The following is a 114798-nucleotide window of genomic DNA, read 5'->3' on the forward strand; positions in this document are numbered from 1 at the left end:
ATCACGAACCGAACATTTTCCTCAGGAGAATCCATGGCATCACCTCTGTCCTGGCGCGTCGCTGTCACCGCATTGGGCCTCACCGCAGTTGTCGGGCTATCCGCCTGCAGCAGTACCGGTTCGGGCGGCGCGTCCGGCGCCGATGCCTCAGCCGGGATCGAGTACGCCGAATCCCAGCTGGCAAAGTTCCGCGACGACCCGACGTTCACCCTCGACGCTGCACCGTTCCCGATGAAGGACATCGCCGGCAAGACGATCTTCACGATTCCGACGAACAGCGAGAACCCTTATAACGTTGCCGTGGACGACGAATCGAAGAAGATTGCCGAACGTTATGGCGCGACTTGGATCGAATACACCAACCAGGGCGAGCCCGCCCAGTGGTCCACCGGCATCGAGCAGGCGGTGAACCAGCGAGCCGATCTCATCATCCTGTCCCAGGGGATCGATGGCTCCCTGATCAAACCAGCGCTCCGCAAGGCCGATGCTGCGGGGATCCCGGTGTTGTTGACCCACACGATCTTACGAGGAGAGTCACTTCCGGAAGATCTGCGCGGGTTGATCGACGCATATACCGATGCCCCACTGGCAGAAGCCAATCGGCTCACTGTGGACTGGATGATCACCCAGACCGAGGGCAAGGGCAATGCGCTGATCATCACCTCCGACGAGGTACCACCGGCGAAGGCCGAGGTGGCGGCGATGCAGGACGAAATGGCAAAGTACTGCCCCGACTGCAAGTCGAAAGTGGTCAATGTACCTGTCGCCGATTGGGCGACCAAGATCCAGCCAGAAGTGCAGTCGGCGTTATCCGCCGATCCCTCCATCGACTTCATCCTCCCCATCTATGACTCGATGTCGATCTACGCGCAGGCCGGCGTCAAGGCGGCCGGAAAGAGCGGCCAGGTCGAGATCTCGTCGGTGAACGGCACCCCCGCGGTGCTCAAGCTCCAGCAGGACGACAAGATGATCACGATGAATGTGGGCGAGTCGATCCCGTGGCTCGCCTGGGCGACGATGGATCAGGCCGGGCGGATGCTGCTGGGACTTCCCCCCGTCCCGAATGGCGCCGAACAAACACCCCTCAAGCTCATCACGGAAGAGAACATCGACCAGACCGGCACCCCGCCGCAGCCCGACAAGGGTTACGGCACTGCCTATGTCACCGGCTACGAGGCACTGTGGGGCACCAGTGGCGCCGCCTGATCCGATCGTCAACATCGTCGGACTCTCGAAGACGTTCGGCGTCAACACCGTCCTGAAGGATGTCGGACTCACGGTGCATGCCGGCGAGGTCCACGGGCTGCTCGGTGAGAACGGCTCGGGGAAGTCCACGCTCATCAAGGTGCTCGCAGGTTTTCATGAACCCGATCCGGGTGCCGCACTGCAGGTTCGAGGCCGTGATGTGTCACTGCCGATTTCATCGGGCGGCTTCCGCGAGATCGGGATCAGCTTCGTGCATCAGGATCTGGCGTTGGTGCCCGACCTGACGGTGCTCGAGAACCTGTGCGTGGGCTCGACCATCGCCGCCTCACGTCCGTGGATCTCGTGGCGTCGCGAACGTGCGATCGCACGCAAGCTCTTCGCCGAGTACGGGCTCGACATCGACCCGGACGCGCTCGTCTCGTCACTCGATGCGACCGACCGGGCTCTGCTCGCGATCCTGCGTGCGGTGCAGGACCTCGGTGATCGGCGGACGCTGCTGGTCCTCGACGAACCAACCGTCTTCCTCCCGCGCGAGGGAACCGATCTGCTGTTCTCCGTGGTCCGCGAGATCGTCAGCGACAGTACGGCAGCGGTTCTGTTCGTGTCGCATGATCTCGACGAGGTGCTCGAACACACCGACCGCGTCACTGTGCTGCGCGACGGCGTCTCGCAAGGGACCCACCGCACCGCCGATCTCACACCGAGCACACTGATCGACCTCATCGTGGGCGAACGCATCGACGCCGCGGAGCGTCCGAGACCGGTCAGCGTTCGAGATCAGGGCGAACCGCCACTCGCCGCGATAACGGGGCTCCGGACCGCCATCGTCGACACTCTCGACCTGTCGGTTCGTCCCGGCGAGATCGTCGGGCTCACCGGCATAGCCGGATCCGGCTATGCCGATGTGCTACCCGCACTCTACGGCGCTTCACGCGCCACGGCAGGAGCATTGCAGCTGGGTGGCGACGCGCTGGATTTGCGATCGATCACACCAGTCGAGGCCCTTGCGGCCAAGATCGTCTATGTGCCGCCGAAGCGCAAAGTCGACGGCAGCGCACCAGAACTCACCGTCGCCGAGAACGTCACACTCCCGATTCTCGGTCGGTTCGTGAACCCCAAGACACTCGGTGCGCTCGCGGCTCGGATCGCCGACCAGTGCGATGTGCGGCCGCGTGATCCACATGCTGTCTATGGTTCGCTGTCCGGTGGAAACCAGCAGAAGGCGCTGATCGGTAAATGGTTACAGACCGATCCACGGTTGATCCTGCTCGCCGAACCCACCCAGGGTGTCGACATCGGCGCCCGCGCAAGAATTTTCGATATTCTCCGCTATACCGCCACCCAGGGGGCCGGGATATTCGTCGCGAGTTCCGATTACGAACAGTTGGCGGTGCTGTGTGACCGCGTCATCGTGATGGCACACGGCCAGGTCGCCACGGAGTTGTCGGGCGAACTGCTCTCCAAACATCACATCTCCGACAGCGTCCTCGGTGCGACCCGAGAGGAAGTGAATGTCTGATGTCCGTCACCATCGACAGCAAATCCACCACCGACATCCCCACCGCCCCGGAAGAACCCCGTGCCCGGCACCGGTTCGCGGCGGGTGCTGTGTTCGAGAAGTACGCGCTCGTACTGGCACTGATCGCCGTCGTGGTCGTGTTCAGCATGCTACGTCCGGACATCTACCCGACGGCAGGCAATCTGCAGAACGTCCTGGGCTCCCAAGCCGTACTGCTCATCCTTGCGCTCGGGCTCATCGTCCCACTCACCGCAGGCGAGTTCGATCTGTCCGCGGTGTCGACGATGTCGCTGTCTGCGATGACAATCGCAGTCCTCAACGTGCAGCAGGGATGGTCGCTCCCCGCAGCGATCATCGTCGCCATACTGGTTTCGGTCCTGGTCGGGTTGATCAATGCCGTGCTCGTCGTGCAGCTGCGCATCGACTCGTTCATCGCCACGCTCGGCAGCGGCACCGTGGTACTCGGAGTGGTGCAATGGATTTCGAGCTCGACATCGGTCACCGGGATCGACGATGCCCTCGTCGACGCCACCATCGGCACCCGGTTCCTCGGCGTGTCCATGCAGTTCTACTACGCACTCGCGCTGGTGGTGGTGATGGCGGTGGTGTTCACCTTCACACCGGTCGGGCGACGCCTGCTGTTCGTCGGACGCGGCGCCGAGGTCGCGCGCCTCAGTGGCCTGCACGTCGATCGAGTCCGTGGTGGTTCGCTCGTCTTCTCGGCCCTGATCGCTGCGGCGGCAGGCGTCGTCTACGCCGGCATGCTCGGCGGGGCCGATCCGTCGTCGGGCCAGTCATTCATGCTGCCCTCCTTTGCGGCGGCCTTCCTCGGTGCCACCGCCATCGTTCCCGGACGGTTCAACCCGTTCGGCACGCTCATCGCGGTGTACTTCCTCGTCGCCGGCGTCGTGGGGCTCCAGATGCTCGGCGCCGCCAGCTTCGTCCAGCAACTGTTCTACGGCGGCGCTCTGATCGTCGCTGTCGCTCTTTCCGGCGCGGTGCGGCGACGCACGACATCGCGATCAGCGGCCTGATGTTGCCACCCGACACCGAACAGTCTCCGACAGAAAGGGTTTCCTCCATGAGGACAACCGTGGTCGCCGGGAACCCCAAGCCCGGTTCACGAACTCTCGACGCCGCCACCCGACTCGCCGTCGCATTGACCGGCGAACAGCCGGACCATCTGATCGACGTGATCGGGCTCGGTCCTGGTTTGCTCGGCTGGGGCGATGCCCAGGTACGCGCGGCCGTGGACACCGTTTCCGGGTCAGATCTCGTCGTGTTCGCCAGCCCGACCTTCAAGGCCACCTATACCGGCATCCTCAAACTGTTTCTCGATCAGTTCGCGACCGGTGACGGTCTGCGCGACGTCACCGCTGTGCCGTTGATGCTCGGAGCCGGCCCGGCTCACGCATTGGCGCCGGAACTGCTACTCAAACCCGTACTCGTCGAGCTCGGAGCCACCTGTCCGGCCGCGGGTCTGTACCTGATCGATTCGACCTACACCACCGACACGCGGATCCTCGACCACGTCGAACGGTGGGCGCCAACGATCCGTTCGTCGCTCCGATCGGAGGCCTCATGAGCACCCTGTCCCTCGACGAGATAGCGCTGCGGCGTGCATTCGCCCAGATCCCGGCCGGTGTCATCGCGATCTGCGCAGACACCGGCGCCGAGCGAATCGGCATGGTGGCCAGCACCTTTGTACCTGTCTCCCTCGATCCTCCGTTGGTGGCGGTCTGCGTACAGAAATCTTCGACGACGTGGCCGCGTCTCGCGGAACTGCCGCACCTCGGCATCAGCGTCCTCAGCGCGGACCACGACACGGCCGCCCGAGTCCTCGCCACCAAGAACGGGGACCGCTTCGCGGGCATCTCGACCGAAACCCACGACTCCGGAGCGCTCTTCGTCGCCGGTTGCGGAATCTGGATGGACGTGACGGTCGACCAGGAGGTATCGGCGGGCGACCATGCCATCGTGGTGATGCGGATCGATGCCGTCCATGATCACGACGACACCGGTGTCGAACCGATCGTGTTTCACCGTAGTGCCTTCCGAAGACTTGCCTCGTGAAGCGCGATCGAAACCTGCGCCACGCCGATGCGGGCCGAGCATCGTGTCCACAGTCACCCACCATGTCACCGCGCCGCCGCAGGATGCCTTGATCGACCGGGCCGGATACAGTCCGCGAGTGTGATCGCCCCCGCACCGGTCGCGACCTGGGGATCCGACGGCCCAGCATCTGGCATACAGTCGCGCTGTGCACGCAATCGCAGACTGGCTGGTCGATCTGGTCGAGTCGGTGCCCTCGTGGGCCGTGTACCTGATCTCGTGCGCCGTCGTCTTCAGTGAGACGGCGACCTTGCTGCTCGGACTCATCCTGCCGAGCGAGGCGATCCTGCTCGCCGCCGGAGTCGCGGCAGCGGTGGGGCCGACAGAGATCTCCGCACTCGTCGTCGCGGCATGCGTGTGTGGGTTCGCCGGTGACCTCACCGGATATTGGATCGGGCGCCGATCCGGACGCCGGGTGAAGTCGTCACGGGCCGGCCGACGCTTTGGCGAACAGCGATGGGAACGTGCCGAGCGGCGGATCAACTCCGACGGCATGGTGGCGGTGATCACCGGTCGCTGGATCGGATACGTGCGGACACTGGTCCCGCCGGTCGCCGGCATGACACGCATGAGGCACGCCCGATTCGTCACAGCGGATCTCATCGGCGTGATCACATGGGTCACCGCGGTGCTGCTCGTGGGGTATTTCGCCGGCGCGACCGTCGGCGCCGCGGTACTGCTCAACGGTGCCGTGCTGCTCGTCCTCGTGGCCGGAGGCTGGTACCTGGTCCGGTGGTGGCGGGCCAGACGTCAGACGGTGTGACGACGGCCGCGATGCCGGTTTGACGTCCGTGGCGACCGCTCATGGGTTCGACCGGGGCGAGACCTGAATGGCCTGGGCCCACGACCGTCGCGGTCGTGGGCCCAGGCGCTGATGTCACGCAGATCAGGGAATGAGTGAGTCCAGCGAGCCGAACGCTCCGGCGGCGCCGGTCGCGGCGAAGTTCGTCGTGCAGCCGTTGAAGGACACGTTGTCGACGTTCACCTTTCCGGTCTTCCCACTCGGCTGGCTGGAGATGCCGTAGTGGTCGACCACGGTCTTGTGGTTCTCACTGTTGGCCGCATCGGTGAGCTTCTCGAGAGTGGCGTTGGTGCCCCGCGGGATGCCGGGGAGATCGCGCGTCGCCCACCACTGGTTCGACGCTGCGGCGTTCTCCTTGCCGGCAGCGTCCGGCGCAGACCAGACAAACGTCGCGAATCCGTCAGACGAATTCACATTCGCGCCGGTCACACGTATTTGCCAGTTGGCGTTTCCGGTGGTCTTCTCAAATGTCAACGGCTTCTTCGCGACATCGGTCAAGGGAAGTTGACCTGCTGCATGATAGGAGGCTCCGCGGGGCTTTTCCGGCGTCGTCATGAACTCCAACGAACCGTCTTTGTCCACGACGTTGGTCGCGGTCACCTTGCCCGCTTGCCCAGCCTCGTCGGTGAACGTGTTTCCCCATCCATTTCCGCTGGTAGGCGTGGCAACCTTGGCGCAGTTCGTCGGAGATACGGGCGCCGCGCCGGCCACCGCCGGGGCAACCAGGCCTACTGCACCTACCGCCGCAGCTCCGGCAACAATTCCTCGGATAACACTTCGTCGCATTTGCTACTTCGCCTCCATTGTTATTTTTCGGCGTCATTTATCGACGGATAGCCACCCGAAGCTAACAAAGTCCTCCACGCGAAATCCACCCTGCGATTGCATTCGGCATCGACAAGCGCGAGGTGCCGTCGGCAAACGCTTTTCAAGCGTCGTTCGCGCCGGCATCGTCGACCGGATCACGCGAGCCGCGATCCGCAGGCGCCCGACGCGACGCGACACGCTCCCCGAACTCGCCGGAGCCGGCCATCACCGCGTCGACAGCGTCAGCGCGGTGTCCCCCAATCACGCATTTCCGACCAAGCAGATGAAGCGGACCGCACAGATTGCCAAACCTGCGTGCCTATGATTTGCTGTCCTGAACTCAGGATTTCGCATGACTTGAAACGTCTCACGCAACGATGCAGGTCATGGTGCGATGACAGACGACTCGGCACGCAAGTGCGAAACAGACTGAGGCAATCGGACATTGACCCATACGTGCGGTGATCGACACCAGTTCGGAGAAGCACACGGAATGCCCCACAGCAACGCAGGATCGTCCACGTCCACCACATCGGTCGACGACAGCGACACGCACGATGCACCCGTAGACACTGTTGATCCCGCCGAGGGTGACAGCCAGACAGTGACGAGCTTCACCGGTGAGCGGGTGTGGGTCGAGATCTCGGGCCGCGATCGGGTCATGGGCGTCGTGGTCGAAGACTTCAGCGACGCACTCCCGAGCGACAACGTGGAAGTGGTGATCGACCGCGATCACACCGCCGTCGCCCAGCGTTTCGCGGTCGCGCTCGACGACGGCGGCCTCGTGTTCGTCGACCAGGTCACCCCTATCGATCAGGTCATTGCCGTCGATCAGGACGACGACTGATGGAAAGGTCTGGTGAAGAGTCGTTTTCGTCTGTTCACCACTCCTTCAGAGCACCTGCGAGACCTGACCACACCGCGTGACGATGAGGGCTGTCCTCATCGCCGAGCAGAGCGACCTTCATGAGATCGCGTTGCAGACAGACGGGTCGCAGAGTTCGCTGGCCGACGTCATCGGCGCACCGGTATGTGCCATCCCGCTCCACCGGTTGAGCCCCTATCTGGCGGTGTGGGTGGCGACCGAACCGTTTGTGCACATGCGCAATCCCGGTCGCAACGCACGAGCCTCCGACCTCGTGGCCCGGTTTCACGGGCAGATGTCCGCGCTGTTCGGGGCGGCCGTCGTCACGAACCGCACCGACAAGGGCAACCTCGCGGCCCTGTCCGAGGTCGAGACACGAGCTATCACGCACCTTGCGCGCGAGAGCGGTTCAGGTGCGCACCCCACCGGTCCCGGGGATGACCCTGCGGCCAATCAGCGGCAGCCTCCCAGCGACACACGCAATGATGTTGTGCATCAGCACAAATGCGACACCGATCACATGCTGGATACCGAACTGATGGACCACCCGCGAGTACGGCAACTGTATGAGCGCGTGCGGAATCTGGGCGTCCACGCGTTGGAGACCATCGAGTTCTCGCTGGCCTGCGACGAGATCGCACGAGCCAATCGCCTACCGGTCACCCGGGGCGGCGAACTCGCCGCAATACTGCGAAGACTCGCCGCGGTTGATCTCGGTGTCGTCGACGATTTGGATGGTGTGTGACCGAGGACGGCCAACGCACTTCTGGTCTGGGTCGTCACGGTCACGCGGAATCCGGTCTCTGACAGCATGCACGAGTGATCGCGAATCACCTTCCGGTGCTGCGTGCCGAGTGCCGTTGGAGCCAGGCCGAATTGGCGGAGCGGTTCGATGTGCCCTGACCACGCAGTTGACCGCTGTCACACGTCTCATCGTCCCTGATCGGGAGCGGTCTGGAGTCGAACCTCAAACTCACTGTTGCTTGTAGCAGATATCGCGATCACTCTGGTTGGTATGGCATGGCTCGGTCGTATCGGCGTCGGCAGCACATACCTGGGCGGTGTGTCGATTCCGATGGCGCTGATCGGCGTCGGCCAGGGACTCGCAGTTGCCCCGATGGCCGGCTCCGGCGTCACCCACGTCGACGCCTCCGACGCCCGAGTCGCCAGCGGCCTATTGAGCACCGGCCGCGAACTTCTCCTGCCTGATCAACAACCAACGAAAGGCATCTCATGGGCATCCCGCAGTTGACACTGAACAACGGAGTCACAATGCCTCAACTGGGTTTCGGTGTGTACCAGACGCCACCCCAGCAGACCGTCACCGCTGTCGAAACGGCGCTGTCGACCGGCTATCGCCACATCGACACCGCGGCCGCCTACGGCAACGAACGTGAAGTCGGCGACGCGATCCGCAACTCCGGCATCGCCCGCGACGACGTCTTCATCGAAACCAAGATCTGGATCACCGACTACGGCTACGACACAACGCTGCATGCCTTCGACAAGGGCGCGGGCAAGCTCGGCGTCGATCAGATCGACCTACTCATCCTGCATCAAGCTCTCCCCGGCGAGTTCGCACTCACCATCGACGCCTACCGCGCCCTCGAGCAGTTACTCGCCGACGGTAAAGTCCGAGCGATCGGCGTCAGCAATTTCATGTCCGATCACCTCGGACAACTCCTCGAGGCCACGTCGATCGTGCCCGCCGTCAACCAGATCGAGGTCCATCCCTACTTCCGACAGTCCTCGGTGCTCGCAGCCGACGACGAGCACGGCATCATCTCCCAGGCCTGGTCCCCCATCGGAGGCATCACGTTCTACCGCGACGGTGCCCACGGCTCCACACTCGAAGACCCCACCATCAACCGCATCGCCAACTCCCACGCCAAGACAGCGGCACAGGTCATGTTGCGCTGGCACCTCCAGCAGGGTCGTCAGGTGATCCCGAAATCAGTGACGCCCTCACGCATCGCGGAGAACTTCGACGTGTTCGACTTCGAACTCAGCACCCAAGACCTCGCCGACATCGATGCCCTCGACACCGGAACCCGCGGCGGCCCAGAACCCGAACAAATCACCCGCGAGAACTTCGGCATCGAAATCCCTGAAGCCTGAAGAGATTACGCGGAGTTGACCAACGTCTCCCGTGAGCAGTACCGAGCACGACGCCGAGCGGGTCAACAGACCGACGATTCCGCGGTACATTCGGTGGTGTGTCAGACTTCGCAGACCGCCTACTTGCGACGCCACGTGGGCGATTCTTCTGCGCGCATGTCGCATTCCGCTGTGTCACCGAGCAGACGTCGCGCTGGACCTACCGCCCCTATTCGCCAGCCGATGCGCAAGAAGCGATCACGGGTGTCGACACCGCACTTGTGGCTGACTTGTCCGAGCCCTCCCTGCTGGACGCGTTGTCGTTCACCGCCGACTATGCGCGGTATTGGCAACAGCCCGACGATCAAGATGTCGTATATGCCGCAGCCGATATCGTCGCCGCCCTGCGTCCAGTCGCGCGTATTGTGTAGGAGTCGCCGCACATCCGGTGGTGGGGCCAGCCAGTCGACGTCGACTCTCAGCGTCGCCTCGCCTATCCCGCGTTCCCCGGCGAGACCTTTCCGGTGTCCACACTGCCGCACCGCAGCGACGACGCCGGGCTTGCCGAATGGCGCACGCACACCCTCACCGAAGAAGCGCACGCCTGCAATGACACATTACGCAGAGCGAACTCACGGGTCAGCGGCGAGTGGTGGTCGATACCGATGCCCAGCCACAGTGTCGAAACCACACGAGCCCTTGGCAGCATTGGCGCGCTACAGATTGTCGCCGAAGAAGACAGCTCGATCGGTGACGAAGCGCGGGTGTGGCCGGTTACCGTCGGATCGGCCGCGCGGATCTACGAGATCACCTCACCCACCGATCTCGCGCGCCTGGTCACCACCTATCCGCTGGACGTGACTGAGTCCAAACGCTGGGACTGGTTCCGCGCCATCGGCGAGCACCGCCGGTGGTTCATCCCCGACTGGGCGGCGGTGGCCGAGGACTACGACGGCGTGCACGTCAGCGTATGGGGCTATCTCGAGACCGCGGGCATCGCTGTGCCCATCGACGATCGCGGAGGAGCAGCAGTCCTTGCCGGGTGGGACCCAGATGCGACATGGTGGCTCAATCTCGATGCCATCCATATCGAGGATGTGCCCACACAATGGCGGCGAGATGACCAGCGCTGGTTGCAGACCCGGTAGTGCGGAGCCAACAGCTCGGCTCAAAGCGAAACCATCGCCAGGACGCACAGCAAGAGACCCACGTGGTCATCCGTGATGGTGCGTGGCGGCGGCGAGCGACCTTCACGTTCCTGAGGGCGGCGCACCGTTCTGACTTTCCGCTCAGCGATGCGCCCGTGTATCGTTGTACGCCCGGCGATTTGGCCATTGCAGGGATGCAGCGATCAGAAGAGCGCCTGCGAGCGCGGCCGCCAACGGCGCAGCCAATCCGGCCAACGGGGTGATGCCCACAGCCACTGCTGCGCACGCGACACAGGATGCAGCCGTCGATCGCCGAGCGTCGCGATAGGTACAGACGAGCGCGAGAACGGATGCAGCACACCAGATAACTCCCCACAGGATAGGCCAGCGACCGTGGGCGGCGCTGACCCCGGGAACACCTATCACGGTGACGACAAGCCCGCTCACCACTGACAGCGCCGCCACGAACCTGGTGAGGCGGACACCGACAGCGATTCGCCGGGCCTGGTCGCCGAGGGTGCCCCACAACCCGGATCGTGCCCACCACCAGAACAGTGGTCACAACGACGACCAACGTTGCGATAGGCACGGCGTAGCCGACACCGTCGGGACACACCCACGACGTCTGTCCATCGATACCGGTGGCCTCGCATCCCAGGTGCAGTGACTCGGAGAGTGTGATTAGTGGCCACGCAACCACCGCGGAGACCACCACCGCACTCACCAAGCTGACCACGATGACGCCCAGCAGACGTGTCGTCATGGTGCGTCCGCCCTACCGGGAGGTTGGATGCTCGGGGTTCCGCCGTCCGTGACGATGTCGACGCGGAGGGCTTTCCATCTGATGTGGTAACCCTGACCAACTGGTTGGGCGGCCGCTCGGTATTCGAGGGGCCCGCCGTAGGTCACCGTGAACCAGCCGTAGCCGTCTGGTGGGCCGGGTGTTGCGTGCTGAACGACGCACCCGGAGCGGGTGATTCGTAGGTTGCCCGTCGGTTCGGTTTGATAGTCGATCCATAGGTAGTGGTCCCAGAACAGACATCCGGTCAGTTCGACCTCGCCGGTCGGGCCGTCTCCGCGGCCGATCGCCGTCGAGAATCCCTGCCCGAGATGTGCGATCCGTTCGATCCGGTCACCGAAGGGGACCGCTTCCACGCGCGCTGCGACGGTGCAACACACCTCTGCGGGCAGCTCGGTGTCATCGGCGTGAACCCAGCATGTGCTCGGCGAGCAGATGTCGCCTGACTCCGGTGCGTGAGGCCAGGGCTCGAGATCTTCCAGCATCCACAATTGCGGCATAGCCGAATACTGACAGCAATCGAACGCGCAATTCGAACTTCTTGAGGACTCGGTGTGCCGGAAATATCTCGGCGCCCCGACTCGCCGGAGTGGTGCAAGCAGGCGCAGTCGACCGACCCGAGCCGCCAGCTAACGAGGGTCGCCCAAGGTCTCAGCGCCGTCGCGCGACGATGAGCCCGTCCCACCCTTTGATGCCGACGGTCTGGATTGCGGTGGCGTCAAGGTCCGGGTGCGCGGCGATGTCGCGCGTAACCGCTCGCGCGCCTTCCACCCTGGGGTCGCCGCTATTCGGTTGTGTCACTGCGCCGTTGCGCACGACGTTGTCGATGATGATGATCGCACCAGGTGTGGTGAGTTTCAGCGCTGCGTCGAGGTAGGTCGGATTATTCGGCTTGTCCGCGTCGATGAAGACGAGGTCGAAGGGTTGCGTATTGGCGTCGACGAGCTGCTGCGCCGAGTGCGTCGCGGGGCCGACGAGCACGTCGATACGATCTGCCAGTCCTGCCCGCTCGAAGTTTGCTCGCGCGACGCGGGCGTTCTCGTCTTCCAGTTCGAGTGTGACGACATGCCCGTCAGGCCCGACTGCGCGAGCGAACCAGATCGTCGAGTAGCCGGCGAGCGTGCCGAACTCCAACACTCGGTGCGCATCGGCGATCTGTGTGAGCAAGCCCAGCAACGCCCCTTGATTCGGAGCTATCTCGGCATTGGGCATGCTGGTGTCGGTGCCGGACTCTCGTGCGGCGACGAGATCCGGATCTTCGGGTGTGAGGATGTCGGAGAAATAGTCATCGACCTCTCGCCAGGCCGCTGCTGATTCGTAACGGTTGATCGGGGTCCTGGTTTGGGTCATGGTCTCGATCGTGCCAACTCCACGTGAACGACTCCTCTCCTGCCGTGACACACGGCCTGGCCACCAACAGAACAACCCCAGCGGTCGGTCGCCAAGCGGGTGTCGTCCCGGATTCGACGAAGCCGGAATCATCTACCACGCAGCACAACCGAGGTGCTCACGAACCTCGGGCGGATTCACTCAAGCACTCCGGCATCGGCCGCGAGGGCATTCACGTCTGTCCCGATACCAAAACCGTGATCCTCAACGAGGGGAACGAAGTTCGACAGTCGTTGAAGCACAACTATTTTGATCCGTCGACTCGGATCCCACCAACCCCTGTTGACGACTCCGGGACGACCACAGACGGATTCTATGGGAGTGCTTCCCAAACACACCACCTGTTGTCGCCTGCAGCACGCAAGCAGCTCCGCCCAGAACCAACCCGACCAGGGTGAACGCCGACAACGATTCGTCCAGGGCAACCCAGGCCATCACGCTCGCGGTCGCCGGAATCACGGCGAAGATGATCGAGGCGGCGCGCGCACCGGATCGTTCGATGCACGCTGCATACAACGTCGTGGCCCCGACCGATGTGAGAACGACCATGGCGGCGAGCAAGATCAGAGCGCGAGGCCAGTCCGACGTGTGAGTCGGTGTCAGCGCCACCGCAATTCCCGCGAACGGCGTCGACGCGGTCAACCCCACTGCGGTGATCATCCACGGGTCCATGCCCGAGCAGTAGCGCCCCTGATAGATCCCGCCAAGTGAGAGGCCCAACATGGCCACGACGACCACGATCAGCGCGGAGCCGACACCGTGATCGGCAACCACGCCGGGAGCGCAGGCGACAACGACGGCTGCGGTCCCGAGCACAAGTGAAACAATCCCTCGCCGGGTCTCGCGATGACCGAGAACCAACGCCATCAGCACAGCTGTCACCACGGGATTGAGGGCGATGATCAACGACGACAGGCCCGCAGGCATGCCCTGGGCCAACGCCCAGTAGAGCCCCAGAAACTGAACGCCCTGGGTCAGCAACCCGGCCGCCATCGCGTGCAGTACCTGACCACGCCCGGGCAACGGCGTCCGTCGAAGGGCCACGATCAGCCACAGCACCGCTGCCGAAGCGGCGAACCGGAGCAAGATCACCAGGAACGGAGACATGACGGCGACGGTCGCCGATCCGAGCGGATAGCCTGCACCGTAGAGCAGGATGGTGGGCACGGCCAGGCGCAGGGGAAGCGGTCGTCGAGACATGCATCGAGCATCGATCCGAGGCGGCATCGCTGACCAAACTATTCACGATTCGTGAACAGTTTCGGTATTCTCGGCGAAGTGACAACCCTCGACATCACCCCACTGCGAAGCTTCGACGCAGTCGTCGCATTCTCGTCGGTGGCGAAAGCCGCTGAGGTGCTGCATCTTTCGCGCCCTGCGGTCACCGGTCACAGACGGAAACTCGAACGTGAACTGGGATGCGCTCTGGTGGCGCCCCAGGGGCGAGGAATCACCCTCACCAGTGATGGTGAAGAGCTCGCCGCACGCGCCCGCCTCCTCCTCGATCAGCATGACGAGACCGTGCGCGCGTTACTGCCACCACAGGATGACGAGATCGTGGTCGCCGCAACCGAACACGCTGCCGAGTCCCTCGTGCCGATCGTGGTGTCGGCCTTGGACTCGCTGGTGCCCCAGAGACGTGTTCGGTTGCGGCTCACGCGCAGCGTGCGGGCGCGCGACCTCATCGCCCACGACCGCGCCGACGTGGCTTTGATGCTGACCAGCGCCACCGCGGGTAGTTCCCGAGTGGCCACACTCCCGCTGGAATGGATCGGAGCCGACGGGGCGCCCACCGACCGTCTCGTCTTGTTCTCGACGCCCTGCGCGGTACGTCACCGAGCCCTCGCGACCCTTCACGACCGCCGGTACACGATCGCTCGCGAATGCTCGGATCTCACGACCGTCCTCACCTCCGTGCGCCGGGGCCTGGGTGTCACCCCACTACCCCGATTCGGGCCGCTACCCGATGGGCTCCGCCGTGTACCGACGCTGCCGCAGATTGCCGATGTTCCCTTCTACCTCGCGACGAGCCCTCGCGTACCTCAACCAGTTCGCAACGCACTCATCCAGCTCACGGCGACACACCTCGGGAGTGCGTGACGGGCGTCGGTGATTGCGACGTGCCGACGATCAACAAGTCGCGCCGTGAACGCGAGACCTCATTCGCTGACCCGTACACCGTCGCGGAAGAACTGAAGGTGTCGGCGGTAGCGCTCCGGCGACTCGGGGCTCGCGTCAAGGATGCCCACCAGGTCGACCTGAAGAAAGGCGATGCCCCTCGCGGTGCAGTCACGACTGAGCACACCCTGCTCGTGGCCGGCTTCGACGAGCTCCTCGATGTTAGCGCTCGGGTGCGGGCCCGACGGGAAGAGCCGGGGCCACACCCGACGGCACTCGCCAGGGGCGCATCTGTCGGCCGGCACCAGGCCCAGACGTATTCGCATCCGATCGAGATCGGTCACCACTCACCGCCGCCAACAACAACTGTGCAATCCGCGTCCAACTCAGAAGATCCACCTCAATCTTGACGCACTGACCTGCATCGATAGTCTCCTACCCCGCGGTCGGCCGTTCAGAATCCACGTCTATCTCAGAATTTCGCCAAAGACTCCGCCAGCCTTCAAGTGCTGACCAGCGAGCGGCGAGACCTCACGCTCCCTTAGGTCGACGAGCTGCTCAGGCTGCGACCGCTGCTCACCCACTCGAGGACGCCGCTGCCGAATCGGCGGACTCAGCTGGGTCAGCATCGCGGCGGCGGCCGGACCCGGCTACATGAGGGTGGTGCCGGCGTCGATTGGTAGGGCAACACCGGTGAGGTAGCGTGCCGCGGAGGCCTAGCCCCGCCCCTATGCCAGCGAGGCCGACCGCGAAGCGCGGTCTACAGCCAATGACTGCACTACTACAATCACCACCGACCCCACACCGGCATCGCCGGCCTAACCCCGCAGCCCGCGTTCATAACCTCACGGGGAGTACAAGTAGCGGTCTGCGAGAGTCATGTCGATTTCCGATGGCCGGACGCACAGGATCAAGGCTTGCCTAGGTCAGCATCCTTCGAACGATTTAGCGAATCCTCCACCATCGTCGGCGCAGGTCTTACACGTAGTCCTCGGGGACGCGCAGGGCAGTGCGCGTCGTATCGAACACGACCATTTCCCTAAGTCCCTAAAGGTTCAACCAATCGAGCTATACTCAGTGTTGTCCACTTCGCCAGACGAGGGAGTTTCGATCAATGTCAGCCCCAGATCCACTCTTCTCCCCGGCTAGGGGCGGTGCAGAGGCCGAAGCTGATGGCTCGATCTTCACCCGAGTCCATACGCGCCGGGGATTTGAATACATCTCGGAGCAGATTCGTGATGCGTTGGCTTCCGGCAAGCTCGCTCCAGGCTCCCGACTCCCCGCGGAGCGCGAAATGGCCGAGATCTTCGGCGTGAGTCGACAGGGTGTTCGAGAGGCCCTTCGCGGGTTAGAGATGGGCGGGATCGTCGAGTCACGCCCAGGTGTGACAGGGGGCGTCTTCATCCGCAGTGGCGACACCAGGGTGGTGAGTCGAGCCGTCACCGACCTCGTATCCTTGGGGGCCTTGTCCGCGAAGAGCTTGTTGGAAGCGCGGGTGTTGCTGACCTCCGACGTCGTTAGACTTGCCGGCGCGCGTGCGACCGAAAGGGATTTCGCGGCTCTCGAGGCCGAGGTCGACGCTTTCGAGGAGCATCATTCCAACAGTGAGGCGGGCTCGAGCCGAACGTTTAGCATTACCCACTTCTATTCGGTCCTCGCCAAGGCCACGCACAACGAGGTCTTGGTCATGCTGATGGACTCATTGACAGGCATCGTTCAGATTCGTTTGAACAAAGTCGGTCCCGAACCTCTGACTGACGTGGCCGCGATGCGTCGACGGTTCATAAACCTGTTGCGGGATGGCAAGGTGGAAAGTGCGGTCGAGGAAATGACACATCATCTCGAACGCGTTGAGGAACGCCTAGTGTCGGCTGAGTCACAAATGTCCGAGTGACAGCAAAGTGGTTGAGTTCTGACTAACCACCGGCCCGCGTGATGTGATGTCCAGGCACGTTGGTCGGCCAGGCTGAAGAGTGGCTGGCCAACCGATCGCGGAGTGGGTGCGGTGGTGATTCGTTGTCGGAGACCACTTTTTCGACGGTGACGCCGCGGTCTGCGAACCGTGCGACTGTCCTTTGCAGAACCCCGATCGCGGTCGCGGCCTTCTCGTCGGTGCAGACCTCGGCGTATGTCACACATGAGTGGTCGTCGATGACGGGTGTGAACGAACGCCGTCCCGATCAGCGGTCGGCATTCTCGGCCCACGCAGGCTCGCCGGTCACTAGGTCGATACGCGAGAGCCGGTTGATGCACACCGCACCAGTACCGCGTACACGGTCGACGCCGACATCGACAGCTGTCCGGCGATCTGGACCGGACCAGGCCGATGACGCCACCGCAGGCCCACGACCTGCCGAACCATTTCGCGCGGCGGCGTGGTGGGGCTCGACCACTACGCCGCGCGAACTCCGGCAGCGGTGCGCCCACATCTTCGCCGTGGGTGGCACGACCATGATCATTTTCGCGGCGGCCGCACACGTCCAACCGCCGTCGACGATCAACCGTGCCAGACGCATCCCTGCCGCAGTCAGGTCCCGATACAGACCAAAATCGGTCGGACCGGCCGCATAGGCCACCGGCCACAGGACCTGGCAACGTCGCTAACCATGATCTGACGTCCTCAAACGATGATGTCAGCCTCGGCTGATGAAGCTCACTTGTTTGGCCATCACCAGCAGACGCCACGATCGATCGTGCGTGCAATCGAGTCCCAACAACATCATCGGGGAGTCACCCATACCATCTTTGATGGTGCCATCCGGGGTATCTCGGACTTACGGAGCTCAGACACAAGCCCCTGGTATCCGCTCTCGCGAATGACCAACGACCCTTGCAATCAACAAGTCTGAGTCTGCGGGAAGTCCGTCGCCTCGCCATGCGACGCTTCCGTCCGGGCGGACGAGCGTGACCTTTGCTGCGTATGATTCGGCGGCTTCCGCATTGTCAACGTCCACCACTCGCAGTGGCACCGCGCGCGCTCTGGCCGCGTCTGTCAGTGGTGCGAGGTCGACAGCCGGGTCGAAGCGTACAGCGACGAAGTCGTGACCGTACTCGTCAAGTAGTGACCGATCCGTGTCGAGCCAGACATGCGGTGCTCGGTGACCCGGTCGCGCCGTAGGCGCGTAGGTCTGAACCTCGAGCGGTGGCATCGTGGTGCCGTCAGGAATGACGACCGGGGACCCTTCATAGACGTATCCCAGGTGGATTCCGATACTGAACCATTCCCGCTTCATCGCTTCGGTATAGGCATCTCCGTACTCTCGGCGTGCGGCCTGGGTCTGCGGACTGTCGTCTTCGAAGACCTCCGGCGACGGTTTGGCCACGCGCGGGCCCAGCATCCGCTTCAGGTTGCCGCCCGCCTCGGTGACGTTCCGGATCGCGACCGGGCGCTGCTCGTATTCGTAGGAGTCTAGCAAAGCTTCACCCCCCCAGCCTTCGATCGCAGCGGCCAGCTTCCACGACAGGTTGACAGCATCCAGAACGCCCGTGTTCATCCCGAATCCCCCGGTGGGAGAGGTGAGATGGGCGGCGTCCCCGGCGAGGAACACCCGGCCCTCCCGGTAGGTGTCAGCCACCAACTGCCTGCGCTCCCATGGGAGGATGGACAGGATCTCGAAGTCGAAGTCGCGCCCAATAGCCCGACCAATCGCCTTCCGCATCTCGGTTTCTCCCACTTCGCTGCGGGATTCGTCACCAATCAGCGAGAACCTCCACTGGTCTCGGCCGTTGATGGCCACGAGCGTCGCCCACGTGCCTTCGGGACCGATGAAGATGTAGCGGTACGCACGCTTCTTGTTGTGGAGATGTTCGAGATTCTCACATCTGAAGACCGCATTTGAGGTATACGTCAGTGTGCCCTCACCACTCATCTGGATGCCCAAGGCTGTACGCACCGTGCTCCCACCGCCATCGCATCCGACGAGGTACTGCGCCTCGACCTCGTATTTCTGGTCGTTCTCACGATTCCGCAGAACTGCGGTGACAAACTCGCCGTGGTCCTCGAAGGACACCAATTCGGTGCGGTAGCGGATGTCGGCTCGCCCGGTACGACCGGCGAACCTCGCGAGGACCGGGTCGAAGAAGTTCTGCGGGCACCGTTCGCGATGCTGGGGACTGTGTTGCGGCGGCTGTTCGTCGGCCGGAGCCGGGAATTCCTCCCGTCCGAACTCGTACCCGTTGAGGTCGGTGACCCATGCGCAGTCCTGGATGTACTGCCTGTTGTACCCGGCAGCGTGGACATCTTCGACGATGCCCCAGCGCCGACAGAATTCCATGGTACGAATGCCGACCATGTCCATTTTGGGCTGGAAGACGGTGTTGGTTCGTGATTCGACGAGAACACTATCGACCCCCCGCCATCCGAGGTCGCCAGCGAGGGCTAGTCCGACTGGCCCGCCGCCCACGATCAGCACGGGAACTCTGCCTATACCCGTCATGTCAGTTCGCCTCTCTTTGCCAATCAGTCGGGGGTGTGACGGAGGCTTCTCGCGACCCGGTAGGTCGACTACATCCGACTACAGCGATTCCGCGCGGAACCACCTGACTGTGTGATCGATCGATTCCAGTGCCAGTGGACTCTGGCACTTGACGCGACACCGCAACGGCGCGCAATAATGGTTCTACCTTTTGATGAAGCTGTTTGCAACGATTACTTCGAAGGACAGGGCGATGACCGACACCCCCGTGATCGACGACGACGCACGCGTTCGTGCCGCACTGCGCGAGAGACTCGGCAAGGAGGGGCTGAAGATCTCCCAGCCCGATGAACCGCCGCTGTTCACACGAACCCCGCAGTCCAGCATGGAACCCATGCACTGGAAGTCCAACGACCTGCTGGCATACCTCGAGGAACTGGGACGGGTCCTCGACCTCCGGCCTGGGGGCGACCGGCGAACGCTACGCCTCGCCAACCCAGGATTGGAATACGGTACGACGCCCACATTTTGGGCCTCCATCCAGTACATCAACCCCGGCGAGGTCGCCACTGCGCACCGGCATTCCCCGGACGCCTTCCGGTTCATCATGAGCGGCAGCGGCTGCAGCACAACCGTCGAGGGCGAGAACTACGAGATGAACGAGGGTGACCTCGTTCTGACACCCAGCTGGGCCTTCCACGATCACGTCCACAAGGGTGACGCACCGATGATCTGGATCGATGTCCTGAACATCTCGGTGATGCGCAAGCTCGAGAACATCTTCTTCGACCCGTACGAGGCAGATATTCAGCCGATCAGCAGCCAGCCGCAGAAGTCCTGGCGTGAGTTCGGCTCCGGATTGCTACGTCCGGCGGGGCCGACACCGCAGCCACAGCGAAATCCACTCCTCGTCTATACCCGGGCGCAGACGGATACGGCACTCGAGCAGGCCAAGGGGCTCGAATCCGATCCCCGCGACGATGTCATTCTCGAATATCAGAGCCCCGCAGGGGGTGGCCCCGCGCTCCCTTCGCTGTCGATGAAGGCGCAGATCATCCGCCCCGGGTTCGATGGTGTGGCTCACCGACACAGCGGCAGCAAAGTCTACTATGCCGTCTCCGGTTCAGCAGCGATGACCGTGAACGGACGAGTATTCAACTGGGCCCAGGGTGATTTCATCTCTGTCCCACCGTTCGCCACCGTCCACCACTCCAACATCGGCAAGGCCGAAGGTCGCCTGTTCCGAGTGGACGACTCGCCGATCTTCCGCTCTCTCAATGCCTACTTCGAACAGACCGTCACCGACGAAGGGACGCCGGCATGAAACTGGCAGTCTTCGATGATTTCCGCGTCGGACTCGTCGTAAAGGACAGAGTCCTCGATGCAACACATCTGGTACCCAAGGAACTCGATTTCTGGCCGGAGCAGCGATTGAACTGGCTGATCCGCCACTGGGACACCATCTCCGACGATCTCGCCGAGATCACCCGGTCAGCAGACGCCGGCCAGCTGGTGAGCGAGATCGCGCTTCGAGCAGTCAACCCCGCCGCAAGCCATATCTGGGCCATCCCGGCGAACTATGCGGCACATCTGGGTGAGATCGGCAATCGTTCGATCACGACGGGCGGACGGACCGCCCGTGATGTCGGCTTCTTCTTGAAGGCGCCGTCCTCGCTGTCCGGTGCAGGTGACGCAATCGAGCTCCCGCACGGGTCATCCAGGCGGTTCGATCACGAGTGCGAGATGGCGGTGGTAATCGGCAAGGGAGGGCGCAATATTCGACGCGAAGACGCACTCGACCACGTGTTCGGATACTCCTGTCTGATCGACCTGACTATGCGTATCGAACCGGGAGTTCACGAAGAGGACAGGTCTTTGCGCAAGTCGTTCGCCACCTTCACTCCCACCGGGCCGTGGATCGTCACCGCAGACGAACTCGGCTCGACGGACGAACTTCATTCTCGCTTGTCCGTCAATGGAATACAGCGCCAGCACGCACGGATCGGCGACATGATCGTCGACGTCGCTGAGTCCATCGAACTCATTTCGTCGGTGGCAGCGATCCAGCCCGGCGACATCATCGCCTCCGGTACACCGAAGGGGGTCGGCCCGATGGCGGTCGGCGACAGAGTTGAGATTGGCATCGACGGCATCGGCTCCATGTCGCTTGCGGTCAGGGCCGCGCTTCCCGCGCCGCGACCCTTCTGACGCCAACCGGCCGCGCACCTGCATCGCGAGGTGCCACCGGCACGACACGAGAAGAGCACTCAATGAATCGGTACCCGGCGATATTCATGCGCGGCGGCACCAGCAAAGCGTTGGTCTTCCACGCGGCCGACCTGCCCAAGGAACGATCGGAGCGTGATCGCATATTTCTGGCCGCGATGGGCAGTCCGGATCCCAACGGTCGACAGCTCGATGGCATGGGCGGTGGGATCTCATCCCTGTCAAAGGTGTGTGTGATCGGCGCTCCCACCCACCCCGAGGCCGACATCGACTACACCTTTGCCCAGGTTCAGGTGACGTCAGCCGATGTCGACTACGGGGGGAACTGCGGCAACATGTCATCGGCGGTCGGCCCGTTCGCAGTGGACGAGGGCCTCGTAGACAGGCCGGACGGCGAGGTGGTGGTACGAATCCACAACACCAACACCGGAAAGATCATCCATGCCACGTTCGAAGTCCGGAACGGACAGGCGGTCAGCGACGGCACTTACTCCATCGACGGTGTAGCAGGTTCCGGATCACCGATCCGGCTCGACTTCCTCGACCCTGGAGGAGCTGTGACCGGACACCTGCTCCCGACCGGTAACACGGTGAATACACTCGACGTGCCACACCTCGGTCCGGCGACGGTCTCGATGGTGGACGCGGCCAACCCAACCGTGTTCGTTAATGCCGGCGTCTTGGGTCTCGACGGCACCGAACTGCCTGACCACATCGAGTCCGATCCCGAACTTCTTACGGCACTCGAGTCGATCAGGCGGGCGTCGTCGGTTGCGATGGGGTTGGCCCCAACGACTGATGCCGCGGCTCTCAACCGTCTCGTTCCGTTCGTAGCATTGGTGGCTGAGCCAAGGTCGTACGCCACCATCTCGGATCGGCCAATTCGGGCAGAGGACGTGGACCTGCTGGTGCGATTCATGTCCAGCGGACGACCTCATCGGGCGGTTCCCGTCACGGGTGCGATGTGTGCCGCGATCGCAACACGACTGTCGGGCACCGTCGTTCATACCGCGACAACCGGGACGGAAGGGGCGAAGATCCGCTTGGGCACTCCTTCCGGAGTGCTCGACGTCAACGCGTCGGTCACCAGCGAAGGCACCGTGCCCGCGCGGTACCGAGCTGAATACGCCTCGACCTACCGAACCGCCCGTCGACTGTTCGAAGGGCGCGTGGTTGCCTGACGACGTCTCACCATCGAAACAACGGCACGCCCCGCCAGCTCACGGCCCGGCGGGGCCTGCCTTGCACGGTCGAGAACTACCGTGACGTGGTGGCCTTGACGAACTCGAGTGCCTGCGGCCAGGTCGACATGTAGGCGTCGACGTTCACTTCTTCGTTGTGGCGACGCTTGTCGCTGAATCCGTGCTTGGCCTGTGGGTACAGGTGAATGATGCTCGCCGCTTCCACACGCGACTGCAATGCCTCCTGCAGAGCCAGGAAGCTCTCGCGCGAGACGATGGAGTCCTTCCCTGGGTAGGCGACAAAAACGGGAGCTTCTGTCCGCAAGGACTCGGCGACAGCATCCACGACACCGTCAGCCGCGACCGATGTCGTAATGGTGGGGTGGACGGCGACAACATTGGCGAGATCGGACTCGAGGCCACCGAGGATCAGTGCGTAGCGGCCACCCAGACACCAGCCCACCACCCCGATACGCTCGAGCCCGAGATCTTCTCGAAGATACGCGAGCAGGATCTTCAACTCCCTCAACACATCCTGATCCTTCAGATTGGCGCTCCAATCCATGAGCTCGCCGAACGACGTGTCGTCGGAACTCTTCCCATGCCATGTGTCCCAAGCCAACGCGATGCACTCGGTTTCCGCTGCAATCTGATCCGCCCATTCGCGAACCTGCTCGCCGATGCCGGTAACCATGGGGAGTACGAGCATGCCCTGCGTGGGAGCGGACCCGGCCGGGAAGCGGGGTACTGATTGATATGCCCTCAACCGATCCACCTCGATATACCCGGAGTCAACTTCCAGTGCCATGACGGCCCATCCCTTCTCGAGTGATACATGGGAGGGAAGTTCGCTCTGCTCCACCCGAGAGGCGTGCACTGTTGACATACCGCTCCACATGATTTCAAATGGTTCTACCGTTAATCATAGCCTGTGCACGGCTTCGTGTCCTCGCCGAGGCAGCCGAAGCTGAGCGGGCATCCGCGCTTATTCGAGGAGCATTCCGTGGTCGACACGATCGTGAAGCAGACCGGCACCTTCTGGGGGCGCGAGGTCGTCGAGGGCATCGTCCACGGGCGGCCGTCGCGCATGTACAGGGATCGTCCGTCCGCCGTCAACCAGCTACTGCTCGAGGGCCGGCGGTGGCAGGATCGTGAGTTCTTGGTCCAGGGTGAGCGCAGGCTGACGTACCGGGACCACGAAGGGGCTGTGGCACGGGTCGCAAATCGTCTGGCCGCCTACGGAGTTACCCGCGGCGACCGAGTGCTGCTGCTCAGCTTCAACTCGGTCGAGTGGTGCGTGTCGTTCTGGGCACTGCACTCCTTGGGTGCTGTGGTAGCACTGGGAAATCCGTGGTGGAGTTCGCACGAGGTGTCCGAACTAGCGGCCAAGATCCAGCCCAAGGTCGCCATAACTGACGTCGACATCCCCAGCGTCTCGCGAGTTCGGATCGCAGAGATCCGGGAGCAGGTCGACTCGCAGGCACCTGCCACGTTGCGTTTGGCGGATGTCGATGAATCCGACGACGCCGTCATCATGTTCAGCTCCGGCACCACGGGCTTGCCTAAAGGTATCCTGGTGTCTCAACGATCGGTCATCGGGAACCTGCACAATCTTCTGGCGCTGACCAACCGATTGCCCAACGAGCTTCCGGAGGATTTCAAGTCCACGACGTCGATGCAATCCGTTCCTCTCTTCCATCTGGCCGGGGTGCAGACCAGCATCGCGACCCTCCTTCAGGGCGGTCGTCTGGTCATGCTGAATGGAAAGTTCGATCCTGCCGACGTGCTGCGGTTAATCGAGACCGAAGGCGTCAGGTCCTGGGGGGCTATTCCCACGATGGTTTCACGCGTGCTCGAACATCCGGATATCGCAACCAGGGACACCTCAACCCTCTCGTCGATTCCGCTCGGCGGGTCTGCAGTTCCACCTGAACTTCGTGAACGCATCTCCGCGGCATTTCCTTCGGTCCAGCAGAAGGTCGGCAGCCTCTACGGGCTGACCGAAACCGGTGGCCTGCTCGCTGCCGCGTCCGGCAAGGAGATCGCCGGGCACCCCGGACGAGTCGGCCGCCCACTGCCTGTCGTCGAGGTGAAGATCGTCGATGCAAACGAGAACGGCGAAGGCGAGATCTACGGCCGCACTCCCAACGCGCCCGAAGAGGTCCTGGGCGAACCACCGCTCGAGGATGCCGAGGGGTGGATCGCGTCCGGAGACATCGGCCGAATTGACGAGGAGGGATACCTCTACGTCACCGGACGGGTGAAGGAGATCATCATCCGCGGTGGCGAGAATGTCGCAACCGCGAACATCGAGAACACGCTTCTGCGTCATCCCGCCGTTGCGGAGGTGGCGGTGATGGCGCTGCCCGACGCGGACCTCGGTGAGAAAATCGGCGCCGCCGTCGTCATCCGTCCCGGAAGCCCAGCCCCGTCACTCGACGAACTGCGCGACCTGTGCCGAACCTACCTCGCTCGTTACGAGATGCCGGACACGTGGTGGCTGCGTCGAGAAGACTTGCCAATCAATGCCGTCGGGAAGTCCAACAAGAAGGCACTGACGGCCGATTGGGTCGAACTCGGCGCCCATTCGATCACCGAAGGCTAACGCTGCGTCGCACCCCAAATCCTGCACGAACAGCCACACATTGAAGGAAGCGAACCGTGAACCACGCTGTAAAAGAGCAGAAGATCGACGATTCGATTGAGTCAGTCGACGATTTCGTCCGGCGAGCAACCGAGTTCCTCGACGCCAACCTAGAGCCTAAACCATCCCGAAGCGCCTTCGTGTGGGGTGAAGGCGAGGACGGTGGTGTAAAGCTCTGGGAGGAACCGGATTCCGAACAAGAGCGGGCGCGCCTGGCGGAGTCGAGGGAGTGGCGACAGAAGAGGTTCGACGCGGGATTCGGATGGATCGACGGCGCGCGTAAGGTCGGAGGCGCAGGTTTGACGACCGCGCACTTGAAGGCCTATCGCAGGCTCGAGGCCGGCTACCAGGCGCCCAGCGACACCTACTTCAAGCTCGACAGTGTCCTCAGTCCGGTCATTCGCGAGTTCGGATCCGAGTCCGTGCGCGACGCGCTACCCCGTGCACTGTACCGGGGTGAGATCATGGCGTGCGAACTCTTCAGCGAACCGGATGCCGGCTCCGACCTGTTCTCCGCGCGCACCGCCGTCAAGGAGACCGAGGGGGGATGGCTGCTGCAGGGTCAGAAGGTGTGGACCTCGGATGCGCACCTCGCTGATATCGGAATCATTTTCGCGCGCACGGGCGCCGAGGCGGGCAAGAACAGCTTCTCAGCGTTCATCCTCGACATGAAGCAGGACGGAGTGACGGTCGTTCCTCTGCGACAGATGACCGGTGGCGCCGCCTTCAACGAAGTCTTTCTCGACAACGCCTTCGTCCCGACCACGCACCTCCTCGGCTCGATCGGTGAAGGCTGGACTGTTGTCCGCACCATTCTTGCTCTCGAACGCGCAGGCCTTGGCGCCGGCCTGCGCCGATCCGGTTCCGGCCTGGCCAACGGAACCCGTCTCACCGCCTTGGTCCGGGCGATGGGCGCACAGGACGATCCCCTGATCCGCCAGGAGTTGGTGCGCACAATCAGCGGATTCTGGGCCGCGCGTCAGATGAACACCAGAGGATCCGACCGCAGAGCCGCGAAGTTCTACCACGCCAATCCTGCTCCCCTGTTGAGCAAGCTGGCGCTCAGCACCAACCTCCGCCGGGCGTCGGAGCTGGCCGGCAGGGTCCTGGGCGCAAAGCTCACGGCCGACACCGGCGAATGGGGAACCTTCAGCTGGAACTCTCTCGTGCTGGGAGAACCCGGTGTCCACATCTTCGCCGGGACAGACGAGATTATTCGAAATTCAGCCGCCGAGAAAGTCCTCGGCCTACCGAGAGACTGACCCTTTCATGGTTGCCTCACTAACCCCCGCAGGTATACACATCAGCCGCGAGGGAGTGGATCATTCTGCACTACAGCTGGTTTTGGTCCACGGTGCAATGGACTCGTCCGACAGTATGTCGAAGCTGGCCGCGGCGCTGTCCGAACACCCTGTTGTCCGCTACGACCGGCGTGGGTACGGACGTTCCGCACCGACTCGACAGATTGCTCCCCCGTCCTTGACCGATCACATTGACGATCTTCGATCCATCGTCGGTGACACCCCCACGGTCCTGGTAGGACACAGCCTGGGCGCGACGATATCGTTGGCGGTCGCGCAGGCGCTCCCGGACCAGGTGCTCGGTGTGATGGGGTACGAGCCGCCCCTGCCATGGGAATCCTGGTGGCCGGCTCCTCCGCTTCCGACCAAGGGAGCTGATACGTATGAGGTCCAGTGCGCGGCGGAACGGTTCATGCGTCGCGCCATGGGAGACCGGCGGTGGGAGGAACTCGATGACGCTCGGCGCGCGCACTTTCTGAGCTGGGGGCCGGTCTGGGCGGCCGAACTCAGAGACGCAGGCCGAAGGCGTGTCTTTTCCGCTGCGGATCTGGCCGTGCCAGTCGTGGTGGCGTATGGCTCGGACTCCGACGATCGACATCGGCGGGGCGCTGCCGCACTGGCAGGGGAACTGCCGGGTGCACAACTGGTGGAGTTGACCGGCGGCACTCACACGGCCCATCGGCGCAGACCCGACGATCTGGCCCGACTCGTCCACGATCTGGTGAATCGAGTCGCCGACAGCTGAACACATCGCGGCCGAGAATCCACCGGTCGTGGACAGCAGGGAAGGATCAGCATGAGGGCTCTGAAATACAAGGGCGTGCATGACATCGGCTTCCTCGACGTGCCCGTCCCCGAGCCGGGACCCGGTCAGGTACGCCTGGAGGTCTCTGCCTGCGGGGTATGCCACACCGACGTCACCTTCAGGAACAACCCCGAGATCGCCGTCGAACCCGGTTTGACACTCGGTCACGAGATCGCAGGTGTGGTCGAGTCACTGGGTCCAGAGGTTTCCTCGATCAGCCTCGGTACCGAAGTCGTCGTCCATACGATCTGGTCATGCGGGAGGTGCCGCCAGTGTCTCCGGGGACGGGAGAACGCATGCCTGTCGACCGCCTCGAGGCTGACCCCGCCCCAGGGTCCCGGAACCCGATATGACGGCGGGATGGCCAAATACGTCGTTGTTCCAGCAGCATCCGCACTGCCCACGCGAGGGCTGGCACCCGAGTTCGCATCCGTGTTGCCCGACGCGGCTACTGTCCCGTACCACGCCGTGGATTCTAATCGTCATCTCCTGGTCGACGGAGCCTCGGTCCTGGTCATCGGAGCGGGCGGACTGGGACAGTTCGCGGTGTCGATCCTGCGTGCCACAACCGAAGCACGCGTCGTGGTCGTCGACGTCCGTGAGTCTGCCCTCGATGCGGTCCGCAGTCAGGTGTTCGCGGTGTTGAACTCGAATGCCGCCTCGATCGCCGACCGGGTGGTCGAAATCGCAAGCGGTCACGGACCGGATTTGGTGCTCGACTTCGTCGGAACCGACTCCACGCTGCAGCTGGCGGGGTCCGTGGTAGCGCCGTACGGAACGGTATGGGTTCCCGGCCAGTCGGGTGGCACATTTACTCTCGACACCGACCGCGCAACGACAGCCGTCCCCCGAGGTGCAGCCATTGTCAGTCGTCCGTATGGAGGAACCAGGAACAATCTGGCCGACGTGATCGCACTTGCCGCTGACGGGCTGATCACCATACCGATCACCACATATCCTTTCGAGAATGCACTGGCGGCTTTCGACGACCTCGATGCAGGCCGGGTCGTCGGGCGCGCAGTTCTGACGATGAACTAGCCATATTTGCTGAATGAAATGGTCCCGCATCGGCTTTCCGACACTGGACCATTTCATTTCGTGCCCTACCTCCGTCGAGCGTTCACCTTGACGGTCAGCCGCTCGACACCGTTGGTCAGGCTGTTGCCCTTGAGCAGAGCGAGATCGTGCGCAGAATCGAAGTCGACACCGTCTATTCGTGAGGCGAGGAGTTCGAACATGATCCGCGCTTCCAGGCGTGCCAGCGGTGAGCCAAGACACTGATGAACCCCGTGACCAAAGCCGAAGTGCCCCTCGGTATCACGATCGATGTCGAACACACCCGCTGTGGGACCCCAGTGCGCCTCGTCACGATTCGCCGATGCCAGCAGGAGGCGAACGACCGAACCGGCGGGAATCGTCGCACCGGCGACCTCGACACTCTCGGCAAGTCGACGAGGAGCCTTGTGGACCGGACCGCGAAACCTGACGAGCTCCTCGACGAACTTCTCCGAATCTTCGGGGCGTTCGTTTAGGCGGTCCAACAGGTTCGGGTTGTCCCTGAAGACGAGGTAGCTGCCCCCCATCAGGCGGGTGGTGGTGTCGAACCCGGCTATGAACACGAATACACACAGCTCGATCGCCTGCTGACGCGTCAGCGTGCCGTCGCTCACCCAGGCACGAGCGATGTGGCCACCGACAGCTTCGCTTTCCTGCCGGTACAGGTCTTCGAGAATTCCGCCCAGGTAGTCGAACAGGTCCTGCGAGACTTCCTCGTCGCCAGGCAGTCCGGGCGCCATGCGCGAGACCCTCGCGAACCACGCCCACACCGATTCGGTCCACGAGTCGAACTGCTCGACATCCTTGTACGGCACGCCGAGGATGCCACTGATGGTAGCCATGGTGAGCGGGCGATTGAGGGCTTCGGTCACCTCGCCTCCACCTTGTGCGCTGAAGGCGTCCACGACCTCCGTCGCAACATCACGAACGCGGTCTGCCACCATGCCAATCGCTTTCGGCGTGAAGCCCGCAGCAACGACCTTGCGAATCTTCATGTGCGCGGACCCGTCCATTAGGGTCGGGAAGGCAAACGGCACTTCGTCGTTCACCTGATTGCGATAGATCTTCGCCGCACGCATACCTTTACGAACATCGGCGTATCGAGAGACGAAGTAGACGTCCTCTTGTGGGTGGGCAACTCGCAGTACCGGGTGGTTTTCCCGCATCCAGGTGAAGTGCGCATAGGGCTCACCCTGTACACCGGTTTCGTCAATGACAGTCCACGGCGTAAGCCCCTCGGGCCAGTCGAGCTCATGGGAGTACGGCAGCGTCTGCGCGTTTGTCTCATCTGTCGATGTGATGGTCATCGTGATCCCTTTCTGAGTACGTCCCCGATCGAGGTCATCAGGTCCGCTGCAGGCCGATCGGGACGCAGCATGAGTCCTCGGATCGTGACGGTCGACCGGAGCCGGAAGTTCGACACCCACGATGTCAGTTGTGACGGGCGACACTGACCTCAGTTTCATTCAACGAAACCCGCGACTGCGATCGGCCTCACTCTTCGTCGGGTCGGGCGCACGAGGAGAGAGGGACATCGAGATCGCGAATCCAGCCGCTTGAAGCGCAGGTATGGCCGCAGCTGCGTTCTCCTTCCCCCTGGGATAAACGACGCTCAGCGCAGCGACAATTGTTTTGTCGTACCCGAGAATCGGCACAGCCATCCCGGTCCAGTCCGGCATGCCAATCCCTGGTGTCACGGCATAACGTTGCCGTCGAATCAGCGCCAACTGGCGGCGAAGGATATTGGGGTCGGTAACGGTATCGACCGTGTACTTCGGGAGCGGCCGGTTCAGATACTCCTCCTGGAATGCCCGGGGAGAAAAAGCGAGCAGAACCATGCCGGTAGATGCGGCGTGAATAGGATGCCGTTGTCCGATGTGCGCGCGCTCGACGTCCGTGCCCGCTGGCGTTAGACGCTCGAGATACAGCACGGTCCCGCCATCGAGGACGCCCAATGTTGTGAGCTGCCCCAGCGATTCGAAGAGATTTTCCAGATACGGAAGCGCGATGTTCCGAATCGTCAAACGGTCGTTGCCGCGGGTGGACAGCTCCCACAGTCGCATGCCGACGCGAATCCTCTTGTCCTCGTCACGCTCCAGCAGGCCGTGACGAGCCAACTCAGTGACCAGGCGATAGGCCGTAGGGACAGGTAGGTCAGCTCTCTCGGCGAGAACCGACAACGGCAGTGCCGCATTTTGTCGGTCGAAGGAGGCGAGGATTCGGGCGACACGCGCGATCACGGACTCGCGGGCAGCTCCCTGATTGCGAGCATCGTTTGTCATCGCTCACCACCCGCGTCATCCGCCGGTCGAAGACATTTCATGCAAGAACCCCATCTCAGTTCAGTTGTGTGACCAGCGACACGCCGCGGAATCCATCCCGGTATCCAGAGCGGGAGAACCGTAGTGATGAGCCAAGCTTCAAGCAAGTCCGATTTCACTGATCGATCCATGTGATCCGAATCACGATGATATTGCTACTGTCCCTAATGGTCAAACCGTTAGAACCCGCTTAGCATCCCGAGGCGCTGGGGCGACCATCCATCGCCACGACATCCGATCTGCTCACCTAAGGAGCACAATGAGCGCCACGATCCAGAAGAAAGCGCCAGGCCGCGCCGCAGCGGCTGGCTTTTTCGGTGGAGCCATCGAGTTCTACGACTTCTTCATCTACGGCACCGCATCGGCCATCGCCTTCAATGCGTTGTTCTTCTCCGAGCTGACACCGGCAATCGGCACCCTCGTTTCCTTCGCCACCCTGGCCGTCGGTTACCTGATTCGCCCACTGGGTGCCGTGATCTTCGGCCATGTGGGAGACCGATTCGGCCGCAAGAAGGCGCTCATGGCGACCCTCTACACGATGGGGGGCGCCACGATCCTTATCGGCTTCCTGCCCACCACCTCCGCAATTGGTGACTGGGCCGCGGTGCTGCTCGTCGCACTGCGAGTGGTGCAAGGTCTCGGCTTGGGCGGGGAAATGGGGAATGCCGCCACCCTGGCGATGGAGAGTTCACCGGCTCACCGCCGCGGGTTCTTCAGCTCATTCTCCTACGCGGGCGGCTTCGCCGGCATGGTGATGGCCACCGGTGTCTTCACACTTGTCCACTCACTTCCCAGGGAGACGTTCCTCAATTGGGGATGGCGCGTCCCCTTCCTGCTCAGTGCGGTCCTGGTCCTCGTTGCATATGCCGTTCGACGGAAAATCCCTGAGCCGGACACCACCGAGAGGGTCCGCAACGAGGGACGTGCAGACGAGCTACCCATCAGCCAGCTGCTTCGCAGCCACAAGAAGGACGTTCTTCTGGCAACGCTGATGGCCACCGGACCGAACACTGTCTACTACATCGTTGCAGTCTTCTCCCTGTCCTATGCGACCTCCGAATACGGAGTCTCGCAGACGACAATGCTCATGGTGGTTACGATCTCGTCTGCGCTGCTCTGCGCGAGCGTGCCCGCGTGGGGAGGTCTGTCCGACCGCATCGGACGCCGTCGGCTGATCATCGCAGGCTTCCTGTTGGAGGCGGCCCTCACTTTCGCCTTCTTCGTGGCTCTGCCGACTGCCGACCCGATCCTGATCCTGACCGGCATGGTGTTCGTCCTGGTCTTCGGGCACGGCATCGTGACCGGAACATCCGGGGCGTTCTTCCCCGAACTCTTTCCTGCGGAAGTCCGCGCCAGCGCCGTCTCACTGGGCCAACAGCTCGGTGGTGCACTCAGCGGGCTAGGCCCCCTGGTCGCGGCCTCCATCACAGTCGCTTTTCCCGGCCACACCATGCTGGTCGGCATCTACGGCGGTGGGCTCTGCCTGCTCGGTGCCATCGCCGGGTACCTGGCCGTCGCACGGTGGGGCAACCAGACCCTCGAAGCCTCGAACGCCGAGTCCGTGCGCGACGCCAGCGCGGTCGCTGCCCGCTGACCCTGACGGGACCCGACCACGCCTGAATGCGTGACTCGGTGCAGGCCCACCATGATGCAAAGGGAGGGCGGGTGTACCTCGTGGCGTACGGTTTCGCGCATCTCCGAAGGTGCACCGCCCCCAGGTGCAGTTACCACGCCGATACGGTTGTCAGCGAAAGAAGGATGGCCACATGTTCAAGGCCTTTGCGATGATCAAGCGTAAGCCTGGCACGTCACTTGACCATCTGAAGCAGTACTACGAGGCGAATCATGTTCCCTTGGCGATCAAATCCACACCGGGACTCAAAAGGTACATCCGCCGCTACCTTCATACATATGAGACCGACGCGTGGCGCTCCGGCAACGAGCCACCTTTCGATGTGATCACGGAAATCTGGTTTGAAAACCGTGCGGCATTCGATGCGGGCATGGCCTACCTGCAGTCCGATCGCGTCGCCGAAGCGATTGCTGAGGACGAAGAGAAAGTCTTCGATCGCCAGTCGATCATCTTTGTCACCGTTGATGACCACGAGACGGACCCTGCTGTTCTGACCGCGGCCTGGCCGGCATAGCCAAACCGCACTGCCGAACAAGCACACGAACTCACCGACGCCCTGCCCGCTGTGGCTGCAACACCAGATTGCTTGTGCTCCCAGTCACTCCATCCTGATGACCGCACGACCGGTGATCTTGCCGGCGTCCAGGTCGTCGAAGGCCCGGATCGCATCGTCGAAGGCATACCCTTCTAGGTTTGCCCGGATCGATCCCGTCCCGTTCTCGCCAGAGCAACGAGGTCATGCAGATCCTGGTGGGTTCCACTGTAGGGCCGAGTAATCGAAGCCCCCCACGGAAGTGATGTTGCGAGTTGTGAGGTCTCGAACTTGAAGACCCCATCACTCAGCCCGGGGACACGAATCGCGCCATACGTGCAACGACAGCAGAGGACATCCTCAACGTTGCCGTGCTTCCGACCCGGTCGAGCACGAATTCCGCCCCGTATCCACCGGTGTGGTCGATGATCGCCTCGACCGCACCGTCGCTGTCCGCGCGGAGCGAGAGGTCAACGGTGTCCCCCACCGCTTCAAGCGCCGCCGCTTTGACATCCAAGGTAATGATCTGGACACCGGTCAGTGTGCGGAGGATCTCGATCGCGAACTGGCCAAGTCCACCGATCCCGATGACCACGGCGGTGGCACCCGGACGCAGCAGCTCCCTCGCCGCGGAAATGGAATGGTAGGGAACAAGCCCGGCATCGGGCAGGACCGCCGCCAAGGCCGGACCAATTCGACGATATGCCCGGCGATCTCATGCCCGAGTACCACTCCGGAGGGAAGCATCTGCTCGGTGGATGCCCGCACGTGGATGTCCGTTTGACAGACGCCCGCTGCGGCAACTTTCAGCAACGCATACGCAGGTTTGATCACAGGCTTGTCGATTTCTGTGACGGAGACATCGTTGACTCCCATGTACTGGATCGCGTGCACCGCAATTACCTTTGGTAGGTGATCAAGTGACGCGCCCGGCAGCGCATCGCCCGAGGGAGCCCGTCACCGCTCCCACCCTGGTGCCTCCTCCCGCGTGCCGACACAATTCTCGGGCAACGAGCGAACCGCCCGCCGGCAAAGGCCGACGGGCTGGGAGGGCGAAGTAAGGACAAGTGATCGACAGCCGAAAATCTATGCCCCGTACGCGGCATTGAGGGTTGCAGTATCGTAATACTCCTCGAAGGACTTCACTCGCCCATTGTCGAATCGGAAGACCTGTACGTAACGGCCTTTGTAGGCGACATGGCGGTTACCCCAGGTCTCCCCCGTCTGCACGTCGACCTCACTATGCGAACGCGTGACGATCGTGTTCGGATCCTCCCCCACGATGAACTCGTCGACGAACCAGTCGAAGCGGCCGTGCATCTCATCGTGGATCGGATCCCAGAACCCCTTGACTGCGGGCCATCCGGAATGGACTCCTGAGTGCAGGACCGCCACGTCATCGGTGACAAAAGGCGTGATTACCTGAGGCTCCGCCTCCACCCACAATGAATAGAAGCGGTCTTTGTCTTTCAGATACAGCGAAAAGAACTCGACGATGAGGTCGATATTCGCCTGTGCAGTGTCATTCGCCGTCGACGGCTGCTTCAGGATCGTGACGCCGTTGACTATTGTCTCCATCAATTCTCCAGGTGGTGTCGTGCTGGTTCAGGGCTTCAGGTGAGACGGCAGTTCGTCCACGATGAAGGTCTTGTTCTCCAGGAACGGTCGCAGCCCATCCACGCCGCCTTCACGCCCGAGCCCCGACTGCTTGAAGCCTCCGAAGCCGATACGCATGTCGCTACGGAAGGCGTTGTGACCGACGGTGCCGGAACGCAGTTGCCGTGCAACGGTGTACGCCCGGTCGGCGTCGTTGGTGAAGACCGAGTTGTTGAGCCCGAAGATCGTGTCATTCGCCAATGCGACGGCATGATCCTCATTGTCGGCAGGAATCACCGCCAAGACGGGGCCGAAGATTTCTTCGCGAGCGACAGTCGCGTTGTTGTCGATGTTGGCGAGAACAGTTGGCTCGAAGAAGAATCCACGGGAGAGATGGGCCGGGCGCTTTCCTCCGAACGCTAGCTTCGCCCCCTCGGCGAGGCCTCGATTGGTCAGCTCCTCCACCCGATGCAACTGTTTTCGGGTGACAAGAGGACCGATGCCCGTGGCCGGATCGAACGGATCACCGACGGTGATACCCGCCATTTGTGCGCTGAGCGCGTCGGTGAGGTCGTCGTGGCGGCTGCGAGAAACGATGATCCGTGTCAGCGACGAGCACACCTGTCCGGTCAGCAGGCAGGCAGCGCCCGCAATCGATGCAGCCGCGCTCTCCACTTCGTAGTCGTCGAGAACGACCGCCGCCGACTTGCCACCCAGCTCCAATGTTAGGCGCGCAATCCGGTCGGCCGCGACCCGTGCGATGCTCTTACCTACGGCCAGCGATCCAGTGAAAGTGATCTTGTCGACATCGGGATGCCGGACCAGCCGTTCCGACGGGCCGCGGTCGGCGGTGACAACGTTGAGCACGCCCGGTGGCAGCCCTACCGCAGCAGCGATCTCGGCCATGACATAGCCCACGCCTGGAGCCTCTGGCGACGTCTTGAGTACCACTGTGCAGCCGGCGAGCAGCGCTGGAGCAATCTTGAACTGTGCGATTTGGAATGGCGCATTCCAGGGAACGATCGCCCCTACGACGCCGACCGGTTCGCGAACGACAAGCGCATGGGCGCCGCCCGCAGGCGGGTGGTCGATCCGCTCCTCGAACGGGAACGTATCGGCGTAACCGGCGTAGTCCTCGTAGATTCCACCGAGAGTGCCGGCGAACGCATGGGCAATCGCATACGTGCTACCCATTTCGCGTGGCCAGATCTGCGCGATCTGGTCGGCCCGCTCGTAGAGCAGCTTTCCCATCTCGCGTAGGTAACCTGCCCTCTCGGCGGGCGTCAGGCGAGGCCACGAACCGTGATCGAAAGCAGTGCGCGCCGCAGCGACAGCCCGGTCGATGTCCTGTTCGGTGCCTTCGCCGACACTGACGAACAACTGCTCTGTTGAGGGATCAATGACGTCGATCGAGCCGCCGGAAACAGGGTCGACCCACTTTCCATCGATGAACAAACTCAGTGGGTTCGTGAGGAGATCCTTCACATCGGCTTCCGGCACAGCAATCATTTCCCTTTCGGCTCATTACGATGTATGTGTTGAGCTGGAGTCATCGGTGGACTCTGCTGCTCGTATCTCACGTCCGCGTCTATCGGTAGCTTTTTCAGAAGTTTGTGTTTCCGGCGTCGACGGCGAGTTCGGTGCCCGTGACGAATTGGGATTCGTCCGATGCGAGAAACGCAACCGCATTGCTGACGTCGCTCGCCTCGAGTCGCTCCACCGGAAGAGCGTTTTGGAATGTGCCGCCAAGACGGGGGTTCGTCTCGATCAATTCGCCGATGCGGCCGAGCCCGTTGGTGAGTTCAGTCACCACCCCAGCCGGGTGAACAACATTGACCCGGATGTTGTATTGCGCGAGTTCGTTGGCGTAGGACTTTGCAATTCCGACCAAGCCGTGTTTGGAGGCAACGTAGGGGCCGAAGAAGGGCACTCCCCTGATTCCGCACGTGGAGCCGGTGGCGATGATCGATCCGCCGCCGGCCGCGATCAGGTGCGGCGCAGCGACGATCATCGTGTTCCAGGCTCCGGTGAGGTTGGTATCGAGGGTGTCCTTCCAGATTTCGGGTGTCACTTCGTCCCAGGCACCGAGAACGCAGATTCCGGCATTGGCGACCACGATGTCGAGTCGCCCCAGTTCGGCGACTCCGTTGCCGAGTGCCGCCGCGAGTTGATCCTGCTCGCGAACGTCGGCGATCTGGGTGACGACGCGCCGCCCCAGGGCGTGCACCTCTTTCGCCGTCAGCTCGAGGTCCTCTTTCGTTGCCATCGGGTATTCCGTGGTTGCGTACTCGACACATGCGTCGACCGCGATGATGTCCGCGCCTTCGCTGGCGAGCCGAACCGCGTGGCTCCGCCCCTGGCCACGCGCGGCACCTGTGATGAAAGCGACTTTTCCTGCCAACCTGCCGTCAACGCTCATTGCTGCTCCTATGGGTTTTCCCGGATATGCGTTCCGCGGGATTTCTCGTACCGAGGGATGCTGTTCGTAAATGTCAGAGTTGGAGGGCGACGAACTTCGTCTCCAAGAATTCCTCGAGCCCATCGGAAGCCCCTTCCCGACCCAGGCCCGACTTCTTGACCCCACCGAAGGGCGCCGCAGCGTACGCGACAGTTCCCCTGTTGAGGCCGACGTTGCCGGTTTCGAGTGCTTCGGACACCCGGATCGCACGGCGCAAGTTTTCGGTGAAAATGTAGGCAACCAGACCGTATTCGGTGTCGTTGGCGCAGGCAACGACGTCGTCCTCGTCGTCGAAGGGGATAAGCGCCGCAACCGGGCCGAAGATCTCTTCGGTGTTGAGGAGTGCGTCGTGAGGTACGTCTCGAAGCACCGTCGGCCGGTAGAAATGGCCGGGACGATCGAGGCGCTCGCCGCCCACGATCAGGCTGGCTCCCTTGGCAACTGCATCGTCGACGATCGCGGAGACCGCGTTGATCTGTTTCGCATTGATGAGTGGCCCGAGATTGACGCCCTCCTCGGTCCAGCGTCCCTGCACATAGTTGGATAGTCGTTCGACCAGCAGCTGCTGGAACCTGTCGATGACTGTGGAATGGACGTAGATCCGGTTGGCAGAGGTACACGTTTGGCCGGTGTTCCACATCTTGTTCGTGATCAGGGAGTCGATGGCGATCTGCAGGTCGGCATCGCCGAAGACGATGAACGGCGCATTGCCACCGAGTTCCATCGACGTACTGAGCACCTGTTCTGCGGACTGCTCAAGGAGCTTGACCCCTACCGGAGTGGAACCCGTGAAGGACAGTTTACGAGCCAGCCCCGACCTGAGCAGTGGTTCGATCACAGCGTTCGACGTGCTGGTGGTGATGACATTGAGGACACCGGCCGGGACGCCCGCATCGATGAATGCCTGAGCGAATGCCAGTAGTACCAAGGGTGTTTCGGCCGCCGGTTTGACGACGATCGTGCAACCCGCAGCGATTGCGGGCGCGAGCTTCCGCGCGGCCTGAGAGAAGGGAAAGTTCCACGGCGTGATCAGGATCGACGGTCCGATGGGCTGCTTCATCACGATCATCCGGCCGCCGCTGACCGGGTTGACCTGATAGTTGCCCTCCGTGCGCACCGCCTCTTCGGCGAAGTGTTCGATAAAGTCGAGACCGCTGTTGATCTCGGCCCGTGATTCGACGAGGGGCTTACCGGCCTCCATGGAGAGCACGCGGGCGATCGTTTCCATGCGCTCTCGTAGATTCTCTGCGACACCGCGAAGGATGTCCGCCCGTGACTGGGGCGTTGTTGCCGCGAATGCCTTCTGCGCGGCAACCGCAGCTTCGAGAGCTCGGCGGCCGTCGCCGGGTGAGGCGTCAGCGACCTCGATCAGCGACTGCTCCGTGGACGGGTCGTAGACGGTGAAGGTCTTACCGTCTGACGCGGTCACCCACTGGCCGCCGATCAGCAGACCGGTCGGTGTGGCATCGAGGATCGCTTGTGCGTCGACGCGGTCTTGGGGGATGGCAATGCTCATGATGTCCTCCTGGGGCGTCGTTGAGCGAGATTGTTAGTCGGGTGTCTTGACACAACGGCGTGGTGTTCACGCCGAGGCGTCAGGTGGGATCCGCGTCCTCGAAGGACGCGTCGCGGTTCTGGTAGGCGGCTTTGGTCCCGCGGTCGCGACGCTCTCGGAAGAAGTTGAACTCGCCGGGTTCGAAGTGCAACAGGGTTCCCAGTGTGTGACCGACAGCGCCGCGGTAGAACTGTTGCGTCCCGCCGAGCGAATCGATGGCCATGTTGTGAATTGCCTTGCCTGTGACGAGGGCGTCCTTGGGGTTGCGCGCTACCCGCTCAGCCCACGTTTCCGTCGTGGCTTCCAGATCCTCTAGCGGCACCGAGGCGTTGGCCAATCCCATCCGCAACGCGTCCTGTCCATTGAATTCGGAACCCAACAGCAGCATTTCGCGTACCTTCTTGGGCCCGTAGGTGAGGATCTGCATGTTGAGGTGCCAGGTGTTGCCGGCAAATCCGAGACGTTGCTCGGCATGGCTGAAACGCGCATCGTTGGCGCAAATCACCATGTCGACCAGCTCGGTGAGGTACATCCCGAACCCGACTGCAGAGCCCTGGACCTGTGCGATGACAGGTTTCTGCGAGTACTGGAAGGCCAGGTACTCTTCCGCCAGACGCCGATCGATGGTCAATCGTTCTCGGACGCTCATCTTGTGGGGGCGCCCGTTCTTGTCCTTCTTGTCGAGTCCGTAGGACCGAACGACATCGTCGAAATCGTGGCCGGCACAGAAGGACTTCCCGAGGCCCTTGAGGATGATGACCTTGATGTCGTCGTCCTCTTCGAGCTGATGTAGGCAACTCTTCAGGTACTGGGCGTCATCGAATGTCAAGGCGTTGCTCTTGTTCGGCCGATTGAGCACCAGCCGTCCGATTGCGTCGTTGCGTTCCACCAGGACCGCAGGATGATCCGGGTCGTTCAAGCTCATCGTGCCACCACCGTCGTGTCGTGGTTCCGGCGGTTTGCGCCGGCGATATCTCCCACGACCTCGGTCAACGCTCGAGGTCGATGTTGCGTCAGCCGACGCTCCGGGCTGGCCCACGGTCGTCCCGGGGCAACAACCTCGCGCCCGCTTTCGGTCACGATGGTGTCGAAAAACCGCCTGTGCTCGCGCAGTTGAGGATCTTCGGCAACCTCCGGGATCGTCTTAACGGGTGCGATCGGAATCGCATACTTCTGTGCCAGGTCCAGCAATTCCGATCGAGTGCGCTCCATCAGCCAGGGCTCGATCAGCGCGTCCACCTCGTCCGGATACTCCATGGCGATGGCGTAGAGGTTGCTGTAGCGATCAGAGCGCGACCACTCCGGGTTACCCATCATCTCCAGCAGGCTCGCCCATTCGCGTTCGGCTCGGCAGATCATGGCGACATAGCCGTCCTTGCACGGGAACAGCCCGAATGGGTAGCGGCCTCCCGAGCCCGGTGCACGCCGACCATCACGTCGCAGCGGGATCTCGTAGTAGTTCGCGACCGCCCCATAGATGCGAACATAGGAAGCGAGCAGGTCAACACCGGAGATCTCGATGAGGCGGCCGTGCCCGGTGGTGGTAGCAACGTAAAGCGCAGTTGCGGCTGCTGCTGCGCCGTGCAGGCCCAGCTGCAGCGAGCCCATACCGTGGGGCAGGGACAGCGGTTCGCGATCCGGGTGGCCGACCATGTGCATCAGGCCACTTTGAGCCTGCATGGTCAGCTCTTCGGCAGGGCCGCCGGACTGATCCCAGCCTACGAAGGTGAGGGCAATGTAGCTGAGCCGCGGCCAACGTCTCCGGAGCGTGTCCGCATCGAGCCCACGGTCCTTGAGCTCCTGCGTCGGCAGGTCGGTGATTACGGCATCGGCTTGGGAGAGCAGCTCCTCGACCAGCACCGCGTCATCTAGTCGGTCCCAGGTGACGACGTCCTTGGCCGGGTCCAGAAAGGTGCGCGCATGGGATCCGAGATTCTCTAGGCGTTGTGCGTCCTGCAACGCCACCACGTGCGCTCCGGCGTCGGAGAGGGCTTTGCCGGCATTTGCTGCCGCTCTGCTTCGCCCGATTTCCACCACTAGGTATCCATCAAGTAGTTTGTTCGTCACTTCAATACACCTTGGTTTTCCAGTTCGGTAAGGTTCGCCGTGTCGGCATAGCGGCCCAGAATTTTTGAGTTCCCTGCGCCGATCATTGGCGCGGGTCGGCGGACCCGCGGCACAGTTCCTTCGACCCGCCAGGGGACGCTGGTGATCGTCAATGTGCCGATTGCTGGATGGGGATGCTCGACAGTTTGGGTGTATCCGCGCTCGGCGAACCGTTCATCGGCGACAACCTGCTCCGGTGTCAGCACGGCGGCGGCTTCGATCCCCTTCTCGCGCAGAGTCTTCAACAGATCAGCGCGGTCGGGGCGCGAATCGGGCTGGGCGGCCCCCGCCGGCGTTTCGCGGGCCGCAAGCCAGGTGTCGCGCTCGGACGCGTGTGCGAGTGACCAGCGAGTTCCGTTCGGATCCTGGTTACCCACCGGCCCAGGGATGGCGCCGGTGAGCTGCTGTTCCACGAAGACCTCACCGGCCAGGGTGGAAACGGCCTCGATCTGCGACAAGTCGATGTGAGTGCCCTGACCTGTCGTCTCCCGGCCTGCGAGAGCGGCCATGACGAGAAAGACCCCGTTGAAACTGCAGTTCAGGTCCGCCAATGCCAGGGCCGAGCACCCCATGACCTGGCCGTCCTCGTAGCCGATCAGGCCTTCGATGCCGGCCAGCGCGGTCATCACGGGTGCGTACGAACGCTGGGTGCGCAGAGGGCCGGTTTGGCCGTAGCCGCTGGCGGAGAAGATGATCAGTCGAGGAAACCGTTCACGTAATTGCTCGATGGGTAGGCCAAGCCGGTCGAGCCAGCCTGGCACGAAGTTCTCGATGAAAACATCTGCATCGCTGAGCAACTCGAGGAACAGTCGCCGTCCCTCGTCGGTCTTCATGTTCAGGGTGACGCTCTCCTTGCTCGCACTTGCCTCATGGAGCAGCTGAAACGCCTCGTGCGCGGGATAGCCTTCGGGGTCAGTCGGTCGGGGGACGCGGGCACGGTTCACGTCGACCTTGGCGCGTGACTCGACCTTCACGACCTCTGCACCCATCTCGGCCAGTACACGTCCAATCAGAGGTGCGGATACCGCGGTCGTGATCTCGACGATCTTCACCCCGTCCAGGATGGTTACGTCCCCGACGGCCGGAGTTGCTCCGTGCGGACTGGTGATGTTCATTTCAGATCCTCGTTTCGGCGGTGTCGCCCAGGGAAGTGGATTCGTAGACGCCGCCGCTGTAGTCGCCAGCCGTGGCGATGCACAGTCGTACCGCCGCCTGGGCCATAAGCTGCGGATTCTCCGCGTCCGGGTCGTCTTCCTTCATGACGCCATGAAAGACGAGCCCGGGAGTGGGGACGATGCCCCCGGGGCGCAGTGCGGTCACAGACACGCCATGGCCGAAGGCCTCGGCTGCCAGGCCGCTCGTCATACGCTCCAGCGCAGATTTGCACATGCCATAGACAGTGGTAGTGCCCTTGGCATTGAATCTGTCTGGTGGGATGGCTGGTTTCTCGGCCTCGACGGAGGTGATGTTGAGTATCCATCCGGCGCCGCGGTCCTTCATGCTGGGTAGCACCAGTTGACTCAGGTGCAACGGCGCCATTACCTGCACTTCCCACATCAGCTGGATCCGGGACTGCGACAGTTGGCTACCAGGAACGAAGAAGGTGACCGCGGCATTGTTGACCAAGATGTCCACGTGCCCGAATCGATCCGTCGCTGCCGTAATGATGCGCTCACGATCCTGGTGGTTGGTCAGGTCGGCCGCAACCGCAAGTGCGTCACCTCCGGCGTCGCGTATCGCGGCGACCGTCTCGTCAAGGGTCCCGGGAAGCTTGCCTCGCGCGTCGTCTGTGGATCGCGCCGTCACCACCACGTTCGCCCCTTCACGGGCCAGCGCCTCCGCTACGGCGGCGCCGATTCCTCGACTTGCGCCGGTGACGACCGCCACCCTGCCGTCTAACTGTCCCACGCTGATACAGCTCCTCGTTCTTTGTCGTGCACTCCGCTTCGGGTCCGCCTGGTCAGGGCGGGATGTTGTGGGTGTCAGTCCTCTTCCGGAGCGAGGACGACATTGAGTTCGTTCAGTTCGCCGGATCGGCCCACCTGACACGCCAGACGAGACCGATTGGGGTCGTAAGCGTCTGCGTCTTCAAGGAGCTCGAGTTCGTCATCACTGCGTTCTCCGAGCCGGTCGACGACCTGCTCGGGCAGGTACACGTGGCAGGTGGCGCAGGATGCGGTGCCGCCGCAGGAAGCAAGGATCGGAAAATCATTGTCCCGCAATGCCTCCATAAGCGACTGGCCTTCTTCCCAGTCCACCCTTCGGGGGATTCCGTCTCGGTCGGTTACCGTGATTCCGATGGCGGTGTCGGTGTCAGACATAGCTCTTGGTGCTCCTTTCAGGCTTCGCGCGCGGTGGTGAGTCCCCTGGCGGCGTCGGACAATTTGACCGACGGGTCCGCCGCGCGTTCGGGGTCGATGAGGGCTCCCGAATTGATGAGCTTCTTGGCCGGGTTGAAGTCTCGCAGGGTTCCGACTGTGTCGATCGCGGCCAGCCTGCCGGCGCGCAGATACAGGATGGAGAATTGATCGCCCTCGGATGATCCGCGGAGGACGATCGTGTCGTCGGGGTGGCGCAGGCCGGCGGTCTGCAGACGCACGCCGTGTTGGACTGTCCAGAACCAGGGCACCTCGCGCCTTGGCATGGCCAGACCCATGATGTGGTTCGCGGCGTTGGTTGCCTGGGCCACAGCATTTTGGATGCTTTCCAGACGCCTATTGACTCCGTCGTCGATGAGACGGGTGGCGTCGCCGGCCGCGTAGATGTGCGGATCGTTGGTGCGGCTGTTGTGGTCTACGACGATACCGTCTTCGACGCGCACTCCGGATTCGTCGGCCAGCTCCTGGAGGGGTCTCACCCCAATTCCGACGACGACGACGTCCGCGGGGTGGACGGACCCGTCCGCGGTGACAACTTCCCGCACTCTGTCCTGACCTCGGATCTCTGTGACAGCAGCTCCGAAGACCAGCCGCGAGCCTTTGGAGTTGTGGAGTCGTTCGAAGTGTCGGGAGACCACCTCGCACGTGACGCGGCTCATCACCCGGTTCTCAAACTCGAGGACCGTGGTTTCGCAGCCTCTTGATGCGGCCGCTGCCGCGACTTCGAGTCCGATGTACCCGGCACCGATAACTACCACCTGGGCGCCGGGCGTAAGTGCGGCTCTCACAGCCGAGGCGTTTTCGTGCGTCTTGAGTTCGTGGACACCATCCAGGTCGCTCCCTGGCACGGTGAGTGGACGCGGGGTTGACCCGAGGGCCAAGATGAGTTTGGAGTAGTCGTGTCGAGAGCCGTCCTCGAGTAGGACAGATCGTCGATCGCGAGCGATGGCTCGAATACAGCCTCTCACTCGGTCGATACCCTTGTCCTCGAAGTAGCTGGCCTTGCGCAGCAGCACCGCCGCGTCGGGAGATCCATCTTTGAGGAAGTCCTTCGACAGTGGCGGCCGCTCGTAGGGAGCATCGGCATCCGGGGCGATCATCACAATGCGCCCGGTCCAGCCGAGCTCACGAAGTCGAACGGCTGCTTGCACGCCTGCATGTCCGGCGCCACCGATGATGATGGTGTCTGCGGTCACAGCGCCTCCGGTGTTTAAGGTCGATGGACAGATGGTCGACACGCCTGGCGTGTATTGCTTCTGCGCCAAGCGATTTCGCGCCTGGCCTGTAGTGCAGGTCAGAACATCGTCACAGATATGACCTGCGCCACAACGACGGTTTTCATTCAGCGAAACTTGCGGTGATGCTCAATTCGATGTCAGGGATGCTCAACCCGAGGTCGAGGCGCAATCCACAGGCCGGATGCATGCGCACACACCAACCCGTCGGCAAGGATCTCTCCCTCTGCATAGGTCTTGCGGCCATCAACCGAGGTCACACGGCCACGCACCGCCAGGGGCACGGCAAGCGGAACCGGGCGCTCGTAGGAGACAGTCAGCTCGCGAGTGAAGCTCATGCCGCCGCTTGCCGTACGGACCGCGTGCCACAACGTCTCGTCCAACAGGACGGATACGAATCCGCCGTGGAGAGTCTTCGGGGGACCCTGGAATTGGATGGGCAAAGTGACAGAAAACTCCGATTCGGCGCCGGACTTGATGAGAGTCATTGGAGGAGCGATCGGGTTGCGGGCACTCAAGACCGGGTTCGTCAGATTTCTCAGTCTGCCTTTGCGGTCTCTGTACGGCGCCGCCACGGGCTGCTTCCCATCCACGGACTCAGCCCCATCGACGAGCGTCCGCAGAACGTCCGCTTCGACTCGAAGCCGGTCGAGGAGGCCTTCGCCCGTACTTTCCAGCAACGCGCTCGACAGCCGCCGACTCCATTCGGCGACGTCCTCCGCGATAACCCCTATCCGAGCGGATTCATCCTCCTCCACTTCGCCGGAGGGAGGGGGCGTGTATTGGTAAGTCACAGGCAGCTCTTTCCATTGGTTTGACCATTTAGTCATAGCGCATGCACATCCGATCCGTCCAGAGGTCGACAACAGCAAGCGCAACCTGCATAATGGTCAAACCAATAGATCAGGCGATTGAGCGCATTGGCGTTTCTCTCGAAGGAGCTAGCACAGTGGCAAAGATTTTCAGCGACGAACAGTCCGAACTACGCAGCACGGTGCGAGCCTTCTGCGCTAACCACTTCTCTGAGGAGGCCGTCCGTCGCGACATCAAATCCGAATCTGGATTCGAGTCGAACGCATGGAACCGGATGGCAACCGAACTCGGTCTGCAAGGCATCGCCCTGCCCGAGCAGTACGGTGGAGCCGGTGGTGGTCAAGTCGAACTGTCCATAGTGATAGAGGAATTGGGGCGCAACTTGGCGCCAGTCCCATTCCTTCCCGCCGTCGCGATGGCAGCCAATCTCGTCCTGGCGACGGACGACGAGCCTGCACGGGAGCGCCTGTTACCAGGCATCGCAGACGGCTCGCGGATCGCCACCGTCGCCCATCGCGAAACAACGCCCGGCATGTCGACCGCCGAGATTACGACCGCCGCGACGCGTGAGGGTCTCACGTGGCGCCTGTCGGGCGAAAAGGCCCACGTGGTAGCCGCCAACCAATCCTCGACATTGCTGGTCACCGCCCTGACAGCAGAAGGCCTATCCCTGTTCGAAATCGATTCTGATGCACCTGGGGTGACAACCACACCGATGCAGACGCTGGATCTCACGCGACGCCAAGCGATTGTAGAGTTCGACTCTGCCCCTGCGATTCTCATCGGCCAGGAGGGCGGCGCCGCGGAGTACGTCGACAAGATGGACCGACTCCTGTCCGCGGCCGTATGCGCCGAGAACGTGGGTGGCGCCCTGCGACTGTTGGAGGAAACCACCGGATACGCGCAGACTCGAGAGCAGTTTGGCCGCCCCATCGGTAGTTTCCAGGCCGTCAAGCAGAAGGCCGCCGGTATGCTTCTCAACGTCGAACTTTCCCGATCGGCCGCGTACCAGGTTGCCCTTGAGATCGACAACGCTGATGATGCCGCTGGGCTCGACGCTGCGATAGCTCACGCGCTGACCTCGGACGCCTATATCGCAACGGCGTACGATGCCATTCAGATCCACGGGGGCATTGGGTTCACTTGGGAACATATGGCACACCTGTACTTTCGGCGCGCAAAATCCAACGCAGCACTGTTCGGCACGCCGGACGAGCGTCGGGAACAGGCCGCACAGTTGATGGGCATCTGACCGCTGCGGACTCGGCCCAGCCCGGCGACGACCACTCAGCGCGCCCCGACCTCATACGGAAAAGGAACTACGCATGCTGTTCTCCAATCTCACTGCCGAGGCAAAACGCCTCTCGTTGCAGCGGATGCTAGCGTCGGGTGCTACCGCACGCTTCCCCGGCTCATTCACCCCCATCTCGACCAGGCTGATAGAGGAGCAAGGCTTCGAAGGGGTCTACATCTCGGGCGGTGTACTCGCCAATGAACTCGGATTTCCAGATATTGGGCTCACAGCCTTACCCGAGGTGGCTGGGCGCGCCGGGCAGATAGCCCGAATCACCGACCTTCCCGCGATTGTCGATGCGGACACCGGCTTCGGTGAACCGATGAACGTTGCTCGCACCATTCAGGAATTCGAGAACGCAGGCCTTGCCGGCTGCCACATCGAGGACCAGGTCAACCCGAAGCGCTGTGGCCATCTCGATGGCAAGTCCGTCGTCGATCTGCTCACTGCTACACAGCGCATACGCGCGGCCGTTCAAGCCCGTCGAGACCCCAACTTCCTGATCATGGCGCGTACAGACGTGCGGGGCGTCAACGGGATGGATGCGGCTGTCGACCGAGCAAAGGCGCTCGTCGACGCTGGCGCCGACGCCATCTTCCCAGAAGCAATGGCCGATCTCTCCGAGTTCGAAGCCATGCGGGCGGCCGTCGATGTACCCATCGTCGCAAATATGACCGAGTTCGGTAAGTCTGCGCTGTTCACAGTGGACCAACTGCAAACCACTGGCGTGAACATGGTTATCTACCCCGTGACGTTGCTGCGCGCCTCCCTCGGTGCCATGGAACGCACTCTGCAGACAATTCAGCGGAATGGCACTCAAGAGGAATCGGTTCCCGCAATGCTGACGCGTTCCAGGCTCTACGATCTTGTCGACTACGAGGGGTACAACAGATTTGACTCCACCGTTTTCAGGTTCGAAATCCCGGCTTGACCCCCGTAGATCTGGCTCACAGACCCATCACACCGCGACCCTGCCCCTGAGAGCCCCGCTCCAACCACTGGCCCGCACATCGGCCACCCACACACCAGCCGCCGACTCCTCGGCCGCCTGACGGCCAGACCCCTCAATCCGTCGAGATAGACTCGGAGATTCTGAAGTACGTCGAACTAGACTCGGATTTTCTGAACTAGACTCGGACGGCACAACAACACGTGTGCAATCCGAGTCAAACTCAGAATTTCGCCAATGACTTCGTCGAGCGTCGGTGCAGCGGGGGCGGTCAGTCGAACGCAGGACAAGCCCGTGAGCACGATGTCGGGTGGCGTAGTCGGCAATGCTAAGCGGGATTGCGGTCAGTGGCACCAGTGCACGAATGTCAGATGCAGAGGGGACTGCAACGCGGATGGGTGACAGTTTGATCTGCCCTCACCGTCCAGGTTCCAGACTCGATCGCTAACGGGAAGCCTCTACGAGACGCTCCCAGTCACGTCAGGTCCCTATCTAGCAGAGTCCCGCGCGCACGCCGTCGCACTGGTCCGTGCGGGAAAACAGGCCAAGCAGACCGCCGTTGACTTGGGGGTCGATCCATCCCGTGACCCTGTCGACGTGGATCGGTCAGGACAACATCGACCGCGGACTGCGACGGGGATCCCCACGAGCTAGTCGGCGGAGCTGCGCGCCCCACGGCGCCGTCTCCGCGAGCTCGAGCAGGAACTGGCGATCACGCGCCACGCAGCGAAGTCCTCGGCGAGGACAAGCCGGCCTCACAAAAGTCTGCACCCGGTGATCGACCGTCTCGTCGACAACGGGCACCTGTTGAGCGGTGCTGCTCGATTCTGGGCGTCATCCGGCAGAGCTACGACTAGTACAAGCGCGTCGTGGCAGCCGGTGGGGTAAGTCAAACTGTCACCTATCCGTACAGCAGACCCATTCGTACGCCACGCTAGAAGTGGTGCGTCTCAACGGATTGGTGCAGCAAAAACGAACAGCCACGCGGTCGTATTGGCAACGGGAGAGGTCCGGCTGCTCCGGCACCAAACGACCTGAGACAAGGTCAGACCACGATGCGTACACCCCATTCGCGCTCGTGGGGGTGTCCATGCCATGGTTTGTGAGTGGCGATCTTGGAAGAGTACTGGTCTGGCGTGCTTCGTCGGCTCCAGGCCGAGGTAGATACATTTAACCGGTTGATCGATCATCAGGGCGAAAAAGGGCGGGAAAACGAGGTCTCTCTGGCGCGCGTGCTGGAACGGCTGGTTCCTTCCAAGTACGGAATAGGATCGGGGCTCCTAATTGACTCTGAAGGGAGTTACTCGAAGCAGATGGATATCGTCGTCTACGATCACTCTGAAGAGCCAGCTCTACTTGCCCAGACCAACCAGGTACTATTTCCGGTGGAAAATGTCAGGCTCTGTATTGAAGTTAAAACGACTGCAGACAAGGAGGAGATAGAAGACGCCGTCAAGAAAATGGCCAGCGTACGTGACCTAAAGTCAACAGGTACACATCCATATTTCGCATTCGTTGGGTATCAGGCTTCACAGAAGGCCGCGACCATTGCTGGTCATTTGAAATCTGGCGATCAGGATAATCGTCTCGATTTCGCATGCATTCTCCAACTTGGAATGTTCGCTTCGAAAGAGAGGTTCGCGCGAGGCGTTCTTGAGGAAGAAGATGAGTATTTGGTTGGCGTGACCCTCATGCACGAAAGGTCGAACGGTGCCCGAATTCCGGGAAAATTCATGAAGCCTTCAGATAAAGACGTAACCGACATCGTTTATGACGGCCATCAATATCCGATTGTAGATATAGGCGAGGATTTCGTCTGTGAACCTTCACGGGCACTTCTACTATTTTGCGAATCTATGCTCAACGCCCTGCGGCTCGACGATCGCAGGTCGGTCATGTCCAACTACCTCACAGAGACCGGACGCGAACTTATGAGGCTATGACAGGTAGGAGCCAAGTCCGAGCCGCCCGAGCGCCTCTACCGCGTTGACTTGTTCCCACGAGGCCGCAACACAAAGCTGCTCCGTTGTGGGAGACAATGGACCCACTCCCTCATCCTCCGTCGCCACCACAAACTCCCTGTCTTTCGCTGCGTATTCACAAGCGAGGCGTGCGACATGGGAGTTGCTGGGTTCGTTGCCCGAGATGGAATTAAACCCCTCAGGGTACCCACATGCCTTCACCTGTGCCATCAAAGGCCTTTGATATTTGATGTCAGCCCTAAACGGTGTCAGCTTCCGGCCGAGCCCAGCAGCCCACGCAGCTACAGGCTCATCGCGGGCAGTAACTCCCAGGTCAAGAGCGACTTCACGGGGAAAGCACAGGAGGCAGCTCTCGACTCGATCTGTCAATTCACCAAAAAGGTCGATGGATCGATCCGTCGACGTCAGTCTCGGCATGATCTGCAATGCGCTAGCATCTGCAATCACTACAACTACTGTCACGTGTCGGCGCCGATCGCTGCAAGTCGTTGAACGTGAGCTAATTCTTTCTCAGAAACACTGAGAAGCTCAGATATTTGACGTCGTCGGAGTAGCCCCTTCTCTTCTGCCGAAAAAAGTGCACCGATGAATTCGTGACCATATTGGTCGACTCGGATAACCGGCCGAGTCCGGGGCGGCTGGCCCGGGGCCGCAAATCCGCCCTTCTTCTGGTCAACCTTCGCTTCTCGATCGACTTTTCGATAAAGACCTGGAACCCCGAGGCCTAGCTCCTCCAAACGAATGGCAGTGGCCCGCATGCTCACGCGGAAGCGATTCTTTATCGTTGTTATCTGCTTTAAGTCAGAAATAGGCTCAGAGCCGAACTTCGAATTCTTAAATTCGACGAATGATCGCCTTGGCATTAAGAGAGCTGATGCGACACTGTTGCAGAATCTTTCAAGGCCCTGCTTTGCCCCCTGAGTGCCGCAGACTGCGTCTTCGCCCAAGCACAGGTGAACGAGCTCGTGGGCATAAGAGAAGAGCCGTGCAGGATGTGGGTCGCGCGTATTCGCGGCCACCAGCGGCGCGTAAGAGTCGTGGAGACTGAACCCTCGGGAAACTCCCGCGTCGAGTGTGAGGTTGAGCGCAAGGATACCCTTGGCTTGCAGCGCGCTGCGAAAATCTTTGGCGACTGTTGCCTCCGTGGCATCAGTCTGGTGCTCGGTCGACCACCCGAGCCATTCGCGAAGGAGCTCAGCGACGCCCTCGACATTCTCATCAACTGACAGCCCTGGAAGCGCAACGGGGCCTTCGTCGCGCTTCCTAATCCATGCATGCGTCGTCTGGACTCGACGAGCAAGTTTGATACCTTCGATGGTTCTTGGACCAGGCCTATCGGTCGATCCCGCAAAACGCCTGAACTCTACGGGTGTTGGCTGTTGTTTAGGCGGCTCTTCCAGGAAGAAGAAGGACTCCGGACGCCCGAGCGCCTTGGCCAGCTTTTTGAGCTGCGTGGTATTCGGGGACGTGTCCTCATACATCCACGCCCGCAGCAGCGTTACGGCAACCTCCGCCCGGTCGGCAACCTCGCCTGGAGTTAGTTCGGTATCGCGAATAGCCCATTCCAGCACGGAGCCAGTTATTGGCGCGGGTTGGGCGGGCATGACCAGGACTCCCCTCGGACGCTGCGGCTCTGGGTAGGAACCCCAAGAATCTATCCCATATTACCGGTGAAAGGTATCGCGTCGGGATACCCCATGTGCCGTCCTCAAGGCTGTTTCCATGCAGCGTTCACCAATCTCTTGCCGCATTCGCACTGGATTGCCGCTGCCGGCGGTGACGGCTGCAAGCTTAAGCGACAGTCTGCCCCGGCCCGTTGCACCAGACTCCCAAGTCCGCGCCGGACGCGCGCCGACAATTCATACCTATGCCGTCACAGCGCCAGGAAGAGGCTGTTGGCCCGACTGCTAGCTGTACTGACCTGAGAGGTTGGGGACGCGGCTGGCTGGGGGTGTCCGCCGAGTGCGGTGTGACCACGGTGGTGATTGTAGGTGTGGAGCCAGTCGGTGAAGGCGTGGTTGCGTTCGGTGTCGCTGCGGTAGGTGCGGGCGTAGGCCCATTCGTCGACCAGGGTGCGGTGGAACCGTTCGATGCTCCTATGTTTGTCAAGCGGCTGTCGGAAGTTGCTGTGCAGCAACGCTCTCCGCGGGTTTGGGGAGGTTGGAGTAGATTTCGCGAGCGATGTAACGCTTGAGGCAACGGATGATTCTCGCGGGGGTGTCAGATGGTCTGTGTAAGTCCTGTGCTCATCAGTGAGAGGAAGATCTCAGGGCATGGTGTTAGACGACAAGCAGCAGGGAGACGTCGACCAGCAGTTGCCTGGGCTGGCCGAGCCGCGTTCGACTGCGGAGGTAGCCGAGGCGCTACAGGCCTCGGGCATGGTTGATGAGTTGTTGGCCCAGATTGATACCGGGCAGGTCCAGATCACCGGGGACGGTGGCCTGATCCCGGGTCTGCGTCATCTACCTCGACGCCCTGGTGGTGAAAGTCAAAGACGGCGCGCACGTCCGAAACAAACACGCCCACATCGCTATTGGCGTCGACATGACCGGTGTCAAGCATGTGTTGGGGATCTGGATTCAGGCCGAAGAAGGGGCGAAGTTCTGGGCCGGGGTGTGTGCGAATCTGGCCAACCGCGGCGTGCGCGACGTGCTCATCGTGTGCTGCGGCGGGCTGCTCCATCCACCTCCGCGGGGATCTCCGCGACGGCAGCAGTCTGTCCCAGTAGAGGCGACGGTGCGTGCCGGCGCGGTGCCCCGTGATCGGGACACCGCTCGAATATGTCGAACATCCGTGGCATCTTCGGCGCCCGTGGTTAGGGCCCGACGAAAAAAGTCGGGGCCGCACTCGCCAGGGGCGCAGCTGGCGGCCGACACCCGGACCTGACGAACGCGCATCCGATCGAGATCCGTAACCACTCGCCGCCGCCAGCATCTACCTGCGGGTATACTAGAATGTATCAGCTGAGGATTGGGAGGTGGCGACCATGCCGATCCCTGTCGATCATGACCACGAAGTGCAGCGACTCCTGCGTGCTGTCACGGCCAGGGCTGAACTTCATCGACTACAGAAACTGCGGGCGGTACTCGCGGCATCCAAAGAAGGGTGGTCGCAACGCGACATCGCTGCCTCGCTCGGTGTCACCCAGCCAGAAGTCAGTCGTTTGGCGAAAGCGGCACGGCTACAGCCCAATGTCGGGCATCGCACGCCTCGAGAGGTACTTCTCGAGCACGCCGTCGGCGAGGTGTCGCACGACGACATGATGCGCGAGCTTCTGGCCTGGGACTACACCTTCGGTGGCGCACCCACCGAAGATCCGGACGCCGATGCGTACGTGCGCGGAACGTGGGATCAGATCGAACGCGCCGGCGATCTCCTTGATGACGACGACTATCAGCAGCTCCTCGACGCGACCGCCCGCGACCGGGCGGCGAGCCGGCAGTAAGTGCACACCAAACCATTACGCGACCGGACCGCCGCCGCGCTGAACACCTTGTGCCAGCCACAGCGGCCACTACATGCCGGCGGGGACCGCGCCACATTTCGGGTCTATGCCGACAATGCCAGCCGTCGTCGAACCCATGACGCCATCGTCGAGGCGTATCTGGCAGAGCAAAGCGACGTCGAGCGCGGTGGGCGCTGCGCCATTTGACCGCCGGCGTACTTGGCGCGGGAAATCGCATGCAGTGCAGGCGCTAGGTGTACTTCCCCGACACGTTGTGAACGTCTGAGGTGAGAGGAAGGCCTCCGGGCAGGATGTGGCTTACCACACACACGTCCGCGCCACGGAGGCCTTCATGCCCCACGCTAACGCACCGTTGACTCCTGAGGGGCGTCGCCGCCTCGCGGTTCTCATCGTCGAGGACGGCTGGTCGATACGGCGGGCTGCCGAACGGTTCCAGTGCTCCCCGGCGACCGCGAAGAGGTGGGCCGATCGTTTCCGGGCTGGTGAGCAATTGACCGATCGCAGTTCCCGTCCCCGCTCCTCACCACGCAGGATGGCGACACGCACGGAACGACGCATCATCGGGTTGCGGTGTGACCGCCGCTGGGGCCGCACAGAATCGCCTATCACCTTGGGCTTCACCGCTCGACGGTTGGCCGTGTTCTCGATCGCTACGCCATGCCGCGGTTGACGCATCTGGACCTGGCGACAGGGCTGCGGGTGCGGCGACCTGATCCACAGCGCTACGAGGTCGATGCTCCCGGACTGCTCATCCACGTCGATATCAAAAAGCAGGGCAGAATCCCCGATGGTGGCGGGTGGCGCGGCCACGGACGAGGCTCGGCGCAGGACAAGTCTTCACACCGTGGACGCAACAAGGCATTCCGTCAGGGAGCCAAGGGACCTCGAGGATACCGGTACCTGCATCACGCTGTCGATGATCACTCCAGGGTGGCGTACTCGGAGGTCCTCGACGATGAGCGCAAAGAAACCGCAGCCGCATTCTGGACCCGAGCCAATGCGTTCTTCAGCAGCCTCGGGATCACCGTGACCGCAGTGGTGACCGACAACGGTTCCTGCTACCGTTCACACGCCTTCAATGACGCACTTGGCCCGCACATCAAGCACAAGTGGACCAGGCCCTACCGGCCGCAAACCAACGGCAAAGTCTGTGAAGACTTTGTTTGTGGTGCTGCATCGGCCCGGTCTGACCCCGGCCAAGGTATGACCACGGTGTCCTGCGTTCGATATGTCGACCGGAACCGGTGCAGCACTATGACGCGCACCGGCCAGACGGATCTGACCTGATAGGAGCTTGGCTGGAAGCCCCGTCACAGACCTGTCGCCCGCCCGGCCGGTTCGCCTCATCCGTCAGTAGCCCGAACGGAGAGTGAGTTCCAGCATGACAACGACCAGTACGACTGTCACCGTCATCGGCGGGGTCGATACCCATAAGCACACCCACTACGCATCGGCGATCGATTCGCACGGCAAGGTCCTGGCCCACCAGGAGTTCCCCGCGACCGATACCGGTTACCGCGCTCTGCGGGCGTGGTTGCACACCCACGGTGAGGTGGAAGCGATCGGTGTCGAGAGCACCGGCTCATTCGGTGCAACACTCACCCGCTATCTCACCGCCGCCGGCGAGCAAGTCATCGAGGTGAACCGGCCCAACAGAATTGCCCGCCGCATGGACGGCAAATCCGATCGCCTCGACGCCGAGCAGATCGCCCGCGCCGTTCTTGGACACACCTCCACAGCAGTCCCCAAGGCCAAGTCCGGCATCGTCGAGGTCATCCGGACTCTGGGGGTGACCCGTACGAGCGCAGTCAAATCGCGTACCCAGGCGTTCAACACGCTGTGGGGCGTCATGATCGGGCCCCATCACCGCTGCGCGACGACTTGGTCGCGTTGACCAAGAAGACTCTGGTCAACCGCTGCCTGCGGCTGCGTCCGGAGACAACCGATCTCACCACCCTCGCCAATGGCCCCGAACGACTTCTGATCGCCGGAGTCAAAACCTCGTTACGGGATCTCGCGTGCCGCTGGAAAACCCTCGATGACGAGGTGAAAACACTCAACCGGCACATCGAAACACTGGTCCATCAAGCAGCCCCCGACCTGGTCGAGCTGCACGGAGTCGGAGCCGAGATCGCTGGCCAATTCCTGGTCACGGCCGGCGACAACACTGGCCGGATCCGCAACGAGGCCGCCTTCGCCAAACTCTGTGGCGTAGCCCCTCAGCCAGCCAGCAGTGGCCGCACCACCGGCCGGCACCGCCTCAGCCGCAGCGGTGACCGAGCCGCCAACAGCGCCCTCTACATCGTCACAATCGTCCGCATGCGACACCACCAACCCACCCGCGACTACGTCGAACGACGCACCAGCGAGGGACTCAGCAAACGCGAGATCATCCGTTGCCTCAAGCGTTACATCGCTCGCGAAATCTACTCCAACCTCCCCAAACTCGCGGAGAGCGTTGCTGCACAGCAACTTCCAACAGCCGCTTGACAAACATAGGAGCATCGAACGGTACAACCGCACTCTCTCGACCGAATGGGCCTACGCCCGCCCCTATGCCAGCGAGGCCGACCGCGAAGCCGCCTACCGCCACTGGCTGCACTGCTACAATCACCACCGACCCCACACCGGCATCGCCGGCCTAACCCCCGCAGCCCGCGTTCACAACCTCACGGGGAAGTACAGCTAGGACTCGTCGACGATGGCTGGCGGGTCCTCGACGCCGACCGCATCAAAGACCACCTCATCCGAGATGCGCTGGCGGCCGGCATCTACGACGATCTGCTCGAGCGACAGTTGCCCGATGGCCACCCGCTACGACCACGGGAACTGGCAATCCTTCGTACACCGAGAATCCACGCACCTACTCGACTCGGCCCAAAGCGGTCTATGGCGCCGCATGTTTGCCCCTCGTCCCATGTGGTCGGCGAGGAATGTCGGCGGCAATGAGTTGTTGTTGCACTCCTGTGGGAGATATGTGGTAGCACTTGGCGATCTCCCGTGTGGACTCTCCTTCGGTAAGGTATCGGCGTTCGAGTTCCCTGACAGGAATGGCGACTCTGGGCGTGCGTGGGACTCTCACCGGCAGCGAGTGTGCCCGAAGTTGTTCGATGACTATGGCACGACTGATCCGAGTTTCGGAGGCGATCTGTCGTGCCGATAATCCTGCGTCAAGATAGTGCTGCAACGTTTTTCGGGTCAGCTGCTGTTCGATGGTGCGGCGTCGCCGCCTCTTCCGTTTAGGCTCGGCAGGGAGAGGGTGGATTTGAAGATAGAGTTGCAGGTGCTGGCGGGATATATCGAGTGCGGCCGCGGCGTCGGAAATCGAGCAGTGGTCGTGGCGTAACAATGACACCAGCTCGCGGTCAGGGGGCGGGCGCCAGGAGTCGGCTGATGGTCCTCCCAAAAGCTCGAGAGGCGGTTCCCAGATCACGGGTTCATCGATGCCGTGGTCGTGGAGATGATGTGAGACTAGGGCGTCGAGCGCTTCGAGACGTGCTGGTGTCAGCCGAGCTTGGAAGGCATGTTCCGCGTTCGGTTCCGTGGACAATCGTCCATACCGCACCGGGTTGGCCAGTGCGCGCGTGGTGAGGAATCGGCGTGCTGCATAGAGCTTGTGCGCACCGAATGACGGATAATTCGTTGCAGCGCAGAACGATTGCCAGGCTTCTTCGGTAAGGATCTCGCTGATGTCGAATTTGCGTCGGCGCATGTAGTCGATAGGTGGTTCGTGCGTGTCTAGGTAGTCAGCCAACCGTGTGATTGCGGCGGCGGCTGCGACAAGCCGCCCGCCTTGGTCTAACTTGCGTAGGAGTTTCTTCACGAAGACGCCGTCGTGTTCGGTGAGGCCGAGTAACAATGCCGCGTCTGCGCCCTCCAAGCGGGTGCCGGTCATCAACAGCGCAATACTGAGTGCGACCCTGTTGGTGTCGATGTCAAGATCCCGTGCTATCAGACGTAACGTCCATTCTGGCCAGAAGACGGCGGGAATGTGGGCGGCGCGTGTCGTCAGATCCACGGTCGTGGGTCGCGAGGGATGGCTGCTGTAAATGCGGAAGCGTAAGCGCTCGAGGTGGCGGATCTCGGTGTGCCGAGCACGCCAGATGAGGCCGTCGAGGGCGTCACCGGCAAACCTGCGCTCACGGGACGGAACGGTGATCCCGAGCGGCAATGCCGTTGTCGCTGAGGATAATAGGTCCCGCTTGAGTCGTCGCCATCCAGTATCGAATGGAACTGCAAGGATCTCAACGGCGTTGGCTGTTGCACAAGCAGCGAGTAGAGCGGGGATCTTTACGTGAGTCGGATAGCGCGCCAGGAGCTGTTGTCCATCTCGCATGCGTTGAACCTCGCCGCCTGTGCCAAGGTATCTCGCGATGAGGTCATCGCATGGTACGTGGTTGACGATCAGCGTGGCGAGATTGTTGATGTCGGCGAGTTGTCTGCAAGCCTGTAGCGTCGCCGAGCCCGTGGTTGCGGTGCTGGCGGTGGTTGCCGTGTCGATGAGTGTGTCGATGTAGGATTGCGCTTGAAAACACGGATGTGTCTCGCCTAGCGGCAGGGCGGCGCTTTCGGCAAGGTTGGCATCGCAGGGTACGGCTGGCGAGGTTCCGGGCTTCTTGTTGCGGCAGTGCAATCCGTCTGTGAGTGGGAAACCGGGTCTTCGGGCGAGGTCGATGCGTGATCCGCAGCCAGGGCAGACGTCGATGAGCAGGCATCCGTGGATGGTGCAGATGACCGACGTCGCCAGCTTCCACCGCGACGGCCATCGCGCGGCGGAATCGATCAGGCAGAAGGGGCAGAATCGGAGTTCACGGTGCACTCGCCAGAAAGTGCGTCGTAGCCCGTCGTCTGTTGGCATCGGCATCCTGCCGGGTGTCCTGACCTCTGCTGGCGGGATAGGTAGGCGGTTGTTCATGAGTAATCGGCGAATGGTCTGGGCCTCGACTGCGGTGGCGTGGGCCGTTGTCGCAACGAGGCGGCCGTCAAGGTCATCGTCTACCGGGAGTAGGGACTTGTTTGGTTGTACAAGACCGAGACTGCGCATGATCTCGCGCAGGGTGGTGTGGTGGCGGCGGGCGAGTGCGATCAGCCAGGAGGTCATTGTCTCGCCATCGACTGGCTCGACGTGAAGGGGCAGAGTACGTACGCCACGCGACGGTACTGGCATCGCTAGGTTTGTGGATCGTGGTGTGTCGACAACGCGCCAGTGTGGAATTTCGCGAGGTAGGCGGTGCGTTGCCGTTCGGCCTCGGTGTCGATGGTGACGGTGTCGAGCAGGTTCTGGGTGAGCTGTTCCTCGCCGCTGGTGACAGCTCGGTAGATGCCTTGTCCGATCAGGGACATGAGTGATCCGATATGGCCGCTCGATCGCGTGAACAAGTACTGGGACAGCTTTTCGACAAGCATGCCTGGCCTCTTGCGGCACAGCACCATGTCTCGTTCCATCGTCAGCAGATACGCTTCCCAGGCGTTCCGGTTAGCTTGAGTCGTCAGGGTGAAGCCGGTGAACGTGATCGGGGTCCAGCGGCGCCCCATCTGTTGCACGAGGATGTGGTCTCTGACCATGTTGCGGTGGACCGGATGTGGCGCCTGCTTCGCGGCGCCGCGATAGGCGATTTCTTCGTCGTGGCTTAGTCCGGTGCCCACGAAGATGAATGTTCCTGGCATCATGTTGACGAGCGATTTCAGGTGGTTGACGGTCTTGATTGCGTCCGTTGGCCGGGTTTCGTCGACGAACTGACATTCGTCGACGATGAACAGTTCTGTTTCGCAGTCCAACACGCAGTCACGTGCGCGCAGGAGCAGCTCACCTTCGTTGCGGGCGTTGAGCGGCGCACCGTAGAAGTCGCAGATCAGTGCGTCGATGCCTCGTGGTGTCGGATTCGATGTCAGCGAGATGTAGGCGACGGGGATGTATTCGTTCCCGTGCGTGGTGTATTTGCCGTTTTCGGCTCTACGGTCACGAAACACTTGTTGAGCGAACGACACCACCAACGTTGATTTGCCCAATCCTGCAGGGGCACTCATGATCACCGATCCCCGGAGTCGATCGCCACGCTTGAAGCGATTCGACTCGTAGACGTTGGTGAGGGTGCGAGTCGCTGTCGTGACTGCGGGGGTTACGAACGGCCCGAAGTTTGCGTGGAACTCGCGGCGCTGCCGATCGTATGCTTTTCTCGCGCTGTCGGTGAGTGATCGGTACGCCCGCATGGTGAGGTCATCGGGCCTCGTCGGGGGTGCTGTTTCGGCGAGCACGGAGAATCCTTCTTTGAGCACGAGTCTCGCCGCCCGCAAATCGGGTACCTGTGGATCGTACGGACTGCGTGACGACAGTGTTTTTCGGCGTTGCGTCATCGCATGTTCACTCCTCACCGTGTGGCCACCGACGAATCGTGCGTCGTTGCGTGCGTGATGTCTATGTCGTTGTAGACCAGGTGTTTTCGCTGATCGATCCGGAAGCTCGCGCATAGTAGTCCGCGAGTTCTGCAGGTGTGGATTCAGGAGCGTCCTCGGCGTCGCGGTCGGAGTCCTCGTCGATGATGTCCTCGAGGTGGAGGGACGATTCATCATCGTCGCCGGAGTCGAGGTCGGTGTCGGATGGTGAGCGGCGATAGTCCTGCTCATCGTGGGGGTCGGGAGGCCGTCCGAGTTCGTGCATGTTTGCGTACTCGCGGCGGATCTCCTCGATGGCTGCCCGGCGTTCCTCGGGCGTGTCCGCCAACCCGGCGCCGTAACGGTGCAAAATTTCGTTAATGGCCTGGACAATGTCAATGACGCCGGGGTCGTCCTCGGTGACTTGCAGGGCGATCTCGAGGGTCCTTTCGGTGAACGGCCCATCGACCAAGTGCGCTTTCACCCAGGTGAGGGTGATCCATTCTCCGGGCCCGCATTCGAGTTTGATGTGCCGCATGTCCCAGGGGTTGACGCGGATCGGCCACTTGCCACGGTTGCGGCCAGAACCGAGGTTGCTCTTGTCACCAGGTTTGGGTGCCCTGTGACTGTCTTGCTCGCTGCACTTGTAAAACTGGTGCTTGTAGGCGACCCCTTTGTGGGTGATCACTCGCCACTCGACCCGGAGAAGCCGTAGTGCCGCGTCAGGGTCTGCGGGGACGCTCAACCCGAGCTTGCCGAACGAACGGATCGCACCGACGCAATGCATCTGATTGGGGGTCAGAGTACGTTGAGGTACATCGGGCAGGCGCAGGCCGCTGTGAACCGCTCGGTGGTACTTCTCGAAAAATTCACACAACTCGCGTTCAAGGTCGTCCACTGTCCGGCACGCTTTGTTTTCGATGTTCTTGCCGCGCTTGACTGTCGATGATCCTCGATAGCCTGGTTCGTGCACGAACAGCTCGAATTCGATGGTCTCGAAGATCCGTTCGCAGGGGCCCTTGTCGCCGGGTGTACGTACTCGGGCCGGGCGCAGGGTTGTGCCCATGTTGATCAGAGCCGCGGTCGTTGATCTGCCGATGAAGACCTTGTCGTTGTCGGGGATCAAGGTGCTGATCACCGGTCGGCGAGCAGTGAGGAACTCGGCTTTGTCCTCGTCTGCGACGATCCGGCGCGGCACCCCTAGAAATCCCAGCTTCTGCATGTACGGGGGCCGGGCCTGCGGGCAGAAGTATCGGTAAAGTAGCTGCGCAACAACGAAACTGTCTGTCGAGATCTCTGACAGCACGAATGCCGGCACCTTTTTCGAGAAGACATCGAGGAGCAGCGTCAGCTGCAGCGGCACGTACCGTCCCGACAGACGGTCGATACCGATCACGTCGATGTGGTGGGTATCGATCAGCATCAGCTGTGTTGGATACGACGCATGCAGCCCGCCACGCAACTGCGTGTCGCGGTGTGCGACTTGTTCTGCCGCGTCCGGGGAGTCGAACAGGTATGTGCCCGTAGCGAGGTCCGCGATCACTTCGAATGCGACGGAGCGACCCGGTGCCTTCTCCCCAGGAAACTGGCGCTTGAAGTTCTCGTCAGCCTCTCGGCGGATCGTCTCGCGACGCACCGAGGACGTCTGCTCCTCGATGTGTTCGCGTATCGAGTCTCGCACGCAGGCGACCCACCCGGGGTGGGTGTTGCGCCGCCAGCCGAGCCGACGTTTGGTCGATCGTCCATCGAGCTGTGAAGCGGGATTCATACCTGATGCAAGAAAGTTCGTCATCCAGCCCTGCACCGTGGAGCGGCCGACGCCGAGCTCGGCGGCCTTGGCGACGAATCGTTCCTCCATGGATTTGCCCGCCGTGTAGGAGGCTCGAGGTTCGCCGCGACGGGCGTTCGCGGGATCTCCGCTGCGATAGCCAGTCATGATCTCCATCAGATGTTCGACCCTGCGATAGGCCGCTTCACACGCTGAATCGTCGACCAACTCCAGGTCAGGAACCAGTGTCGCCCGATCGATGCGCGGCTGATCGATGATCTGAAACTCGTCGCTTCCGGTGGTCTCTTCGAAACCGATCACGATCGGACCCTCCCGATCGGCCGGGCGTCCCAGTGGCCGCAGGTGCACCAGCTCCCAGCCAAAGTCCACGGCTTGGACCACGGCCGGTTCATTCCGAAACAACACTCGGGTTCCCGGAGTAATCACACGCGTGCCTGGAACGGTTGTCACCGCACTACCCCACGCGCCGAACGTCGAGACGATCCGGACCGTCCTCGGAAATGTCGTCGTTCGCGACGTCGCGTGCGTGAGCCATCCCGCGACGCAGCGCAGGTGTACCTGTTACGCGGCGACCGACCCGTCGAATAACGGTCGACCTCGCGCAGCCAAGCGGCGTCATCGTCGCCGCTCACATGTCGACCCTCACAACACGACCCCCATGAGTTGGTGGCGGCGCAGTGCAACCGCGTCGGGAGCGAGATAGTCAGGTCGGTTCTGCGACCCGAAAGCCACGAACGCGGTGGGATTGAGCTTAATCGCGGCGAGGTCAATGGCCAGTTGACCGTTCCAGATCAGATGCTTGATCGCCGGCAGCACGGGCCAGTCGGAGATCCGTTGCTCGACAACAGCTTCTAGCTGCTCGATGCGGAGCGGTTCCTCGCTCACTGCCTCCAGGATCGTGGATGTCACCTCAGGCGTAGTCAGCCGCGGGTCATGAAAACCTTCCAGATACGTAATGTTCTTCCACAGGAGATCGTCCGGGTCCAGCGACCACCGCTGTAGAGACCAGCCGCACACGTCGAACAGGCGCTCCGCCCAGTCCAGGGTGCGTCGAACCTTGTCGCTGTCGAACCGCGTTTTCGGTTTGACTTCAACGATGGTGACCGCACCCGATCTATTGATAAGGGCAAAGTCAGGGGTGTACTGACACACCCGTCGGTTGCGCCTGCCGACGAGACGGAACGGCTGGGATCGAATATCGACCACGGTCGGATCGCTGTCAGCGATCTGCGCACGCTTCATCTCCAGGATCGATTCACACTGCACAAACGTCCCCACTGTGTACGAGAAGTACTTTCCGGTGTAGTGCTTGGCACCGGGACGCTGAGGCACCGTCCTGATCGGCAACGCGTCGTCGAACACCTCGGCGTCGAGATCGACGGCAACCGGATAGTCGATTCTCGAGAAGAGACGATCATTGCACACCGTACGTATAACCGGGCCGTCCTTGCATGCCAGCGAATCGCTGACCGGCACCATCCCAGTCATCCGACAACACCAGCTACCCCCGCACGGCACGCCGGGTCCCCGCGCAGAGCGCGATGTGACCAGGCTGAGCCGCCTCGGGCACAACCGTTGTCGATTTCTAAGCGGACAAGCACTCAAAGGTCCAGATCGGCTGCGGAGCCACCACGCGTCGGACCGCTCCACATGAAGGTCCGATCCGGCAATTCTATGGCAACCACTGCGGGAAAGGACAGGGCTTCTTGAAACGCTTAACGATCCTATCTTTCGATCATCCGAGAGATGCTGGAAACGAATTGAATCGATCGACGCATCTGTGTGCACCGACCCCTTCGCATACCCGCCGCACGTCGTTCGAAGCCTGCCTTGCGGTGCTAGCGTCAGAAATGTCGGAGCCACATTCAGATCGAGTTCGGGGTGCGACATGCCCAGGTCAGGAAAGCCGAGTCACGATGGCACACTTCACAACACATCCATGGCATTACCGGTCGATGCCACCTGCATGAACCCGATTTGCGATCAGCGCGTGTCTTTTCACCTCACGCGCCGAGGGCGAAGCCCTGTGTTCTGCAGCGCACGGTGTCGGCTGCAGTTCTGGCGCACCCGGACCCGGCTACTCGACGAACGAGCCGCCACCGTTCACGACCTCACTGCAGTCCACGCCAGCCACCAGGCAGTCATGTCTTTGCATCGCAGACTCCGCCATATCGACTGGCTGCTGCACCGCTACCCCGACTTGCGGCCACCGGCACCGCCGCCGCCGTGACTGGCAGCCTTCGGCCAGGCGATCAGGTCGTGCGTCGTTCGCTAGTTCCCGCGCTGCTCGCGCAGACGGTCCCAGAGCGCGGCGATCTGTCCACTGCGGCGTGCCCATACACTCATCTCGATCTGCAAGTCGGTACTGCGTCCTCGGATCGTGGGAACAGGCAGTATCTCACCGAGCATGTGGGCAGCTCGGTCGATATCGCTGTGGTCCAGAATTTCCAAGGCCAGCACCACCGCTCCCGCGAAACACATCGTGGGTATAGACGTGTGAGCCGAGCACCGATAGTCGGGGTTCTCAGCGCGATGTTCCCGGATTGTATCGGCGAAAACGCCGCACCTCGCGGGGGAGCCCAGGCGGCCGTAGGTGATGATGTGCCGGACCAGGCGTGCAATGTCGGACAATAACGGGTCCGGCGTACCTCTGACACCCCCACTCAGCCGAATCGAGTTACCCACTTCGCTCGCGATCAACTCGTCAATGCGTCGTTGCGCGTCCAACACGCAATGGCCCTGGCAGAGGTAAATGGCGCGCATTGACGCGAACCGCGCTCCGCAGACACCGTTCTCGACACCATCGGGTGGGCGGCCGAGACATTGCCGGCCTGCCAGACTGCCCAGGTGCGGCGACCGCCGCGGAACGACGCCGCAGGACGCGCACGTGTCAACGAGCAGACAGCGGTGCTTGACGCACACAAATGACCACCGCAGCCTCCACCGCAGCAGCCAGCGCCCGTCTGTGTCGGCCAAACACGCCGGGCAAAACCGTGACCCGCCAGCTGCCATCCAGAAATAGCGACGATCTCGGCGATACGCGCTGGACACAGAACTCAGCGGCGCTTGCCGCGCCGCCCACCCCGAGGGCAAGCTGTCCAACGTCATCGCGCGAACCACCCCAACCGGTAGTTCCGACGCCACCGCAATCGCTTCGAGAACCGCCAAGGATGGCGCCTTGACCACTTCGCGCACCGATGGGTTCGAGCAACCGATGTGGCGGTAGAACTCGGCTGGCGTCACGTGATAGCGCCGTGCGTATGCCTCCACAAATGAATCGAGGGCCTCACCGTAGACGGGTTCGACCCGCAACGGGAGTGCTCGGGCCCGCACCCGAGACACAGGTGCGCCCAGCAACGCGGCAGGGTTGACGTGATCCACCATTGCAGTATCGCGTGCGATACAATGGGCGTGGGTCGAACACCCGAAACCACAGACCGGCAACAATGGAGGCGTGCCGGTCCCTGAAGCATCCCTGACTCCAGCACAGAGACAGATACGGAAGATGCGTCGAGACGCCGTAGGTGAAGCCATTCGCAGCGCACGACTCACCTCAGGCATGAGTCAGCAACAACTCGCCGATGCCAGCGGCGTCAGCAGGCCAGCGATAGCACGTATCGAGACCGGCGAAGCGTCCACTCAAATCGACCGACTCTGGGAACTCGCCGAAGCGCTCAACACGGCACCGAGCACACTGCTAGCGGTCGCCGAACGCTTGATGCAGCTACCGCCCACCGGCAACGGGACGGCGAAAACCTAAGGGACCGTTGATGCCAAGCGCCCCACATGACTCGACGAGGGAGGCGGCGGCGCGTATCCGAAGCATGCTCACCGCCGTAGCCTCGCGCGTACCCACAGGCCCCGTGCACGCCATTGCCCACGCCATAGGCATCACAACCACTAGTATCGCGTGAGATACATTGACGATGAGCTGGCCACAGCTGGCCTGGTTGAAGACCGACATGCTCCGTCGCACCTAACTGACACCGGAGAGTCGCCATGCCCGATCTCGACATCAACCACTTCGCCCTGTCGGCCGTAGAAGCTCTCGACCACGTCACCCAACAGCTCGAATCGACTGCGGACGCGGATGCCGCGGGTGAGATGCGCGCCATTCTGGGAGCCAGCCTCATCACGTACTTAGCCGGAGGGATGACTCGATCCGGGCTCATGACAGCTGTTGGATGGGGGCTGAATCACCTACAGAATCTCGATCTGCTTGACGGACCCGGAAGCGACGCCGCGATCGTCGCATCCTTCCTCGCCTGCACAGCCCTGACCGAAGACAACCTCGCACAGACAGTACGCATCGACCTGGACCAAAAGGGGGCCCTCGCCGAGAGCGTCATCCACGCCATACGCAACAGGCCGCACGGCGACACGTGTTAACCCATCACCGGCCGCAAACTCGCAACCGTCCCGCCGGCCAGGAGCCCCAACGAAGCGAGACACCAACAAGTATCGAATCTCCCGGCCACAACCGACGGCCGCCGATGGACGCGCAAGCAATGCCCACCAGTTCCGCCGAAACGCCCTGGGGCCGCGCCGTTCGTGATCAATGGGTCGAAACCCTGGCCAGGGAGTTTCAGACGCAGCTCATAGAAGTCATGCCCACGCTCCGACAGGAGCGAGATGGAAGCACTCCTCAGAAACCCGCCGATATGGATTGCCTCCATGCTGTCGATATCGCCGCTGCAAGCCAGCGAGCGCACACATCTACACCACCTTCGTAGGCCCGTTCTACGACACCGACAGCACAGCTAGCATGCTCACGGCATCACACGACGCCATTATGGAGAGAATGATCCAGCACGGAAGCGTGGTCGCCTGTCGGGCTTCCGACAAAACCTGGGACCTGGCTCGTGCCCGCGTGGCAGGTCGGCAGCGGGCACAGCCCGATCAACGGAATTGCGGACACATGGCGCATCCTGACCGATAACGGCGCCGACAACGCGGATGTTCTCTCCCAACCCAGACCTTCAACAGCAGTCAGCGGTCGGGTGGCTCCAGACGCGTAAACCAGTTCACGCAGCGCTCACCAGCGCAACGCAATCCGCCTACAGGTGGCAGAATCGTGAACTCCGTGGTGGTGTGATGATGAGTTGGGGTGGCGGCGAACCGGGTTCCTCGGAGCATGCTCTCAACAGCTCCCCGGTCATGACACGACATCTAGTCGAAGGTTCTGACACAGCGAAATACTCTGCTCCAGTTGAGAAGTTGGAGCGACGCGGTTCTCGGTATTTACGGGTCCTCACGCCGATGGGTGGGCGACTTCGCAGCCCGCGTTGCCCTAGACCGGAGTGGATGCAATGTCGTCGGCGGGGAACCTTCCGTATGCCTGCAGGCGTCCAATAGCTAGAACGCGTCATATCACGTGTGTAGAACACAGCAGGAACCGAAAATTCAATCACGCGAGGAGGGTGATCGTTGACATCGTCTGGATGGGGTCGCAGATTCGAACCAGGTGCCTTAACGCTGCGCGATCGAGAGCGCCGTCGCGCGGTGAGCCAGTTCGCAGCTAGCCTATTCGCCGTCGTTCTCGGTGTATATATCGGCGTGGCCGTGGGAGGCTCGGTAGCGAAGGCTGGTGCGGCCAGTGCGCTTCCTGCGCCCAGTGACCTCCTGGCTCTGCTATTGGCGATTGTCGCGATCCTCGCCACCCTCAATGTCGCACTCGTGGTTCGAACTGGGGAGAACCAGCGAGAGTCAGACGTGTTCGAAATGATGAGCTGGCGCAGGCAAATGACCACGTTCATGAGGGTGTGGGCTGTGTTCGCCGTTGCCGCGGCCACTACGCAGTGGTTCACCCCTGACCGCGACGTTGCTACCGGCGTTGTAGTCATCGCATGCTCGCTCGCCTGCGTTTTTCTCGCCATCGTGGCACCCGCGGAACCACACCTCGCCAATCGACGACAATTAGAACTCAGCAAACTGCGCGTCGATGACTTGACGATTCAGCGCACGAAGTGGCGAGCGATCATAAGCACCCACCGGCACGAGGACAGCACCGTCACCCTTCGAGAGATCGTCATACGCACATTCTCACGCGGCGTGGCCATCGGGTGTGTCGGCCTCGCCTGGGGCTTGGCCTTCTGGGCGATCGGTGAACAGGTTGCCCCAGAAGGGCAAGCTATCCCACCGAGATTCATCTTCCTGGGGGCGGCGACGTGCCTGCTCATGTGGGCGGGGACGATCTTGCTTGTGGGAGCGATGGACAAGGCCGGTCGGATACGACAGTTACTCACGCTCGTGGCCATGGCGCCACTGATCGGGCTGGTGGGCCTCGGGGGTGTACCTACATTCGTCATCGCACGATCCACGGACAGCCGAACCGCGACGATCGTCTATGCAATCGGCGTTGTCGTAGGAACAGCGGTCAGTGCAACTGCGATCCGTCCAGCCGGCAACCATCGGGTCAGTCGCCTTCGTGAGTTTTTGTGGCTCCCGGCATGGCTCCTCACAGCCAAACTCATTGACGAGGAGTTGGATGCTGCGCGCAGCAACATCACGCGTGCGCGGGCACAGTTGAGGCCGGAGAGGGAAGCCCGGCCAACCCAGCCGCTCCCCCGTCTCAGGCCAGCTACGGTGCCGCGTCGTCGCCTTGCTGCGGGAGTGCGAAGCCCAGATCGAGTACCACGGCACCTCTAAGCCCGTGAGGATGCGCGGCGAGGCCACGATGATCTCTCGACATGGTCCGAGGAGTGCAGGACAAACCCAGGGCGTCACCCCGGCATTCCGCCGCAGGCACCGCCAACTGCACACGCGTGCTTGTGAGGTAGGTAGACCCCCATTCGCTAAAGAACAAGCACCCCAATACGCTCATCAGTCACACGTTTCCCGGCAGATCTCCGTGCATAGCGACATCGCGGATCGATCACACCGCGCCATTTCGCGCTGAGAACCCCGCTCCGGCTACGAGCCCGCCCGCGGCCACTCAGCCACAACCGTCAGCTCTGCGACCGCCTGACGACCAGAGCCTCTCCATCCGCCGAGATAGACCCGCAATTTCTGAAGTACGCCGAACTAGACTCGGAATTTCTGAACTAGACTCGGATTGCACAACAACTGTCACGGCCGCTACCCCTTGCCAACCACCCCCGACGCATTTATTGTTTTCCATACAAACATTGAGGAGACCTCCGGTGACCACCAAGGGCCGTGCCACCCGCGAGGCGGGAAAGGCGACACGCGATGCGCTGCTGCGTGCGGCGACCGCGGTGTTCTCCGAGCACGGCGAGACGGCGTCGGTGGCGCAGATCTGCCAGCACGCGGACGCCTATCCGAACCAGGTCACCTACTATTTCGGCTCCAAAGAGCAACTGTTCGTCGAGGTGGCGTGTGCCGCCGTATTGCGGGCCGGCCGCCACGCCGAGGAGGCTGCCGCTCAGGCAACCACGGTGCGCGAATACACGAACACGTTGGTCGGATCGCTACTCGGCCCGCAGGCCCGCAATGTCGAACTGTTCACGACGGCCATGCTGCTCGTCTCCCGCCGTCACGACTTGCGCGATCGCATCACCGACACCCTGCAGACCCTCCACGAGCGCGGCGAGGACGCACTGATGCGCACTCTGGTCCGCACCGGGTGGCAGTTGCGCGCCGACATCGACGTGGAGTCGAAGGCGTTCTGGTCGGCGATCTTCGGGCTCACGGTTCAAAAGGCCGCCACCGGACCGGATTTCACGTACTCGCTCGAAGATGCTGTCGCGGTGATCTTTACGAATCTGCAGATACCGGACTCGGTTCTGGATCGGCCGCTGGGTGGTGGGAGGTCTTGATGGTGCGAGGGTGGTTCGGTGGTCTCGATACGCCGCCTCGGCTAGCGCCTCGGCGGCTACTCGACCGACATCCTGAAGAGGCGACTCGACCGGCGTCCCGAAGAGGCGACTCGACCGACATCCTGAAGAGGCGACTCGACCAACGTCCGAAAAGGCCACTCGACCGACGTCCCAGGGAGATTACTCGACTGCCGTCCCGGAGGGGCTACTCGATCGACGTCCCCGGGAGGCGACTCGACCGGCGTCTCCGGGGCTCACGCGACCGGCCGATGACATCGACGGACAGAACGCATTAGGCGCAGAGAAGGAACCATCATGACCCAGTCCACTCACACGACACCGCAACCGCACGTCACGCACACGGTGTTCAACCAATCCTCACCGCGTGTCGACGTCAACGAGTTCGAGCTGAACACCGTTCTCGCCGAGGCCGTCACACGCCATGACGCAGGGTGGGCGAGCGACGAACTGCGCGAGATCGGCGCCCTCGTGGGGACCGAGCAGTTCCAACACGATGCGCATCTGGCCAACACCATCACCCCGGAACTGCACACCTTCGACCGGTGGGGTCATCGCATCGACGAAGTCGAGTATCACCCGTCGTATCACCGGATCATCTCGGCATCGATCGCACACGGCGCGCACACCCGCTGCTGGGCCGACCCGCAGCCGGGCTCCCACGTCGCGCGTGCCGCCGCGTTCTATCTGTTCGGTCAAGTCGAGCCCGGTCACGCATGCCCGGTGTCGATGACACACGCCGTGATCCCGTCACTCGAACTGCAGCCCGACGTGGCCGCGCAATGGGTGCCGAAGGCCCTGTCGCGCAGCTACTCCCCCGACCTGTCCGCCGACAAGACGTCGGCGATCTTCGGTATGTCGATGACCGAGAAGCAGGGCGGATCGGACGTGCGCGCCAACACCACGGTTGCCACGCCGATCGGTGCGGGCGGACCAGGCGCAGAGTATCTGCTGACCGGCCACAAGTGGTTCTGTTCGGCGCCGATGTCGGATGCCTTCCTGGTCCTGGCGCAGGCACAAGGTGCAGCGGGAGAAGGGCTTTCCTGCTTCCTGCTGCCGCGCGTGCTGCCCGACGGCACCCGCAACGTCTTCAAGATCCAACGACTGAAGAACAAGCTCGGCAACAAGTCGAACGCGTCGTCGGAGATCGAACTCGACGGCACCGTCGCGGTCATGGTCGGCGAACCGGGACGCGGCGTGCGCACCATCATCGAGATGGTGTCGCAGACCCGCCTCGACTGCCTGCTCGGCAGCGCCGCCGGCATGCGCCAGTCGGTGGCCGAAGCCGTGTGGCACGCCCGCCATCGCGCCGCCTTCGGTGCCACCCTGGCCGACCAGCCCGCCATGACCGCAGTACTGGCCGACCTCGCGCTGGAGTCGGAGGCCGCGACGGTCACCGCGATGCGTCTGGCCCGTGCCCACGACGAAGACGCCGACGATCAGGAACGCGCGTTCCGACGGCTGGCTGTGGCGGTGGCGAAGTACTGGATCTGCAAGCGCGGCCCGCACCACTCGTACGAAGCGCTGGAATGCCTGGGCGGCAACGGATACACCGAAGACTTCCCACTGGCGATGCGTTACCGCGAGCAGCCGGTGATGGCCGTATGGGAGGGTTCGGGCAACGTCATCGCTCTCGATGTGTTGCGCGCGATGACCCGCGAACCGGAATCGGTCGCCGCCTTCGATGCCGAGGTCGCCCTGGCCCGGGGCGTCAACACGACCCTCGATGCTCATCTCGATCGGCTGCGCGATCAGCTCGGCGAGCTCGCACGTCTGGACGCATCGTCAGCGCAACGACGTGCCCGCACCGTCGTCGAATCGATGGCTCTCGCATTGGAAGCCTCTCTGCTGGTGCGGTTCTCGCCGAGTGCCGTGTCGGACGCGTTCATCGCGGCACGCCTCGGCGAGGAGCGGAACTTCGAGTACGGTGCGCTCCCCGTCGCTGCCGATCTGGACACCATCCTCGCTCGTCACTAAGGACCGCACCGTTCCCGCTCACCTGTCTCGTTCCCGCTCATCCAATGGAGTGAGCGGGAACGAGAAGGGTGAGCGGGAAACCAGATCACCACCCCAGGAGGAACCTCAGATGACCACGACTCTCCCGCCGGCCGACCGCCGCGCCATCGATCCGGGCAAGGGCCAGTTCGCGCAGCTGTCCGAGCTGCCTGCCGACCAACCGGTCACCATGCTGAACCTGTTGCGGTTCCGCGAGGTCGCCGATTATTCGGACGCCGTGGATCTCACGCCGGAGGAGCCCATCTCCGGAGCGGAGGCCTATCGGGTCTACAGTCGCGCCGCGCTACCACATCTCGAGAAGGCCGGCGCCGAGGTGGTTTTCCACGGCGACTGCGGACCGACCGTGATCGGCCCGGTGGATGAACAGTGGGACACCATGCTGCTCGTCCGGTATCCGAACCCCACAGCGTTCCGGACGATGATCACCAGCCCCGATTACCAGGCACTGGCGCGGCATCGTACCGCAGCTGTCGCCGATTCACGGTTGATCGCCACCTTGGTCTGATCCGTTCGACGGCCGGGTTCACAGCAGCACACCGGGATTCAGCAACCCCTGCGGATCCAGTGCCTGCTTGATGGTCGCCGTCAGTTCCATCACGTCGGGTCCCACCTGACCGGGCAGCCACCCCTTCTTCAGTCGGCCCACACCGTGTTCGCCGGTGATGGTGCCGCCCAACGAGATCGCCAGATCCATGATCTGGCCGAACGCCGTCCGCGCCCGGGCAGCTTCGTCGGTGTTCTCGGGATCGAACACGATCAGCGGATGGGTGTTGCCGTCTCCGGCATGCGCGATCACCGAGATCATCACGTCGTTGTCGGCGGCGATGGCCGCCACACCGTCGATCAACTCCGGCAACTGCGGCAGCGGCACTCCGACATCCTCGAGAAGCAGCGACCCGATCTTCTCGACGGCGGGGATCGCCGCACGACGAGCCGCGGTGAAGGCTTCGCCCTCCTGCGGATCGTCGGTGGCGAACACATCGGCCGCGCCGTTGCGCTCGAACGCCGTCCGAATGATCTCGACCTCCGCGACGCCGGCCGGTCCGGGTGCGTCGGACTGCGCGACCAGCAGGGCTCCCGCGTTCCTGTCGAGGCCCATCCGCAGCATGTCCTCGACCGCGTTGATCGACACCGAGTCCATGAACTCGAGCATCGCCGGCCGGATCTGCGAAGTGATCGCGAGCACCGCCTCACTGGCATCACGCACCGACGAGAACGCACCCACCACAGTGCACGCCGGTGCCTGCGGCGGCAGGAGACGCAACGTCACCTCGGTGATGATCCCGAGCAGCCCCTCGCTGCCGACGAACAGCTTGGTCAGGGGCAGCCCCGCGGAATCCTTGAGCTGCTTGCCACCGACCCGTACGGCCCGTCCGTCGGCGAGCACCACCTGCAGGCCGAGCACGTAATCGGTGGTGACGCCATACTTGACGCAGCACAGGCCGCCGGCGTTGGTGGCGACGTTGCCGCCGATCGAACAGATCTCGAACGACGACGGATCGGGCGGATACCAGAGTCCGTGCGCGGCCGCGGCGGCCTTCACCTCGGCGTTGAACAGGCCCGGTTGCGCCACCGCGGTCCGTGTTGCGGTGTCGATGGTGAGCTCGCGCATCTTCTCCAGTGACAGCGTCACGGCACCGTCGACGGCGGTGGATCCGCCCGACAGGCTCGTGCCGGCACCACGCGTGACGATCGGGACACCGTGTTGCCCGCACCAACGGACCACGCTCTGCACCTGCTCGGTGGTCGTCGGGCGAACCAGCGCGAGGGGCGTCCCGGCGTCCGGGTCCTGCGCGCGGTCCTGCCGATAGGCCGCCAAGATGTCGGGGTCGGTCACCACCATCCCCGCGGGCAGCGATGCGGCCAGGGAATCCGTCGCGGTCGAGTCGGCGCCAGGTGTGGAACCGACCTGTGTGTGCGTCATCTTTCAACCATAGGCAAGGGCGCCGGGGCACAATGGGGTGGTGATCGACTTCGACGGTGAGATCGGCCTGGCGAGAGCCTGCGCCGCTCGCGTCCGGGCTCGGCTCGTCGGTCTGCCCACACCGGCAGTCGGTGACTAGCGCAGATCGGTCCGGTCATGGCAACCACTCACCCCGGCACACGGGCTCCACGCGGATACGCTGACGTGGTGTTCGGGTCGGGCGACGTGGTCGCCGAGTACGTCATCGACGAGTTCGTCGGAAGCGGCAGCAGCGCCGAGGTCTATCGTGCCCACCAACGGGGCTCGACGTCCCCGGTCGCCCTCAAGATCCTGCTCACCGGGACCTCCGATCCGGCCCGCGTCCGGGAACGCTTCGATCGTGAGTTCACCATCGCCTCACTGCTCGATCATCCGAACATCGTGCGCATGCACGACCGCGGCGAGATCGCCGACCCCGCCGACCAGAACCGTTCTGATGCAACGGTTCTGTGGACCACGATGGAGTATGTCGACGGAGTACCGGCCGCCGAACTGGTCGTCGGTCGACCGGCCGAACCCGACGTCGCGACGATATCGGCGCTCGGCACCCAGATCGCCGACGCCCTCGACTACGCGCACCGGAGCGACATCCTGCACCGAGATGTGAAGCCTGCCAACATCATCGTGTCCACCGCCGCGGGTTCGCCGCGCGCGGTGCTGACCGACTTCGGCATCGCACAACTCCTCGACGACACCCGACCGCTGGCCCGTAACGGCAGGGTGCAGGGCTCGATCGCGTACGCTGCTCCGGAACTGTTGACCGCCCAACAGCTCTCGCCGGCGACCGATCTGTACGCCTTTGCCGCATCCCTGTTCGAACTGTTCACCGGCGAACCCCCGTTCCCACGCTCGACCGCGTTCGCCATCACCTACGCACACCTGCACGATCGGATGCCGCCGCTGACCCGGGCTCGCCCGTGGTTGCCGTCGTCGCTCAACTCCGTCTTCGCCAAGGCGCTGGCCAAGAACGCCGACGACCGATACGAGACGTGTGCCGAGTTCGTGGAGATCGTTGTCCGGTCGTTGCGTGACGTGCCCGTCCCGCAGCCACGGCCGTCGCGGCGTTGGCTGCGACGTCGCGCCCAACCGCCGACCACGTAGCGCCGATCCGTCACCGGACCTCGGTACTCGTGCCCGCCCGGTCGGCGGGAATCCGGTACACGCGCAACGCGTTCTCGCGAAACACCTTGCGCAGCACATAATCCCCGCGTGGTTCCAGCAGATCGATGAGCGCCCCGACGATCATGTCGAGGGTGGCGTTCGGCTTGTCGATCGGGAAATTGGAGCCGAACATCACCCGCTCGGCACCGAAATGCCCCACGACGTGTTCCACGAGCGGGCCGACCATCTCGGCCAACGTCGACCGGCTGCCGATGTTGCCCCATCGGTCCCGGCCATAGCCGAGGATGGGCAGCCCGAGTCCGGACAGCTTCACGATCACGTTGGGGCAGGCCGCCAGCGTCACCATCCGTTCTCGCCACAACCGCAGGATGTCGGCTCGGGCTCCCGCCGTCGCCCCGGTCCGGGCGCCGACCGGGCCGAAGACCCCCACCGGCGCGCCGATGTGGTCGACGACGATGGTCGCCTCCGGATACTCCCGGGCGAGTGTCACGACGTCGTAGAGCTGATGCGAATAGACGAAGGCGTCGAACACCAGACCCCGACTGGCCACCTCGGCGAATCCGCGGAGGAAGGCCGGCGACGCGAGAACGCCGTCGACGTCGACGGCGCCACGGATCTTCGGATCCATGTGACGGGTCGTGATCCACCGGATGCCCCGCAGCTTGTCGGTCTCGCCTTCCTGCTCGGCGATCAGGTCGTCGAACCCGTCCGATCGTGGGTCGGCGTGCGCGATGATCGCGCCGAGCCGAGGTACCCGACCGACACCGAACGGCAGACCCTGCACATACCGGGTCTCCTCCGTCGAGGACTGCAGACCCGAACTCGCGGGGTCATAGCTGCTGTCGTCGTTGCGCCAGTGCGACTCCATGTGCACGACCGTGTCGACCGGTACCCCGGCCACCAACGGGACCGCCGATGCGTCGGCCACGTACTGCAGGGGCTCGTAGACACGCGCGACCGTGTTGGGCGAGAGCACGTACTCACGGTCGGGTTGCGCCACGACCATCGAGAACACCCGGTCACCGATTGTCGGCACCAGACTGTAGAGCCGCGACAGACGGCTGGCCGCCCACGGGGTACGTCGCGGATTCCACTGGTGCAGATGGGCATCGACAATGCCCGACACCACACCATCCAGCGTGCTCACGCCAATGACCCTGCCACATGCGACACGAACCCGACATCGAATCTTCGATCATTATTCGTTGCCGATCCACCCTTTAGCTGACAGTGTTTCGGGCGCTACGCTGGGCACCGTTCGCTGTCTGCGGAAGAGTGGGGAGGTGACCGGGACGTGGCCAATCATTCGCGGCATGTGCTGCATCAGCTCCGCGATGTGATCAACCGGAACCCGGATCGCTTCGCCACCAACGTCTACACCCGCATGTTCGCCATCGATCCGGACCTGCGTGACCTGTTCCCGGCGGTGATGACCGATCAGCGCAAGGCCTTCTTCCATGTGATCGACCACGTCCTCGAGGTGGTCCCGGCACCGTCGGGACACGAGAATCTCGTCGAGTTCCTCGCTCAACTCGGTCGCGATCACCGCAAGTTCGGGGTGCTGCCCGAACACTATGGCGTGATGTACCGCGCGCTGGTCTCCGAGTTCGCCGCGGCGATGGGCGACTATTGGGACGACGAAGCCGAGCAGGCGGTCAGCCAGGCGATGATGCTGACCACCGGTGTCATGCGGGGTGCGGCCGAGACGGCACCGCATCCCGCGCTGTGGTCGGCCCAGGTGGTGGAGAAGTTCCGGATCACCCGGGACCTGGCCGTCGTCCGTCTGATCACCCGATCACCGTTGCGCTTCGCACCCGGCCAGTATCTGGAGGTGCAGATACCGCAGCGGCCCAAGACGTGGCGGAACCTGTCCCCGGCCATCCCACCGAATCCGGCGGGCGAACTCGAATTCCATGTCCGCGGTGTGCAGGGCGGGGCGGTCAGTTCGGCGATCGTCGGTGAAACACGGGCCGGTGACGTCTGGTATTTCGCGCAGGGACACGGCACCCTACATGTCGAGCCGCGACGCCCGGTGGTGATGGTGGCCGGCGGAACCGGCCTGGCACCGCTGCGGGCGCTGCTGATCGAGATGTCCAAACGCGCCGATTCGCCGCCGACCCATGTCTTCTACGGCATGCGCTATCCAGGCGAGCTCTACGACCTGGCCGTGCTGCGCCGCATCGCCACCACCAATCCGTGGCTGCAGATCACCGCGGTGTCCGAGGAGACCGAGGATCCCTGGTGGATCAACTCCGTCGCGACACCGGACAGCCTGGGAATCGAGCATCGCCTCGGCAGGCTCCCCGACGCGGTGGTCGCGGCCGGGGATTGGAGCCAACATCAGGTACTCATCGCCGGATCTGCCGGGATGATCGACGCGACGCGACGCCGACTGATCATCGCCGGTGTGCCGGCCAGCCGGATTCAGCACGATCCGATCTGAGCGTCGGCGCCCCGACGTGCCGCTCGCCGTGGAGGATCGCCGGTTCAGGCCCCGGGTCGGTCGGCGTTGGCGCTCGGGCCGCCGCCGAAGCCTGTTCCCCGGGTGGTGGTCGTCTCGGTGACCGTCTCGGTCTCGGTGGCCGTCTCGGTGACGGTGCTCGGTTCCTCGGTGGGCTGATCGCTCGGGGTGACGGTGCGGGTCCGTGTGACTGTCTCGCGGTCCGGCGTGGCCGTGACCTGCTCGGTCTCGGTCTGGGTCTTGGTGACCGGTTCCGGTGTCTCGGTCAGCGTGATCGTCGACGGAGGCGCTGTCACCGTCGACGGTGGTGCGGCCTCCTTACCGGAATCGACGCCGGCCAGGACGGCCGAGGCAGCGATCGCTCCCAGGACGACCGCTCCCACCAGCGCGGCACCGATCAACCACCATCGTCGGTTCGATGCACCGCCGACCGGTGATCGACGTGCGCCGATCACCGCCGCGCCGACGGCGGGCGCAAGTGCCGGTTGAGGGGCCACGGTGACCGGCCGGGCCAGTGCGTATTCCATCGCCGCGGCCACGCCGGGCATCTCCGCGCCCGGGCCGGTCAGCAACACCGACGTCACCGACGATCCGCCGGGTGCCGACGTCATCGCATCGGCGACGGCTCCCGCATGGTCGGGATCGGTGACGGGGCCGGGCGATCCGTAGGCGAACTCGGCGGTCCCCAGCACTTCGCCGGTCGCCGAGTCCAACGTGACGACCGACGATCCGGGCGACGGAACCCCGGCGCGGTCGAGATCGATCACCGCGACGATGCCCCGGCTCCCGAACTGGGCGCGAGCGACCTCGGCCAGAGCGGCGGGCATGTCGGTGACGACGACCTTGTCGTGCCACGCGGGACGTGTCGGGTCCGGGGCGAGGTTGGCCTGCAGATAGTTCTGGGTGGCGGGTCGGGCACAGGCGACGCCGATGCGGTGGATCTCGTAGGGCACCGATCCCACCAACTCGCCGATCGCGGTTTCGGCACTCTGCGCCGACGGGTCCGGCAGATCGACCAGGTTGCTGGCGATGATCTCCCCGCCCGCGTCGCGGACCACGGACGCGACCTGGTCCTCGACGACGGAGATCCCCAACACCGAACCGGCCGAGGACGAGCCGCCCACAGTCGGGGCGCTCTGCGTCTCGGCCATGATGTTTCCTGTCCCCTGTCTCGGTTACGTGCCTGCCCCGCGTGACGCCCGCACCGGCCTGTCCCCCGAGGCGCAGGTCAGGCCTCGAACACAGGGGTACGGTCTCCCCCCGGAATGCGGACGCCCACCCTGCAAGTGGGCGTCGCTCCTCGGAAAGCGGGCGGGTGCCCGACACCTCACCTGCCCCCTGCGGCGTGCACGCATCACTCTTTCCGGACAGGGTAGCGGGTACGGATTCGAGCCGATCAGTCGGCGTTGCGCTTCCGCCGCGGCTGCCACACGACCAGGGCGCTGGTCCGTGGCACCGGGACGAGTTCGCCGCCGCGCCGCGACGACACCTGGTCGAGTTCGTTCTGCAATTCGCGGACGCGCTGCTGCAGCGCGTCGACCTGGTTGGACAGGTCGATGATCCGTTTGATGCCCGCGAGGTTGACGCCCTCTTCCTGGGAGAGCCGCTGGATCTCGCGGAGCAGTTCCACGTCGCGCGACGAGTAGCGGCGACCTCCGCCGCTGGTGCGTTGCGGGGTGACCAGACCCAACCGGTCGTAGGTCCGGAGGGTCTGGGCATGCATACCCGCGAGTTCGGCGGCGACCGAGATCATGAAGGTCGCGCCGGTTTCCTTCTTGCCGGCCATCATCATCGCCCCCATCCCGCGCGGGGATCGAAGCCGCCGGCCCTTTCCGCTGCCGCGTAGGCGCGCATCGCCTCGACGGCGGCGTCGTCGAGCTGTGTCGGGACGGCCACCTTCACGGTGACGAGCAGATCGCCCGCGCCACCGGATCGTTTCGGCACTCCTCGTCCGCGGACACGCAGGGTGCGTCCGTCGGTGGTGTTGGCCGGGATCTTCACCCCGACCGAGCCGTCGAGCGTCGGCACGGAGACCGTTGCCCCCAGCACCAGCTCGGAAATGCTCACCGGTAGTTGAACTTTCAGGTCGTTACCGCTGCGCGTGAAGACCTTGTCCGGCGTCACGTGCACGACGACGTACAGATCGCCCGACGGCGCACCACGCCGTCCGGCCTCACCTTGCCCGGCCAGGCGGATACGTTGGCCGTCCTCGACACCTGCCGGGATACGCACGTTGATGGTGCGTGCCCGGACCTTGACGCCGCTGCCGTCGCAGTCGGTGCACGGATCGTCGATACGCGAGCCGGTGCCCTGGCAGTCCTGGCACGGTTCGCTGAACCCGAACGCACCCTGGTTACGGCTGACGAAGCCGGATCCGTTGCAGTTCGGGCAGACTCGCGGGCTGGTACCCGGCTTGGCGCCGCTGCCGTGGCAGGTCGTGCACGGCGACGGGCTCGTCACGCGCAACGGCACGGTGGTGCCGAGTGCCGCGTCGGAGAAACTCAGTGTGGTCTCGGTTTCGAGATCGTTGCCGCGCTTGGGTCGGCTGGCCGTCGACGTCCGTTGGCCGGAGCGGTTGAACAGCCCCTCGAACAGATCGCCGAATCCGCCGCCCGCGGTGTCGCCGCCCCCGCCGAACAGGTCACCGATGTTGAAGTCGGCGCCACCGGTCGTCGTGTACGTGGTGCCGCCCCCGCCGGGGAAGCCCCCGGGAAAGCCGTTGCCCCCGCCGCGGAATCGCCCGCCGGCGAACATCGCGCGGGTTTCGTCGTACTCCTTGCGCTTCTCGGCGTCGGACAGCACGCTGTGGGCTTCGGACACCCGCTTGAAGCGTTCTTCAGCCGCCGAATCGCCGGGATTCGCGTCCGGGTGCAGCTCGCGGGCGAGCTTCCGGTAGGCCTTCTTGATCTCTTCAGCAGAAGCGTCAGAAGCAACGCCCAGGTCCTTGTAGAAGTCGTGTTCCAACCACTCTCGCTGTGGAGCCACCAGACGTCACCTCCTTCGATATGTCAATTGTCTGGATGTAGTTGTATCTGAACTGCTCTGCCCGGTGACGCGCCCCGCGCGACGGTCCGTCGCCGCTGCGCGCCACCGGGCAGGCCGATGTTCGGTGCGCTTATTGTGCACCAGTCTGTTCTGTTGCGGATGCACCGTCGGCCGAAGATGCCGCAACGCCGTCTGCCGGATCGGTGACCGTGACCATCGCGGTCCGGATCACCTTCTCCCCGACCCGGTATCCGCTGCGGTACACCGCACCGAGCACCGGGTTGGCGCCGTCACCGTCGTGCTGCACGGCCTCGTGGAGCTCCGGGTCGAAGGCGTCTCCGGGCTCGCCGAACTTGGCGAGGCCCTCGGCACTCAATGCCCCGGTGAGCTTGTCGGCCATCACCTTCAGCGGTCCGCTCTCGAGATCCCCGTGCTCGCGGGCACGTTCGAGATCGTCGAGGATCGGCACCAGCTTCTCGATGAGCAGCTGCTTGCCGTAGGCAACGGACCCTTGGCGCTCCTCTGCCGCGCGACGTTTGAAGTTAGCGAACTGTGCCCGCTCCCGCTGGAGGGCGGCGGTCAGCTCGGCAACCTCTTGATCGGCCACCGGGATCTCGATGGGCTCGTCGGCACCAGGTACTCCTGCTTCCGCCGGATCAGCGGCTGCCGGGCCCGGCCCGGCGGCCGAATCCTCGCGTACCTGACCCGTTTCCGGGTCGATACGACGACGATCGGTCACCGTGACCGGTTCCTCCGATGGTGCGCTCTCCGGCCGCTCAGCGGTCACTTGTTGTCTCCGGAATTGCTGGGCTCGTCGACAACCTCGGCATCCACGACATCGCTGTCCGCGGTGTTCTCGGCGCCTTCACCGGCCGAACCGTTCGGCGATTCTGCAGCCGCCGCCGCGTAGATCGCCTGACCCATTTCCTGCGACTCTGCCGACAACTTCTCGATCGCCGACTTGATCGCACCGATGTCGGTGCCCTTCAGGGCTTCCTGCGCTTCGGCGATCGACGCGTTGACCTTGTCCTTGACCTCACCGGGGACCTTGTCCTCGTTGTCCTTGAGGAACTTCTCGGTCTGGTTGACCAGCGACTCGGCCTGGTTGCGGGTCTCGGCCTCCTCACGACGAGTGCGGTCTTCGTCCGCGTGTGCCTCGGCATCCTTGATCATGCGGTCGATCTCCTCCTTGGAGAGGCCGGAGCCCTCCTGGATGCGGATCGAGTTCTCCTTGCCGGTGCCCTTGTCCTTTGCGGTGACGTGCACGATGCCGTTGGCGTCGATGTCGAAGGTCACCTCGATCTGCGGGACACCCTGCGGCGCGGGGGCGATGCCACCGAGCTCGAAGGAACCGAGCAGCTTGTTGTGCGAGGCGATCTCGCGCTCACCCTGATAGACCTGGATCTGCACCGACGGCTGGTTGTCCTCGGCGGTGGTGTAGGTCTCCGACCGCTTGGTCGGGATGGTGGTGTTGCGCTCGATCAGCTTGTGCATCACGCCACCCTTGGTCTCGATGCCCAGGCTCAGCGGGGTCACGTCGAGCAGCAGCACGTCCTTGACCTCACCGCGCAGCACACCGGCCTGCAGGGCCGCACCGACGGCGACGACCTCATCCGGGTTCACGCCCTTGTTGGGCTCCTGCCCCCCGGTGAGCTCCTTCACCAGTTCGGTGACCGCGGGCATACGGGTCGAACCACCGACGAGCACCACGTGGTCGATGTCGCCGACGGCGATGCCTGCGTCCTTGATGACCGCCTGGAACGGCGCACGGGTGCGCTCGAGCAGGTCCGAGGTGATCTTCTGGAACTCGCTACGCGACAGCTGCTCGTCGAGGAACAGCGGGTTCTTGTCGGCGTCGACGGTGATGTAGGGCAGGTTGATCGAGGTCGACTGCGATGCCGACAGTTCGATCTTGGCCTTCTCGGCAGCCTCACGCAGACGCTGCAGGGCCATCTTGTCCTTGGTCAGGTCGATGCCGTTCTGGCTCTTGAACTTCTCCACGAGCCAGTCGACGATCCGCTGATCCCAGTCGTCACCACCGAGCTCGTTGTCACCCGAGGTGGCGCGGACCTCGACGACACCGTCGCCGATCTCCAGCAGCGAGACGTCGAAGGTACCGCCACCGAGGTCGAACACCAGGATGGTCTGTTCCTTCTCGCCCTTGTCGAGGCCGTAAGCGAGCGCGGCCGCGGTCGGCTCGTTGACGATGCGCAGCACGTTGAGGCCCGCGATCTGTCCGGCTTCCTTGGTGGCCTGACGCTGTGAATCGTTGAAGTAGGCCGGCACCGTGATGACCGCGTCGGTGACGTCCTCACCCAGGTACGACTCGGCGTCTCGCTTCAGCTTCTGCAGCGTGCGAGCGCTGATCTCCTGCGGCGTGTACTTCTTGTCGTCGATCTCGACGGTCCATTCGCCTTCGCCCATGTGGCGCTTGACCGAACGGATGGTGCGGTCGACATTGGTGACCGCCTGGTTCTTCGCCGGCTGTCCGACCAACACCTCGCCGTTACGCGCGAATGCGACCACCGACGGGGTTGTGCGGGAGCCTTCGGCGTTGGCGATGACGGCGGGTTCGCCGCCTTCGAGGACGGACACCACCGAGTTGGTGGTGCCGAGGTCGATTCCAACTGCACGAGACATCTGTGTTTCCTCCTAGTTCATGGGTGTGCACCCAAGTACGTGCCCGGGTCCGCGCATGCACGCGAACCGCGGATGTCGTTCGAAACCCGCGTCCGGGGACCCGAACTTCAGCGCATCCGACTCATGTCCTACTCAAGACTCGAGACGGAGTCAACCTGGGTTGAGTCTACAGGACTCAGGTTTCTCGATGGGTTCAACGGGTCGAGGGTGGGGATTGTTCCCGATCTCACCATCAAACTTGAGCGGGGTGGACTCAATCTCCGCGCCCACGCGTCGCGACCACGGCTGCCGCGAACGCCGGGCGTGCTCCGTCTAGACTCTCCACTGCCGGGCGACAACGGCCTCCGGCCGCCATGGATCGAACGACAGGAAGGGCTGGAGGCGTGAGCACGGGTGTCGATGGCTGACCAACACAAGGTGCCGGATCGTCGAAAACTGTTCGGCGAGATGGCATTACAGGTCATCTCACACGGCGGGTTACGCGCCCTGACCCATCGTTCGGTCGATGAGGCGGCGGGTCTGCCGACAGGATCGGTGAACTACTACGCGCCCACCAGGTCGAAGCTCTATGCACTGGCGATGGCCGAGGTCTATCACCAGATGTACGAGATCGCGACGCGCGCATTCGGCCCGATTCTCGCCGACGGATCGGACAGGTCCCCGGGCCCCATCCTCGACTGCACCACCGCGTTCGTCATGGCGATGTCGACCGAGGGCCGGGAGATCTCCAACGCGCGGTGCGCCCTGCTCGTGGAATCGCAGTTCGACGACGTGCTCCGGGAACAGGTGACCACGAACCGCACCGCGTTCATCGCGTTCACCGAGCCGTTTGTGCGGGCTCAGGCACCGGGCAGTCCCGAGCGGACCGCGGAACTGATCGTCGCGCTGATCGACGGGCTGATCCAGCAACAGACGCTGGTGACCGCCAGCAATTTCCATCGCGCGATGATCCGCACGACGATCTCTCGGATCTTCGGATTTTCCGAGAACTAGCAGATAACGCCCGTTGGGCGATGACTCACTCCGGCGCGGGTGGCAGCTCGTCACCCGGGAAGCCACGGGCCGGATGGACGTCGAAGGTGAACACGCCCGCACGCACGCCAGGGTCGTCGTTCATGATCTCGGTGACGGATGCCCCGTCGCGGTCGAAGATGGCGATTCCGCAGACCTCGGAGTCGTCGCGTACCGGGAGCACCACGGACAGGATTCCGGCCGCCCGGAGCGCCATGTTGCGGCGCGCGTGTTCCCAGACGATGGGGCCGGCGTTCTCGGTGCCGTATTTCGGACCGGCCCGCAATATGACGACGGAGTAGGGCTGCGCATATTGCAGGATCGTCTGCATCTCTTCGTCGGTGATGGTGGGTAGATCGGGCATGATCACTCCTCGCTGCTGACACCCCGCGACCTCACCCACGATGCCAGCACGTGCGTTCGGCTGCATCGGGTTCGAAGCGTGGGACGCCGGTCGTCCGCACGGACGCAAACGTTCGCACGTGCCCGGACCGGCGACCTCTCGCTCCCCGTTCACCGGTGAGGAGCCTCGTCACAGTTCGGTGACGCTCCCGTCCTGCACGTGCCAGCCGCGATCGGTGCGAACGTTGGCGAGCATGCGTCGGTCGTGGGTCACCAGCAAGAGGGCGCCGTCATAGGAGTCAAGGGCCGACTCGAGCTGTTCGATCGCGGCGAGGTCGAGATGGTTGGTGGGTTCGTCGAGGACGAGGAGATTGGTTCCCCGCGCCTGCAACAGCGCCAGTGCGGCACGCGTCCGCTCCCCCGGCGACAGTTCGGCGACCGGCCTGCCGACGTGATCTGCCCGCAGTCCGAACTTCGCCAGGAGCGTCCGCACCTCGGCCGTGGAGAAATCGGGCACCAACTCCTCGAAACGGTCGGCAAGCAGCCGGCCGCCCGTGAATTGGCCCCGCGCCTGGTCGATCTCCCCGATCGCGACGTTGGCCCCCAGGGCCGCGCTGCCCTCGTCGGGCGCGACTCGTCCGAGCAACAGCCGCAGCAACGTCGACTTGCCCGCGCCGTTCGGGCCGGTGATGCCGATCCGTTCGCCCGCATTCATCTGCAACGACACCGGTCCCAGGACGAAATCTCCTTGTCGCACAACGGCATTGTTGAGCGTGGCGACCACCGAGCTCGACCGTGGGGCCGCGCCGATGGTGAACTCGAGGACCCACTCCTTGCGGGGTCCGGTACGTCCTCGAGCCGAGCGATCCGACTCTCCATCTGCCGCACCTTCTGTGCTTGCTTCTCACTGGATTCGGTGGCGGCGCGACGGCGGATCTTGTCGTTGTCGGGGGCCTTGCGCATCGCATTCCGTACCCCTTGACTCGACCATTCGCGTTGGGTTCTCGCACGCGCCACCAGGTCGGCCTTCTTTTCCGCGAACTCCTCGTACTCCTCACGGCGATGCCGACGCGCCACCTCGCGCTCCTCGAGGTAGCTCTCGTATCCGCCGCCGAAGACGGTGTTGGTGTGCTGCGCGAGATCGATCTCGAGTACCCGGGTGACGCTGCGCGCGAGGAACTCTCGATCGTGGCTGACCAGCACCACCCCGCCGCGCATGCTGCCGATCACCTCCTCGAGCCTGCGCAGACCGTCCAGATCGAGGTCGTTGGTCGGTTCGTCGAGGAGCACGATGTCGAACCGGGAGCACAGCAGAGCGGCCAATCCCACGCGGGCTGCCTGTCCACCGGACAATCCGGTCATCATCGCCGACTCCGCGCCGGTGTCGAGCCCCAGATCGGTCAGCACTCCGGGTAACCGTTCGTCGAGGTCGGCAGCGCCGGTCGCCAGCCAATGGTCGAGCGCCGCGGCGTATGCGTCGGCCGGATCGTCGGGGCCCGCAGCAGCTTCGGGGTCTGCCAGAGCATCGGCGGCGGCATCCATGGCCCGCGTGGCGGCCGCGCAGCCGGTACGCCGAGCAACGTGGTCGCCCACCGTCTCGCCGGGGATGCGTTCGTGCTCTTGCGGTAGCCAGCCGACGAAAGCGTCTGCGGGCGAACGACTGACCGTCCCCTCCAAGGGCGCGAGGTCGCCGGCGAGGATTCGCAACAAGGTGGTCTTGCCCGCCCCGTTGGCCCCGACGACACCCACCACGTCCCCGGGCGCCACGGTGAGATCGAGGTGATCGAACAAGACGCGGTGCGCGTACCCACCGGCGATGTCCTTGGCGACGAGGGTTGCGGTCATGGACATATGGTCGCACCCCTGCGGACGAACCCTCGGATCGCCAACCCTTGACTATTGGTAACCGATTGGTTACCAATAGAGGGTGGATGCATTCGAGGCACTTGCCGACCCGGTCCGTCGCAGCTTGTTGCAGAGGTTGGCCGCGAGCCCGGCGCGGGTCGTCGACCTCGCCGCCGAGTATCCGATCAGCCGTCCGGCGATCAGCAAACATCTGCGCCTGCTCACCGAGGCCGACCTGGTACAGGCCACGACGCAGGGCCGGGAGCGTCACTACGCACTGATCCATGCCGGCCTGGAGCCGGTGCACGCCTATCTGGACGGATTCGGCACCGCCGGGCCACCGATCCCCGAGCACGCGCTCGACGGGCTCGACCTCGAGGTGCGACGCACGACGCGGGACCGCGCCGCCGAACATCCCGATCACCGACGAGACGACGAGGAGCACACAGCATGAGCAACCCGACCCCCACCGGCCACCGGCGAGATCTGCCGGAAGGCACCTATTGCGAGTGGCGACGCACCTTTCGAGCACCGATCGACGACGTCTGGGCGGCGGTCACCGAACCCGAACGGCTGGCCCGCTGGATCGGAACCTGGACCGGCGACCCCGCCGACGGGCACGTGCGGTTCCAGATGCTGTTCGAGGGCGACGACATGCCCGCCGAGCACTTCCGCATCGACGAATGTGCGCCGCCGCACCGGATCCGGATCACCACGTCGATGCCCTACGACGGCGAGAACGCCACGCACTGGTCGCTGCGGCTCGATCTGAGCGAAGCGAACGGGATCACCACTCTGACGTTCGCACAGGACGTACCGGACCCGAAGATGGCGGAGGGGGTGGGTCCCGGCTGGGACTACTATCTCGACCGCATGGTCGCGGCCGAGCGCGGCGACGACGTCGGCACCATCGACTTCGACGACTACTCGCCGGCGATGGCCGAGTACTACCTGGCCGAGTTCGGCGGCCAACCCTGAGTTCCGGTGCTGCTCCGGCCCTTTCGATCGCACACGCGGACCCTGTCGGTAGATATGGGTGAAGCTTCACCCCTATCTGCCAGCAGGGTCCGCGGACAACTCGGGTCGGTGACCGGACGCGACACCGATCCCGAACACGCCGATGGCGCACCACCGTTCGGTGATGCGCCATCAGCGGTTCGCTCGACGGGTCAGGCCGCGGTGGCCACGGCTTCCCCCACCGGCTCGAGCGCCAGCGTGATGATGTCGGCGACATCGACCATCGGCTTCACCTCGAGCGCGTCGAGGACCTCGGCCGGCACATCGTCGAGGTCGGGCTCGTTGCGCTGCGGGATGAACACCGTCTTGATGCCATTACGTTGGGCGGCAAGCAGTTTCTGCTTGAGCCCGCCGATCGGTAGCACCCGGCCGTTCAGCGTGACCTCGCCGGTCATACCGACGTCGGCACGAACCTTGCGCCCGGTGGCCATCGAGACCAGGGCGGTCACCATCGTGACGCCCGCGCTCGGACCGTCCTTGGGCACCGCACCGGCAGGCACGTGGACGTGGATCGTCTTGTCCAACGTGGTCGGATCGACGCCGAGTTGCTCGGCGTGCGCCCGCACGTACGACAGAGCGATCTGCGCCGACTCCTTCATAACGTCACCCAACTGCCCGGTCAGTTTCAACCCGGCTTCACCGGCATTGGAGTTGGCCTCGATGAACAGCACATCGCCGCCCATTCCGGTGACCGCGAGTCCCGTTGCCACACCCGGCACCGCGGTGCGCTCCTCCGTTTCCGGCGTGAACCGCGCCCGGCCCAGATAGTCCTTCAGGTCGTCCACGTCGACGGTGGTCGGCGCCGATGCCTTGCCCGATTCGATGTTGGTCGCGGCCTTGCGCAACAGTTTGGCCAACAGCCTCTCGTACTGGCGCACACCGGGTTCCCGGGTGTAGTTCGCCGCGACCTCACGGAGCGCGTCCTCGGTGACCATCACCTCGTCGGTGGTCAATGCGGCACGTTCCTTCTGCCGTGGCAGCAGGAAGTCTCGGGCGATGGCGACCTTGTCGTCCTCGGTGTAGCCGTCCAGCGTCACCAGTTCCATCCGGTCCAGAAGCGCGGCCGGGATGTTCTCGATAACGTTGGCGGTGGCCAGGAACAGGACGTCGGACAGATCCAGGTCGAGATCCAGGTAGTGGTCGCGGAACGTGTGGTTCTGCGCCGGATCGAGCACCTCGAGCAGGGCTGCCGCGGGATCGCCGCGGAAGTCCGAGCCGACCTTGTCGATCTCGTCCAGCAGCACAACGGGATTCATCGATCCCGCCTCGCCGATGGCCCGCACGATGCGGCCGGGCAGAGCGCCGACGTAGGTGCGCCGGTGACCACGAATCTCCGCCTCGTCGCGGACGCCGCCGAGCGCCACACGAACGAACTTGCGCCCCAACGCCCGTGCCACGGATTCGCCAAGCGACGTCTTGCCGACGCCGGGAGGACCGGCCAGCACCATCACGGCACCGGAGCCACGGCCGCCGACGACTTGCAGACCTCGCTGAGCACGCCTAGCGCGCACCGCGAGGTACTCGACGATGCGGTCCTTGACGTCCTCGAGGCCGTGGTGGTCGGCGTCGAGGATCTCGCGGGCGCCCTTGATGTCTGTCGAGTCGTCGGTCTTGACGGTCCACGGCAGGTCGAGCACGGTGTCGAGCCAGGTCCGGATCCATCCGGTCTCCGGCGACTGGTCGCTGGCGCGTTCGAGCTTGCCGACCTCACGAAGCGCCGCTTGGCGCACATTGTCCGGAAGATCGGCGGCTTCGACGCGGCCGCGGTAGTCGTCGGCGCCCTCGGGCTCGTCCTCGCCGAGTTCCTTGCGAATCGCGTTGAGCTGTTGGCGCAGTAGGAATTCCTTCTGCTGCTTCTCCATTCCGTTACGGACATCGTCGGCGATCTTGTCGCTGACCTCCGTCTCGGCGATGTGCTCACTGGTCCAATCGATCAGCAGGCGCAGCCGTTCGGCGATGTCCGGGGTCTCGAGGAGCTGACGCTTCTGGACATCGGTCAGCCACGACGAATAGCCGGACGTGTCCGCGAGTGCCGACGGATCGGTCATCTTGTTGACGCCGTCGATGATCTGCCAGGCCTCACGCCGTTGCAGCATGGCCAGCACGAGTTGCTTGTACTCGGCCGCCAACGCCTTCACGTCGTCGGTGATCGCCGGCTCGTCGGCCTCGGTCACCTGGACCCAGAGAGCATTGCCCGCGCCCGGCGTTCCGGTGCCGATCTGTGCACGCTTCTCACCCTTGACGACCGCAGCGATTCCGCCGCCCGGGATACGCCCCACCTGCACGATCGATGCGATCACGCCGTAGTTCGGATACCGGTCGTCGAGGCGCGGGGCGACCAGCAGCTTCTCGGACTCGCTGGCCCGAGCCGCGTCCACCGTCGCCTGAGCAGCGTCGTCGAGCGGGATCGGCACCACCATGCCGGGCAGAACGACCAGGTCAGGAACGAACAGAACGGGCACTGAGTATGTCTGAGACATCTAACCTCCAAAGTTCAGTCTGCTCGACTCAACCCTGATGGCTGGATGTTTGTTCCCCGGGATATTTCGCCAGAGGCGAACGCGGGCGGCGGCGGCCGGTCAGCTCTCCCAGTCCACCTCGGCGGCCATCCGAAGCAGTCGTTGTCGTCGCTGCTGCCCCGTGGCCCCCACCCACGCGATGAGGCCGTAGACGTGCGCGCGGAAGTCGGGATGGCCATCGCGGTTCTCCGCGGACGCCCCGTGACGGATCGCGTTGTGCAACAGCGCACGCAGGTTGTCGTAATCACCACGGGACACCTGCGGCCGGTCATTGACGACAAGACCCGCGAGGCGTTGCTGTTGATGCCGGTGCATGATCCGGACCTTGTCGGGGTGCACGGTGAAGCCCTCGTCCTCGACCACACGCATGATGGTCCACAACGCTCGATCGCTATCCATCCCGTCACCCGAGATGGCAAGGTCGTCGCCGTAGCGCGTGTACCGCAACCTGTTGTTCCGGGCGTAGCCGTCGAGCCGGCGGTCCAGTGTCTGCATCACCAGATTCGCCAGGTGAGGAGATGTCGGCGCACCCTGCGGCAGGTGTCGTACCCGAAGCAACGACGCATGGTCACGGTCCAGCCCCACGAGCTCATCGACCGGCGTCGCCGTGGTGCACAACTCGGCCAGAACGCGCGCGATATGCGACGGGTAACCGATTTCCCGGAACACGGCGTGTACCCGGCGAGTGGTGATCGTCTCGAAGCAATGACGCAGATCGACGCGGAGCACGACGTCGCGATCGCTGTGCGGCCAGGCGAATCCTGCGGCGGACGAACCGGTCACGAACCCTCGTGCGGCCGGGTGCGCGGGAATCTTCTCCACCAGACGCCGCAGCAAACGTCGCTGCGTCTCGCGTAGCCGCGGTTTCGGCGCTTCGATCATTCGCACGCCGTCACGTTTCACGCGAGTCCAGATCCGGTAATGCCGCAGTCTCGGGCGGGCCGTACGTAGCCAGCCACCCCGGTCGGCAAACCATTCGAGTTCCGAGACGGTGAAGTCGAGCCAATGGGCGAGTTGCTCGACGTCGAAGAGATCTGGGAGGTCGGCGGGCACCAACCCGCTCGATACCGGGGCATCGAGTTCGATCGCGGGCCGGGCAACGGGTGCATTGTGCGTCCAGGGGACGAGGGCTTCGACGACCACGGCTGCCGGATGGCGCGGCTCGTGCGGCGCCAGATCGAACAGCCGCGGAGCCACGTCGTCGGCGACCTCGGGCAGCACCGAGCGCAGTGCACGAAGCACCTGCGGCCACGTCCACGTTCCGTAGCTGCGCGAGAACGCGGCCGCCGCTTCGGCGACTTCTGCCGCGGACAAGCGCGGCTCGGCTGTCACCAACCGAACCGGTGGACGGCCGGCACGTGATGGACGACGGGCGCGGTGACCAGAACAGTGCTGTCGCGGCGCCGGGCGGCACGTGCAGCGTGCTCCGCGGCGTCGGACGCAGGGACCAACTGCGGAATGCACCCAGGGGTTACCCCTGAGACGGATCGAATCGATCCACTCTCACCTCGCCCGCCGTCCATCTCACCATGATGCCATTCGGCGCCATTTGTGAACGCCAATCCGCCGGCGCGTCACAGCGATTCCTCCCCAGAGGGGAACACACTTAATCTGTAGCGAATGACACTGGCTGACAATGCATTTCATCGCAATTCTTGCGCTGACGACAAGCCTGCCGTCACCTGAATACGGGTTCACAGCAATAGTCCGCGTCAGGCGCGGATTATTGCTGTGACATCCGATTCAGTTCACATCGGCAGCAATCGCGCCGACGAGTCCCTCGAATTGGTGTCCGCCGCTCGGGTGGACCCTCACCCCGGCGGACGGCAGGAGGGCCACGTTGAGGGCGAGATGGTCGAACGGGACGACGGCATCGTCGCGGCAATGGTGCAGGACCAGCCGACGACTCGGCTCCGGCCCCCGGAACGCGTACTCGGCGATATCCCAGCCTCTGGGACCCCAGTTCGGCAAGGCCAGCAAGGCAACCGGAGAGTTCCCATGATCCAGCCCGATCTCCGACAACACGTGCAGAAGGATCGACGCGCCGAACGAGTGCGCGATCAACGACGTTCCCGACGGCCACTCGGTCAGTCGCTCGCGAACGGCGGACGACCATGCAGCGCACGTCATGTCGTCGTCGGGCAGCCGCGGGTAGTCGAGTGTTGCTCCCAGGGCCGCAGCAATGCCGTCCGCCAAGGACCGATCCTCGTCGAAGCCACCTGCACCGTGGAGGAACAGCAACCGGTCGTGTGGGGCCATCTCGACCTTCACACGCCGCGGTGTTCGGCCGCGACCCGCGCAGCGGTGTCGATCCGCGCCACCAGACGCTGCCAATAGTCGGCGCCCGCGTCGACCTCCCCGTCAGAGGGCAGTCGGCCGGCCGTACCGTCGATGAGTTCACGCACCACGTCGGCATGGCCTGCATGTCGATTGGTCTCGGCGATCATGTGGACGAGCACCCCGTGCAGCGTCTCGTGACACCGGTCCGGTCGCCACCCCGGGATCGTCACCGGGTGATCGAGAGTGAACTCCTCGATCGTCTCGTCGGCGTGCGATGTGGCGCGACGGTACAGAGCGACGATGTCGGCTCGCGTCTCGTCCGGATGCGCCCACATGTCGACGTCACGCTCGGTACTGGTCAGCCACGCCGGAGGGTCCGGAAACGGCCGGTCGAAGGTGGCGCCGAAATACCCGATCTCGCACGTGGCCAGGTGTTTCACCAGTCCGAGAAGATTTGTTCCATGTGGCGTGATCGGCCGTCGCCCATCGTATTCCGACGATCCGTCGAGCTTCCACAGAATCGCCTCGCGCGCCTCGCGCAGATGACGGTGCAGGCTTTCCTTCGCCTTCCGGTCGTCCATCGGCTCCTCCTCGGCATCACTGACCACCGTACGGATACGGCAATCGCGGCATGTCACGTTCGACGAGATGCCCCGCCGAACACGGTGGTGCCCGCGAACCCGACAGCGAGTCCGCGGGCGCATCCGGGGCGGGTCAGCTGATCTTGCGTCGGTAGATGGCCATCGCGACCGCGTAGGCGACCACGAGGATCGCGACGCACCAGCCGAGCGCGATCCAGATGTCGGTGCCGACCGGCTGCTCTGCGAACAGCGCACGGATGGAGTTGACGATGGACGTCACCGGCTGATTCTCGGCGAATGCGCGCACCGGCGCCGGCATCGAATCGGTCGGCACGAAGGCGGAACTCACGAACGGCAAGAAGATGAGCGGGTAGGAGAAGGCGCTCGCACCGTCGGCCGACTTCGCCGTGAGACCGGGGATGACCGCGATCCACGTCAATGCCAGGGTGAACAGGACCAGGATCCCGGCGACGGCCAGCCAGGCCCCGATGTTCGCTCCGGTCCGAAATCCCATCGCCACGGCCACCAGGAAGACGACGACAACCGAGATCAGATTTGCCACCAACGAGGTCAGGACATGTGCCCACAGCACACTCGATCGCGCGATCGGCATCGATTGGAAGCGTTCGAAGATCCCGCTCTGCATGTCGAGGAAGAGTCGAAATGCCGTGTAGGAGATACCCGATGCGATCGTGATGATCAGGATGCCGGGTAACAGATAGTCGACGTAGGACTCGGTCCCGGTGTCGATCGCGCCGCCGAACACATACACGAACAGCAGCATGAAGGCGATCGGCATGATCGTCGTGGTGATGATGGTGTCCATGCTGCGGGTGATGTGCCGCAACGACCGTCCGAGCAGGACAGAGGTGTCGTCGAGATGGTAGGTGGTCATCATTGTTCCTCGGTGGTGGTGGATTCGTGTTGGCCGACGATGGCCAGGAAGATCTCCTCCAGACTCGGTTGCTTCTCCACATATTCGACTCGGGCCGGCGGGAGCAACTTCTTCAGTTCGGCCAAAGTGCCGTCGACGATGATCCGTCCCTCGTGCAGGATCGCGATGCGGTCGGCCAAGCGTTCCGCCTCGTCGAGGTATTGCGTGGTGAGCAGCACCGTTGTGCCCTGCTTTGCGAGTTCCTCGATCGCACTCCACACCTCGATCCGCGATTGCGGATCGAGCCCGGTTGTCGGCTCGTCCAGGAAGATGACCGGCGGATCGCCGATGAGACTCATCGCGATGTCCAGGCGCCGGCGCATGCCCCCGGAGTAGGTGCCGACCCGCCTGTCGGCCGCATCGGTCAAGGAAAACCGTTGCAGCAGAGCATCAGCGACCGCCGCAGCGTCGTCGACATGCCGTAACCGGGCGACCAACAACAGGTTCTCGCGCCCGCTCAGGATCTCGTCGACAGCGACGAATTGTCCGGTGAGACTGATGGATTCCCGTACATCGGCAGGACTGGCCGCGACGTCGAATCCGTTGACGTCGATGTCGCCCTCGTCTGCCCGCAACAGCGTGGACAGGATGCGGATCACCGTCGTCTTGCCTGCACCGTTGGAGCCGAGCAAGGCCACGATGGCGCCTCGCTCCACGTCGAAGTCCACGCCACGCAGGACGTGCAGGTCCTTGTAGGACTTACGCAACCCGCGCACGCGGATTGCCGGCAGTTGAGCTGTCGTCATCGAAATATCCTGTCTTTCTTGATCTGTGCGCTATTCGGTCGCACGATCGATGGCTTTGGTCAGTCGGGAGCGCTCGCGGCTGATCCACGACCCCTCCGGGTAGGTCCTGAGGAACTCCTCGGCGAACTCCACCGGGTCGTCGCCGACGATGTCGCGGACCGGCGTCCCGTCCCGGGCGCTCTGCTCGAACAGGTCGGCGAGATCCTCGAACATCGTCGCCGAACCATCGCCGTCACCGGGCCCGAAGAACATCAGGTAACGCTCGAGCGCGTCCACGGCCGTGCGATATCCTTCCGGGAGTTGATGTTTGCGCTCCTTATAGGCCCGCCAGCGCCGCTTGTCGCCGATCAACTTCGAAATCACCATGGTCACTTGCCTCCTTGATAAAGTCGTTGGAGTCGTTCCGAGAGGAAGCTCCATGTGCTCCAGAACTCGTCGAGATATTCACGCCCCTGCTCGTTGAGCGTGTAGACCTTGCGGGGCGGCCCCTTCTCGGACGGGATCTTCTCCACGTCGACCAGTCCCCTCTTCTCCAGACGCAGCAGCAGCGCGTACACGGTGCCCTCTGCGATGTCGGCAAACCCCTGCTCCCGCAACCGCGCGGTGATGTCGTACCCGTATGCGGGCTGCATCATCAGGATTGCCAGGACGATGCCCTCGAGCGTTCCCTTGAGCATCTCCGTCATCTGTTTGCCCATCGGACATCCTCACTACTCAGCAACACTGACTACCACTACATAGTAACGCTGAATAGCGACGGCGCAAGTGTTTGTTTCACACGCTTCAAACCGGGTTCACACTCGTCACGAGGCCGGTTCGTACGTCAACGCCCGAGGCCTCCGACCTCACCACGCACAGCCGGAGGAGATTCCCTCAACCCGCATGCGGGCGGGAGTAGATCAGGTCGTAATCCGAGCGACCAGACCCAACGCGATCTCGGTGGCCGCCGCATTGCTCGTCTCGTCGTCGATGTCGAGGTCACCCATCATCGCCAGGCTCCAAGAGATGGCCAACAACGCTTGACGCGCATTGAATATCGCAATGGGTGCGGCCTCGGGGCCGGCGATCAGATCACCGAGTTCACGGAACTGGTAGCGCAGGCTCGCGCCGACGCCCAGATCCCGGAATGCCGCCTGATTCTCGGTCCAGAAACGCATCATGTCTTTGCCCAGACCGTGCAACAGCGCGCTGTAACGAATGACTATCTGCGCCGCCCGCTGGTTGTCCGGTGGTTGCGACTCGGCCCAACGCACGATCTCGTCGACTCCGGACCGCAGTTCTTCCGACAGGCTGACGACGATGTCTTCTTTGGTCCGAAAGTGGTAGTACAAAGCGGCTTTGGTGACACCGAGACTGTCTGCGATCTCTCGCAACGACGTCTTGTCATAACCGCGCTCGGCGAACAATTGCATGGCGGACGAGCGAATCCGTTCACGTGTGTCGCTACGACGTCTATCCATCCCGATCCAATTGCTTGACGGCCGACTAGTGGAAGTCTACCGTGCACAAATACCTAGCCGGTCGGCAAGTTACTTGGAGGTCCGCATGTCCGCACAACCACCCGTTCCGGAGGCACCTACCACCGGAGTTGCCGTCACCGCACTCGGTGTGGCGATCATCCGCGCCCGTGAGACCGATCGGCCTGACCGTCTGTACTCGGACCCACTCGCACAGCATTTCGTCGACGCAGCGCACGTTGGCTTCGACAAAGAACGATGGTCGCGCCTCACGGAACTCGCCGGCCGCTTCTATGGTGGGCGCACCATCGGAGTGCGTCTGGTGGACGACCGCCTGCGCGCCGCGGCGGCGAACGGTATCCGACAGTTCGTACTCGTGGGCGCCGGATTGGACACCCGTGCGTATCGGCTCGGCCTGCCCGCCGACGCATCGGTGTTCGAGATCGACGTCCCGGAACTGTTCGCGTTCAAGGAACCCGTGCTACGTCGGGCGGGCGCGGCCGCAACCTGTTCACGCGCGGTTGTCACCGCCGACCTTCGTTCGGACTGGGTGATCCCACTGCGCGACAGCGGATTCCACTCGGAAGTGCCGACGATGTGGATTGACGAAGGCACACTGGGCTCGCTGAACCAGGAATGGAGTCGGCGTGTCGTTCGGAGGCTGTCAGCGGTGTCGGCTCCCGGCAGTCTGTACGGAACAGGGCAGTTCGCCACCGATGCCACCGACTCCCGCTATCGCGACCTGCGCGGTCTGGTGGGCGATACTCCTGGAGGCGACGACGCCTCCTCCACCGCCGAGCCTAACATCCGCGGCTGGCTGGAGAACCTGGGGTGGGACACAGCATTTCACAGCTGGAACAGCATGGTCGCAGACCTGGACCGACCTGCAACTGTCGATGATGAATCAGTTGGGACCATCTCGGCAGTGCGACGCTGACGTCGTCCGGAGGCGGTGTCGAGAACCGCACGGGTTTCCGACACCAGTCACACACAAATGCGGGTGGTGGCGCGATCGCCACCACCCGCACACAACGGGTCAGTTGCCTACCAGTCGGATCCGCGATCGACCGCGTTGAATGCGGTCTCGAGCGGAGCCCAGCCGTTGGTGGTGTCGTGCGGCTTGCCCTCGCGGGCGTGCCAATACCGCAGATTGTATTTACCGCCACCGGGTTTCAAGGTGCGCATCGCGGTGTGGGAGATGTTGTGGTCCGCGTCCGGCAGGTAGCGGTATTTGTGCTGGACAGGCCGATCCTTGTCGTAACCGGAGCCCGCAAACACCGTGGTGTCTTCATTGGAACCGACGAAACTCCAGTCGATTCCCTTCGCCCACGGTTGGTCGAGGCGGTGTGCGGGCTCCTGGAGTACCTCGAGGAACGTCGAGCCGGGTTCCATCGAATCCCATTGCACGCTCTTGTATTTGTCGCGGTCGATGATGCCCTGATGCGGGGTGGCCAAGGTGACCACATCGCCCACCTTGAGCTTGCCTGCCGGAAAACCCTTCCAGCCCAATGCTGATCCGAGGATCGCGACGCGAGTGACGAGCCCTCCCATGGAGTGGGCGACGATGTCCACCGACTTTCCCTGACGTGTGTCGGTGTTGTAGATGTGGTTGGCCAGCGCTGCCGCAACGTGTTTGATCCGCGTGTCCGTGTCGGCGCGGGCCACGTCGTCCTTGCAGTTCTTGTCACCTGCGTAGTATCCGACGGTGTGAATCGACGATTTGTCGACACCTCGGGACGTGAAGTAGTCGATTGCATTGCCCCACAACGACGCACAATCGGATCCACCGGCGTCGTTGTAACCGTGCACCAGATAGATCTTGTCGCCGCCGTTCGCGGGTGCGGCGGTGGCGGGCGCCGGTATCGCGGCGGCCAATGAACCCGAGACGAATGCGACCGCTACGGCGGCCACCAGGCGTATTCGTCTCTTACCCATGGTTTTTCCTCTCGCTGTGATGGTTGCGCTCATGCTGTCGTGACATGCCCGTGGCAGCGGCTCGGATGACCCGACCGAGTCTCGTTCAGACCCGACGCAGAACTCCACCATCGAGCGGAGGGTGTCTGCGGTCACAGCCGGCCTGCGCCGGAGCGTACCAAAGCCACTTCGCCGCCCGGCACTCGTGCGATCCCACGGGCCCGGGCCCGACGGATACTGCAACCGGCGTTCGACTCACCCTCGGAACATTCGCGCCGTCCACCGCATCCGATTGGGCAGCAGAGCAGTTTCGGAGCACACGACGAGGACGCCAACATGACGATCAGCAGTGGTCACACAACACATTCAGATCTGCCGGTGGCCAGATCCGGCCCCACACCGATCAGCAGTCGGGTCGCGCACGAGCTTCGGCTCGTCGTGCTGGCACTGCTGCTGGGACTCGGAATCGTTGCCGCGGCGACACCCGCGATCGCGGCCGCCGCACCGGCCAATTGCGAGACCCTGCCCTCGCGAGCCCAGTCGTTCGCATCGCAGGCACAGGGGCTCGGCGCACAGATCGACGCGCACAACGGTCGCGCCGGCTCGGTGGACCGCACCAATGCAGGTGCCGTCGGTGCCTACAACAGCGAGGCCGACCAGCTCAATGCCCAACGCAACAACCTGCTCGGCCAGCGCCAGGCGCTGCTCGCGGAGATCGACCAGTGCAACTCCGATCAGACGCTGCCGGAGGTACCCCAGACCGGCGGCGGGCAGCCGAGTGCCCCGCCTGCCCAGTCACGTCCGGCACCGCCGGCTGCCCCGGCACCGCCCGCTGCCCCGGCTCGTCCTGCGCCCCCGGCACAAGCCCAGCCCGCTCCACCGGCGCGGCAGGCACCGCCGGCACAGGCCCAGCCCGCCCCACCGGCTCGACCGGCACCGCCTGCCCGACCCCAGCCGGCACCCCGACAGGCCACTCCCCCGGCCCAGGCGCGCCCGGATGCACAACGGACTGCGGTGGAGCAGCGCAACGCTCCGATGCCGCAGAAACTCAACGACCCCGACTACCGAGCCAAGTACTACAACAAGCAGGGCGCCAACGGGGTCATCAGCCGCAAGTCGGCGACCGCACGCGATGAGAACGGCGCCCTCGTGCCGTCCATCCGCGAGGATCTGAACAACCCGGGCACCTTCGTCGAGACCCGGTCGGTACCGACGGTGAACGCACAGTGGGCCGCACCTGCCAGAACTGTCACGGCCACGCCGCAGGAGCAAGGCGCGATGGCACGTCCCACGGCCGATCGCAATCAGGCGGTCAGCGACGTCGCACGCCTCCAGAAGCAGCGGGATGCGGAGATGGCGAACGGGGGCAGCATCTCGCCCCAGACACGTGACGCCCTGCGCGACGCGTACCTCCGCCAGACCCGATCCGGCGAAGCCCTCGGCGAAGCTGCCGGACGCCAGGCCGTGAGCCGCGACTTCCCTGCCTCTGACTACGACGTCCGCGAACTGACCGATCCCGACGATCGAGGTGGCGCAGGCGATCTCGACCAGGTGTACATCGTGCGGTCCAAGGCGACCGGCGCCGAGCGAGTGCTGGTGCAAGAGGTGAAGGGACCGTCCGCGTCGCTGGGCTATCGTGGCGGAAAGGATGGCCACTTCTACCAGCAAGGCACTCAGGAGTACTTGAAGCTCATCATTCAGCGAATGTTCACTACTGATCACTCGCTCGCTGGAACGTTGACCCGCGCTCTCGGCAGCGGGACTCTCGACTACCGCATCGTGCAGCCGAAGCTCGCCAAGAACGACGGCAGCTGGGCCGGCTACGTGACCCGCGACTTCGACATCCGATAGGAACAGACATGATCCACGTTTCCAGACACGCGACGGGCCTCGCTGCAGCCGAGATCGGTGAACTGGCCGCCGGAGGCGACAGCACCGTGGTCTCGCTGTATGACCTCGTGACCAGTTCGCCGGGCTCTGTGCTGTCGATGGTTGTGGCCGGGGCCGACGCAGCCGCGGGCTTCCACTTCGGCAGCGACCCCACCGGCGCCAACGATGGGACTCGCAAGGCCGCCCGCCGCGCCGCACAACTGAATCTCGCGGTGTATCAACTGTCCGCACTCACACCGGGCGAGTCCTTCGTCATCGAACTCGACGACGGCGGACTGGAATCTCACGGCATCGCCCCGGCGCCGGCCGACGTCAACATCCCGACCTGGCTGACCACCTACTGGTGGGCGCGCGCAACCCGCAACCAGACCGCGCTCGACACGCTGCGCGCGGTGGATGTCGACACCTTGACCATGGGCACCAGGTTCGACCGCGCGATGCTCGGACTGGTCGAGGTCCTGAGGGCGCGCGATCGAGGGGACACCACGTGGGCCGGGCAGATCTCCGAGACGGTGCAGCACGTCGCCTCGCCCACGATCAGTTCGCGTGAACAGGCCCAGCTGCTGCAACTCGATCTGTTCGGGGTGCTGGCATCCATCGGTGATCAGCGGACGTTCACCGAACAGTTGGAGATCGCGCTGACCAGCCACCGCACATACTGGGGCAGCACTGCGGAGCGACGTCGGGATCCGAACGGGTTCATCTCGCTCCCGTTGTTCGGTCTGGCCGCGATGGCTGCCGACGAGGGCATGCAGATCGAGGTGGAATCCGATTACCTCCCGCGCCAGCTCATCGCCGAGCCCGCGTGGATGTTCGAGATCTCCTCGCAGATCATGTGACCGCCGCACGACCGACACAGCTGCGGCAACTCCTTGGGTTGCCGCAGCTGTTCTCGGGTCTGAACGGCCTCGGGCCATTACGCTGAGCTCATGATCAAGCGCGTGGTGGTCTCGATCCTCTGTCTGCTGGCGGCCGTCACCGCCTCGGTGGCCCTGTCCGACACAAAGGCGCAGGCCGCGACCTGCTCGGACGTCGAGGTCGTCTTCGCCCGGGGCACCATCGAGCCCCTCCCGCCGCTGGGACTGACCGGCATCTCGTTCGTGGAAGCCCTGCGTTCGCAGTTGCCCGGCAAGTCCGTCGGCTCCTACGGGGTGAACTATCCGGCGGGCAACAACTTCAACGACCGGCTCCGATTCGCGCAGAGTGTGGTGAACGGCGTCAAGGACGCCCAAACCCGCGTGAAGTACCTCGCCGCGGTGTGTCCCCGGACCCGGATCGTGTTGGGCGGCTACTCGCAGGGCGCGGTGGTCGCCGGCTATGCGACGAGTGGCAAGATCGCGATCCCCGACCGCTACCGCCGCTACGAATCGATGGTTCCGCCGCCGCTGCCGGCAAACGTTGCACGCCATGTGGCCGCCGTCGTCTTGTTCGCGCCACCGTCGGATCGTTTCATCCGCGACGTAGGCGCTCCTCCGATCCGCGTCGGGGCTCCCTACGAAGGCAAGACGGTCCGGTATTGCATCCCCGGCGACACGATCTGCAACGGCGCCCGGGTGGGACAACCCAATTCCCTGCACGTCCTGTACGCGGTCAACGGCATGACCCTCGACGCCGCCCGTTATGTGGTCCGGCACCTCTGACCCACGTCGGACACCGCAGAACACCCACGCGTCAACCGGCGCGGTTCTCCTCCGCCTGCACCGCGGCCTTGTTCACCCGGATCAGCACACCGTGTAGTTCCTCGAGTGTCTCCACGTCCACGCCGAGCGCCTCGACGACGGCGGGCGGGATGGCCAGCGCGTCGCGACGCAGAGCACGTCCGAAGTCGGTGAGCGCGATGTCGACGTTGCGTTCATCGTCGTCACGTCGTTGTCGCGCAACGAGTCCCGCGGACTCCAACCGCTTGAGCAGTGGCGACAGGGTTGCCGATTCGAGTTGCAGAGCGGCCCCGAGCGACTTGACCGACCGCGGCGACGTCTCCCACAGGGCCAACATGACGAGGTACTGCGGATGAGTGAGCCCCAGGGGTTCGAGGAGTCGTCGATAGACCTTGAGCACCGAACGGTTGGCCACCGCGAGCGCGAAACAGACCTGACGTTCAAGCAGCAGCGGATTGCCGTCGAGTTGCACCGTGGGGCCGGCTGATTCAGCCACGGGGCCGCCTCCGTTCGCCGCGGTACTTCCGGTGGTACTCGTCGTAGAGATCGGCGTTGCGTTCGCGCTCGCGCCGGTTGATCAGGTCAGGATCCAGACCGTGCTGATCGAGTCGGTAACGCCGGTAGACGCGGTTCAACGCGATGGCGAAAAAGATGTAGGGCAGCAAGATCGGCAAGGTCATGTTCAGCCGGATGACGAGATCGGCGGGCACGAGCATCATCGGGGCCAGCAGGATGATGCAGGGAATCGACCACCGCACCACCATGCGCATCGCCGCCCCCGGCCCGGCCAGGTCGTTGGCGACCCAGTCACGCATCGAGGCGGGCAGACGCGCACCGTAGGCATAGCGGACGTACTGCAGGCCCGCAGGCTTCGATCGACTGTCGCTGACCACCACGGCGACCCTTCTGTGTCATGTTCGATTCTGCCGGTTCCACCGGCGACCCGACAGACACTACCCGCTTCAGTTGTGCACGACCAATTAGTGTGCGACGCATCTCAGCGCGGCCCTGTCGCGGGTTCGGGCGGCTGGCAGGCATGTCCGACGGACGGCTGCACATGGGTACTGACCCGAGCTCCCGACCGGATACTCGCGGCGGCGATCACACCGCCGACCGCACAACAGATCGCAGCGATGTACATCGCCGTCGAAAACCCCTGCCCCAGAGGCTGATCTGGGCCTGCGTCGATTCCGGCGACAACGGGCAACACCGCCACCGCCAACAGGCTCGCGACGCGGGCGACCGCGTTGTTGACACCTGACGCGGTGCCCGAGTGAGCCGCATCGACCGCGCCGAGTGCGGCCGCGGTGAGCGGGGCGACCGTGATCGTCATCCCGACTCCGAAGAGGACGACAGCCGGCAGCACGGCGTCGAGATAGCCCGCGCCGGGCACGATCCTCGCCATCAGGGCGAGCCCACCCGCCGCTATGAACGGTCCGACCGTCATCGGCAACCTCGGCCCGGTGAACTGCGCGAGTCTGCCCGACAGGGGCGATCCGAACAGCATGATCACGGTGCTGGGCACCGTGGCCACTCCGGCTTCGAAGGCCGAGTAGTCCATGCTCTGCTGCAACTGCAGGGCGAGCAGGAACAGTGCCCCACCGAGCGCGGCGTAGACCACCAGGGTGGTGAGATTCGCGCCGGTGAACTGCCAGGATCTGAAGAGCCCGAGCGGCAGGAGTGGCGCGTCGGCGCGCCTCTCGCAGACCACGAACACGACGAGTGCACCCACACCGGCCACGACCGCGACCACGACGGTCGCGGTCCATCCGCGCGCGGGACCCTCGATCAACGCATAGATGACACCCGTCAGGCCGACGGTGATGGCGGCCGCGCCGGCGATGTCGAGGCGACCGGTCACCGTGGTGTCGCGCGACTCGGGGATGTGCCGCACGGCGATCCAGACCGCGCCGAGCGCGAACGGCACACCGAGGAAGAACACCCAGCGCCACGACGCGGCGTCCACCAGCCATCCACCGACGAATGGCCCCAGAGCGCTTGTCGCACCGGACATTCCGGCCCAGAGTCCGATGGCGCGTCCACGGTCGGACTCGTTTATGCCTGCATCGATCAGGGCCAGGCTGCCGGGCACGACGGCTGCGGCACCGATCCCCTGCACGATCCGAGCGGCGATCAACCATCCGGACGTGGGCGCCAGGCCGCAGGCCATCGACGCCGCCGCGAACACCACCAGACCGATCACGAAGATCCGTCGGCGCCCGTACCGGTCGCCGACCGCCCCGCCGGGCAGGATGAGCGCGCTCAAGGTGAGCAGGTACCCGTCGAGCACCCATTGCTGTCCGCCCAGCCCTGTGTCGAGATCCCGGGCCATGGCCGGCAGCGCGACGTTGACCACGGTGCTGTCCAGGAAGGCGACGCCAGAACCCAGTACGGTTCCGGCGATCAGCCATCGTCCCGCGGGAGAGGCGGCAGGTACGCCCATCGGCATACCCCAACGGTAGCCGTCGGTGATTCCCCTTCTGCGGATTTCGTTTGCCGTGCTAACGCAATGTCGGTCGCGCGCGATGTGCACGGTACAGCTGTCTTACCCGCGTCCCCGAACACAAGGAGCACCACGATGAGGTCAGCAGCTCGATGCACCGCTCTGGGCGTCGCGACCGCAGCAGCGGTGGCCGCCGGAATCCTCGGGTCGGCACCTGCGCACGCTGCCGACGGCAACACCAAGACGACGCTCTACACGCTGGCCGGATCCGGGGCGTGTGCCGGACAGATCGACGTCGGCGTCGGGCACTATCCCGGCCAGGCAACGCTGTTCCTCGGCAGCACCCTCTACGGCGTCGGCTCGTGCTCGGTAGACCTCACCTACACGTTCACACCCCGAAACGGCGGACCGGCAAAGAGTTTCACCCGGCACATCCCCGGGCCCGGCTTCTTCAGCACGTCGAAGGACGTCGTGTCACCCGGCCCGGCCGACATCTACGACGTCACCGTCTCCACCAACGCCCCGCACACCGGCGCGCAGCCGATGACCATCGACATACAGCGCTACCAAGGCTGATCCGATCCGAAGGCAGACCACGTGTTCCGACCTCGCCACACCATCACCGCCGTCCTCGTCGCGCTGACCCTCGGTGTACCCGCCGTCGCCGCAGCAACCCCGACGACACCGCGACCGAGCGCGACGACCCAGGTCCTGCACCTGCACATCCCCGCCATCGGCGGAATCGAAGCCGGGCCGGGTGGCGTCCCGGGTGGCTCGTTCCAACCGGTCACGGTGATCGCGCAACCGGGTATCCGCACGTTGCAGTACCCTCCGCCGCCACCGACGGTGTCGTTCACCGTCGCCGATCCCGCGCCCTACCACGCCCAATACTCCTATCGGTACCTGCAGATCTCGTGGCGAAACCTGCAGAACGGCAAGACGGGTGCGGCACAACTGCGGCACTGGGACAAGCCCGCTCACCCCGTCGACGGATACCCGGCATCGCTGCCGACGTCGGCGATCGCGCAGACCGGGGCCGGCCCGGTGGTCGCGACGGTCACGGTGCTCCGCGAGCAGTACCAGCGTCCGCCGACGACCATCAGCGTGATCCCCGGACTCTCCGCCATCGCGGTCCCTGCTTGACCGGATTCCTCGCACCGATCCATCGCCCACCGATCTGTGTGACCGCCCAACGCTGGACCACCGACCCCTGGCCCGTCGAACCGTGGAGCACCGATCTGGGTGCCCACCGATCACTGTCACCGCCCGGTTCGACCAACTCCTGCGCGCGACGCGCACTCGCAGCCCGCGCTCGAATCGGGGAGAACCGACGATGCCCGGCTGCCGCGGATGGGATAGTTGCCGTTGGCGACGTTTCGACCACCCGATCCGCGGGCAGTCTGGAAGCGAGCGCAAGGGAGGTGACACCGTGACCGCACGCGACCACGACGCCCCGATAGTCTGGCCCGATCCGTCGCCGCTGCACGACTGGTGGACGAAGGTGATGGAGCATTCGGAAGAGACCGTCGGTGATGTCGATCCGCCGCCCGTCTCGCCTCCCGCACCGACCCACGACGGACGAGGTGCAGCATGAGGGCACACACCGTGTCCGACTCCGAGGTGCTCGACTTCGCGCTGCGTTGGTCGCGCTACGGTGGCGGACCCACCCACGAGATCCGCGAGCGTTTCGGCATGTCCGACCGCGAGTTCTTCTTCCGAGTGCTCGACATCCTCGACCGGGCGCCGCGCAACGTCGGCGCCGGCACCGCGGAGCGGCTACGACATGTTGCCCACCAACGACTTTGGTTGGCGCGCGCTGATGTCCCGGTGACCATCGCACACCGTCACACACTCGGCACGTCCTGAACGGTCACGTCGTCGAGTCCGCCCACGGCGATCGGAGATTCGTCGACCGCCGGGCTCGCCGTCGCGACCGACTCCGCGACTACGCGGTTTCCCACACGAAACCGTCGGGATCGGTGCACGTCTGGGTGGCACCTCCGATCACCAGACGGTGCGAGCCGGTGCCGTCCGCCGGGACCCCCGCATCCTTGGCGGCCGCGCGCCGACCGTAGAGAGCCAACTTCACCGCGCCCGGGGCACTCTCGAATTCGACGTATTTGCGGCCGAAACTCTTCGCCACGGCCATTCCCTGGTCGACGTAGAACGCCTTGCTCGCGAGGACGTCGGCAGCTCCGATGAGGAGCACGATGTCATCGACCTGCCGCGCGGGTGCGCCGGTGGCCTTCTTCTTCGACGAGGCGATCTTCCAGAGCGTCCCGTCGGGTGCCGCGACGACACCCCCGTACCCCCAGAACGACTTCTTCGCCGGTTTGATCTCGGTGGCACCTGCGTCGAGCGCAGGCGAGATCAGGGAGTCGACCACCGTCGGATCGGCGACGACCAGTGACATGACGAAACCTCGGAAGCCGGTGGTCGGGGCGTCCGAGTGGCGCAGCCGCAACCGGTCGCCCAACCCGAAAGCCTTGTCGTAGAACACCTCCGCGGCGGCAGTGTCGGAAACCTCGAGCGTTATGGAATCAATGTTTGTGGTCATGGCGACAACGCTACGAGCGGCCACCCGTGGTTGCTTCTCGATTCCTGACCGGATGAGGTCAGCGGTCCGGCCAGCCCTGCGGTCCACTCGAACCCGCCGGGTAGTCGTCGAGCGGAACCTGCCCCGATCGCCAGGCGGCGATGATCGGATCCACGATGCGCCAGCACTGCTCGGCGGCGTCCCCTCGCACCGCGAGTGTGGCGTCACCGTCGAGGATGCCGGAGAGCACTTCCGCGTACGCGTGCACGGAACCCTGCCCGAGCTCGGCGGTCATGTCGACGGGGCGAAGTTCGAAGGGATGCGATCCGCGGTGCACGTCGATGTGCAACGACATCACGTCCGGACCGAATCGGAACCGCAACACGTCGGGCGAGGTCTCACCACTGAACTGGTCCGGCACATGCCGCACGGGGCGGAAGGTCAACGCGATCTCGCGGATCGCAGGCTCGAGGGCCTTTCCCGACCGCAACGTGAACGGCACACCCTGCCAGCGCGCGGTGCGCACTTCGAATGTCGCCTCGGCGAGGGTTTCGGTGTTGCGAGCCGGGTCGACACCCTCCTCGTCGATGTACGACGGCAGCTGCCGGCCCGCCACGATGCCGGCCGTGTAGCGCGCCCGCCGGGACGATGCAGCCGGATCGTCGCCCCAGACGTGTGTGGCGCGAAGCGCGGCAGCGGTCGCATCGCGCAGATCTCGCTCGCCGAGCGAGGACGGCGGGTCCATGGCGACCACCGCCAACAGTTGCAGGAGATGGCTCTGCAGCATGTCCTCGAGTGCGCCCGACCCGTCGTAATAGCCTGCTCGCCCCTCGAGCCCGAGCGTCTCGTCGTAGCGGATCAGCACCGATTCGATGTGCTCGGCGGTCCACACCGGTTCGAACACGCGATTGGCGAAGCGCACCCCCAGCAGATCCAGCAGAATCGATTGTCCGAGAAAATGATCCACCCGGAACACCTGATTCTCCGGCACCAATCCGGTGAGCAAACGATTGAACGCCTGTGCGCTCGCCTGGTCGGTGCCGAACGGTTTCTCCGGCGCGAGGATGGTCCCTGTTGGGATGTCGAGGCCGACCATCGCCTCGCACGAGGTCTGCGCGACGGCGGGTGGCACCGCGAAATAGAGCACCGGACGACCGTCGGCCGCATCGAACACCGACCGGATCCCGTCAGCGGAGGTGATGTCGGTCTGCAGATAGGTCGAGTTCTCCGCGACGTCACGTGCCGTCGGGCCGACGTCGTCGCCGAACGATTCCGCCACTCGCGCCCGCCAGTCCGCATCCGAGACGTCACGCCGACCCACCCCGACGAGGTTCACGCTCCGATCCGGCTCGAGGGTGAGGAGTTGCCCGAGGGACGGCAGCAGGAGCCGGGAGGTGAGATCACCGGTCGCACCGAAGATGAAGAGTGTTGTATCGGCCATGCCTGACGGTAACGCCGATCGGCGGACGCGCAGGGAGACTTCGCGAACCGCCCGATGTCAGCCGGGAAGGGTCTCGCCACCGAGCGGGGCGAGTACCTCGCCGGTGTAATACGAGGAGAGTCGATCCGCTGCGAAGAAGACGTACGACGGAGCGATCTCGTCGGGCTGCGCGGCCCGACCGTACGGCGTCTGCGCGCCGAACTCGGCGACCTGCTCGGCAGGCAGTGTGGCGGGTATCAGCGGGGTCCAGACCGGTCCGGGTGCAACACAATTGACGCGTATCCGGCGTTCCATCAACGCCTGCGCCAGCGAGTAGGTGAGGGCCGTGACCGCACCCTTGGTGGCTGCGTAGTCGATGAGCTGCTTGTTCCCACGCAGGCCGTTGATCGATCCGGTGTTGACGATCGCGCCGCCACCGGTCAGATGTGGGACGGCCGCACGCGTCGTGTGGAAGAAGCTGTCGATGTTCACGTCGAAGGTTCGTCGCCACTGCTCGGGCGTCAGATCCAGGAAGTCGTCGACCGGGCTCTGGAAGGCGACGTTGTTGACGAGCAGATCGAGCCCGCCGAACTCTGCGACGGTCTGGCCGACGACATCGGCACAATGGGCGGGATCGGCGAGGTCGCCGGGATAAGCCCGCGCCCGCCGACCTTCGGTCTCGATCAGGTTGAGCGTGTGATGGGCGTCGTCGCTCTCTTCGAGGTAAGCGATCGCGACATCGGCCCCCTCCTTGGCAAAGGCGACGGCCACTGCCCGACCGATTCCCGAATCACCGCCGGTGACGAGGGCCTTCTTACCGGCCAGCAGGTCGCGACCCTCGTAACCGCGCATCTCGTCGCGCGGCTCGTCGGACATCTCGGCCGTCCGGCCCGGATATTCGATGGTGTCTGGTTCGCGTTGCTTGTCCACAAGTCACGGGTACCCGGGTCGCCGGCAGCCAAACCCGGGGGCAGACCGTTGCACGGCCAGGTGTTCATTTCTGACCCGACGATCCGTGTCCGCGTCGGAATGCCATGCATCGGGTACGCGAAGCACGTTGCGGTAGATGCTGTTTCGAATTGCTCGACCCATCGTCGGCGTCCCTCGGCCAGGCGCGGATCCCGCGCTGAAGCGATCGCCGACAGTGGCGCCGCTCAGCGGTCGACGTCGGGGGCACCGTCGTCGTCGGCCAGCTCCTCCCGGAGTCGGACAAGCGTCTTCGACAGCAGTCGAGACACGTGCATCTGTGAGATCCCCACTTCGGCCGCGATCTCGCTCTGCGACATGGAGTGGAAGAACCGCAGCGACAGAATCCGACGCTCCCGGTCCGGTAGGCGTTCCAACGCCGGGCGCAGGGTCACGAACTCCTCGACCTGAGCCAGTCGTGAATCATCGTCTCCGAGTGTGTCGCCGAGCGATCGACCTTCGTCGTCGGACTCCGCGTCGATCGACGTCGCGTTGTAGGCGGAACGGGCGACCAGACCGTCGACGACTTCGTCGACCGGCATGTCGAGGTGCGCCGCCAACTCGCTCGGTCGGGGCGAACGACCCAGCTGCTGCACCAATTCGTCGCTGGCCCTGCTGATATTCAGCGACACCTCCTTGGCGCGACGTGGCACCCGGATCGACCACATCGTGTCCCGGAAGTGTCGTTTGACCTCGCCCATCACGGTGGGGACGGCGAACGCGAGAAAGCTTGACCCACGTTCGGCGTCGAAGCGGTCCACCGCGTTCACCACTCCGATACGTGCCACCTGGACCAGGTCGTCGAACGACTCGCCGCGGTCGCTGAATCGCCGTGCCACATGGTCTGCCAGAGGCAGGCAGCGTTTCACGATGGTGTCCCGGAGCTCGGCGCGACGATCAGGATCGGACTCTGCGGCCATCTCCTCCAGCGCGGACGCCACCTTCGTGTAGTCGTCGTCGCCGTCGGAGCGGTCCACGCCCGTGGACACATCCGTGGTCCTGCCGTCCATACCCGCGGCCTCATCTGGTGTCTCGGTCACCGACGGCGTGGGATCTGGGGCAGATGTGGTCGACAAACGACTCCTTTCCTCAGAAAGTCTGGGCAAAGATCCGGTGTACCAGCGAGTCTGCCACGGAACCCAGACGCAACACCGCGTACCCGAACGGGTTCGGCGCCAAACTCCACTTGAAGAGCGAGCCGGAGAACCGTACGGTTGGACTCAGCGGTTCAGTCAACAGCTGCATGCGGGCGGGACTGCCTTCAGCGCGTCTCGCCGCACCCGAAACATCGACTGGGACGGACGCGCACATGAATCTGGACTCACATATCTCGTTTCACCCGTCGTCGGCACACCGAACGAGCCGACCCAGCGGGATGACGGCCAGCAAATCCCTTTGCCTACAACGTTTTTCCGGCGACATCGACGTGCAGTCGGCGGCGGACTTCGCCGCCGCACTCGACCGAGTGGCAGGTCAACGCCCCGAAGGCGTGGTTCTCGACCTGTCCCGCGTGGAGTTCCTCAACGCATCGGGACTGGCGATCCTCGCCCGATTCTGTGTCGACGCCGAGCGGTCCAGGATGCCGGTGGCGGTGGTGGGCGGTCGAGTCGTCGCACGGCCCATCGAGGCCTGTGAGCTGGACACCACCATCGAACTCTTCGAGTCCGTGGACGAGGCAGGTTCTGCACTGGGGGGCCGAACGGTCCGGTGAGCGCTCGGTCTTGAGCGGTGGGCCTCCTCACCCGGGCTCGAGCCAGCGGCGGCGGAGCCGATTGGTCAGAGACCGTTGCGCCACTTGGCAAATCGCACGGAAATGCCACGCCGACCATCATCGGAGTCGCTGTAGCCGACCGACTGCGCGTCGGTGACGGTCTGCACGACATGCCAGCCGAACCCGCTCGTGTCCAGGACGCCGCCTGCATCGACGGTGCCATCGACTTGGCACACCACGCCCTGCTTCCCGACCTGCAAGGAAACATCAAGGCGCCCACCCGGTTCGGCGAGGACACCCAACTGTGTACAGATCTCGTCGACGCCGAGTTTGACGTCTGCGACGTCATCGATGCTCCAGTCGTCCAGGAACAATGCGCGCTCGACCACCGAGCGTATGATCGGCAACGTTTTCGCCTCGGCCGCCACCGATACGCTCACGGGAGCTTGCGTCGACCGCGAGAGTTCATCGATCTCTCGTTGGTCGGTCATTCGTTGCTGCCCCACTGACCCTTCCCTTCACTTCTCTTCCTCGGTGTGGATCCCGGTGCCGTCTCACCTATTGTCATCGTCGTCACCACCGACGGCGGCGCGGCACGCGGGCGCGCGGCCTCTCAATCGGGTGGCTCGCTTCGGCCCGCGTCAGGTGATGACGGATCTTCCTCATCGCGATCGGGGCTGGTCGCCGACCTGGGATCCACCGACGGCGATTCGTCGTCAGCCGGTATGTGGACGTGCTCTTCTTCGAGTTCGTCGACCTTCTCACGCGCATCGTCGGGGTGTGTGACATCGGAATCTGTACCGCGTTCGGACGCCGGGTCCACGGCCGCGCGCCGAGGAGTGGTGGTCATCAGTACCTCCTTCGTCCTCGTTGTCATGCGGACACCTCATGGGTTTCCCGTGAGTGCGCCGACTAAACACGACCGGCGATGAACCTCAACGTTCGGGATGATCCGCCTCGACCAGCCGTTTGGCGACATCGGCAACCGGAGTGTTGGTGTCCTGGGACAACCTGCGCAGGATGTCGAATGCGTGCAGCGCATCGGTGTCGTAGCGCTCCATGATGATGCCCTTGGCCTGACCGATGATGTCGCGGGAGGCCAGAGCGCTGCGAAACTGTTCCCCGCGTCGCGCCGTGGACAGCGCGATGGCGGCGTGGGTGGCGAGCGTCGTCGCCAGGTCTTCGATCTCTTCGTCGAACGCGTCGGCCGACTCCGAATGCAGATTGAGGGCGCCGAGCTCGCGATCGGTGAGGAACAACTGGATCGACAGGGTGGACAGGACAGGGGTCTGGTCCAAGACACCGGCCACCAACTTGGGCCAGCGTTCTTCGGTCCGAAAATCGGGGATGGTGACCGTTCGGTGCGCCCAGATCGCCTCGAAACAGGGGCCGTCGCCGTATTCGTGTTGGAGGTCGTCGAACTGCCGGGGCACGTTTCCGGTCTCCGCCGTCGACTCGAGTTCGGGCAGCCCACGACCGGAACGTCGGTGCACCAGCGTCACGCCCGCGTGGTCGACCATCGGCAGCAATGCCACCGCAGAGCTCGTCACCTGACGCAGAACGGCGTCGGGCTTCACGTCGGCTTCCGACGGCCCGTGCAGGACACGGGCGAGCCGGGCGATGTCCCCGTGGATCGTCGCGTTGGGTTCGGACAACGTCTCTTCGTCCGGCGTGTGCATCTGTGTACCTCTTTCCACCACCACACGACTCCCCCGGGAGTCGCTCCCTGGCCTCCAGCATCCCAGACATTCGTCGCAGGCGAAGCAGGGATTCCGGGCCCGCCGCGACACCATCGCCCATCGATCGACGAAACCCGTCTGGCGCACCGGAGGTTTCGCCCTGCGCCGCACGGGGTATGCGACCCGATATGTCATTCACAACATCGTGGCTGGACGAGTCGTCAGCCGAAAAGGTCATCGCAATCCTGCAGGAGCGTCTCAGCGCGCTCAACGACCTGCACCTCACGCTCAAACACATCCATTGGAATGTGGTCGGGCCGAACTTCATCGGTGTCCACGAGATGCTGGACCCGCAGGTGACGGCCGTGCGTGACTACGCAGACACTCTCGCCGAACGGATTGCGACGCTGGGCGGTTCGCCGCGCGGTACCGCAAACGCGATCGAGGCCGATCGGTCCTGGAACGACTACTCACTGGGACGCGACACAGCCCAGGCCCATCTCGCGGCCCTCGATCTCGTCTACGACGGGTTCATCGCGACGTATCGCTCGGCGATCAGCTCCACCGAGGCTCCCGATCCGGTGACCCAGGACATCCTGATCGGGCAATGCGCCGAACTCGAGAAGTTCCAATGGTTCGTGCGCGCGCACCTCGAGAACTCCGAAGGTGTTCTCGATCATTCCGACTCCCGCACCGAGGTCGATGCCGCCAAGGCGGCTCGCTGAGGTTTGGGATGCGCGTCGACCGTCAACCCTGACATCGGTCGATCGCACGGAGTCTTCCGTGCGGCGATGACCGGCAAGAGAGGAGATCGTCATGGCTGATCGCAACAGTGGGCCTGCCGAAGGCATCAAGGGCACCGTCGAAAACGCCAAGGGCAAGGTGAAGGAGGCCGTCGGCGCCGTCACCGGACGCGAGGACCTGACCAGGGAAGGCAAGGCGCAGCAAGACAAGGGTGAGGCCGACCTCGACGCCGCACGCAAGGAGGCGGAGGCCGAGGAGGCACGCGCCGAAGCGAAGGTGGCCGAACAGCGAGAGAAGGCTCACCAGCAGGATCAACCCTGACAGCTCTGCTGTCCGGGTTCACCAGACGACGCCGCCACTGCCCCCGTGGCGGCGTCGTCGTCATTCAGGCCTGATGCGCGAGCGCGGTCATCAGCTGGGTGTAGGTCCCGTCCTGGACCGAATAACGCAGCGGCTTCACCCGCTCGACGAGGATCTCGTCGATCGCATCCGGCAGCAGCGTCATGACCTCGTCGACGAAATCGTCGAGCGGCATCGCCCACGCGGCCTGCGCCTGTCCCGGCATGAGGTCGGTCTGCACGGCAGGCGGCGCCAACTCGAGGACGTCGACCGAGCTGTCCGCCAACTGTATCCGCAGACTCTCGGTGAACGAGTGGATGAACGCCTTGGTGGCGCTGTAGGTGGGCGTGGTGGCCATCGGCGTGAACGCCAGCCCCGACGACACGGTGATGATCGTCGCATGGGGTTGGGCGGCAAGGAATTCGGTGAACGCCGCGATCAGCCGCAGCGGCCCGAGGATGTTGGTCTGCACCTCGAGGGTGGCGGTGTCGAGGAAGTCCGGGTCACGCAGATCCTCCGACCGCATCAGTCCGGCCATCAGTATCACGACGTCGAGGTCGGGGAAGCGCTGTTGCAGGTCGGCGCTCACCCGGGCGATGTCGTCGCCGTCGGCGGTGTCGATCCGCACGACCTCGATACCAGGATGGTCGGTGGCGATCTGATCGAGGAGTTCCGTTCGCCGTCCGCCGACGATGACCTTGTTGCCCGCCGCCTGCAACCGCTGGGCGAGTGCGAGTCCGATTCCCGATGTCGCACCGGGGATGAACACTGTGTTGCCGCTCGTCTTCATGTCCGCATCTCTTTTCGTATCGGTTGTCGGTGTCGTGTTCCGATGTCGTCGATTCCACCCCGACCGTCGGGCACCCACAAGGACTCGGCCATCGGGGGATCGGTGATCCCTGGATCGGGTTCCCGGACGCGGCCACACTGGGAGCATGGACCGACCCGAACTCGCCGAGTTCCTGCGCATGCGCCGCGAAGTGCTGCAGCCCGCCGACGTGGGGTTGCCGCCCGGAAACCGGCGTCGCGCCCCCGGGCTGCGTCGGGAGGAGGTCGCACTCCTGGCGGGCATGTCGACCGACTACTACACCCGGCTCGAACAGCAGCGCGGCCCGCACCCGTCGGATCAGATCCTCGCCGCGCTTGCGCAGGCGTTGCATCTGTCCCTGGACGAGCGCGACCACCTGTTCCGGCTGGCCGGCCAGAACGTGCCCGACCGCGCGGCACGCTCCGATCACGTCAGTCCCGGGATGCTACGCATCCTCGACCGGTTGACGGACACACCGGCGATGGTGGTCAACGGTGCGGGTGAGACCTTGATCCAGACCGACATGGCGATCGCGCTGCTCGGCGACGAGGCACATCTGACCGGCAACAGCCGGAGCATCGTCTACCGCTGGTTCACCGATCCCACCACCCGCCAACGGTTTCCGGTCGAGGACCACGACCACCACGCCCGCGCGCACACCGCACGGCTACGGCAGACGGTGACGCGTGAGGGTCCACTCTCACGGGCTGCGGAGGTGGCCGATGCCCTGTTGGGTGAGAGTCGCGAGTTCGCGGCGCTGTGGCGCAACCACGACGTCGGTGTGCGGCTGACCGACACCGACAAACGGCTCATACACCCAGAACTCGGACTCATCGAGGTGTTCTGTCAGACTCTCGTCGACCCCGACACCGGCCACGTTCTACTCGTCTACACCGCAGCACCGGGTACCGGTAGCCACGAGAAGCTGGCGATGCTGTCGGTGGTCGGCGCGGTCTGACGATCAGTCGTGAAACGACCACCGGACACCGGTGAGGTCTTCTGCGGTGTCCCACAACCGTTTTCCCAGCGCGGGGTCGTACACCTCGGGCTTCGCCGTCACGAGAACCGGTGAGCCAGAGAGGTGCAGCGGACCGTCAGGGCCGTAGTACTGACCGCCCAGGGCGCCCGGATCCGTCGCGGCCCGCAACGACGGCAGCGCCCCCTGCGGTCCTTCCATGATGAATGTGCTGCGCAGCCAGTGCAGCGACGGAGTGGTGAAAAGCCAACGCAGGTAACGCTGATCGCGCATCACACCGCTGTGGGTGGCGCCCGGATGCGCCGCCAACGACACCGGAGCGGTGCGTCCGGCCGCAGTGAGGCGACGCTGCAATTCGACGGCGAACACCAACTGGGCGAACTTCGCGCGACCGTACGCCCGCGACGAACTGAACGACCGCGCCATCGTCAGGTCGTCGAAGTCGATGCGGCCTGCCCGGTGGGCGTTGCTGCCCACGGTCACGATGCGTCCCCGCTCCGCGGCCGACAACCGGCCACACAGCAACCCGGCGAGCGCGAAGTGTCCGAGAAAGCTGGTGCCGAAGTCCATCTCGAAACCGTCGGCGGTCAGTTGCCGGTCCGCGGCCATCACACCCGCGTTGTTGATCAGCACGTCGACGACCGGATAGGTCACGATGATCTCCTCGGCGGCCTTACGCACCGACGACAGATCGCTCAGATCGAGCGCGACGATCTCCACGGTGGCGTCCGGGACGGTGGAGAGGATGTCGGTCCGCGCGGTCGCCGCGGCATCGACGTTGCGGCAGGCCATCACGACGCGAGCACCGAGCCCAGCGAGGTGGCGAGACGTTTCGAGCCCGACCCCGGAGTTGGCGCCCGTGACGACGGCCGTCTTGCCGTCCATCCGTGGTGCCTGCGCCGCCGTCCAGCCAGTCATCGCCATCGTCATCGCCCCCTTGGTGTGCCGCGATGACTCACCTTACCGAGCGCGGTGAACGTGTTCTGATACGCACTGTGACCAGCAGATCTCTCCGGCCAGATCTCGATAC

110 protein-coding genes and 7 pseudogenes are annotated in these 114798 nt (G+C 63.8%); 55 read left to right on the top strand and 62 right to left on the bottom strand.

Annotated elements, in window-relative coordinates; translation table 11 throughout:
• The first annotated feature begins 33 nt into the window (after positions 1-33).
• The 6 genes from AAFP35_RS17770 to AAFP35_RS17795 all read left to right on the top strand — a co-directional run bounded on the left by AAFP35_RS17770 (position 34) and on the right by AAFP35_RS17795 (position 5600).
• On the top strand, positions 34-1206 hold the full coding sequence (locus tag AAFP35_RS17770; RefSeq protein WP_419222966.1) for a sugar ABC transporter substrate-binding protein: 1173 nt from the start codon (positions 34-36) through the stop codon (positions 1204-1206).
• On the top strand, positions 1193-2725 hold the full coding sequence (locus AAFP35_RS17775) for a sugar ABC transporter ATP-binding protein (protein ID WP_419222967.1): 1533 nt from the start codon (positions 1193-1195) through the stop codon (positions 2723-2725). The genes AAFP35_RS17770 and AAFP35_RS17775 overlap by 14 nt, the downstream gene beginning before the upstream one ends.
• Complete coding sequence (locus tag AAFP35_RS17780; RefSeq protein ID WP_419222968.1) at positions 2725-3759, top strand: ABC transporter permease; 1035 nt, start codon at positions 2725-2727, stop codon at positions 3757-3759. Before AAFP35_RS17775 ends, AAFP35_RS17780 begins: the two co-directional genes overlap by 1 nt.
• A gap of 47 nt (positions 3760-3806) precedes the next feature.
• Entirely contained in the window at positions 3807-4310 is a 504-nt protein-coding gene (locus AAFP35_RS17785; RefSeq protein WP_419222969.1) for an NADPH-dependent FMN reductase, read from the top strand.
• Positions 4307-4798 (top strand): flavin reductase family protein, encoded by a 492-nt coding sequence (locus AAFP35_RS17790; RefSeq protein ID WP_419222970.1) that lies wholly within the window; start codon positions 4307-4309, stop codon positions 4796-4798. Before AAFP35_RS17785 ends, AAFP35_RS17790 begins: the two co-directional genes overlap by 4 nt.
• A gap of 187 nt (positions 4799-4985) precedes the next feature.
• Entirely contained in the window at positions 4986-5600 is a 615-nt protein-coding gene (locus AAFP35_RS17795) for a DedA family protein (protein WP_419222971.1), read from the top strand.
• 123 nt (positions 5601-5723) lie between these two features.
• Here AAFP35_RS17795 and AAFP35_RS17800 read toward each other — a convergent pair whose 3' ends face one another.
• Complete coding sequence (locus tag AAFP35_RS17800; protein ID WP_419222972.1) at positions 5724-6425, bottom strand: hypothetical protein; 702 nt, start codon at positions 6423-6425, stop codon at positions 5724-5726.
• Positions 6426-7050: 625 nt separating this feature from the next.
• On the opposite strand from AAFP35_RS17800, the gene AAFP35_RS17805 reads away from it, so the two are divergent.
• From AAFP35_RS17805 to AAFP35_RS17830, 6 genes are all read left to right on the top strand, one after another.
• The gene (locus AAFP35_RS17805) at positions 7051-7293 is read left to right on the top strand and encodes a hypothetical protein (protein WP_419222973.1); all 243 of its coding nucleotides are present in this window, start codon (positions 7051-7053) and stop codon (positions 7291-7293) included.
• An 82-nt stretch (positions 7294-7375) separates the two neighbouring features.
• Positions 7376-8056, top strand: coding sequence for a hypothetical protein (locus AAFP35_RS17810; RefSeq protein WP_419222974.1), 681 nt, complete (start codon positions 7376-7378; stop codon positions 8054-8056).
• A 270-nt stretch (positions 8057-8326) separates the two neighbouring features.
• Entirely contained in the window at positions 8327-8563 is a 237-nt protein-coding gene (locus tag AAFP35_RS17815) for a hypothetical protein (protein WP_419222975.1), read from the top strand.
• On the top strand, positions 8545-9429 hold the full coding sequence (locus AAFP35_RS17820; protein ID WP_419222976.1) for an aldo/keto reductase: 885 nt from the start codon (positions 8545-8547) through the stop codon (positions 9427-9429). Before AAFP35_RS17815 ends, AAFP35_RS17820 begins: the two co-directional genes overlap by 19 nt.
• A 98-nt stretch (positions 9430-9527) precedes the next feature.
• Positions 9528-9839: a hypothetical protein gene (locus AAFP35_RS17825; protein ID WP_419222977.1), complete on the top strand. Its 312-nt coding sequence runs from the start codon at positions 9528-9530 to the stop codon at positions 9837-9839.
• Between the two features lie 93 nt (positions 9840-9932).
• Positions 9933-10556, top strand: coding sequence for a hypothetical protein (locus AAFP35_RS17830; protein ID WP_419222978.1), 624 nt, complete (start codon positions 9933-9935; stop codon positions 10554-10556).
• A gap of 759 nt (positions 10557-11315) precedes the next feature.
• Here the strand turns inward: AAFP35_RS17830 and AAFP35_RS17835 are convergent.
• The 3 genes from AAFP35_RS17835 to AAFP35_RS17845 form a co-directional block, all read right to left on the bottom strand.
• Positions 11316-11855, bottom strand: coding sequence for a hypothetical protein (locus AAFP35_RS17835; protein WP_419222979.1), 540 nt, complete (start codon positions 11853-11855; stop codon positions 11316-11318).
• 151 nt (positions 11856-12006) lie between these two features.
• Positions 12007-12705 (bottom strand): O-methyltransferase, encoded by a 699-nt coding sequence (locus AAFP35_RS17840; protein ID WP_419222980.1) that lies wholly within the window; start codon positions 12703-12705, stop codon positions 12007-12009.
• 243 nt (positions 12706-12948) lie between these two features.
• Complete coding sequence (locus tag AAFP35_RS17845; RefSeq protein WP_419222981.1) at positions 12949-13944, bottom strand: DMT family transporter; 996 nt, start codon at positions 13942-13944, stop codon at positions 12949-12951.
• A gap of 78 nt (positions 13945-14022) precedes the next feature.
• Here AAFP35_RS17845 and AAFP35_RS17850 point away from each other — a divergent pair, with 78 nt between their 5' ends.
• Positions 14023-14844: a LysR family transcriptional regulator gene (locus tag AAFP35_RS17850; RefSeq protein ID WP_419222982.1), complete on the top strand. Its 822-nt coding sequence runs from the start codon at positions 14023-14025 to the stop codon at positions 14842-14844.
• A 59-nt stretch (positions 14845-14903) separates the two neighbouring features.
• On the opposite strand, the gene AAFP35_RS17855 is transcribed toward AAFP35_RS17850, so the two are convergent.
• Positions 14904-15206, bottom strand: a complete 303-nt coding sequence (locus AAFP35_RS17855; RefSeq protein ID WP_419222983.1) for a hypothetical protein — start codon at positions 15204-15206, stop codon at positions 14904-14906.
• A gap of 770 nt (positions 15207-15976) precedes the next feature.
• Here AAFP35_RS17855 and AAFP35_RS17860 point away from each other — a divergent pair.
• Complete coding sequence (locus tag AAFP35_RS17860) at positions 15977-16756, top strand: FadR/GntR family transcriptional regulator (RefSeq protein WP_419222984.1); 780 nt, start codon at positions 15977-15979, stop codon at positions 16754-16756.
• A 37-nt stretch (positions 16757-16793) separates the two neighbouring features.
• Here AAFP35_RS17860 and AAFP35_RS17865 read toward each other — a convergent pair.
• Together AAFP35_RS17865 and AAFP35_RS17870 are read right to left on the bottom strand one after the other, a co-directional pair.
• A pseudogene (locus AAFP35_RS17865) lies at positions 16794-17378 on the bottom strand (IS481 family transposase); the annotation flags it as partial.
• A 267-nt stretch (positions 17379-17645) separates the two neighbouring features.
• Positions 17646-19274 (bottom strand): FAD-dependent oxidoreductase, encoded by a 1629-nt coding sequence (locus AAFP35_RS17870; RefSeq protein WP_419222985.1) that lies wholly within the window; start codon positions 19272-19274, stop codon positions 17646-17648.
• Positions 19275-19530: 256 nt separating this feature from the next.
• Here AAFP35_RS17870 and AAFP35_RS17875 point away from each other — a divergent pair, with 256 nt between their 5' ends.
• From AAFP35_RS17875 to AAFP35_RS17885, 3 genes are all read left to right on the top strand, one after another.
• Positions 19531-20601 carry a cupin domain-containing protein gene (locus AAFP35_RS17875; RefSeq protein ID WP_419222986.1) on the top strand — a complete coding sequence of 357 codons (1071 nt, stop codon included), beginning with the start codon at positions 19531-19533 and terminating at the stop codon, positions 20599-20601.
• A gap of 188 nt (positions 20602-20789) precedes the next feature.
• Positions 20790-21485 carry a fumarylacetoacetate hydrolase family protein gene (locus AAFP35_RS17880; protein ID WP_419222987.1) on the top strand — a complete coding sequence of 232 codons (696 nt, stop codon included), beginning with the start codon at positions 20790-20792 and terminating at the stop codon, positions 21483-21485.
• A gap of 62 nt (positions 21486-21547) precedes the next feature.
• On the top strand, positions 21548-22684 hold the full coding sequence (locus tag AAFP35_RS17885; protein ID WP_419222988.1) for a 2-methylaconitate cis-trans isomerase PrpF family protein: 1137 nt from the start codon (positions 21548-21550) through the stop codon (positions 22682-22684).
• A gap of 76 nt (positions 22685-22760) precedes the next feature.
• Here the strand turns inward: AAFP35_RS17885 and AAFP35_RS17890 are convergent, their stop codons facing one another.
• Positions 22761-23492 (bottom strand): dienelactone hydrolase family protein, encoded by a 732-nt coding sequence (locus AAFP35_RS17890; RefSeq protein WP_419222989.1) that lies wholly within the window; start codon positions 23490-23492, stop codon positions 22761-22763.
• A gap of 123 nt (positions 23493-23615) precedes the next feature.
• Between AAFP35_RS17890 and AAFP35_RS17895 the strand changes: the two genes are divergently transcribed.
• Genes AAFP35_RS17895 through AAFP35_RS17910 form a run of 4 tightly spaced genes read left to right on the top strand, consistent with a single transcriptional unit; the run spans position 23616 to position 28472 of the window.
• Positions 23616-25289, top strand: coding sequence for a class I adenylate-forming enzyme family protein (locus AAFP35_RS17895; RefSeq protein WP_419222990.1), 1674 nt, complete (start codon positions 23616-23618; stop codon positions 25287-25289).
• A gap of 56 nt (positions 25290-25345) precedes the next feature.
• On the top strand, positions 25346-26590 hold the full coding sequence (locus AAFP35_RS17900; RefSeq protein ID WP_419222991.1) for an acyl-CoA dehydrogenase family protein: 1245 nt from the start codon (positions 25346-25348) through the stop codon (positions 26588-26590).
• A gap of 7 nt (positions 26591-26597) precedes the next feature.
• Positions 26598-27374: an alpha/beta fold hydrolase gene (locus AAFP35_RS17905; protein ID WP_419222992.1), complete on the top strand. Its 777-nt coding sequence runs from the start codon at positions 26598-26600 to the stop codon at positions 27372-27374.
• Positions 27375-27425: 51 nt separating this feature from the next.
• Complete coding sequence (locus AAFP35_RS17910; protein ID WP_419222993.1) at positions 27426-28472, top strand: alcohol dehydrogenase catalytic domain-containing protein; 1047 nt, start codon at positions 27426-27428, stop codon at positions 28470-28472.
• A gap of 65 nt (positions 28473-28537) precedes the next feature.
• Here the strand turns inward: AAFP35_RS17910 and AAFP35_RS17915 are convergent, their stop codons facing one another.
• Positions 28538-29797 (bottom strand): cytochrome P450, encoded by a 1260-nt coding sequence (locus AAFP35_RS17915; RefSeq protein ID WP_419222994.1) that lies wholly within the window; start codon positions 29795-29797, stop codon positions 28538-28540.
• A gap of 159 nt (positions 29798-29956) precedes the next feature.
• Positions 29957-30772, bottom strand: coding sequence for an IclR family transcriptional regulator (locus AAFP35_RS17920; RefSeq protein WP_419222995.1), 816 nt, complete (start codon positions 30770-30772; stop codon positions 29957-29959).
• A 298-nt stretch (positions 30773-31070) separates the two neighbouring features.
• Between AAFP35_RS17920 and AAFP35_RS17925 the strand changes: the two genes are divergently transcribed.
• Together AAFP35_RS17925 and AAFP35_RS17930 are read left to right on the top strand one after the other, a co-directional pair.
• Positions 31071-32405, top strand: a complete 1335-nt coding sequence (locus AAFP35_RS17925; protein WP_419222996.1) for an MFS transporter — start codon at positions 31071-31073, stop codon at positions 32403-32405.
• Positions 32406-32577: 172 nt separating this feature from the next.
• Entirely contained in the window at positions 32578-32958 is a 381-nt protein-coding gene (locus AAFP35_RS17930) for an EthD domain-containing protein (RefSeq protein WP_419222997.1), read from the top strand.
• A gap of 325 nt (positions 32959-33283) precedes the next feature.
• On the opposite strand, the gene AAFP35_RS17935 is transcribed toward AAFP35_RS17930, so the two are convergent.
• From AAFP35_RS17935 to AAFP35_RS17995, 13 genes and pseudogenes are all read right to left on the bottom strand, one after another.
• The gene (locus AAFP35_RS17935; RefSeq protein WP_419222998.1) at positions 33284-33658 is read right to left on the bottom strand and encodes a zinc-binding dehydrogenase; all 375 of its coding nucleotides are present in this window, start codon (positions 33656-33658) and stop codon (positions 33284-33286) included.
• Positions 33659-33678: 20 nt separating this feature from the next.
• Positions 33679-33852, bottom strand: a pseudogene (locus tag AAFP35_RS17940) (alcohol dehydrogenase catalytic domain-containing protein); the annotation flags it as partial.
• 210 nt (positions 33853-34062) lie between these two features.
• On the bottom strand, positions 34063-34554 hold the full coding sequence (locus AAFP35_RS17945) for a nuclear transport factor 2 family protein (protein WP_419222999.1): 492 nt from the start codon (positions 34552-34554) through the stop codon (positions 34063-34065).
• Positions 34555-34581: 27 nt separating this feature from the next.
• Positions 34582-36081: an aldehyde dehydrogenase gene (locus AAFP35_RS17950; RefSeq protein ID WP_419223000.1), complete on the bottom strand. Its 1500-nt coding sequence runs from the start codon at positions 36079-36081 to the stop codon at positions 34582-34584.
• 94 nt (positions 36082-36175) lie between these two features.
• A complete protein-coding gene (locus AAFP35_RS17955) occupies positions 36176-36991 on the bottom strand; it encodes a mycofactocin-coupled SDR family oxidoreductase (RefSeq protein ID WP_419223086.1) in 816 nt (271 codons plus the stop codon).
• Between the two features lie 73 nt (positions 36992-37064).
• Complete coding sequence (locus AAFP35_RS17960; RefSeq protein WP_419223001.1) at positions 37065-38546, bottom strand: NAD-dependent succinate-semialdehyde dehydrogenase; 1482 nt, start codon at positions 38544-38546, stop codon at positions 37065-37067.
• Positions 38547-38625: 79 nt separating this feature from the next.
• Positions 38626-39510, bottom strand: coding sequence for an enoyl-CoA hydratase/isomerase family protein (locus AAFP35_RS17965; RefSeq protein WP_419223002.1), 885 nt, complete (start codon positions 39508-39510; stop codon positions 38626-38628).
• Entirely contained in the window at positions 39507-40652 is a 1146-nt protein-coding gene (locus AAFP35_RS17970) for a CoA transferase (protein ID WP_419223003.1), read from the bottom strand. The genes AAFP35_RS17965 and AAFP35_RS17970 overlap by 4 nt, the downstream gene beginning before the upstream one ends.
• Positions 40649-41806, bottom strand: coding sequence for a CaiB/BaiF CoA transferase family protein (locus AAFP35_RS17975; protein ID WP_419223004.1), 1158 nt, complete (start codon positions 41804-41806; stop codon positions 40649-40651). The genes AAFP35_RS17970 and AAFP35_RS17975 overlap by 4 nt, the downstream gene beginning before the upstream one ends.
• A 1-nt stretch (position 41807) precedes the next feature.
• On the bottom strand, positions 41808-42599 hold the full coding sequence (locus AAFP35_RS17980) for an SDR family NAD(P)-dependent oxidoreductase (protein ID WP_419223005.1): 792 nt from the start codon (positions 42597-42599) through the stop codon (positions 41808-41810).
• A gap of 74 nt (positions 42600-42673) precedes the next feature.
• Positions 42674-43012: a 2Fe-2S iron-sulfur cluster-binding protein gene (locus tag AAFP35_RS17985; RefSeq protein ID WP_419223006.1), complete on the bottom strand. Its 339-nt coding sequence runs from the start codon at positions 43010-43012 to the stop codon at positions 42674-42676.
• 17 nt (positions 43013-43029) lie between these two features.
• Positions 43030-44307, bottom strand: coding sequence for an NAD(P)/FAD-dependent oxidoreductase (locus AAFP35_RS17990; RefSeq protein ID WP_419223007.1), 1278 nt, complete (start codon positions 44305-44307; stop codon positions 43030-43032).
• A 137-nt stretch (positions 44308-44444) separates the two neighbouring features.
• Positions 44445-45098, bottom strand: coding sequence for a PaaI family thioesterase (locus AAFP35_RS17995; protein ID WP_419223008.1), 654 nt, complete (start codon positions 45096-45098; stop codon positions 44445-44447).
• A 155-nt stretch (positions 45099-45253) separates the two neighbouring features.
• On the opposite strand from AAFP35_RS17995, the gene AAFP35_RS18000 reads away from it, so the two are divergent.
• From AAFP35_RS18000 to AAFP35_RS18010, 3 genes are all read left to right on the top strand, one after another.
• Entirely contained in the window at positions 45254-46369 is a 1116-nt protein-coding gene (locus tag AAFP35_RS18000; protein ID WP_419223009.1) for an acyl-CoA dehydrogenase family protein, read from the top strand.
• A gap of 73 nt (positions 46370-46442) precedes the next feature.
• On the top strand, positions 46443-47342 hold the full coding sequence (prpB, locus tag AAFP35_RS18005; protein WP_419223010.1) for a methylisocitrate lyase: 900 nt from the start codon (positions 46443-46445) through the stop codon (positions 47340-47342).
• Between the two features lie 1124 nt (positions 47343-48466).
• Entirely contained in the window at positions 48467-49303 is an 837-nt protein-coding gene (locus AAFP35_RS18010) for a DUF6602 domain-containing protein (protein WP_419223011.1), read from the top strand.
• Between the two features lie 497 nt (positions 49304-49800).
• Here AAFP35_RS18010 and AAFP35_RS18015 read toward each other — a convergent pair whose 3' ends face one another.
• Positions 49801-50946 carry an ImmA/IrrE family metallo-endopeptidase gene (locus tag AAFP35_RS18015; protein ID WP_419223012.1) on the bottom strand — a complete coding sequence of 382 codons (1146 nt, stop codon included), beginning with the start codon at positions 50944-50946 and terminating at the stop codon, positions 49801-49803.
• Positions 50947-51249: 303 nt separating this feature from the next.
• Positions 51250-51434 (bottom strand): annotated as a pseudogene (locus AAFP35_RS18020) (integrase core domain-containing protein); the annotation flags it as partial.
• A gap of 181 nt (positions 51435-51615) precedes the next feature.
• On the opposite strand from AAFP35_RS18020, the pseudogene AAFP35_RS18025 reads away from it, so the two are divergent.
• The 6 genes and pseudogenes from AAFP35_RS18025 to AAFP35_RS18050 form a co-directional block, all read left to right on the top strand.
• Positions 51616-52018 (top strand): annotated as a pseudogene (locus AAFP35_RS18025) (transposase); the annotation flags it as partial.
• 310 nt (positions 52019-52328) lie between these two features.
• Positions 52329-52787, top strand: a complete 459-nt coding sequence (locus AAFP35_RS18030; protein ID WP_419223013.1) for a hypothetical protein — start codon at positions 52329-52331, stop codon at positions 52785-52787.
• 352 nt (positions 52788-53139) lie between these two features.
• Positions 53140-53957 (top strand): annotated as a pseudogene (locus tag AAFP35_RS18035) (IS481 family transposase); the annotation flags it as partial.
• A gap of 232 nt (positions 53958-54189) precedes the next feature.
• Positions 54190-54702, top strand: coding sequence for an IS110 family transposase (locus AAFP35_RS18040; protein WP_419223014.1), 513 nt, complete (start codon positions 54190-54192; stop codon positions 54700-54702).
• On the top strand, positions 54699-55298 hold the full coding sequence (locus tag AAFP35_RS18045) for a transposase (protein ID WP_419223015.1): 600 nt from the start codon (positions 54699-54701) through the stop codon (positions 55296-55298). Before AAFP35_RS18040 ends, AAFP35_RS18045 begins: the two co-directional genes overlap by 4 nt.
• Before the next feature lie 13 nt (positions 55299-55311).
• Positions 55312-55497 (top strand): annotated as a pseudogene (locus AAFP35_RS18050) (integrase core domain-containing protein); the annotation flags it as partial.
• Here the strand turns inward: AAFP35_RS18050 and AAFP35_RS18055 are convergent.
• The 6 genes from AAFP35_RS18055 to AAFP35_RS18080 form a co-directional block, all read right to left on the bottom strand.
• Positions 55494-55619 carry a hypothetical protein gene (locus AAFP35_RS18055; protein ID WP_419223016.1) on the bottom strand — a complete coding sequence of 42 codons (126 nt, stop codon included), beginning with the start codon at positions 55617-55619 and terminating at the stop codon, positions 55494-55496. The pseudogene AAFP35_RS18050 and the gene AAFP35_RS18055 sit on opposite strands and share 4 nt — an antisense overlap.
• Positions 55620-55695: 76 nt before the next feature.
• Positions 55696-57975 (bottom strand): TniQ family protein, encoded by a 2280-nt coding sequence (locus tag AAFP35_RS18060; RefSeq protein ID WP_419223017.1) that lies wholly within the window; start codon positions 57973-57975, stop codon positions 55696-55698.
• Between the two features lie 2 nt (positions 57976-57977).
• On the bottom strand, positions 57978-59162 hold the full coding sequence (locus AAFP35_RS18065) for an ATP-binding protein (protein ID WP_419223018.1): 1185 nt from the start codon (positions 59160-59162) through the stop codon (positions 57978-57980).
• A 61-nt stretch (positions 59163-59223) separates the two neighbouring features.
• Entirely contained in the window at positions 59224-61350 is a 2127-nt protein-coding gene (locus AAFP35_RS18070) for a hypothetical protein (protein ID WP_419223019.1), read from the bottom strand.
• 261 nt (positions 61351-61611) lie between these two features.
• Positions 61612-62457: a TnsA-like heteromeric transposase endonuclease subunit gene (locus tag AAFP35_RS18075; protein ID WP_419223020.1), complete on the bottom strand. Its 846-nt coding sequence runs from the start codon at positions 62455-62457 to the stop codon at positions 61612-61614.
• Between the two features lie 783 nt (positions 62458-63240).
• Positions 63241-64530 carry a TniQ family protein gene (locus AAFP35_RS18080; protein WP_419223021.1) on the bottom strand — a complete coding sequence of 430 codons (1290 nt, stop codon included), beginning with the start codon at positions 64528-64530 and terminating at the stop codon, positions 63241-63243.
• Here AAFP35_RS18080 and AAFP35_RS18085 point away from each other — a divergent pair.
• The 6 genes from AAFP35_RS18085 to AAFP35_RS18110 all read left to right on the top strand — a co-directional run bounded on the left by AAFP35_RS18085 (position 64475) and on the right by AAFP35_RS18110 (position 71286).
• Positions 64475-64729 carry a helix-turn-helix domain-containing protein gene (locus AAFP35_RS18085; RefSeq protein ID WP_419223022.1) on the top strand — a complete coding sequence of 85 codons (255 nt, stop codon included), beginning with the start codon at positions 64475-64477 and terminating at the stop codon, positions 64727-64729. The two genes, AAFP35_RS18080 and AAFP35_RS18085, sit on opposite strands and share 56 nt — an antisense overlap.
• Positions 64730-64968: 239 nt before the next feature.
• Positions 64969-65358, top strand: coding sequence for a hypothetical protein (locus tag AAFP35_RS18090; RefSeq protein ID WP_419223023.1), 390 nt, complete (start codon positions 64969-64971; stop codon positions 65356-65358).
• Positions 65359-66471: 1113 nt separating this feature from the next.
• Positions 66472-67617 carry a hypothetical protein gene (locus AAFP35_RS18095; protein ID WP_419223024.1) on the top strand — a complete coding sequence of 382 codons (1146 nt, stop codon included), beginning with the start codon at positions 66472-66474 and terminating at the stop codon, positions 67615-67617.
• Between the two features lie 494 nt (positions 67618-68111).
• Positions 68112-68747, top strand: coding sequence for a TetR/AcrR family transcriptional regulator C-terminal domain-containing protein (locus AAFP35_RS18100; protein WP_419223025.1), 636 nt, complete (start codon positions 68112-68114; stop codon positions 68745-68747).
• A gap of 315 nt (positions 68748-69062) precedes the next feature.
• Complete coding sequence (locus tag AAFP35_RS18105; protein WP_419223026.1) at positions 69063-70742, top strand: acyl-CoA dehydrogenase family protein; 1680 nt, start codon at positions 69063-69065, stop codon at positions 70740-70742.
• Between the two features lie 109 nt (positions 70743-70851).
• Positions 70852-71286, top strand: a complete 435-nt coding sequence (locus tag AAFP35_RS18110; protein ID WP_419223027.1) for a DUF1330 domain-containing protein — start codon at positions 70852-70854, stop codon at positions 71284-71286.
• Between the two features lie 18 nt (positions 71287-71304).
• On the opposite strand, the gene AAFP35_RS18115 is transcribed toward AAFP35_RS18110, so the two are convergent.
• A complete protein-coding gene (locus AAFP35_RS18115) occupies positions 71305-72705 on the bottom strand; it encodes an FAD-binding oxidoreductase (protein ID WP_419223028.1) in 1401 nt (466 codons plus the stop codon).
• Between the two features lie 156 nt (positions 72706-72861).
• On the opposite strand from AAFP35_RS18115, the gene AAFP35_RS18120 reads away from it, so the two are divergent.
• The gene (locus AAFP35_RS18120) at positions 72862-73845 is read left to right on the top strand and encodes a serine/threonine-protein kinase (RefSeq protein WP_419223029.1); all 984 of its coding nucleotides are present in this window, start codon (positions 72862-72864) and stop codon (positions 73843-73845) included.
• 10 nt (positions 73846-73855) lie between these two features.
• Here the strand turns inward: AAFP35_RS18120 and AAFP35_RS18125 are convergent, their stop codons facing one another.
• Positions 73856-75013, bottom strand: a complete 1158-nt coding sequence (locus AAFP35_RS18125; protein WP_419223030.1) for an amidohydrolase family protein — start codon at positions 75011-75013, stop codon at positions 73856-73858.
• Positions 75014-75160: 147 nt separating this feature from the next.
• On the opposite strand from AAFP35_RS18125, the gene AAFP35_RS18130 reads away from it, so the two are divergent.
• Entirely contained in the window at positions 75161-76309 is a 1149-nt protein-coding gene (locus AAFP35_RS18130) for an FAD-binding oxidoreductase (RefSeq protein ID WP_419223031.1), read from the top strand.
• A 44-nt stretch (positions 76310-76353) separates the two neighbouring features.
• On the opposite strand, the gene AAFP35_RS18135 is transcribed toward AAFP35_RS18130, so the two are convergent.
• The 5 genes from AAFP35_RS18135 to dnaK form a co-directional block, all read right to left on the bottom strand.
• On the bottom strand, positions 76354-77478 hold the full coding sequence (locus AAFP35_RS18135) for a hypothetical protein (RefSeq protein WP_419223032.1): 1125 nt from the start codon (positions 77476-77478) through the stop codon (positions 76354-76356).
• Between the two features lie 245 nt (positions 77479-77723).
• Positions 77724-78113: a heat shock protein transcriptional repressor HspR gene (locus AAFP35_RS18140; RefSeq protein ID WP_419223087.1), complete on the bottom strand. Its 390-nt coding sequence runs from the start codon at positions 78111-78113 to the stop codon at positions 77724-77726.
• Between the two features lie 2 nt (positions 78114-78115).
• Positions 78116-79312 carry a molecular chaperone DnaJ gene (gene dnaJ, locus AAFP35_RS18145; RefSeq protein ID WP_419223033.1) on the bottom strand — a complete coding sequence of 399 codons (1197 nt, stop codon included), beginning with the start codon at positions 79310-79312 and terminating at the stop codon, positions 78116-78118.
• Positions 79313-79442: 130 nt separating this feature from the next.
• Positions 79443-80099, bottom strand: coding sequence for a nucleotide exchange factor GrpE (gene grpE / locus AAFP35_RS18150; RefSeq protein WP_419223034.1), 657 nt, complete (start codon positions 80097-80099; stop codon positions 79443-79445).
• Positions 80096-81952: a molecular chaperone DnaK gene (dnaK, locus tag AAFP35_RS18155; RefSeq protein WP_419223035.1), complete on the bottom strand. Its 1857-nt coding sequence runs from the start codon at positions 81950-81952 to the stop codon at positions 80096-80098. Before dnaK ends, grpE begins: the two co-directional genes overlap by 4 nt.
• Before the next feature lie 399 nt (positions 81953-82351).
• Here dnaK and AAFP35_RS18160 point away from each other — a divergent pair, with 399 nt between their 5' ends.
• Complete coding sequence (locus AAFP35_RS18160) at positions 82352-82945, top strand: TetR/AcrR family transcriptional regulator (RefSeq protein WP_419223036.1); 594 nt, start codon at positions 82352-82354, stop codon at positions 82943-82945.
• Between the two features lie 25 nt (positions 82946-82970).
• Here the strand turns inward: AAFP35_RS18160 and AAFP35_RS18165 are convergent, their stop codons facing one another.
• A complete protein-coding gene (locus AAFP35_RS18165; RefSeq protein WP_419223037.1) occupies positions 82971-83327 on the bottom strand; it encodes a hypothetical protein in 357 nt (118 codons plus the stop codon).
• Between the two features lie 168 nt (positions 83328-83495).
• Positions 83496-85150: pseudogene (gene abc-f, locus AAFP35_RS18170) on the bottom strand (ribosomal protection-like ABC-F family protein).
• A gap of 82 nt (positions 85151-85232) precedes the next feature.
• On the opposite strand from abc-f, the gene AAFP35_RS18175 reads away from it, so the two are divergent.
• Positions 85233-85604 (top strand): ArsR/SmtB family transcription factor, encoded by a 372-nt coding sequence (locus tag AAFP35_RS18175; RefSeq protein WP_419223038.1) that lies wholly within the window; start codon positions 85233-85235, stop codon positions 85602-85604.
• Positions 85601-86128, top strand: a complete 528-nt coding sequence (locus AAFP35_RS18180) for an SRPBCC family protein (RefSeq protein ID WP_419223039.1) — start codon at positions 85601-85603, stop codon at positions 86126-86128. Before AAFP35_RS18175 ends, AAFP35_RS18180 begins: the two co-directional genes overlap by 4 nt.
• A 191-nt stretch (positions 86129-86319) precedes the next feature.
• Here the strand turns inward: AAFP35_RS18180 and lon are convergent, their stop codons facing one another.
• The 9 genes from lon to AAFP35_RS18225 all read right to left on the bottom strand — a co-directional run bounded on the left by lon (position 86320) and on the right by AAFP35_RS18225 (position 94687).
• Positions 86320-88647, bottom strand: coding sequence for an endopeptidase La (lon, locus tag AAFP35_RS18185; RefSeq protein WP_419223040.1), 2328 nt, complete (start codon positions 88645-88647; stop codon positions 86320-86322).
• 99 nt (positions 88648-88746) lie between these two features.
• Positions 88747-90021 (bottom strand): reverse transcriptase family protein, encoded by a 1275-nt coding sequence (locus AAFP35_RS18190; protein WP_419223041.1) that lies wholly within the window; start codon positions 90019-90021, stop codon positions 88747-88749.
• A 408-nt stretch (positions 90022-90429) separates the two neighbouring features.
• Positions 90430-90945 (bottom strand): alpha/beta hydrolase, encoded by a 516-nt coding sequence (locus AAFP35_RS18195; RefSeq protein ID WP_419223042.1) that lies wholly within the window; start codon positions 90943-90945, stop codon positions 90430-90432.
• Positions 90946-90953: 8 nt separating this feature from the next.
• The gene (locus tag AAFP35_RS18200; protein WP_419223043.1) at positions 90954-91547 is read right to left on the bottom strand and encodes a DinB family protein; all 594 of its coding nucleotides are present in this window, start codon (positions 91545-91547) and stop codon (positions 90954-90956) included.
• Between the two features lie 133 nt (positions 91548-91680).
• A complete protein-coding gene (locus tag AAFP35_RS18205; RefSeq protein ID WP_419223044.1) occupies positions 91681-92442 on the bottom strand; it encodes an ABC transporter permease in 762 nt (253 codons plus the stop codon).
• A complete protein-coding gene (locus AAFP35_RS18210; protein ID WP_419223045.1) occupies positions 92442-93227 on the bottom strand; it encodes an ABC transporter ATP-binding protein in 786 nt (261 codons plus the stop codon). The genes AAFP35_RS18205 and AAFP35_RS18210 overlap by 1 nt, the downstream gene beginning before the upstream one ends.
• A gap of 30 nt (positions 93228-93257) precedes the next feature.
• A complete protein-coding gene (locus AAFP35_RS18215) occupies positions 93258-93593 on the bottom strand; it encodes a DUF1048 domain-containing protein (RefSeq protein ID WP_419223046.1) in 336 nt (111 codons plus the stop codon).
• 2 nt (positions 93594-93595) lie between these two features.
• The gene (locus AAFP35_RS18220) at positions 93596-93925 is read right to left on the bottom strand and encodes a PadR family transcriptional regulator (RefSeq protein WP_419223047.1); all 330 of its coding nucleotides are present in this window, start codon (positions 93923-93925) and stop codon (positions 93596-93598) included.
• A gap of 201 nt (positions 93926-94126) precedes the next feature.
• A complete protein-coding gene (locus tag AAFP35_RS18225) occupies positions 94127-94687 on the bottom strand; it encodes a TetR/AcrR family transcriptional regulator (RefSeq protein WP_419223048.1) in 561 nt (186 codons plus the stop codon).
• Between the two features lie 85 nt (positions 94688-94772).
• On the opposite strand from AAFP35_RS18225, the gene AAFP35_RS18230 reads away from it, so the two are divergent.
• The gene (locus AAFP35_RS18230; RefSeq protein ID WP_419223049.1) at positions 94773-95621 is read left to right on the top strand and encodes an SAM-dependent methyltransferase; all 849 of its coding nucleotides are present in this window, start codon (positions 94773-94775) and stop codon (positions 95619-95621) included.
• 107 nt (positions 95622-95728) lie between these two features.
• Here the strand turns inward: AAFP35_RS18230 and AAFP35_RS18235 are convergent, their stop codons facing one another.
• Positions 95729-96619: a hypothetical protein gene (locus AAFP35_RS18235; RefSeq protein ID WP_419223050.1), complete on the bottom strand. Its 891-nt coding sequence runs from the start codon at positions 96617-96619 to the stop codon at positions 95729-95731.
• Between the two features lie 315 nt (positions 96620-96934).
• Between AAFP35_RS18235 and AAFP35_RS18240 the strand changes: the two genes are divergently transcribed.
• The 3 genes from AAFP35_RS18240 to AAFP35_RS18250 all read left to right on the top strand — a co-directional run bounded on the left by AAFP35_RS18240 (position 96935) and on the right by AAFP35_RS18250 (position 100128).
• Positions 96935-98449, top strand: a complete 1515-nt coding sequence (locus AAFP35_RS18240) for a hypothetical protein (protein ID WP_419223051.1) — start codon at positions 96935-96937, stop codon at positions 98447-98449.
• A gap of 8 nt (positions 98450-98457) precedes the next feature.
• The gene (locus AAFP35_RS18245) at positions 98458-99327 is read left to right on the top strand and encodes an immunity 49 family protein (RefSeq protein WP_419223052.1); all 870 of its coding nucleotides are present in this window, start codon (positions 98458-98460) and stop codon (positions 99325-99327) included.
• A 90-nt stretch (positions 99328-99417) separates the two neighbouring features.
• Positions 99418-100128: a cutinase family protein gene (locus tag AAFP35_RS18250; RefSeq protein WP_419223053.1), complete on the top strand. Its 711-nt coding sequence runs from the start codon at positions 99418-99420 to the stop codon at positions 100126-100128.
• A 31-nt stretch (positions 100129-100159) separates the two neighbouring features.
• Here AAFP35_RS18250 and AAFP35_RS18255 read toward each other — a convergent pair whose 3' ends face one another.
• The 3 genes from AAFP35_RS18255 to AAFP35_RS18265 all read right to left on the bottom strand — a co-directional run bounded on the left by AAFP35_RS18255 (position 100160) and on the right by AAFP35_RS18265 (position 102595).
• Positions 100160-100642, bottom strand: a complete 483-nt coding sequence (locus tag AAFP35_RS18255; RefSeq protein WP_419223054.1) for a MarR family winged helix-turn-helix transcriptional regulator — start codon at positions 100640-100642, stop codon at positions 100160-100162.
• Positions 100635-101039 carry a DUF5313 domain-containing protein gene (locus AAFP35_RS18260; RefSeq protein WP_419223055.1) on the bottom strand — a complete coding sequence of 135 codons (405 nt, stop codon included), beginning with the start codon at positions 101037-101039 and terminating at the stop codon, positions 100635-100637. The genes AAFP35_RS18255 and AAFP35_RS18260 overlap by 8 nt, the downstream gene beginning before the upstream one ends.
• A 104-nt stretch (positions 101040-101143) precedes the next feature.
• Positions 101144-102595 (bottom strand): MFS transporter, encoded by a 1452-nt coding sequence (locus AAFP35_RS18265; protein ID WP_419223056.1) that lies wholly within the window; start codon positions 102593-102595, stop codon positions 101144-101146.
• 129 nt (positions 102596-102724) lie between these two features.
• Here AAFP35_RS18265 and AAFP35_RS18270 point away from each other — a divergent pair, with 129 nt between their 5' ends.
• The 4 genes from AAFP35_RS18270 to AAFP35_RS18285 all read left to right on the top strand — a co-directional run bounded on the left by AAFP35_RS18270 (position 102725) and on the right by AAFP35_RS18285 (position 104455).
• Positions 102725-103165 carry a hypothetical protein gene (locus AAFP35_RS18270; RefSeq protein ID WP_419223057.1) on the top strand — a complete coding sequence of 147 codons (441 nt, stop codon included), beginning with the start codon at positions 102725-102727 and terminating at the stop codon, positions 103163-103165.
• Positions 103166-103186: 21 nt separating this feature from the next.
• Complete coding sequence (locus AAFP35_RS18275) at positions 103187-103732, top strand: hypothetical protein (protein WP_419223058.1); 546 nt, start codon at positions 103187-103189, stop codon at positions 103730-103732.
• A 286-nt stretch (positions 103733-104018) separates the two neighbouring features.
• Positions 104019-104183 (top strand): hypothetical protein, encoded by a 165-nt coding sequence (locus AAFP35_RS18280; RefSeq protein ID WP_419223059.1) that lies wholly within the window; start codon positions 104019-104021, stop codon positions 104181-104183.
• On the top strand, positions 104180-104455 hold the full coding sequence (locus tag AAFP35_RS18285; RefSeq protein ID WP_419223060.1) for a DUF3263 domain-containing protein: 276 nt from the start codon (positions 104180-104182) through the stop codon (positions 104453-104455). Before AAFP35_RS18280 ends, AAFP35_RS18285 begins: the two co-directional genes overlap by 4 nt.
• A 79-nt stretch (positions 104456-104534) precedes the next feature.
• On the opposite strand, the gene AAFP35_RS18290 is transcribed toward AAFP35_RS18285, so the two are convergent.
• The 4 genes from AAFP35_RS18290 to AAFP35_RS18305 form a co-directional block, all read right to left on the bottom strand.
• Positions 104535-105146, bottom strand: a complete 612-nt coding sequence (locus tag AAFP35_RS18290) for a glyoxalase (protein ID WP_419223061.1) — start codon at positions 105144-105146, stop codon at positions 104535-104537.
• Positions 105147-105204: 58 nt separating this feature from the next.
• Positions 105205-106566, bottom strand: a complete 1362-nt coding sequence (locus AAFP35_RS18295) for a glucose-6-phosphate dehydrogenase (protein WP_419223062.1) — start codon at positions 106564-106566, stop codon at positions 105205-105207.
• Between the two features lie 57 nt (positions 106567-106623).
• Entirely contained in the window at positions 106624-107421 is a 798-nt protein-coding gene (locus AAFP35_RS18300) for an SDR family oxidoreductase (protein ID WP_419223088.1), read from the bottom strand.
• Positions 107422-107699: 278 nt separating this feature from the next.
• The gene (locus AAFP35_RS18305; protein ID WP_419223089.1) at positions 107700-108521 is read right to left on the bottom strand and encodes an RNA polymerase sigma factor SigF; all 822 of its coding nucleotides are present in this window, start codon (positions 108519-108521) and stop codon (positions 107700-107702) included.
• Between the two features lie 365 nt (positions 108522-108886).
• On the opposite strand from AAFP35_RS18305, the gene AAFP35_RS18310 reads away from it, so the two are divergent.
• Entirely contained in the window at positions 108887-109222 is a 336-nt protein-coding gene (locus tag AAFP35_RS18310; RefSeq protein WP_419223063.1) for an STAS domain-containing protein, read from the top strand.
• 65 nt (positions 109223-109287) lie between these two features.
• Here AAFP35_RS18310 and AAFP35_RS18315 read toward each other — a convergent pair whose 3' ends face one another.
• From AAFP35_RS18315 to AAFP35_RS18325, 3 genes are all read right to left on the bottom strand, one after another.
• The gene (locus AAFP35_RS18315) at positions 109288-109629 is read right to left on the bottom strand and encodes an anti-sigma factor (protein WP_419223064.1); all 342 of its coding nucleotides are present in this window, start codon (positions 109627-109629) and stop codon (positions 109288-109290) included.
• Positions 109630-109835: 206 nt separating this feature from the next.
• Complete coding sequence (locus tag AAFP35_RS18320; RefSeq protein ID WP_419223065.1) at positions 109836-110072, bottom strand: hypothetical protein; 237 nt, start codon at positions 110070-110072, stop codon at positions 109836-109838.
• Between the two features lie 85 nt (positions 110073-110157).
• A complete protein-coding gene (locus AAFP35_RS18325; protein WP_419223066.1) occupies positions 110158-110901 on the bottom strand; it encodes a GAF and ANTAR domain-containing protein in 744 nt (247 codons plus the stop codon).
• Between the two features lie 188 nt (positions 110902-111089).
• Here AAFP35_RS18325 and dps point away from each other — a divergent pair, with 188 nt between their 5' ends.
• Both dps and AAFP35_RS18335 read left to right on the top strand, forming a co-directional pair.
• Entirely contained in the window at positions 111090-111626 is a 537-nt protein-coding gene (dps, locus tag AAFP35_RS18330; protein ID WP_419223067.1) for a DNA starvation/stationary phase protection protein Dps, read from the top strand.
• A gap of 91 nt (positions 111627-111717) precedes the next feature.
• Positions 111718-111966: a CsbD family protein gene (locus AAFP35_RS18335; RefSeq protein WP_419223068.1), complete on the top strand. Its 249-nt coding sequence runs from the start codon at positions 111718-111720 to the stop codon at positions 111964-111966.
• Between the two features lie 64 nt (positions 111967-112030).
• Here the strand turns inward: AAFP35_RS18335 and AAFP35_RS18340 are convergent, their stop codons facing one another.
• Complete coding sequence (locus AAFP35_RS18340) at positions 112031-112774, bottom strand: SDR family oxidoreductase (RefSeq protein ID WP_419223069.1); 744 nt, start codon at positions 112772-112774, stop codon at positions 112031-112033.
• 145 nt (positions 112775-112919) lie between these two features.
• On the opposite strand from AAFP35_RS18340, the gene AAFP35_RS18345 reads away from it, so the two are divergent.
• The gene (locus AAFP35_RS18345) at positions 112920-113750 is read left to right on the top strand and encodes a helix-turn-helix transcriptional regulator (RefSeq protein WP_419223070.1); all 831 of its coding nucleotides are present in this window, start codon (positions 112920-112922) and stop codon (positions 113748-113750) included.
• Between the two features lie 3 nt (positions 113751-113753).
• Here the strand turns inward: AAFP35_RS18345 and AAFP35_RS18350 are convergent, their stop codons facing one another.
• Entirely contained in the window at positions 113754-114692 is a 939-nt protein-coding gene (locus AAFP35_RS18350; RefSeq protein ID WP_419223071.1) for an oxidoreductase, read from the bottom strand.
• Between the last annotated feature and the right edge of the window lie 106 nt (positions 114693-114798).

Source organism: Gordonia sp. CPCC 206044 (genome assembly GCF_048537895.1).
Taxonomy (GTDB): Bacteria; Actinomycetota; Actinomycetes; order Mycobacteriales; family Mycobacteriaceae; genus Gordonia.

Coding starts and splice junctions, on each gene's coding strand:
- AAFP35_RS17955 (WP_419223086.1), bottom strand. CDS start 36,991: ATGAGCGTTGACGGCAGGTTGGCAGGAAAAGTCGCTTTCATCACAGGT.
- AAFP35_RS17910 (WP_419222993.1), top strand. CDS start 27,426: ATGAGGGCTCTGAAATACAAGGGCGTGCATGACATCGGCTTCCTCGAC.
- AAFP35_RS18230 (WP_419223049.1), top strand. CDS start 94,773: ATGTCCGCACAACCACCCGTTCCGGAGGCACCTACCACCGGAGTTGCC.
- AAFP35_RS17860 (WP_419222984.1), top strand. CDS start 15,977: ATGTCAGCCCCAGATCCACTCTTCTCCCCGGCTAGGGGCGGTGCAGAG.
- AAFP35_RS18320 (WP_419223065.1), bottom strand. CDS start 110,072: ATGACCACCACTCCTCGGCGCGCGGCCGTGGACCCGGCGTCCGAACGC.
- AAFP35_RS17785 (WP_419222969.1), top strand. CDS start 3,807: ATGAGGACAACCGTGGTCGCCGGGAACCCCAAGCCCGGTTCACGAACT.
- AAFP35_RS17770 (WP_419222966.1), top strand. CDS start 34: ATGGCATCACCTCTGTCCTGGCGCGTCGCTGTCACCGCATTGGGCCTC.
- AAFP35_RS18090 (WP_419223023.1), top strand. CDS start 64,969: ATGCCCGATCTCGACATCAACCACTTCGCCCTGTCGGCCGTAGAAGCT.
- AAFP35_RS17815 (WP_419222975.1), top strand. CDS start 8,327: ATGGCATGGCTCGGTCGTATCGGCGTCGGCAGCACATACCTGGGCGGT.
- AAFP35_RS18030 (WP_419223013.1), top strand. CDS start 52,329: ATGCCGATCCCTGTCGATCATGACCACGAAGTGCAGCGACTCCTGCGT.
- AAFP35_RS18240 (WP_419223051.1), top strand. CDS start 96,935: ATGACGATCAGCAGTGGTCACACAACACATTCAGATCTGCCGGTGGCC.
- AAFP35_RS17965 (WP_419223002.1), bottom strand. CDS start 39,510: ATGAGCTTGAACGACCCGGATCATCCTGCGGTCCTGGTGGAACGCAAC.
- AAFP35_RS18245 (WP_419223052.1), top strand. CDS start 98,458: ATGATCCACGTTTCCAGACACGCGACGGGCCTCGCTGCAGCCGAGATC.
- AAFP35_RS18300 (WP_419223088.1), bottom strand. CDS start 107,421: ATGTCCGACGAGCCGCGCGACGAGATGCGCGGTTACGAGGGTCGCGAC.
- AAFP35_RS18310 (WP_419223063.1), top strand. CDS start 108,887: ATGACGGCCAGCAAATCCCTTTGCCTACAACGTTTTTCCGGCGACATC.
- AAFP35_RS18305 (WP_419223089.1), bottom strand. CDS start 108,521: ATGGACGGCAGGACCACGGATGTGTCCACGGGCGTGGACCGCTCCGAC.
- AAFP35_RS18085 (WP_419223022.1), top strand. CDS start 64,475: ATGCGTCGAGACGCCGTAGGTGAAGCCATTCGCAGCGCACGACTCACC.
- AAFP35_RS17930 (WP_419222997.1), top strand. CDS start 32,578: ATGTTCAAGGCCTTTGCGATGATCAAGCGTAAGCCTGGCACGTCACTT.
- AAFP35_RS17925 (WP_419222996.1), top strand. CDS start 31,071: ATGAGCGCCACGATCCAGAAGAAAGCGCCAGGCCGCGCCGCAGCGGCT.
- AAFP35_RS18060 (WP_419223017.1), bottom strand. CDS start 57,975: ATGCCAGTACCGTCGCGTGGCGTACGTACTCTGCCCCTTCACGTCGAG.
- AAFP35_RS18335 (WP_419223068.1), top strand. CDS start 111,718: ATGGCTGATCGCAACAGTGGGCCTGCCGAAGGCATCAAGGGCACCGTC.
- AAFP35_RS17810 (WP_419222974.1), top strand. CDS start 7,376: ATGAGGGCTGTCCTCATCGCCGAGCAGAGCGACCTTCATGAGATCGCG.
- AAFP35_RS18290 (WP_419223061.1), bottom strand. CDS start 105,146: ATGACCACAAACATTGATTCCATAACGCTCGAGGTTTCCGACACTGCC.
- AAFP35_RS17915 (WP_419222994.1), bottom strand. CDS start 29,797: ATGACCATCACATCGACAGATGAGACAAACGCGCAGACGCTGCCGTAC.
- AAFP35_RS18270 (WP_419223057.1), top strand. CDS start 102,725: ATGAGGTCAGCAGCTCGATGCACCGCTCTGGGCGTCGCGACCGCAGCA.
- AAFP35_RS18140 (WP_419223087.1), bottom strand. CDS start 78,113: ATGGCCGGCAAGAAGGAAACCGGCGCGACCTTCATGATCTCGGTCGCC.
- AAFP35_RS18325 (WP_419223066.1), bottom strand. CDS start 110,901: ATGCACACGCCGGACGAAGAGACGTTGTCCGAACCCAACGCGACGATC.
- AAFP35_RS18105 (WP_419223026.1), top strand. CDS start 69,063: ATGACCCAGTCCACTCACACGACACCGCAACCGCACGTCACGCACACG.
- AAFP35_RS18235 (WP_419223050.1), bottom strand. CDS start 96,619: ATGGGTAAGAGACGAATACGCCTGGTGGCCGCCGTAGCGGTCGCATTC.
- AAFP35_RS17875 (WP_419222986.1), top strand. CDS start 19,531: ATGACCGACACCCCCGTGATCGACGACGACGCACGCGTTCGTGCCGCA.
- AAFP35_RS18225 (WP_419223048.1), bottom strand. CDS start 94,687: ATGGATAGACGTCGTAGCGACACACGTGAACGGATTCGCTCGTCCGCC.
- AAFP35_RS17890 (WP_419222989.1), bottom strand. CDS start 23,492: ATGGCACTGGAAGTTGACTCCGGGTATATCGAGGTGGATCGGTTGAGG.
- AAFP35_RS18220 (WP_419223047.1), bottom strand. CDS start 93,925: ATGGGCAAACAGATGACGGAGATGCTCAAGGGAACGCTCGAGGGCATC.
- AAFP35_RS17985 (WP_419223006.1), bottom strand. CDS start 43,012: ATGTCTGACACCGACACCGCCATCGGAATCACGGTAACCGACCGAGAC.
- AAFP35_RS17950 (WP_419223000.1), bottom strand. CDS start 36,081: ATGATTGCTGTGCCGGAAGCCGATGTGAAGGATCTCCTCACGAACCCA.
- AAFP35_RS18075 (WP_419223020.1), bottom strand. CDS start 62,457: ATGACTGGGATGGTGCCGGTCAGCGATTCGCTGGCATGCAAGGACGGC.
- AAFP35_RS18200 (WP_419223043.1), bottom strand. CDS start 91,547: ATGGACGACCGGAAGGCGAAGGAAAGCCTGCACCGTCATCTGCGCGAG.
- AAFP35_RS18065 (WP_419223018.1), bottom strand. CDS start 59,162: ATGACGCAACGCCGAAAAACACTGTCGTCACGCAGTCCGTACGATCCA.
- AAFP35_RS18210 (WP_419223045.1), bottom strand. CDS start 93,227: ATGACGACAGCTCAACTGCCGGCAATCCGCGTGCGCGGGTTGCGTAAG.
- AAFP35_RS17905 (WP_419222992.1), top strand. CDS start 26,598: ATGGTTGCCTCACTAACCCCCGCAGGTATACACATCAGCCGCGAGGGA.
- AAFP35_RS18205 (WP_419223044.1), bottom strand. CDS start 92,442: ATGACCACCTACCATCTCGACGACACCTCTGTCCTGCTCGGACGGTCG.
- AAFP35_RS18180 (WP_419223039.1), top strand. CDS start 85,601: ATGAGCAACCCGACCCCCACCGGCCACCGGCGAGATCTGCCGGAAGGC.
- AAFP35_RS17835 (WP_419222979.1), bottom strand. CDS start 11,855: ATGCCGCAATTGTGGATGCTGGAAGATCTCGAGCCCTGGCCTCACGCA.
- AAFP35_RS18340 (WP_419223069.1), bottom strand. CDS start 112,774: ATGAAGACGAGCGGCAACACAGTGTTCATCCCCGGTGCGACATCGGGA.
- AAFP35_RS18015 (WP_419223012.1), bottom strand. CDS start 50,946: ATGCCCGCCCAACCCGCGCCAATAACTGGCTCCGTGCTGGAATGGGCT.
- AAFP35_RS18295 (WP_419223062.1), bottom strand. CDS start 106,566: ATGGCCGATACAACACTCTTCATCTTCGGTGCGACCGGTGATCTCACC.
- AAFP35_RS17885 (WP_419222988.1), top strand. CDS start 21,548: ATGAATCGGTACCCGGCGATATTCATGCGCGGCGGCACCAGCAAAGCG.
- AAFP35_RS18080 (WP_419223021.1), bottom strand. CDS start 64,530: ATGCCTGAGGTGAGTCGTGCGCTGCGAATGGCTTCACCTACGGCGTCT.
- AAFP35_RS17780 (WP_419222968.1), top strand. CDS start 2,725: ATGTCCGTCACCATCGACAGCAAATCCACCACCGACATCCCCACCGCC.
- AAFP35_RS17790 (WP_419222970.1), top strand. CDS start 4,307: ATGAGCACCCTGTCCCTCGACGAGATAGCGCTGCGGCGTGCATTCGCC.
- AAFP35_RS17820 (WP_419222976.1), top strand. CDS start 8,545: ATGGGCATCCCGCAGTTGACACTGAACAACGGAGTCACAATGCCTCAA.
- AAFP35_RS18160 (WP_419223036.1), top strand. CDS start 82,352: ATGGCTGACCAACACAAGGTGCCGGATCGTCGAAAACTGTTCGGCGAG.
- prpB (WP_419223010.1), top strand. CDS start 46,443: ATGCTGTTCTCCAATCTCACTGCCGAGGCAAAACGCCTCTCGTTGCAG.
- AAFP35_RS17840 (WP_419222980.1), bottom strand. CDS start 12,705: ATGACCCAAACCAGGACCCCGATCAACCGTTACGAATCAGCAGCGGCC.
- AAFP35_RS17960 (WP_419223001.1), bottom strand. CDS start 38,546: ATGAGCATTGCCATCCCCCAAGACCGCGTCGACGCACAAGCGATCCTC.
- AAFP35_RS18165 (WP_419223037.1), bottom strand. CDS start 83,327: ATGCCCGATCTACCCACCATCACCGACGAAGAGATGCAGACGATCCTG.
- AAFP35_RS18285 (WP_419223060.1), top strand. CDS start 104,180: ATGAGGGCACACACCGTGTCCGACTCCGAGGTGCTCGACTTCGCGCTG.
- AAFP35_RS18115 (WP_419223028.1), bottom strand. CDS start 72,705: ATGACGCACACACAGGTCGGTTCCACACCTGGCGCCGACTCGACCGCG.
- AAFP35_RS17845 (WP_419222981.1), bottom strand. CDS start 13,944: ATGTCTCGACGACCGCTTCCCCTGCGCCTGGCCGTGCCCACCATCCTG.
- AAFP35_RS18265 (WP_419223056.1), bottom strand. CDS start 102,595: ATGCCGATGGGCGTACCTGCCGCCTCTCCCGCGGGACGATGGCTGATC.
- AAFP35_RS18110 (WP_419223027.1), top strand. CDS start 70,852: ATGACCACGACTCTCCCGCCGGCCGACCGCCGCGCCATCGATCCGGGC.
- AAFP35_RS17975 (WP_419223004.1), bottom strand. CDS start 41,806: ATGAACATCACCAGTCCGCACGGAGCAACTCCGGCCGTCGGGGACGTA.
- dps (WP_419223067.1), top strand. CDS start 111,090: ATGTCATTCACAACATCGTGGCTGGACGAGTCGTCAGCCGAAAAGGTC.
- AAFP35_RS18345 (WP_419223070.1), top strand. CDS start 112,920: ATGGACCGACCCGAACTCGCCGAGTTCCTGCGCATGCGCCGCGAAGTG.
- AAFP35_RS18350 (WP_419223071.1), bottom strand. CDS start 114,692: ATGGCGATGACTGGCTGGACGGCGGCGCAGGCACCACGGATGGACGGC.
- AAFP35_RS18215 (WP_419223046.1), bottom strand. CDS start 93,593: ATGGTGATTTCGAAGTTGATCGGCGACAAGCGGCGCTGGCGGGCCTAT.
- dnaK (WP_419223035.1), bottom strand. CDS start 81,952: ATGTCTCGTGCAGTTGGAATCGACCTCGGCACCACCAACTCGGTGGTG.
- lon (WP_419223040.1), bottom strand. CDS start 88,647: ATGTCTCAGACATACTCAGTGCCCGTTCTGTTCGTTCCTGACCTGGTC.
- AAFP35_RS18120 (WP_419223029.1), top strand. CDS start 72,862: ATGGCAACCACTCACCCCGGCACACGGGCTCCACGCGGATACGCTGAC.
- AAFP35_RS17920 (WP_419222995.1), bottom strand. CDS start 30,772: ATGACAAACGATGCTCGCAATCAGGGAGCTGCCCGCGAGTCCGTGATC.
- AAFP35_RS18195 (WP_419223042.1), bottom strand. CDS start 90,945: ATGGCCCCACACGACCGGTTGCTGTTCCTCCACGGTGCAGGTGGCTTC.
- AAFP35_RS17800 (WP_419222972.1), bottom strand. CDS start 6,425: ATGCGACGAAGTGTTATCCGAGGAATTGTTGCCGGAGCTGCGGCGGTA.
- AAFP35_RS18040 (WP_419223014.1), top strand. CDS start 54,190: ATGACAACGACCAGTACGACTGTCACCGTCATCGGCGGGGTCGATACC.
- AAFP35_RS17945 (WP_419222999.1), bottom strand. CDS start 34,554: ATGGAGACAATAGTCAACGGCGTCACGATCCTGAAGCAGCCGTCGACG.
- AAFP35_RS18135 (WP_419223032.1), bottom strand. CDS start 77,478: ATGGCCGAGACGCAGAGCGCCCCGACTGTGGGCGGCTCGTCCTCGGCC.
- AAFP35_RS18250 (WP_419223053.1), top strand. CDS start 99,418: ATGATCAAGCGCGTGGTGGTCTCGATCCTCTGTCTGCTGGCGGCCGTC.